This window comes from Streptomyces sp. 35G-GA-8 (assembly GCF_023534745.1).
GTDB lineage: Bacteria > Actinomycetota > Actinomycetes > Streptomycetales > Streptomycetaceae > Streptomyces.
The window spans coordinates 75,449-188,648 of record NZ_JAMHJQ010000006.1 but is presented as its reverse complement, the minus strand read 5'-3'; the positions used below and the strand labels follow the sequence as shown (position 1 = coordinate 188,648).

General features: G+C 71.2%; 101 protein-coding genes and 1 riboswitch (1 of these 102 only partly in view). Of the genes, 45 read left to right on the top strand and 56 right to left on the bottom strand.

Annotation, left to right across the window (positions count from 1 at the left end):
• On the top strand, nt 1-319 hold the 3' portion of the coding sequence (locus tag M1203_RS15120) for a DUF5709 domain-containing protein (RefSeq protein ID WP_249950514.1). It extends 140 nt beyond the left edge of the window; the window shows 319 of its 459 coding nt (coding positions 141-459); its start codon lies beyond the left edge, outside the window; the stop codon is at nt 317-319.
• Nucleotides 320-368: 49 nt separating this feature from the next.
• Here the strand turns inward: M1203_RS15120 and M1203_RS15115 are convergent, their stop codons facing one another.
• The 3 genes from M1203_RS15115 to M1203_RS15105 all read right to left on the bottom strand — a co-directional run bounded on the left by M1203_RS15115 (nt 369) and on the right by M1203_RS15105 (nt 2,549).
• Entirely contained in the window at nt 369-746 is a 378-nt protein-coding gene (locus M1203_RS15115) for a hypothetical protein (protein ID WP_249950198.1), read from the bottom strand.
• 111 nt (nt 747-857) lie between these two features.
• Nucleotides 858-1,913 carry an amino acid ABC transporter permease gene (locus M1203_RS15110; protein WP_249950197.1) on the bottom strand — a complete coding sequence of 352 codons (1,056 nt, stop codon included), beginning with the start codon at nt 1,911-1,913 and terminating at the stop codon, nt 858-860.
• A 465-nt stretch (nt 1,914-2,378) separates the two neighbouring features.
• Entirely contained in the window at nt 2,379-2,549 is a 171-nt protein-coding gene (locus M1203_RS15105; RefSeq protein ID WP_249950196.1) for a hypothetical protein, read from the bottom strand.
• Between M1203_RS15105 and M1203_RS15100 the strand changes: the two genes are divergently transcribed.
• From M1203_RS15100 to M1203_RS15045, 12 genes are all read left to right on the top strand, one after another.
• Nucleotides 2,548-3,681: an LLM class flavin-dependent oxidoreductase gene (locus M1203_RS15100; protein ID WP_249950195.1), complete on the top strand. Its 1,134-nt coding sequence runs from the start codon at nt 2,548-2,550 to the stop codon at nt 3,679-3,681. The genes M1203_RS15105 and M1203_RS15100 overlap by 2 nt on opposite strands.
• On the top strand, nt 3,681-4,226 hold the full coding sequence (locus M1203_RS15095) for a GNAT family N-acetyltransferase (RefSeq protein WP_249950194.1): 546 nt from the start codon (nt 3,681-3,683) through the stop codon (nt 4,224-4,226). Before M1203_RS15100 ends, M1203_RS15095 begins: the two co-directional genes overlap by 1 nt.
• A 10-nt stretch (nt 4,227-4,236) precedes the next feature.
• On the top strand, nt 4,237-5,196 hold the full coding sequence (locus tag M1203_RS15090) for an ABC transporter substrate-binding protein (RefSeq protein ID WP_249950513.1): 960 nt from the start codon (nt 4,237-4,239) through the stop codon (nt 5,194-5,196).
• A gap of 16 nt (nt 5,197-5,212) precedes the next feature.
• Nucleotides 5,213-6,211 carry an amino acid ABC transporter permease gene (locus M1203_RS15085; protein ID WP_249950193.1) on the top strand — a complete coding sequence of 333 codons (999 nt, stop codon included), beginning with the start codon at nt 5,213-5,215 and terminating at the stop codon, nt 6,209-6,211.
• Complete coding sequence (locus M1203_RS15080) at nt 6,208-7,023, top strand: amino acid ABC transporter ATP-binding protein (protein WP_374403004.1); 816 nt, start codon at nt 6,208-6,210, stop codon at nt 7,021-7,023. Before M1203_RS15085 ends, M1203_RS15080 begins: the two co-directional genes overlap by 4 nt.
• A gap of 96 nt (nt 7,024-7,119) precedes the next feature.
• The gene (locus M1203_RS15075; RefSeq protein WP_249950192.1) at nt 7,120-8,112 is read left to right on the top strand and encodes an ABC transporter substrate-binding protein; all 993 of its coding nucleotides are present in this window, start codon (nt 7,120-7,122) and stop codon (nt 8,110-8,112) included.
• Between the two features lie 88 nt (nt 8,113-8,200).
• Nucleotides 8,201-9,289: an LLM class flavin-dependent oxidoreductase gene (locus M1203_RS15070; protein WP_249950191.1), complete on the top strand. Its 1,089-nt coding sequence runs from the start codon at nt 8,201-8,203 to the stop codon at nt 9,287-9,289.
• A gap of 690 nt (nt 9,290-9,979) precedes the next feature.
• Entirely contained in the window at nt 9,980-11,821 is a 1,842-nt protein-coding gene (locus M1203_RS15065) for an APC family permease (RefSeq protein ID WP_249950511.1), read from the top strand.
• A 169-nt stretch (nt 11,822-11,990) separates the two neighbouring features.
• Nucleotides 11,991-12,173: a hypothetical protein gene (locus tag M1203_RS15060; RefSeq protein ID WP_249950535.1), complete on the top strand. Its 183-nt coding sequence runs from the start codon at nt 11,991-11,993 to the stop codon at nt 12,171-12,173.
• Complete coding sequence (locus M1203_RS15055; protein ID WP_249950190.1) at nt 12,170-12,907, top strand: hypothetical protein; 738 nt, start codon at nt 12,170-12,172, stop codon at nt 12,905-12,907. Before M1203_RS15060 ends, M1203_RS15055 begins: the two co-directional genes overlap by 4 nt.
• A 121-nt stretch (nt 12,908-13,028) precedes the next feature.
• The gene (locus M1203_RS15050; RefSeq protein ID WP_249950189.1) at nt 13,029-13,952 is read left to right on the top strand and encodes a hypothetical protein; all 924 of its coding nucleotides are present in this window, start codon (nt 13,029-13,031) and stop codon (nt 13,950-13,952) included.
• Nucleotides 13,949-15,142 (top strand): serine hydrolase, encoded by a 1,194-nt coding sequence (locus tag M1203_RS15045; RefSeq protein ID WP_249950188.1) that lies wholly within the window; start codon nt 13,949-13,951, stop codon nt 15,140-15,142. Before M1203_RS15050 ends, M1203_RS15045 begins: the two co-directional genes overlap by 4 nt.
• 24 nt (nt 15,143-15,166) lie before the next feature.
• Here M1203_RS15045 and M1203_RS15040 read toward each other — a convergent pair whose 3' ends face one another.
• Nucleotides 15,167-16,561, bottom strand: coding sequence for an LCP family protein (locus M1203_RS15040; RefSeq protein ID WP_249950187.1), 1,395 nt, complete (start codon nt 16,559-16,561; stop codon nt 15,167-15,169).
• A gap of 283 nt (nt 16,562-16,844) precedes the next feature.
• Here M1203_RS15040 and M1203_RS15035 point away from each other — a divergent pair, with 283 nt between their 5' ends.
• The 5 genes from M1203_RS15035 (at nt 16,845) to metE (ending at nt 23,408) form a co-directional block, all read left to right on the top strand.
• Complete coding sequence (locus M1203_RS15035) at nt 16,845-17,411, top strand: hypothetical protein (RefSeq protein WP_249950186.1); 567 nt, start codon at nt 16,845-16,847, stop codon at nt 17,409-17,411.
• A gap of 14 nt (nt 17,412-17,425) precedes the next feature.
• Nucleotides 17,426-17,911: a hypothetical protein gene (locus tag M1203_RS15030; RefSeq protein WP_249950185.1), complete on the top strand. Its 486-nt coding sequence runs from the start codon at nt 17,426-17,428 to the stop codon at nt 17,909-17,911.
• Nucleotides 17,912-18,070: 159 nt separating this feature from the next.
• Nucleotides 18,071-19,432 (top strand): bifunctional o-acetylhomoserine/o-acetylserine sulfhydrylase, encoded by a 1,362-nt coding sequence (locus M1203_RS15025; RefSeq protein ID WP_249950184.1) that lies wholly within the window; start codon nt 18,071-18,073, stop codon nt 19,430-19,432.
• Nucleotides 19,429-20,586: a homoserine O-acetyltransferase gene (locus M1203_RS15020; protein ID WP_249950510.1), complete on the top strand. Its 1,158-nt coding sequence runs from the start codon at nt 19,429-19,431 to the stop codon at nt 20,584-20,586. The genes M1203_RS15025 and M1203_RS15020 overlap by 4 nt, the downstream gene beginning before the upstream one ends.
• Nucleotides 20,587-20,664: 78 nt before the next feature.
• A riboswitch (cobalamin riboswitch) is annotated at nt 20,665-20,914 on the top strand.
• 160 nt (nt 20,915-21,074) lie between these two features.
• Nucleotides 21,075-23,408, top strand: a complete 2,334-nt coding sequence (gene metE / locus M1203_RS15015; protein ID WP_249950183.1) for a 5-methyltetrahydropteroyltriglutamate--homocysteine S-methyltransferase — start codon at nt 21,075-21,077, stop codon at nt 23,406-23,408.
• Nucleotides 23,409-23,436: 28 nt separating this feature from the next.
• On the opposite strand, the gene M1203_RS38735 is transcribed toward metE, so the two are convergent.
• Nucleotides 23,437-23,568 carry a hypothetical protein gene (locus M1203_RS38735; RefSeq protein ID WP_283958635.1) on the bottom strand — a complete coding sequence of 44 codons (132 nt, stop codon included), beginning with the start codon at nt 23,566-23,568 and terminating at the stop codon, nt 23,437-23,439.
• A gap of 371 nt (nt 23,569-23,939) precedes the next feature.
• Between M1203_RS38735 and M1203_RS15010 the strand changes: the two genes are divergently transcribed.
• Nucleotides 23,940-25,217, top strand: coding sequence for a YeeE/YedE family protein (locus tag M1203_RS15010; protein WP_249950182.1), 1,278 nt, complete (start codon nt 23,940-23,942; stop codon nt 25,215-25,217).
• An 82-nt stretch (nt 25,218-25,299) separates the two neighbouring features.
• Here the strand turns inward: M1203_RS15010 and M1203_RS15005 are convergent, their stop codons facing one another.
• Nucleotides 25,300-27,660: an alpha-L-fucosidase gene (locus M1203_RS15005; protein WP_249950181.1), complete on the bottom strand. Its 2,361-nt coding sequence runs from the start codon at nt 27,658-27,660 to the stop codon at nt 25,300-25,302.
• Nucleotides 27,661-27,848: 188 nt separating this feature from the next.
• Entirely contained in the window at nt 27,849-28,820 is a 972-nt protein-coding gene (locus M1203_RS15000; RefSeq protein WP_249950180.1) for a helix-turn-helix transcriptional regulator, read from the bottom strand.
• Nucleotides 28,821-28,880: 60 nt separating this feature from the next.
• Between M1203_RS15000 and M1203_RS14995 the strand changes: the two genes are divergently transcribed.
• On the top strand, nt 28,881-30,038 hold the full coding sequence (locus M1203_RS14995) for an MFS transporter (protein ID WP_249950179.1): 1,158 nt from the start codon (nt 28,881-28,883) through the stop codon (nt 30,036-30,038).
• Between the two features lie 54 nt (nt 30,039-30,092).
• Here the strand turns inward: M1203_RS14995 and M1203_RS14990 are convergent, their stop codons facing one another.
• The 10 genes from M1203_RS14990 to M1203_RS14945 form a co-directional block, all read right to left on the bottom strand.
• A complete protein-coding gene (locus M1203_RS14990) occupies nt 30,093-30,908 on the bottom strand; it encodes an endo alpha-1,4 polygalactosaminidase (RefSeq protein ID WP_249950178.1) in 816 nt (271 codons plus the stop codon).
• Entirely contained in the window at nt 30,905-31,573 is a 669-nt protein-coding gene (locus M1203_RS14985) for a spherulation-specific family 4 protein (protein WP_249950177.1), read from the bottom strand. The genes M1203_RS14990 and M1203_RS14985 overlap by 4 nt, the downstream gene beginning before the upstream one ends.
• Nucleotides 31,570-32,511 carry an NAD(P)-dependent oxidoreductase gene (locus tag M1203_RS14980; protein ID WP_249950176.1) on the bottom strand — a complete coding sequence of 314 codons (942 nt, stop codon included), beginning with the start codon at nt 32,509-32,511 and terminating at the stop codon, nt 31,570-31,572. Before M1203_RS14980 ends, M1203_RS14985 begins: the two co-directional genes overlap by 4 nt.
• Nucleotides 32,512-32,519: 8 nt before the next feature.
• Nucleotides 32,520-33,233: a sugar phosphate nucleotidyltransferase gene (locus M1203_RS14975; RefSeq protein WP_249950175.1), complete on the bottom strand. Its 714-nt coding sequence runs from the start codon at nt 33,231-33,233 to the stop codon at nt 32,520-32,522.
• A 33-nt stretch (nt 33,234-33,266) separates the two neighbouring features.
• Complete coding sequence (locus tag M1203_RS14970; protein WP_249950174.1) at nt 33,267-34,268, bottom strand: GDP-mannose 4,6-dehydratase; 1,002 nt, start codon at nt 34,266-34,268, stop codon at nt 33,267-33,269.
• A 185-nt stretch (nt 34,269-34,453) separates the two neighbouring features.
• A complete protein-coding gene (locus M1203_RS14965; protein ID WP_249950173.1) occupies nt 34,454-35,848 on the bottom strand; it encodes a hypothetical protein in 1,395 nt (464 codons plus the stop codon).
• Nucleotides 35,845-37,386 carry a GT4 family glycosyltransferase PelF gene (gene pelF, locus M1203_RS14960; RefSeq protein WP_249950172.1) on the bottom strand — a complete coding sequence of 514 codons (1,542 nt, stop codon included), beginning with the start codon at nt 37,384-37,386 and terminating at the stop codon, nt 35,845-35,847. Before pelF ends, M1203_RS14965 begins: the two co-directional genes overlap by 4 nt.
• Nucleotides 37,387-37,459: 73 nt before the next feature.
• Nucleotides 37,460-39,577: a hypothetical protein gene (locus M1203_RS14955; protein WP_249950171.1), complete on the bottom strand. Its 2,118-nt coding sequence runs from the start codon at nt 39,575-39,577 to the stop codon at nt 37,460-37,462.
• A 469-nt stretch (nt 39,578-40,046) separates the two neighbouring features.
• Complete coding sequence (locus tag M1203_RS14950) at nt 40,047-40,565, bottom strand: hypothetical protein (protein WP_249950170.1); 519 nt, start codon at nt 40,563-40,565, stop codon at nt 40,047-40,049.
• A gap of 401 nt (nt 40,566-40,966) precedes the next feature.
• Nucleotides 40,967-42,406, bottom strand: coding sequence for an NAD(P)/FAD-dependent oxidoreductase (locus M1203_RS14945; RefSeq protein ID WP_249950169.1), 1,440 nt, complete (start codon nt 42,404-42,406; stop codon nt 40,967-40,969).
• Between the two features lie 141 nt (nt 42,407-42,547).
• On the opposite strand from M1203_RS14945, the gene trxA reads away from it, so the two are divergent.
• On the top strand, nt 42,548-42,937 hold the full coding sequence (trxA, locus tag M1203_RS14940) for a thioredoxin (protein WP_249950168.1): 390 nt from the start codon (nt 42,548-42,550) through the stop codon (nt 42,935-42,937).
• A 61-nt stretch (nt 42,938-42,998) separates the two neighbouring features.
• On the opposite strand, the gene M1203_RS14935 is transcribed toward trxA, so the two are convergent.
• From M1203_RS14935 to M1203_RS14925, 3 genes are all read right to left on the bottom strand, one after another.
• Nucleotides 42,999-44,435, bottom strand: coding sequence for an aldehyde dehydrogenase family protein (locus M1203_RS14935; RefSeq protein WP_249950167.1), 1,437 nt, complete (start codon nt 44,433-44,435; stop codon nt 42,999-43,001).
• A 90-nt stretch (nt 44,436-44,525) separates the two neighbouring features.
• Nucleotides 44,526-45,716: a thiolase family protein gene (locus M1203_RS14930; protein ID WP_249950166.1), complete on the bottom strand. Its 1,191-nt coding sequence runs from the start codon at nt 45,714-45,716 to the stop codon at nt 44,526-44,528.
• 331 nt (nt 45,717-46,047) lie between these two features.
• Nucleotides 46,048-46,317: a hypothetical protein gene (locus tag M1203_RS14925; RefSeq protein WP_249950165.1), complete on the bottom strand. Its 270-nt coding sequence runs from the start codon at nt 46,315-46,317 to the stop codon at nt 46,048-46,050.
• A gap of 193 nt (nt 46,318-46,510) precedes the next feature.
• Here M1203_RS14925 and M1203_RS14920 point away from each other — a divergent pair, with 193 nt between their 5' ends.
• Both M1203_RS14920 and M1203_RS14915 read left to right on the top strand, forming a co-directional pair.
• Nucleotides 46,511-47,209 carry an alpha/beta fold hydrolase gene (locus M1203_RS14920; protein ID WP_249950164.1) on the top strand — a complete coding sequence of 233 codons (699 nt, stop codon included), beginning with the start codon at nt 46,511-46,513 and terminating at the stop codon, nt 47,207-47,209.
• A gap of 102 nt (nt 47,210-47,311) precedes the next feature.
• Complete coding sequence (locus M1203_RS14915; protein ID WP_249950163.1) at nt 47,312-47,794, top strand: type II toxin-antitoxin system PemK/MazF family toxin; 483 nt, start codon at nt 47,312-47,314, stop codon at nt 47,792-47,794.
• Here the strand turns inward: M1203_RS14915 and M1203_RS14910 are convergent.
• Nucleotides 47,769-48,725, bottom strand: a complete 957-nt coding sequence (locus M1203_RS14910; protein WP_249950162.1) for a TIGR02452 family protein — start codon at nt 48,723-48,725, stop codon at nt 47,769-47,771. The two genes, M1203_RS14915 and M1203_RS14910, sit on opposite strands and share 26 nt — an antisense overlap.
• Nucleotides 48,726-48,897: 172 nt before the next feature.
• Here M1203_RS14910 and egtA point away from each other — a divergent pair, with 172 nt between their 5' ends.
• From egtA to egtD, 4 genes are read left to right on the top strand one after another with little or no spacing between them, the layout of a single operon-like run.
• The gene (egtA, locus tag M1203_RS14905) at nt 48,898-50,172 is read left to right on the top strand and encodes an ergothioneine biosynthesis glutamate--cysteine ligase EgtA (RefSeq protein ID WP_249950161.1); all 1,275 of its coding nucleotides are present in this window, start codon (nt 48,898-48,900) and stop codon (nt 50,170-50,172) included.
• The gene (gene egtB, locus M1203_RS14900; protein ID WP_374402989.1) at nt 50,169-51,518 is read left to right on the top strand and encodes an ergothioneine biosynthesis protein EgtB; all 1,350 of its coding nucleotides are present in this window, start codon (nt 50,169-50,171) and stop codon (nt 51,516-51,518) included. The genes egtA and egtB overlap by 4 nt, the downstream gene beginning before the upstream one ends.
• Nucleotides 51,518-52,276 carry an ergothioneine biosynthesis protein EgtC gene (gene egtC / locus M1203_RS14895; RefSeq protein WP_249950160.1) on the top strand — a complete coding sequence of 253 codons (759 nt, stop codon included), beginning with the start codon at nt 51,518-51,520 and terminating at the stop codon, nt 52,274-52,276. The genes egtB and egtC overlap by 1 nt, the downstream gene beginning before the upstream one ends.
• Nucleotides 52,273-53,235 carry an L-histidine N(alpha)-methyltransferase gene (egtD, locus tag M1203_RS14890; RefSeq protein WP_249950159.1) on the top strand — a complete coding sequence of 321 codons (963 nt, stop codon included), beginning with the start codon at nt 52,273-52,275 and terminating at the stop codon, nt 53,233-53,235. Before egtC ends, egtD begins: the two co-directional genes overlap by 4 nt.
• On the opposite strand, the gene M1203_RS14885 is transcribed toward egtD, so the two are convergent.
• The 3 genes from M1203_RS14885 to M1203_RS14875 all read right to left on the bottom strand — a co-directional run bounded on the left by M1203_RS14885 (nt 53,130) and on the right by M1203_RS14875 (nt 56,431).
• Nucleotides 53,130-54,077 carry a 1-acyl-sn-glycerol-3-phosphate acyltransferase gene (locus M1203_RS14885; protein ID WP_249950158.1) on the bottom strand — a complete coding sequence of 316 codons (948 nt, stop codon included), beginning with the start codon at nt 54,075-54,077 and terminating at the stop codon, nt 53,130-53,132. The genes egtD and M1203_RS14885 overlap by 106 nt on opposite strands.
• Entirely contained in the window at nt 54,074-54,874 is an 801-nt protein-coding gene (locus tag M1203_RS14880; protein WP_249950157.1) for a GNAT family N-acetyltransferase, read from the bottom strand. The genes M1203_RS14885 and M1203_RS14880 overlap by 4 nt, the downstream gene beginning before the upstream one ends.
• A gap of 306 nt (nt 54,875-55,180) precedes the next feature.
• Nucleotides 55,181-56,431, bottom strand: coding sequence for an extracellular solute-binding protein (locus tag M1203_RS14875; RefSeq protein ID WP_249950156.1), 1,251 nt, complete (start codon nt 56,429-56,431; stop codon nt 55,181-55,183).
• 251 nt (nt 56,432-56,682) lie between these two features.
• On the opposite strand from M1203_RS14875, the gene M1203_RS14870 reads away from it, so the two are divergent.
• Nucleotides 56,683-56,898, top strand: coding sequence for a dodecin (locus M1203_RS14870; RefSeq protein ID WP_249950155.1), 216 nt, complete (start codon nt 56,683-56,685; stop codon nt 56,896-56,898).
• Between the two features lie 18 nt (nt 56,899-56,916).
• On the opposite strand, the gene M1203_RS14865 is transcribed toward M1203_RS14870, so the two are convergent.
• Complete coding sequence (locus M1203_RS14865; RefSeq protein WP_249950154.1) at nt 56,917-57,405, bottom strand: hypothetical protein; 489 nt, start codon at nt 57,403-57,405, stop codon at nt 56,917-56,919.
• Nucleotides 57,406-57,833: 428 nt separating this feature from the next.
• On the opposite strand from M1203_RS14865, the gene M1203_RS14860 reads away from it, so the two are divergent.
• The gene (locus M1203_RS14860) at nt 57,834-59,015 is read left to right on the top strand and encodes a Cmx/CmrA family chloramphenicol efflux MFS transporter (protein ID WP_249950153.1); all 1,182 of its coding nucleotides are present in this window, start codon (nt 57,834-57,836) and stop codon (nt 59,013-59,015) included.
• Nucleotides 59,016-59,022: 7 nt separating this feature from the next.
• Here M1203_RS14860 and M1203_RS14855 read toward each other — a convergent pair whose 3' ends face one another.
• From M1203_RS14855 to M1203_RS14845, 3 genes are read right to left on the bottom strand one after another with little or no spacing between them, the layout of a single operon-like run.
• Nucleotides 59,023-59,772, bottom strand: coding sequence for a succinate dehydrogenase/fumarate reductase iron-sulfur subunit (locus M1203_RS14855; RefSeq protein WP_129771376.1), 750 nt, complete (start codon nt 59,770-59,772; stop codon nt 59,023-59,025).
• Nucleotides 59,769-61,721: a fumarate reductase/succinate dehydrogenase flavoprotein subunit gene (locus M1203_RS14850; RefSeq protein ID WP_249950152.1), complete on the bottom strand. Its 1,953-nt coding sequence runs from the start codon at nt 61,719-61,721 to the stop codon at nt 59,769-59,771. Before M1203_RS14850 ends, M1203_RS14855 begins: the two co-directional genes overlap by 4 nt.
• Before the next feature lies 1 nt (nt 61,722).
• The gene (locus M1203_RS14845) at nt 61,723-62,433 is read right to left on the bottom strand and encodes a succinate dehydrogenase (protein ID WP_249950151.1); all 711 of its coding nucleotides are present in this window, start codon (nt 62,431-62,433) and stop codon (nt 61,723-61,725) included.
• A gap of 95 nt (nt 62,434-62,528) precedes the next feature.
• Between M1203_RS14845 and M1203_RS14840 the strand changes: the two genes are divergently transcribed.
• Nucleotides 62,529-63,473, top strand: a complete 945-nt coding sequence (locus M1203_RS14840; RefSeq protein WP_249950150.1) for a LysR family transcriptional regulator — start codon at nt 62,529-62,531, stop codon at nt 63,471-63,473.
• 49 nt (nt 63,474-63,522) lie between these two features.
• Here the strand turns inward: M1203_RS14840 and M1203_RS14835 are convergent, their stop codons facing one another.
• From M1203_RS14835 to M1203_RS14825, 3 genes are all read right to left on the bottom strand, one after another.
• Entirely contained in the window at nt 63,523-65,688 is a 2,166-nt protein-coding gene (locus M1203_RS14835) for an EAL domain-containing protein (RefSeq protein WP_249950508.1), read from the bottom strand.
• Nucleotides 65,689-65,690: 2 nt separating this feature from the next.
• Complete coding sequence (locus M1203_RS14830) at nt 65,691-66,503, bottom strand: SAM-dependent methyltransferase (protein ID WP_249950149.1); 813 nt, start codon at nt 66,501-66,503, stop codon at nt 65,691-65,693.
• A 209-nt stretch (nt 66,504-66,712) separates the two neighbouring features.
• The gene (locus M1203_RS14825) at nt 66,713-67,678 is read right to left on the bottom strand and encodes an SCO0930 family lipoprotein (protein ID WP_249950148.1); all 966 of its coding nucleotides are present in this window, start codon (nt 67,676-67,678) and stop codon (nt 66,713-66,715) included.
• 908 nt (nt 67,679-68,586) lie between these two features.
• On the opposite strand from M1203_RS14825, the gene M1203_RS14820 reads away from it, so the two are divergent.
• Together M1203_RS14820 and M1203_RS14815 are read left to right on the top strand one after the other, a co-directional pair.
• On the top strand, nt 68,587-69,351 hold the full coding sequence (locus M1203_RS14820; RefSeq protein WP_249950147.1) for a DUF4239 domain-containing protein: 765 nt from the start codon (nt 68,587-68,589) through the stop codon (nt 69,349-69,351).
• Between the two features lie 183 nt (nt 69,352-69,534).
• Nucleotides 69,535-70,074, top strand: a complete 540-nt coding sequence (locus M1203_RS14815; RefSeq protein WP_249950146.1) for a hypothetical protein — start codon at nt 69,535-69,537, stop codon at nt 70,072-70,074.
• A 160-nt stretch (nt 70,075-70,234) separates the two neighbouring features.
• On the opposite strand, the gene M1203_RS14810 is transcribed toward M1203_RS14815, so the two are convergent.
• Nucleotides 70,235-70,720, bottom strand: coding sequence for a hypothetical protein (locus M1203_RS14810; RefSeq protein WP_249950145.1), 486 nt, complete (start codon nt 70,718-70,720; stop codon nt 70,235-70,237).
• A 309-nt stretch (nt 70,721-71,029) separates the two neighbouring features.
• Here M1203_RS14810 and M1203_RS14805 point away from each other — a divergent pair, with 309 nt between their 5' ends.
• Nucleotides 71,030-71,701 carry a class F sortase gene (locus M1203_RS14805; RefSeq protein WP_249950144.1) on the top strand — a complete coding sequence of 224 codons (672 nt, stop codon included), beginning with the start codon at nt 71,030-71,032 and terminating at the stop codon, nt 71,699-71,701.
• 30 nt (nt 71,702-71,731) lie between these two features.
• On the opposite strand, the gene M1203_RS14800 is transcribed toward M1203_RS14805, so the two are convergent.
• A complete protein-coding gene (locus tag M1203_RS14800; protein WP_249950143.1) occupies nt 71,732-72,577 on the bottom strand; it encodes a polysaccharide deacetylase family protein in 846 nt (281 codons plus the stop codon).
• A gap of 233 nt (nt 72,578-72,810) precedes the next feature.
• Between M1203_RS14800 and M1203_RS14795 the strand changes: the two genes are divergently transcribed.
• Nucleotides 72,811-73,269: a universal stress protein gene (locus M1203_RS14795; protein ID WP_030349349.1), complete on the top strand. Its 459-nt coding sequence runs from the start codon at nt 72,811-72,813 to the stop codon at nt 73,267-73,269.
• 302 nt (nt 73,270-73,571) lie between these two features.
• On the opposite strand, the gene M1203_RS14790 is transcribed toward M1203_RS14795, so the two are convergent.
• On the bottom strand, nt 73,572-74,777 hold the full coding sequence (locus M1203_RS14790) for a CapA family protein (RefSeq protein ID WP_249950142.1): 1,206 nt from the start codon (nt 74,775-74,777) through the stop codon (nt 73,572-73,574).
• A 276-nt stretch (nt 74,778-75,053) separates the two neighbouring features.
• Here M1203_RS14790 and M1203_RS14785 point away from each other — a divergent pair, with 276 nt between their 5' ends.
• On the top strand, nt 75,054-75,635 hold the full coding sequence (locus M1203_RS14785) for a sigma-70 family RNA polymerase sigma factor (protein ID WP_374403154.1): 582 nt from the start codon (nt 75,054-75,056) through the stop codon (nt 75,633-75,635).
• Here M1203_RS14785 and M1203_RS14780 read toward each other — a convergent pair.
• Nucleotides 75,557-75,796 (bottom strand): zf-HC2 domain-containing protein, encoded by a 240-nt coding sequence (locus M1203_RS14780; RefSeq protein ID WP_249950140.1) that lies wholly within the window; start codon nt 75,794-75,796, stop codon nt 75,557-75,559. The two genes, M1203_RS14785 and M1203_RS14780, sit on opposite strands and share 79 nt — an antisense overlap.
• 113 nt (nt 75,797-75,909) lie before the next feature.
• Between M1203_RS14780 and M1203_RS14775 the strand changes: the two genes are divergently transcribed.
• On the top strand, nt 75,910-76,425 hold the full coding sequence (locus tag M1203_RS14775) for a hypothetical protein (RefSeq protein ID WP_249950139.1): 516 nt from the start codon (nt 75,910-75,912) through the stop codon (nt 76,423-76,425).
• A gap of 76 nt (nt 76,426-76,501) precedes the next feature.
• Here the strand turns inward: M1203_RS14775 and M1203_RS14770 are convergent, their stop codons facing one another.
• The 4 genes from M1203_RS14770 to M1203_RS14755 form a co-directional block, all read right to left on the bottom strand.
• The gene (locus tag M1203_RS14770) at nt 76,502-77,692 is read right to left on the bottom strand and encodes a sensor histidine kinase (protein WP_249950138.1); all 1,191 of its coding nucleotides are present in this window, start codon (nt 77,690-77,692) and stop codon (nt 76,502-76,504) included.
• Nucleotides 77,689-79,242 carry a cation acetate symporter gene (locus M1203_RS14765; RefSeq protein WP_249950137.1) on the bottom strand — a complete coding sequence of 518 codons (1,554 nt, stop codon included), beginning with the start codon at nt 79,240-79,242 and terminating at the stop codon, nt 77,689-77,691. Before M1203_RS14765 ends, M1203_RS14770 begins: the two co-directional genes overlap by 4 nt.
• Nucleotides 79,239-79,616 carry a hypothetical protein gene (locus M1203_RS14760; protein WP_249950136.1) on the bottom strand — a complete coding sequence of 126 codons (378 nt, stop codon included), beginning with the start codon at nt 79,614-79,616 and terminating at the stop codon, nt 79,239-79,241. Before M1203_RS14760 ends, M1203_RS14765 begins: the two co-directional genes overlap by 4 nt.
• A 130-nt stretch (nt 79,617-79,746) precedes the next feature.
• Entirely contained in the window at nt 79,747-80,496 is a 750-nt protein-coding gene (locus M1203_RS14755; protein ID WP_249950135.1) for a LytTR family DNA-binding domain-containing protein, read from the bottom strand.
• Nucleotides 80,497-80,578: 82 nt separating this feature from the next.
• On the opposite strand from M1203_RS14755, the gene M1203_RS14750 reads away from it, so the two are divergent.
• Nucleotides 80,579-81,244 (top strand): zf-HC2 domain-containing protein, encoded by a 666-nt coding sequence (locus tag M1203_RS14750; protein ID WP_249950134.1) that lies wholly within the window; start codon nt 80,579-80,581, stop codon nt 81,242-81,244.
• 13 nt (nt 81,245-81,257) lie between these two features.
• On the opposite strand, the gene M1203_RS14745 is transcribed toward M1203_RS14750, so the two are convergent.
• On the bottom strand, nt 81,258-82,133 hold the full coding sequence (locus tag M1203_RS14745; RefSeq protein WP_249950133.1) for an Fpg/Nei family DNA glycosylase: 876 nt from the start codon (nt 82,131-82,133) through the stop codon (nt 81,258-81,260).
• A 160-nt stretch (nt 82,134-82,293) separates the two neighbouring features.
• Here M1203_RS14745 and M1203_RS14740 point away from each other — a divergent pair, with 160 nt between their 5' ends.
• Nucleotides 82,294-83,013 (top strand): alpha/beta fold hydrolase, encoded by a 720-nt coding sequence (locus M1203_RS14740; protein ID WP_249950132.1) that lies wholly within the window; start codon nt 82,294-82,296, stop codon nt 83,011-83,013.
• Here the strand turns inward: M1203_RS14740 and M1203_RS14735 are convergent.
• From M1203_RS14735 to M1203_RS14670, 14 genes are all read right to left on the bottom strand, one after another.
• The gene (locus M1203_RS14735) at nt 83,001-83,852 is read right to left on the bottom strand and encodes an amidohydrolase (RefSeq protein WP_249950131.1); all 852 of its coding nucleotides are present in this window, start codon (nt 83,850-83,852) and stop codon (nt 83,001-83,003) included. The two genes, M1203_RS14740 and M1203_RS14735, sit on opposite strands and share 13 nt — an antisense overlap.
• The gene (locus tag M1203_RS14730) at nt 83,849-84,163 is read right to left on the bottom strand and encodes an L-rhamnose mutarotase (protein WP_249950130.1); all 315 of its coding nucleotides are present in this window, start codon (nt 84,161-84,163) and stop codon (nt 83,849-83,851) included. Before M1203_RS14730 ends, M1203_RS14735 begins: the two co-directional genes overlap by 4 nt.
• Nucleotides 84,160-85,146, bottom strand: a complete 987-nt coding sequence (locus M1203_RS14725) for an aldo/keto reductase (RefSeq protein WP_249950507.1) — start codon at nt 85,144-85,146, stop codon at nt 84,160-84,162. Before M1203_RS14725 ends, M1203_RS14730 begins: the two co-directional genes overlap by 4 nt.
• A 137-nt stretch (nt 85,147-85,283) precedes the next feature.
• A complete protein-coding gene (locus tag M1203_RS14720) occupies nt 85,284-86,759 on the bottom strand; it encodes a wax ester/triacylglycerol synthase family O-acyltransferase (RefSeq protein ID WP_249950129.1) in 1,476 nt (491 codons plus the stop codon).
• Between the two features lie 109 nt (nt 86,760-86,868).
• Nucleotides 86,869-88,941, bottom strand: coding sequence for a SpoIIE family protein phosphatase (locus M1203_RS14715; RefSeq protein ID WP_249950128.1), 2,073 nt, complete (start codon nt 88,939-88,941; stop codon nt 86,869-86,871).
• 63 nt (nt 88,942-89,004) lie between these two features.
• Nucleotides 89,005-90,168: a DUF6777 domain-containing protein gene (locus M1203_RS14710; RefSeq protein WP_249950127.1), complete on the bottom strand. Its 1,164-nt coding sequence runs from the start codon at nt 90,166-90,168 to the stop codon at nt 89,005-89,007.
• A gap of 430 nt (nt 90,169-90,598) precedes the next feature.
• On the bottom strand, nt 90,599-90,772 hold the full coding sequence (locus M1203_RS14705) for a hypothetical protein (protein ID WP_249950126.1): 174 nt from the start codon (nt 90,770-90,772) through the stop codon (nt 90,599-90,601).
• Between the two features lie 280 nt (nt 90,773-91,052).
• The gene (locus M1203_RS14700) at nt 91,053-92,561 is read right to left on the bottom strand and encodes an SDR family NAD(P)-dependent oxidoreductase (protein WP_374402975.1); all 1,509 of its coding nucleotides are present in this window, start codon (nt 92,559-92,561) and stop codon (nt 91,053-91,055) included.
• A gap of 142 nt (nt 92,562-92,703) precedes the next feature.
• Nucleotides 92,704-93,528 (bottom strand): GNAT family N-acetyltransferase, encoded by an 825-nt coding sequence (locus M1203_RS14695; RefSeq protein ID WP_249950125.1) that lies wholly within the window; start codon nt 93,526-93,528, stop codon nt 92,704-92,706.
• Nucleotides 93,525-94,457 (bottom strand): NADP-dependent oxidoreductase, encoded by a 933-nt coding sequence (locus tag M1203_RS14690; protein WP_249950124.1) that lies wholly within the window; start codon nt 94,455-94,457, stop codon nt 93,525-93,527. Before M1203_RS14690 ends, M1203_RS14695 begins: the two co-directional genes overlap by 4 nt.
• Before the next feature lie 245 nt (nt 94,458-94,702).
• Nucleotides 94,703-97,357: a PA14 domain-containing protein gene (locus M1203_RS14685; protein ID WP_283958631.1), complete on the bottom strand. Its 2,655-nt coding sequence runs from the start codon at nt 97,355-97,357 to the stop codon at nt 94,703-94,705.
• Nucleotides 97,358-97,504: 147 nt separating this feature from the next.
• Entirely contained in the window at nt 97,505-98,722 is a 1,218-nt protein-coding gene (gene glgC, locus M1203_RS14680) for a glucose-1-phosphate adenylyltransferase (RefSeq protein ID WP_249950122.1), read from the bottom strand.
• Between the two features lie 65 nt (nt 98,723-98,787).
• The gene (gene glgA / locus M1203_RS14675) at nt 98,788-99,960 is read right to left on the bottom strand and encodes a glycogen synthase (protein ID WP_249950121.1); all 1,173 of its coding nucleotides are present in this window, start codon (nt 99,958-99,960) and stop codon (nt 98,788-98,790) included.
• 43 nt (nt 99,961-100,003) lie between these two features.
• A complete protein-coding gene (locus M1203_RS14670) occupies nt 100,004-100,780 on the bottom strand; it encodes a (2Fe-2S)-binding protein (RefSeq protein ID WP_249950120.1) in 777 nt (258 codons plus the stop codon).
• A 117-nt stretch (nt 100,781-100,897) separates the two neighbouring features.
• On the opposite strand from M1203_RS14670, the gene M1203_RS14665 reads away from it, so the two are divergent.
• Nucleotides 100,898-101,866 (top strand): DMT family transporter, encoded by a 969-nt coding sequence (locus tag M1203_RS14665; RefSeq protein WP_249950119.1) that lies wholly within the window; start codon nt 100,898-100,900, stop codon nt 101,864-101,866.
• On the opposite strand, the gene M1203_RS14660 is transcribed toward M1203_RS14665, so the two are convergent.
• A complete protein-coding gene (locus tag M1203_RS14660) occupies nt 101,747-103,075 on the bottom strand; it encodes a peptidoglycan DD-metalloendopeptidase family protein (protein ID WP_249950118.1) in 1,329 nt (442 codons plus the stop codon). The genes M1203_RS14665 and M1203_RS14660 overlap by 120 nt on opposite strands.
• 240 nt (nt 103,076-103,315) lie before the next feature.
• Here M1203_RS14660 and M1203_RS14655 point away from each other — a divergent pair, with 240 nt between their 5' ends.
• Nucleotides 103,316-105,838, top strand: a complete 2,523-nt coding sequence (locus M1203_RS14655) for a glycoside hydrolase family 3 C-terminal domain-containing protein (RefSeq protein WP_249950117.1) — start codon at nt 103,316-103,318, stop codon at nt 105,836-105,838.
• A 16-nt stretch (nt 105,839-105,854) separates the two neighbouring features.
• Nucleotides 105,855-106,994, top strand: coding sequence for a LacI family DNA-binding transcriptional regulator (locus tag M1203_RS14650; protein WP_249950116.1), 1,140 nt, complete (start codon nt 105,855-105,857; stop codon nt 106,992-106,994).
• An 89-nt stretch (nt 106,995-107,083) separates the two neighbouring features.
• Here the strand turns inward: M1203_RS14650 and M1203_RS14645 are convergent, their stop codons facing one another.
• Nucleotides 107,084-108,451 (bottom strand): ROK family transcriptional regulator, encoded by a 1,368-nt coding sequence (locus tag M1203_RS14645; RefSeq protein ID WP_249950115.1) that lies wholly within the window; start codon nt 108,449-108,451, stop codon nt 107,084-107,086.
• 142 nt (nt 108,452-108,593) lie between these two features.
• Here M1203_RS14645 and M1203_RS14640 point away from each other — a divergent pair, with 142 nt between their 5' ends.
• From M1203_RS14640 to M1203_RS14625, 4 genes are read left to right on the top strand one after another with little or no spacing between them, the layout of a single operon-like run.
• The gene (locus M1203_RS14640; protein ID WP_249950114.1) at nt 108,594-109,904 is read left to right on the top strand and encodes a sugar ABC transporter substrate-binding protein; all 1,311 of its coding nucleotides are present in this window, start codon (nt 108,594-108,596) and stop codon (nt 109,902-109,904) included.
• A 10-nt stretch (nt 109,905-109,914) separates the two neighbouring features.
• Nucleotides 109,915-110,925, top strand: a complete 1,011-nt coding sequence (locus M1203_RS14635; RefSeq protein ID WP_249950113.1) for a carbohydrate ABC transporter permease — start codon at nt 109,915-109,917, stop codon at nt 110,923-110,925.
• Nucleotides 110,918-111,778, top strand: a complete 861-nt coding sequence (locus tag M1203_RS14630; protein ID WP_249950112.1) for a carbohydrate ABC transporter permease — start codon at nt 110,918-110,920, stop codon at nt 111,776-111,778. The genes M1203_RS14635 and M1203_RS14630 overlap by 8 nt, the downstream gene beginning before the upstream one ends.
• Before the next feature lie 20 nt (nt 111,779-111,798).
• Nucleotides 111,799-113,154 (top strand): GH1 family beta-glucosidase, encoded by a 1,356-nt coding sequence (locus M1203_RS14625; RefSeq protein WP_249950111.1) that lies wholly within the window; start codon nt 111,799-111,801, stop codon nt 113,152-113,154.
• Nucleotides 113,155-113,200: the final 46 nt, after the last annotated feature.

Sequence of the window (113,200 nt, the reverse complement as noted above, 5' to 3'; positions counted from 1 at the left end):
CGAGCATGTCGGTACGACGGCCACCGAGCAGCGGGTGGGGGAAACGCTCGACCAGCGGCTCGCGGAGGAGATCCCCGACGAGGGCGCCCTTGTCGGCGACGGCATCGGGGATCTGCCCTACGGCGAGGGCGAGCGGCTGGACGACGAGGTCGGCGACGGCCGCTCGGGCCGGCTGGTGGCTCCCGACGAGGGCGCTCACGAGGACGCGGAGAAGGACATGATCGCCCGCGATGTGGGCATCGACGGCGCCGCGGCCTCGGCGGAGGAGGCCGCGGTGCATCTCGTCTCCGAGCCGGACGAGTGGAGTGAGTGGGAGTGAGGACCTGAGCCCCGTCCCCGTCCCCGTCTCCGTCTCCGTCCGGGAGGGCCTAGCGACTCCCTCGGTTCTCCAGGCGGAGCTGGACCTCTTCCTCCTGGTCGCCGGAGGCCGTGCCGACCATGCGGACGGTGAACGCGGAGGCGAGGCTCTTCCGGAGACTGTCCACCGCCGTATAGCCGCCCTGGAGAGTGGCCACCACCGGCGCCCTCAGCCGCGCCGGACGGGGCTCCGCGCGTAGCTCGGACACATTGAACGTCGCGATCCATACGGTCGGGCGGCCCTCGACCACCTCCTGCGGGACATCCTCCGCCGCGCGGTCGCAGGCGAAGGCCGTGCGCAGCGCGCCGAACACCACGCGTGCGTCTTCCTTCTCATCACCGGTGAGAGCCACGACGACGTCCGCCGCGGGCTGGTCCGCACTGTTCACGTGGGTCCTTCCTCTCCGTCACCGCTTCGAATCGATCCGTCTCCAGACTCCCCCCGGTACCCGGAGTGTGCGAGCGGAGGCGAGTCAACAGGGCGCGCCCGCGAGCCGGCCTCAGAGCGGCTTCGCGTCCGCGGCGCTCGCGGTACGGAGCCGTCCGCCCAGGGCCGCCACGCGCCCGCGCAGGCGCTGGAGCGGCGTGGGCGGCAGCTCGCGGGCCGCGCCCCGGGCGTAGTGGCGCTCGACATAGAACTGGCCTACGGACAGCACGGTCGTGACGATGACGTACCAGATGGTCGCCACCATCAGCAGCGGAACGATCTGATACGTGCGGTTGTAGATCAGCTGCACCGAGAACAGCAGGTCCTGCACGGCGAGGACACTGACAATGCTCGTCCCCTTGAGCGTGCCGATGAGCATATTGCCGGCGGTGGGAACGATCGAGCGCATCGCCTGGGGCACGACGACACGGCGCAGCACCCTCCGGCGGCTCAGACCGAGCGCCGCGGCCGCCTCCGTCTGGCCGGCGTCGACGGACAGGATGCCGCCGCGCACCACCTCCGCGGCGTAGGCCGCCTCGTGCAGGGTGAGGCCGATCAGCGCCGTGAGACCGGCGCCGAAGAGGTTCACGGTCTGGAAGGTGAGGAACTCCGGGCCGAAGGGGATCCCGATCCCGAGGGTCGGATAGAGCGCGCCGATGTTGAACCAGAACAGCAGCTGCACCAGCAGCGGGGTCGAGCGGAAGATCCAGACGTATCCCCAACTGATCGTGCGCAGCACGGGGTTGACGGAGAGCCGCATGACGGCGAAGACCGTACCGATGAGAAAACCCAGCACCATCACGGCGGCGGTCAGCCAGAGGGTGAGCAGCAGGCCGTCCAGTACGGCGGGGGTGGTGAAGTACCGGCTGACCACACTCCACTGGAATCTCTCGTTGCGGACGACCGAATTGACGATCATCGCGAGGCCGAGCAGTGCCACCGCGGCCGACAGCCACCGGCCCGGGTGGCGTCGGGGGACGATACGGGAGATCTCGTCGGGTCCCGGCGGGGCGAGCCGGGAGGCCCCCGAAGTCCCCGGCCCAGCGGTGTCCGCGGGGTCGGCGGGTTGTGTCTTCCGGGAGGCCGCGGCGGTGGCGCGCGGACCGTCGAGCGAGGGCGATACGGACATGAGGGGGCTCCGGCGGGAGAGACGGTCGGCGGCGTGGACCGGGCGGCGGATGTCATCACGCGTACCGCGTCCCTCAACACGGCCGGTGCGGACCGGTGTTCTCACAGGAGCCGGTACCGCACACCTCTCGATCGTACGGGCCCACGCCGGACGACTGTCAAGGCCGCCGGGCCGCCGGCGCTGCCCACAGAGCGAGAGCCTGTTGACTTCACCGAACGTCCCGTGCTCAATTGGCCTTATGCAGAAGCAGCTGCCGTTGGTCATACGCGGCCACATAGACTTCGGTCGTGTGTGGTCCGCCTCTTGTTGCGCCTGACCCGGCAGCGGGCCGCCTGACCGGCCCCTCCCTCCCTCGGTGACCCCGTCCCTTCGGTGATCCCGTCGCGGGCCGACTTCCCTTGTCCCACCGGGCGTTCGCTGCCGCTTCCTCCGTGAAGCACCGCCTTCTCTCCCGTCATCACGCCTTCACACCGTCGCGCCCGGCCGCACCGTCGCGCCCGGCCGCACCGTCGCGCCCGGCTGCCCCGTACCGCCGGTGGTCCCCCGGGTCCGCCGTGTCCACGGGGCGCCCCGGGTCTCCCTCGGCATGCCTTCCCGCCGACGCACACCCATCTCCCCGCACGAAAGGTCCGTCATGCCTGTGGAATTCCTCGGCATAGCCGCCACCCACAACGGGTCGGAGACAAGTCCACGCTCCGGCGCGTCGTTTGACAAGGAGTTCACACTCAAGCTGGCCCGCGCCCACGAGGACCACGGCTGGGACCGGGTGCTGTTCGCGTACGGTTCCGGCTCGCCCGACCCGGCTCCGGCCGCCGCGTACATCGCCTCCCGGCTGGACAAGCTACGGATCCTGCTCGCGCACCGGCCGAATGTCTCGTATCCCACCTTCGCCGCCAAGACATTCGCCACGCTCGACCGGATCAGCGACGGCCGGCTGACGGTGCACTTCATCACCGGTGGCAGCGATCACGAGCAGCGGCGCGAGGGGGACACACTCACCAAGGACGAGCGCTACTCCCGCACCCGTGAGTACATCGAGATAGTCAAACGGATCTGGACCTCGCACGAACCCTTCGACCACGAGGGCGAGCACTACCGGTTCCATGACTTCGTCAGTGATGTGTTCCCCGTCCAGCGGCCTCGGCCCGATGTCTCGTTCGGCGGCTCCTCGGCCGCCGCGTACGCGGCCGGTGGCGCCGAGGCGGACATCTACGCGCTCTGGGGCGAACCACTGGCGAAGACCGCCGAGCAGATCGAGGCGGTGAAGGCCGCCGCACGTGCGGCGGGACGTACGACACCGCCCCGTATCCAGGTGGCCTTCCGGCCGATCATCGCGCCGACGGAGGAGCTCGCCTGGGAGAAGGCGCACCGTACGGTGGACGCGATCAAGGCCCGCAAGGAGAAGGGCGAGCCGGCCGTGGTGCGCCACCATCGGCGGGACGAGCCGGAGAACACCGGCTCGCAGCGGCTGATCTCGATCGCGCGGTCGGGTGAGCGTTACGACCGGGCCCTGTGGACCCCGACCGCCGCGGCCACCGGCGGCGCGGGCAACTCCAACGCCCTGGTCGGTACGCCGGAGACGGTCGCGCGGGCGCTGCTCGACTACTACGACCTCGGTGTCGACATCATCTCCGCACGCGGGTACGACCTGCTCGGCGACGCCATCGACTTCGGCAGGCATGTCATTCCGCTGGTGCGCGAAGAGGTCGCCAAGCGCGACGCCGAGCGGGCGGCCACCGGCCCGGAGACCCTGGTCGAGGCCGGCTGATGACGTCCGTCGCCGAACCCGGCGGTCTGACCTGGCTGTCGACCTCCGTCTCCGATCCACGGGTGCTGCCGATGCTGCGCGAGCTGGGGCACGAGTACTCCACGCGCTACGGCAAGGACGCGCACGGCGAGCTGGCCCGCTATCCCGCCGAGGAGTTCGATCCTCCGCACGGGGTCCTGCTGCTGTTGCTGGAGCACGGCGAACCGATCTCCGGCGGGGCGTTCCGCCGCTACGACCACACCACCGCCGAGCTCAAGCGGATCTGGACCCACTCCGCGCACCGGCGGCGCGGGCTGGCGAGGCGCGTCGTCGCGGAGCTGGAACATATCGCCGCCGCCCGGGGCTACCGCCGTGTCTTTCTCACCACCGGGCCGCGCCAGCCGGAGGCCAGGGAGCTGTATCTGACGACCGGTTACACACCGCTGTTCGACACCGGGGCGGATCCGGAGACCATCGGTCCGCTCCCCTTCGAGAAGCACCTCACCGACCGTCCCGCCGGCTCCCCGCATTCCCACGAACCGGATTCCCATGAAGGAGAGGTGTGACCCCGTGCGCATCCCGATCCCGGGCCGTAAGCGGCCCGTACGTCACCGCGTCGCCGCGACGCTGGTGGCCGCCCTGCTGCTGCCGGTACTCGCGGGCTGCGGAACGGACGCGGCCGCCGGGAAGGAGGCGGCCGGCGCCGCCTCACCGGCGCCGTCCGACGATGTCACCGCCGCGCTCAAGAAGAACGCGTCGCTGGCGGCCCTGCTCCCCGAAGACATCAGGAAGCGCGGGACCGTACGGATCGCCTCCTCCGTGGGAGCGCCGCCCAGCGCCTACTACCCCGACGCGTCGACCAGCCGTCCCGCCGGACTGGACATCGACATCGCCGACGCGGTCGGGAAGATCCTGGGGGTTCGGCTGCGCCGCGAGGAGGCGAGCTTCGAGGCGATCCTGCCCGCGCTCGGCAGTGGCAAGTACGACGTCGGCACCGGCAACTTCGGGGTCACCGACGTACGCCGCAAAACGATCGACTTCGTCACCTATATCAATGACGGTCAGGGCTTCGCCGTCCGCGCGGACGACAAGAGCCTCGACAAGGTGACCCGGCTCGACCAGCTGTGCGGCAAGACCGTCGGGGTGGGGGCGGGCACCACCTTCGAGGCCACGCTCAACTCCCAGAAGGGCGTCTGCGCCGCCGCGGGCAAGGAGCCGTACCAGGTCAGTGTGTACTCCGAGAACGGGGCGCTGCTCACCAGCCTCCAGCAGCGCCGGGTCGAGGTGGTCATGTCGACGATCAACGGTCTGCGTCACCAGGCGTCCCAGCCGGCGGCCGGGGTCAGGTTCCTCGGCGAGTTCCACCGGCTCGATGTCGGCTTCGCCTTCACGAAGGGCTCCCCGCTGCTCAAGGCGTTCCAGGGAGCCGTCAACCAGCTGATCGACGACGGCACCTACCGCCGGATCCTCGACAAGTGGGGAACGGGGGATTCCGCGATCGAGGAGTCCCGGATCAGTCCGCCCGAGAAGAAGTAGCCGGCAGGAGCCGCTGATGGACACCGCAACCGGCGCCGCGCACACCGCGCCACCGCCCGGCCACCTCGTACCACCGCGAAGACCGGTCCCGGACCGGGAGGATCCCGCCACGCTGAAGGTCGTGCCCGCGCGCCACTACTGGCGCTGGGTGGCGGGCGTCGTCGCGCTCGTGGTGGTCGCCCAGTTCAGCCACGGACTGGTCACCAACCCGGGCTGGGACTGGGACACCTTCTTCCGCTATCTGTCCGCCGACACCGTGCTCAAGGCCGTCTGGGTCACCCTCCAGCTCACCGTGTACGGCACGGCGCTCGGCTTCGCGCTCGGTGTCGTCCTCGCCTTCATGCGGCTGAGCAGAAGCGTCATCCTCCAGACGGTGGCATGGACGTATATCTGGGCCTTCCGTTCGATCCCGCTGATCGTGCAGCTGCTGTTCTGGTTCAACCTCGCCTATCTCTACAAGGAGTTGGGGATCGGGATCCCCTTCGGGCCCGTCCTGTGGAGCTTCGACACGATGAATCTGGTCAGCGCGCTGTCGGCCGCGGTGATCGGGCTCGCGCTGCACCAGGCCGCGTACGCCGCGGAGATCGTGCGCGGAGGGATCATCTCGGTCGACGCCGGGCAGCTGGAGGCGGCGGCAGCCCTGGGCATCCCCCGGTCGCGGCAGCTGCGCCGGATTCTGCTGCCCCAGGCGATGCGCGGCATCCTGCCCAACGCCGCCAACGAGGTCATCTCCCTCTTCAAGGGAACGTCGATCGTCTCGGTGATGGCGATCGGGGAGCTGTTCTACCAGGTGCAGGTGATCTATGGCCGCAATGGGCGGGTCGTGCCGCTGCTGATGGTCGCGACCGTCTGGTACATCCTGCTCACCACCCTGCTGACGATCGCCCAGTACTACGTGGAGCGGCACTTCGCGCGCGGCGCCGAGCGTACGCCCCCGCCCACACCGCTCCAGCGGGCCCGGACCTTCACCCGCAGGATGCGGACCGCCGCCGCCACGGGAGGTATGCGGAAATGAGCACTGACTCCGAATCCGTCACCGGCGAGGCCGCGGGCGGGTCCGCCGGCAGCGGTCTGATGGTCGATGTGCGCGGTGTCCACAAGAACTTCGGCGCGCTCGAAGTACTGCGCGGGGTCGACCTCCAGGTCCGCACCGGCGAGGTCACCGTCGTGCTCGGCCCCTCGGGCTCCGGGAAGTCGACGCTGCTGCGCAGCATCAACCATCTCGAAAAGCTCAACCGGGGATACGTCAGCATCGACGGCGAGTTGATCGGCTACCGCCGTGTGGGCTCCAAGCTGCACGAACTCAAGGAACGGGAGGTGCTGAAGCAGCGGCTGCACATCGGCTTCGTCTTCCAGAACTTCAATCTGTTCCCGCATCTCACGGTGGTCGAGAACATCGTCGAGGCCCCGATCTCGGCGCTGCGCCGGCCCCGCGGAACCGCTGTCGAGCAGGCCGAACGGCTGCTGGAGCGGGTGGGTCTGGCGGACAAGGCCAACGCCTATCCGCGTCAGCTCTCGGGCGGTCAGCAGCAGCGCGTGGCCATCGCCCGCGCCCTCGCGCTGGAGCCCAAGGTGCTGCTCTTCGACGAGCCGACCTCCGCGCTCGACCCCGAGCTGGTGGGTGAGGTCCTCGATGTCATCAAGGACCTGGCCCGTACCGGCACCACCATGATCGTCGTCACCCATGAGATCGGCTTCGCCCGCGAGGTCGCCGACACCGTCGTCTTCATGGACGACGGAGTGATCGTCGAGCAGGGCCCGCCGGCGGAGGTGCTCGACCGCCCGCTGCACGCGCGTACCAAGGCATTTCTGTCCAAGGTCCTCTGACCTTCGCCCCACCCCTCGTCGTTCCGTTCTTCCGTTCGTCCGATCTTCTGTCACTCGTCCTTCCGTGTGTTCCGCCACCCTGTCGAGGAGCCCTCCGTGCCGCCCCGTCGTCGTCACCTCCGTACAGCCTCCGCCCTGCTCGGCCTCGTCACCGTCCTCTCGGTCACCGCCTGCGGCAACTCCGCCGACGGCAGCACCGACACGGTGGGGGCTGGGGCCGGTGACAAGAAGGGGTTCCAGATCAATCTGAGCCCCGATCAGAAGCGGATCACCACTCCCGCGGTGGATTCCATCGCGGCGCTCGTCCCCGCGGAGATCCGTGAACGGGGCACCCTTGAGATCGTCAACGCGGCCGGTTCGGTGCCACCGCTCGGTTTCTACGCCACCGACGACAAGACCGTGATCGGGGTGGAGCCGGATCTCGCCTCGCTGGTCGCGGACGTCCTCGGCCTGAAGCCGCACTACAACACCGTCGACTGGGCGAATATCTTCGTCGGTCTCGACAGCGGCAAGTACGACCTCGGCCTCAGCAACATCACCGTCACCGAGGAGCGCAAGGAGAAGTACGACTTCGCGACCTACCGGCTGGACAACATCGCGTTCGAGGCCAAGAAGGGCACCGACTGGCGGGTGAAGGGCCCGGCGGACGTGGCGGGCCGGACGATCGGGGTCGGCTCGGGCACCAACCAGGAGAAGCTGCTGGTCGACTGGGGCAAGGCGAATGTGGCGAAGGGCCTGAAGCCCACCGAGGTCAAGATCTACCAGAACTCCAGCGACTACTATCTGGCGCTCGGCTCCGGCCGCCTCGACGCGTATCTCGGCCCCAACCCGGTCGCCGCGTACCACTCCGCCTCCACCGGCCAGACCGAGATCATCGGCACGTTCTCGGGGGCGGGGGACGCGGTCCAGGGCAAGATCGCGGCCACCACGAAGAAGGACAACGGTCTGATCGAGCCGTTCCGGCAGGCGATCGACACCCTCATCAAGAACGGTACGTACCAGCAGGTCCTGGAGCGGTGGGGACTGGCGAACGAGGCCGTGGCCTCCTCCGAGCTGAACCCCGAGGGGCTGCCGAAGACCGGTCAGTAGCCGGATCGGGCCCGCTCTCCCCACGCACACCGCATTCACACCGCCGGCCCTCGCTCGGACCGGACCTCGGACGCAGCGGAAGGCAGTCATGAGATTCTCCGTGCTCACCATCGTCGGACACGCACCACACCCCCTCACCGGGGAACTCCCGCCCGCGGCCGACCGGCTGAACGAAGTCGTCGAGCTGGGGGTGGAGGCCGAGCGGCTCGGCTTCGACGCCTATGCCGTCGGGGAGCGGCACTCGGGCCCGTTCCTCTCCTCCAGCCCCACGGTGATCCTGGGCGCGCTCGCGTCCCGTACCTCCCGTATCCGGCTGCTGACCGGGGTCACGGTCGTGGCCATCCTGGATCCGGTGCGGGTGGCCGAGGACTACGCGACGCTGGACCAGCTCTCCCGGGGCCGGATCGAGCTCGTCATCGGCAAGGGCGCGGAGGCCGGGCACTTCGACCTCTTCGGTCTTGACGAGGAACGGCAGTGGGAGTACCAGGCCGAGAAGTACGAGCTGCTGCGCAGGCTCTGGCGCGAGGAACAGCTCGACTGGGAGGGCCTGTTCCGGCCGCCGCTCAAGAACGTCACGACCGTGCCGCGCCCGTACGCAGGTCCGCCCCGGGTGTGGCACGGCTCGGCCACCAGCCTCAACTCCCCCGAGCTGGCCGCCAGACACGGCGACCCGCTCTTCACCGCCAACGCCATCCAGCCGCGTGCGGCGTACGCGCGGCTGATCGGCCACTACCGCGAGAAGTTCGAGGAGTACGGGCACGATCCGGCGCGGGCTCATGTGGCCGCGGGTTCGGGCGGTCTCTATATCGCGGACACCACGGAGCGGGCGGTCAGGGACTTCAAGGAGCAGTACGAGAAGCGCGTCCAGCAGACCTTCAAACCGCATCTGGTGGGCAAGGCCGGCTACAACACCCCCTTCACCACCATCGAGGAGGCGATCGAGAGCGGCCCGCAGCTCATCGGCAGTCCGCAGCGGATCATCGACAAGATACTCGGCTACCACGAGGTCTACGGGCACGATCTGCAGTCCATCACCGTCGATGGATTCGGACTGGGCCTGCCCGAGCAGCGTGAGCAACTCCAGCGGTTCGCCGAGGAGGTCGCGCCGGTGATCCGGCGTGCGGCGCCCTCGGCGCTGTGGGCCGCGCCGGAGCCGGGGACCGTGCCGGAGCCGTAGCCGGCCGGCCCGCGTCCTCGTACCGGTCCGGCCCCCTCGTACCGGTCCCGCGCCCGCTGACGGGAGACAGCCATGGTGCGGGACTGCCGGGGCCGGGGCATCCCCACCGGGCGGCTGGTGGGATGCCCCGGTCCGTCCGGCGGGCCCGGCGCACGCGTGGCCCGTCGCGAGCCGTACGTCCGAACGGGTTGTCGCCGCATCCGGCCGTGTGTCGTCCGGCGCGGGCGCGGCCGGTGACCCGGTCCGCCGAAGAGACTCGCGGATGTGACGGATACCCAGGGACCCCAGGGAGACGAGGGCCGAGGCGGTCGGGACCGGCCCCGGGACCAGCCGCAGGACCGGGACCAGCCCCAGGCCGACACCGCCCCGGCGCCGCTCTCCGTGCCGAAACTCGACGCCGAGCAGTCCTCGACGCTGCGGCTGATCGGGCAGGAGTGGGAGCGGGTGTCCGCCACCCCCGACGCATGGCGGCGCGCGCTGCCCGTGGACCCCGATACCGGCAGCTACCCGGAGCCGGCGCAGATCGTCCCGGCCCGCTTCGGCCGCTTCGTGGAGGTACCCGAGCTCAACGCGCCGCCGCCCAAGGCGGTGGACAGCGAGATGGGCGCACCCCTCGGCAGGTTCGGCGCCTTCGTCCGGCGCGTGCTGCTGGGGGCGCCGCTGAGGAGCACGGCCATCGCCAGCGAGCGGATGCGCAAACTGATCGCGCTGCCGGTGCTCTCCGCCGACGCGCTGTCGTCGGTGGCGTACGGTCCCGAGGCGCTGCTGGCGGTCCTGGTGCTCGCGGGTACCGCGGGGCTCGCGTATTCCGTGCCGGTGGCCGGCGCGATCGTCTTTCTGATGCTGGCCGTCGGGCTCTCGTACCGTCAGACGATCCGGGCGTATCCGCACGGCGGCGGCTCGTACATCGTCGCCACCGACAATCTGGGGCGGGTGCCGGGGCTGGTGGCGGCGGCCGGGCTGATGACGGACTACATCCTGACGGTCGCCGTCTCGGTCTCCTCGGGGATGGCCGCTGTCACCTCCGCGGTCCCCGGGCTTGCCGATGACGCCGTGCTGATCGGCGTGCTGGTCATCGCCGTACTGCTGGCGGGGAATCTACGGGGTGTCCGGCAGGCCGGAGCTCTGTTCGCCGCGCCCACCTACGCCTTCGTCATCGCCATCACCGCGCTGGTGGCGGTCGGTGTGTACGACGCGGCGGGCCGGGACTTCGAGCCCGTGCCGACCCCGCCGCTGCACGCGGTCGAGGGTGTCGGTCTGCTGCTGGTGATGCGCTCCTTCGCCTCGGGTTCGACGGCGATGACCGGTATCGAGGCGATCTCGAACGCCGTGCCCGCCTTCAAACCGGTCGCCTGGCGCAACGCGCGCACCACCCTGTCCTGGATGATCGGGCTGCTCATCGCGCTGTTCGCCGGCACGATGGCGATGGTCTATCTGGAGGGTGTGGTTCCGCAGTCGCGGGAGACGGTGCTGTCCCAACTGGCCCATCGCAGCTTCGGTTCGGGCCCCCTCTACCTCTTCACCCAGGCGGCGACCGCGCTGGTGCTGCTGCTCGCGGCGAACACGGCGTACAACGACTTCCCCCGGGTGCTGTACCTGCTGGCGCGCGACAACCACGCACCACGGATCTTTCTGCGTCTCGGCGACCGGCTGGCCTTCAGCAACGGGATCATTCTGCTCTCCGTGACGGCGGTGTGCGTCTATGTCGCGTTCGACGGGAAAACCGCCTCGCTGATCCCGCTGTACGCCGTCGGGGTGTTCCTCGCCTTCACCCTGTCGCAGAGCGGGATGGTGATGCACTGGTGGCGCAAGCGCGACCGGCACTGGCGCAAGAGTCTCTGTTTCAACGCCACCGGGGCGCTGCTCTCCGCGGTGGTCTTCATCACCGCCGGAATCACCAAGTTCACCGAAGGAGCATGGCTCGCGATTCTCACCGTCGCCCTGTTCCTCCTGGTGACGACGCGGATCCGACGCCACTACGAGAAGGTCGGGCAGGCGCTGCGGCTGCATCCGCAGACGATCGAGATCCCCAGCGGCACGATCACACCGCAGCCGTGCCCGGAACCCCCGGCCGGCCCCGGGGCCCCGTCGGCCGGAGCGGAGGACTCGGAGGCCGAGGACTCGCCCCAGGAGATCCGCCATCTCTCGGTCGTGCCGATCGACTCGCTCCAGCAGGCGAGCATGCGCGCGCTGGCGTACGCCGCCTCCCTCCAGCAGCCCGTACTGGCACTGCATGTCAGCCCGAGCGACGAGGACGCGGAGCGGTTCCGTGAGGCCTGGTCGCTGTGGGGGGACCATCTTCCGCTGCGGATCGTCCTCTCCCCCTATCGGGCTACGGTGGCGCCGCTCATCAGCTATCTCACATCCCTGCACCGTCAGCGCCCCGATCTGACCATCACGGTGATCCTGCCGGAGATCGTCGAACGGCACTGGTGGCACCGTCCGCTCCACAGCCCGCTGGCCGGACGGCTGCGGCGCGCGCTGCGGTCCCTCCCGAAGATCGTGGTGACCACCGTCCCCTTCCATGTGTAGACGCGGACATGACAGACGTGAACGTGACCAGGAGACAGGCCGCATGAGGACATGACGGGTGCCGGTATGACCATGTGTCATCCCAATTGGCCTGTTTGTCATATGTAACTTAGCGTGGGCGGTGCGTTGCCCATACAGGGCATTAGGCATCTACATGAGGAGCCCATCGATGCTTTCTCAGACCGTCCGGCCGAGAGAAATCACTCTGGACCACCACGCGTTGACCATGGCGATGGCAGAACCCGAGGCACCCTTCAGCGACGCTCCTGTCTACGCTCCGGAAGCGGCGGGCGCGCTGCTTCTGCTGCTTCTCCTTTCCCCGAAGGAGCCGAAGGAGCCGAAGGGCCTGTGAGCCAGGACCGGTCGCGGACCGCCTACCAGGAATCAGCGGCCGGCCTGGCACGACGTGCCCTCGGTGCCCTGCGGGGCGCCGAGGGCACGGCCGTGGTCGCCGCCCATGTCGAGAGCGCTCGGGACCCCGGAGCCGCGCTGGCCGCGATCCGTATCCTCGGCGCCGATACCTTCGCGCCCGTCGTACTGGCGGGCGCCCCGCTCCACCCGGAGGACGCGGCGGCCATCACCCTGGCGTTCTCGGCGCTGCCGCCCGCGCGTGAGGCGCCGCCCCCGCCGCCCGGCGGACCCGAGAGCCCGTGGCTGATGGCCTGGCGCGACTGGGGCACCGTCACGCTGCTCACCGTGCTCACAGGCAGTGACAACAGGCGGCTGACGGCGCCGCGGCCGGCGTGCCCGGCGGACGACGCACCGGCCGACGACGCGGCGGGGTGGGCCGCATGGGCCGTCAGGATGGGGCAGCTGTCCACGCTCGCGCTGCCGGGTCTTGACGGTCCGGTGCATGACGCCGCCCGCAGATCACCGCTGGCGCTGGCGCGCGGGGCGACCCGTGCCGTACTGCGCCGTGACTACCCCACCGCCGCGCGGATCGCGCGCTGGCTGGCCTGGCTGCGCTCGGACGGAGCGAGACTGCCGCTCGACGCGGCGCCGCTGGTGGAGCACGTCGGGCTCTTCGTCGGCGGGGACCGGCCGGCGCTGGACACGGCGATCTCCCGCCGCCTGATCGCCCTTTGACCGGGACCCCGACCCCCCGGGCCCTCGGCCCCGCGATCCGCTCCGCCCTTTCCCTCGCCTCCCGCCGATTCCTCGCACAAGCCACCCGGATCCCGCACTAGTACCCGATCGGACCGACCCGATGGCCATGCCCGTCACAGAAGCCGCCCACCGGATCGCCGCCCAGGCGCTGACCTGGCTCCATACCCACCGGGAGCACGGCGCCCTGCCGCCCGACACCACCGCCGAACTCGCCGAGCCCGACAGCGTGTACAAACCGCTGGGCGAGACCGCGCTCGCCGCCTCGCTCGTCCTGCGCGAGGGCGTGGCCGGCTCCGCCGAACTACGGCTCGCCCGCGAGCTGCTGGACTTCAGCTGGAAGCAACTCGGGGGCGGCGCCATGCTCCATGAACGGTTGCTGCGCTATCCGATGATGACCGACCCGCTGGAGACCTACGCCCACTTCACCCGCTGCGACTACCGCCATGAGGCACTGGACCGGCTGCTGGCGCACACCACCTCGCTGCGTTCGGCGCGGGCGTCGGAGGTGCTGCCCAACCGCCGTCTCGCCGTCGCCAACGCGGCGCGGATCGGCGGATTCGACCAGGGCGGCCTCGCCACCGACTGGGCCGCCCTGTCCCGCGCCACCTGGCTGGGCGCGTGCCCGGAGCCCTGGCTCATCGACTGGATGACCGCCTACTACATGACGCACACCGTCTTCCATCTCACCGACTGGGGGCGGCTGCCCTCGGGGCTGCCGGGGGATGTCGCCCAGTACCTCGGCCGCTGGCTGCCCGTCTGGATCGACATCTGGACCGAGATCGGGGAATGGGATCTGGTGGCCGAGCTGCTGATCGTCAGCAACTGTCTCCCCGAGCCCCGTCGCGATCCGGCGGAGTGGGAGCGGCTGGCCGAGATTCAGCACGAGGACGGGCTGATGCCCCGGGACGGCCGGCCGGTCGGCGACGATCCCGTGGAACGCTTCGCCGCCCACCACCACACCACCGTGGTCGCGGCGGTCGCCGGTACCCTCGCCGTCTCCCGTTCCCTCGGCACCCGCTCATGACGCTGGGCGCCGCCGGGGCCGAGGAAGCGACCGGGACGGCGGGGCCGGCGGCGGAAGGGACCGCGGGGACGGCGCGGACGGACGGCGCCGCGAGGTACGTGGCGGACGCCGACGACGGTCCGCGCCCGCCCGACTGGGCACGCCGTCCCGCCGACGCCATCAGGGCGGCGGCGCCGCGTGCCGGCGCGGTCGCGGTCGCGCTGCGTCACGGCGACCGGCGGGCCCTGGTGACCTACGGCAGCACCTCGCACCACGGCGGGATCCCGGTCACGGCCGACACCCGGTTCGAGATCGGTTCCCTCACGAAGTGCTTCACGGCGCTGCTGCTCGCCGAGCTGGTGGCCCGGGGCGAGCTGGCGTACGGCGATCCCCTGGCCCGCTTCCTGCCGCCGGACTCCCTCCCCCGGCCGCGCGGCGGCCCCATCACCCCGCTCCATCTGGCCACCCACACCTCGGGGCTGCCCCGGCTGCCTCCGGGGCTCCTCGGCAGCGCGGCGGCGGACTGGTTCTCCAATCCGTACGCCCATTTCTCCACGACCGATCTGCTGCGCGCCCTGGCGAGGACTCGTCCGCACGCCCGCCCCGGCGAGCGCGTGCGGTACTCCAACTTCGGTGTGGGGCTGCTCGGTCACCTCCTCACCCGCGCCGCGACGGGTGGCCCGCGGGGGTACGGGGATCTCCTCGCGGCCCGGGTGCTCCATCCGCTCGGGCTGATCCGTACCAGCTGCGGGCCCGACCTTCCGCAGGCCACCGGCTACTGGCACGGTCGCGCCCGGCCGCCGTGGCTGATCCCCGGGCTCGCGGGGGCCGGCGCGGTCCGGTCCAGCGCGCGCGATCTGCTGGGCCTTCTCGACGCCATCCTGGACAACGCGCCGGACACCCCGTCCGGTTGCCCGCCATCGGTGCCGGTGCCGGGCACCTTGCGTACGGCGCTGGTGGATGTGGTCCGCCCCCGGCTCGCCCTGCGCGACGGCGGCAAGCGGCTGGCGCTGATCTGGAACATCCGGGTCCGGCCGGACGGCGATGTCTACCACCATTCCGGCGGCACCCGTGGCTTCAGCGCCTTCGCCGGGTTCAGCCCGCGCCACCGCACCGCCCTGGTCGCGCTGACGAATACGAGCCCGGCCGCCGACCAGGCATTCGTCCAGAGCGCGTACGAGGCGCTGCTGTCACTGGCGCGGCCGGGCTGACGGTCCGTGCGACGGAGGCGCGGGTCACCCCGTGACATCGGGCAGATCGGGTCCGATGGTGAGGGTCACCGTGCCGGGCCCGGTCCCCTCGGAGGGGGCGGGGTCGAGGCCGGGGAGTCTCGTGGCCAGGGACCGGGCCTGGTCCGCCAGGCCCTCCGGGTAGGTGAGCGTGCTCCGCCCGGCCGCGGCGGGGGCGTTGCCGGTCGCGGTGATCCGGAAGCCGAGCGCGCGCAGCCGCTCGGCGGTCTCCCGGGCCTTGCCGGGGACGTCGGTGCCGTTGAGGACGGTGACCCGAACGGTGCCGGCCGCCGGGGGCAGTTGCTCCGCCGCCTTCACCAGGCGGGACCTGGTCATCTCCCGGTCGTTCAGGAGGGCGTTGAACAGCTGCTGGGCGGCGGGCGGGTGCCAGACGACATTGGCCGTGTCGCCGGGGACGTCCCTGGCCCGGGGATAGTTCGGGACGGTGAGGAACGTGATCCGTTCCTCGGGCATGCGTTTGATGCCGGAGGCGAGCTTGTAGAGGGGTTCGAGACCGGCCAGTTCGGGGTCGGTGGTCAGTGACTCGGTGGCCGCGTCGAGGAATCCGTAGAGCGCCCGCGGCTGGTACAGCTGGGCCCTGGCCTTGGCGGCGAGGGCGCGCATGAACTCCTGCTGGCGGCCGATCCGGCCGATGTCCGTGCCGTCGCCGAGGCTGTAGCGGGCGCGTACGTAACCGAGTGCCTGCTCGTTCTTCAGCGTCTGGCACCCCGCGCGGAGGTCGAGGTGGGCCTTCTTGTCGTGGATGGGCAGGGGAGGGCAGACCTCGACGCCGCCGAGGGCGTCCACCATGCCGGTGAACCCACGGAAGTCCACGATCATGAAGTGGTCGACACGGACACGGGTGTTCTGCTCGACGGTCTTGATCGCGCAGGCGGCGGCCTTGGCGGTGTCACCGGTGGAGCCGCCGATCGCGAACGCCTCATTGATCTTGAAATGGTGAGGGGTGGAGACAGCGCCGTTGCCCTGGCGGCACGAAGGGATCCGTACCCACGAGTCACGGGGGAACGACACCACGGTGGCCCATTCGCCGCTGCCGCCGATATGCAGCAGCATCAGGGTGTCCGACTGCATGGTGGTCAGGTTCTCGCCGAAGGCCCCGCCCAGCCCCGCACGGCTGTCGGAGCCGATGATCAGGACGTTCTCGCCCCCCTGGGTGGCCTGGGGGCGGTTGTCGCCGAGGGCGTCGTCCACGCCCGCGCCATGGATGTTCCCGCTCAGCGCGGAGTAGAACCAGCCACCGGCCGCGGCCGTGCCCAGCACCAGGGCGGCGGCGGCCAGGGCGAGCCAGCGACCGGCCCGGCGGTACTGGTCCCACCTGCCCGGCCGGCCGTGCGGTGAGGGGGCGGGACGGCCCCTCGGCCTCATGGTTGCTGCGTTCACGGCGTCAATCCCCTTTCGGACGAGGATGGGGAACGGCCCCCCGGCCCGGATCAGAGCGGTGCGCTGTCGGACTCCCCTGTGGTGAACAGCCGACCCGGCCCGCTGGGCACGGTCCGCCGGCGCATCTTCGTGTCGGAGGCCGCGCCGACGCGTGCGTCGCCCCGTACATTCGGACGGCTCTGTCCGGTGGCCCCGTCGCGGGGCGTGGCGTGTAGTGGGTGGTGCCGCCGTGATCGGTCGGGCGGCTCGCCGCCCGTGGAGCGGCCGGATCCGAGGAGCCTCGATGGGGACCATCACCAGCCGTGCCACCGCGATGGCCACGGCCCTGCTGTGCGCGGCGACGGCCGTGGGATGTTCGGGCGGCGACGGTGGTGCGCCGGCGAGGAAGTCGGGAGCACCCGAGCGTCTCGTGGCGGTCACCGCCACCGCCTCCGCGCGCCCGTCCCCTTCCCCCACAGCTGTCGCCACGGTGTCCGCGAGATCCACCTCCCTCGGCAAGATCCTGGTCGACGGCGAGGGGCGGACCCTCTATCTCTTCGAGGCGGACAAGGAGAACAAGTCCACCTGTACGGGTGACTGCGTGAAAATCTGGCCACCCCTGCTCACCACCGGGAAACCCGAGGCGGGCACCGGCGGGGTGAAGGCGGATCTACTCGCCACCACCACCCGCGACAAGGGCGCGAAGCAGGTCACGTACAACGGCCACCCCCTGTACCGGTTCACGGGTGACCACAAGCCCGGTGACACCAACGGCCAGGGAGATGTCTCGTTCCACGACACCTGGTACGTCCTCAAGAGGTCGGGCAACAAGAACACCGCTCCGCAGCAGAACACCGGCGGCGGTTACTAACCCCGGGAGAAGTGATGTCCTCAGCGCCCTCCGGCGTACGCTCGGGTTCCGGCCGGAAACTCCGTGTGCTGCGCGGAGCGGCCCGGCTGCTGGCCGCGGCGGGGCTCGCGTGGGACGCCTATCTCCACGCCCATCTGGCCGACCAGTACGACGTGGTCACCGCGACCATCAGCCAGGGCGACCTCTTCCGTATCGAGGCCGCCCTGGCGTCGCTCGCCGCGCTGCTCGTGCTGGTCTGGCAGCGGCTGCCCGGGGATCTCTTCGCGTGGAGCGTCGCGGCGGGCGGTCTGGCGCTGCTGCTGATCTACCGCTATGTCGATGTCGGCCAACTGGGCCCGATTCCGAACATGTACGAGCCCCTCTGGTTCGGCGACAAGAAGCTCGCCGTCGTCGCCGAGGCGATCGCCGTGGTCGCGACCGCCTTCCTGCTGATCACCCATCCCTTCGCGCAGCGCTACCGCGGCCGTCGCCGCGCGGGCAGGCGCGCCCGCCGGACCTGAGGGGACTCACGGCCTGGGGCCTGTCCTGACCGCTTTGTGTTTCCGCGTCATTGCGGGTTCATGGCCATGCGCGCGGCGCGCTTCCGGCCATGGCCCGGTGGCTCTACGGTCCGTAATCAAGCGATTCCGCTGTCCCGAGAAACCCGTGCGAGGCCTGATATGAGCCAGCCCGTCGACTCCATCACCGGGGGACACACTCCCGAGGACATCTCCCGGCAGGACGCCGGTCCCTCATGGTCCTTCGAGACCAAGCAGATCCACGCGGGCGCCGAGCCCGACCCGACGACCGGCGCCCGCGCGGTGCCGATCTACCAGACGACGTCGTTCGTCTTCAAGGACACCCAGCACGCGGCCGATCTGTTCTCCCTCGCCGAACCCGGCAATATCTACACCCGGATCCACAACCCCACGCAGGATGTGCTGGAGCAGCGGATCGCCGCTCTGGAGGGCGGGGTCGCGGCCGTCGCGCTCGCGTCGGGGCAGGCCGCCGAGACGCTGGCGATCCTGACGCTCGCCCGCGCCGGGGACCACATCGTCTCCAGCACCTCGCTGTACGGCGGGACGTACAACCTCTTCCGGCACACGCTCCCCCGCTTCGGCATCGAGGTGTCCTTCGTCGACGATCCGGACGACATCGACGCCTGGCGGGCCGCCGTACGCCCCAACACCAAGGCGCTGTTCGCGGAGACGCTGGGCAATCCGCGCGGCAATGTCCTCGACGTACGGGCGGTGGCGGACGCGGCGCACGACGCCGGGCTGCCGCTGATCGTCGACAACACCGTCCCGACGCCCTATCTGCTCCGCCCGATCGAGCACGGCGCGGACATCGTGGTGCACTCGGCGACGAAGTTCCTCGGCGGGCACGGCACCACCATCGGCGGGGTGGTGGTCGACGGGGGCACGTTCGACTTCGGCGCGCACACCGAGCGGTTCGCGGATTTCCATACCCCGGACGCCAGTTACCACGGGCTGCGCTACTGGCCGGATCTGGGTCCGGGCGCCTTCGCGGTGAAGCTCCGGGTGCAGTTGCTGCGCGACATCGGCCCCGCGCTCTCCCCGCACTCGGCGTTCCTGCTGCTCCAGGGCGTGGAGACGCTGAGTCTGCGCGTCGAGCGGCACACGTCCAACGCGCTGGCGCTCGCCGAGTGGCTGGAGCAGCGCGACGAGGTCTCCGCCGTCCACTACCCGGGGCTGGCGTCCAACCGCTGGTACGAGGCCGGGCGGCGCTACCTTCCGCACGGCGCCGGCGCGGTCCTCGCGTTCGAACTGCGTGACGGGGTCGAGGCGGGCAAGCGGTTCGTGGACGGGGTCGAACTCTTCAGCCATCTCGCCAATATCGGTGATGTGCGCAGCCTCATCATCCATCCGGCGTCGACCACCCACAGTCAGCTCGGCGAGGAGGAGCTGGCGGCGACGGGCACGGCTCCGGGGCTGGTGCGGCTCTCGGTGGGGCTGGAGAACGTGGCCGATCTCAAGGCCGATCTGGAGGCAGGGTTCCGCGCCGCGAAGGCATCGTCCTGAACACGTCCGCCGACCCGGCCACGCTCCCCCTCCCGCCGGTCACCGGTGGCTGGCAGGAGGGGGATCCGGCCGGCCGCCGCTCCTGGGTGACGCTCGACGGTCCGCTCCCGCTGGAGGCGGGCGGGACGCTGCCCGGAGTCCGGCTCGCGTACGAGACTTGGGGGCGGCTCGCTCCCGACGGCTCGAACGCGGTGCTGGTCCTGCACGCGCTGACGGGGGACAGCCATGTCGCGGGACCGGCGGGGCCGGGGCATCCCACAGGGGGGTGGTGGGATGCCCTGGTCGGTCCCGGCCGGGCGCTCGACACCACTCGCTGGTTCGTGGTCGCCCCGAATGTGCTCGGCGGCTGCCAGGGCAGTACCGGCCCCTCCTCGGTGCGGCCGGGCGGGGACCGCTGGGGGCCGGCGTTCCCGTATCTGACCCAGCGCGACCAGGTGGCCGCCGAGGCGGCCCTCGCCGACGCGCTGGGGATAGCGCGCTGGGCCGCGGTCATCGGCGGGTCCATGGGGGGTATGCGAGCCCTCGAATGGGCTGTCGGCCGGCCGGAGCGCACCGGCTCGCTGCTGGTCCTCGCGTGTCCGGCCGCCGCCTCCGCGGAGCAGATCGCCTGGGGCGCCGTCCAGATCGCGGCGATCCGTTCGGACCCCGGGTGGCAGGGGGGCCGCTACCACGACGCCCCGGCCGGCGGCGGTCCGCACCGGGGGCTGGGGATCGCCCGTCGCATCGCGCATGTCACCTACCGCAGCGAGCCGGAACTCGGCGCCCGGTTCGGCCGGGAGCCGCAGCGGGGCGGCCATCCCTGGCAGGGCGGCCGGTACCAGATCGAGTCGTATCTCGACCATCACGCCGCGAAGCTGGTGCGCCGGTTCGACGCGGGCAGTTATGTGACCCTCACCGAAGCGATGAACGGCCATGACGTGGGCCGGGGCCGCGGTGGCGCGGCGGCGGCCCTGCGCCGGGCCCGGATGCCGGCCCTGATCGCGGCGGTCGACTCCGACCGGCTCTATCCGCCGGCCCAGCAGGCGGAGCTGGCCGCCGCCCTGCCGGGGGCCGACCGGCTCAGAACCATCGAGTCGCCGTACGGGCACGACGGCTTCCTGATCGAGACCGCGCAGGTGGGCGCTCTGATCGAGGAGCTGCTGTCCGGGGCGTGACACCCGGCGGACGGGCGGGTGGAGGACCATGGGATGGCCGGAATATGAACCGTGCTGTCGTTGATCCGCTTCAGCGCCTAAGCTGCTCGTGCAGTTGGTTCGCCCTGCCGGCCAGGTAGGCGCGTCGTAAGAGGGAACCCGGTGGAAATCCGGGACTGCCCCGCAGCGGTGAGTGGGAACGACCGCCGTCATCAGCACTGGGTCCGAGCCGGACCCGGGAAGCGACGGCCAGTAGGAGTCCCTGTCGGTACGCGCGTTCGTCCGTGCGCGTACCGGGTACGGGACGCGCCCACGAGTCCGAAGACCTGCCACTGCCCGCGCGCCACCGGTGCGCGCGGAGATCTCGGTGACCTCGTGGGCGGGTCGGCGTGCATATCGGGCGGGCATCCGTGGCGGCACAGCGCCGCCGGCCGCCGGATCTGTTCAGCTCTTCGCGCCCGCGGTCCGTCGCCGGGATCTTGGGAGACATACTCGCGAAGGAGAGTCCCTTGACCACGAAGTCCGCAGCCGCGGCAGCCCGGGCCACCGTGTACGGCTATCCCCGTCAGGGCCCGAACCGGGAACTCAAGAAGGCCGTCGAGGGCTACTGGAAGGGCCGGGTCACCGCCGACGCCCTCCGGGACACCGCGGCCGAACTGCGCCGCGCCACCTGGCGGCGGCTCGCCGGCGCCGGTGTCCATGAGGTGCCGACCGGTGACTTCTCGTACTACGACCATGTCCTGGACACCAGTGTCATGGTCGGCGCGATCCCCGCCAGGCACCGCGCCGCCGTCGAAGCGGACGCCCTGGACGGGTACTTCGCGATGGCGCGCGGTACGCGGGAGGTGACCCCGCTGGAGATGACCAAGTGGTTCGACACCAACTACCACTATCTGGTGCCGGAGCTGGGGCCCGACACCGTCTTCACCGCCGATTCCGGCAAGCAGGTCGCCGAGTTCCGGGAAGCCCTCGCGCTCGGTCTGACGGCACGTCCGGTGCTGGTCGGTCCGGTCACCTATCTGCTGCTGGCGAAGCCGGCCCCCGGGGTCGCCGCCGGCTTCGAGCCGCTCACCCTGCTGGACCGGCTGCTGCCCGTGTACGCGGAGGTGCTCGCCGATCTGCGCGCGGCGGGCGCCGAGTGGGTCCAACTGGACGAGCCCGCCCTGGTGGCGGAGCGTTCCCTGGCCGAGCTGAACGCCGCCACCCGCGCCTACCGGGATCTGGGCTCCCTCACCGACCGGCCGAAGCTGCTGGTCGCCTCGTACTTCGACAAGCTCGGCGCGGCTCTGTCCGTACTGGCCAAGTCCCCCGTCGAGGGGCTCGGGCTGGACTTCACCGGGCCCGCGGCGGCGAATCTCGATGAGCTGGCTGCGGTCGGCGGACTGCCGGGCAAGCGTCTTCTCGCCGGTGTGGTCAACGGCCGTAATGTCTGGATCAACGACTTCGAGAAGTCCCTGTCGGTCCTCGGCACACTCCTCGGCCTCGCCGGACAGGTGGATGTGACGTCCTCCTGCTCCCTGTCGCACGTGCCGCTGGATGTCACGGCCGAGCGCGATATCGATCCGGGGATCGCCCGCTGGCTCGCCTTCGCCCGGCAGAAGACCGAGGAGATCGTCACGCTGGCCCGTGGCCTCGCGCGGGGCACCGGCGCCATCACGGCCGAACTGGCCGCCAACCGGGCCGACTTGGCGTCCAGGGCGGGATCGGCGCTCACCAACGACCCGGCCGTTCGCGCACGGGCTGCGGCCGTCACGGACGCGGACAGCCGCCGCCCCCAGCCGTACGAGAAGCGTGCGGAGGCCCAACGCGACCGTCTGGGGCTGCCCTTGCTGCCGACGACGACCATCGGCTCGTTCCCGCAGACCACGGAGTTGCGCACGGCCCGCGCCGATCTACGGGCCGGCCGTATCGACGCGGCGGGGTACGACAAGCGGATCGAGGCGGAGATCCGTGAGGTCATCTCGTTCCAGGAGGAGACCGGCATCGACGTGCTGGTGCACGGCGAGCCCGAACGCAACGACATGGTGCAGTACTTCGCCGAACAGCTCGCCGGCTACCTCGCCACGCGGCACGGCTGGGTCCAGTCGTACGGCACCCGCTATGTCCGGCCGCCGATCCTGGCCGGGGACATCTCCCGCCCCGCCCCGATGACGGTGCGCTGGACGTCGTACGCGCAGTCCCTCACCGGCCGGCCGGTCAAGGGCATGCTGACCGGCCCGGTCACCATGCTGGCGTGGTCGTTCGTACGGGACGACCAGCCGCTCGGTGACACGGCGCGGCAGGTCGCCCTCGCGCTGCGCGACGAGGTCGCTGATCTGGAGAGCGCGGGCGCTTCCGTGATCCAGGTGGACGAGCCCGCGCTGCGGGAGACGCTGCCGCTGCGGGCCCGTGATCACCAGGCGTATCTCGACTGGGCGACCGAGGCGTTCCGTATCACCACCGGCGGGGTCCGCGCGGACACCCAGATCCATACGCATATGTGCTACGCGGAGTTCGGTGACATCCTCCCGGCGATCGACGCGCTGGACGCCGATGTGATCAGCCTGGAGGCCGCGCGCTCCCATATGCGGGTCGCGGACGAACTGGCCGCGGCGGGCTATCCGCGCGAGGTCGGGCCGGGTGTGTACGACATCCACTCACCCCGCGTCCCCTCCGCCGGGGAGGTGGCGGACCTGCTGCGCAAGGGACTTGAGGCGGTGCCGGCCGAACGGCTCTGGGTCAACCCCGACTGCGGGCTGAAGACCCGTGGCTGGCCGGAGGTCCGTGCCGCGCTGGAGAACCTGGTCGCGGCGGCCCGGGAGGTCCGGGCCACACTCCCGGCCCCGGTCTCACCGACGCCGTGACATCGGGCCCGCGGCCCCGCCCTCCCGGTCAGGGAGCGGCGGGCGCCGCGGGCTCGCGGCGGTGGTGCTCCGGCCGCGCCGGGACCCCGGCCACCTCGGTCATGTGCACGGCGCGCTCCCCGCCGGGCATCCGCACGTACGGGACGCGGTGGCCACCCACGCCGGATGGTGGCACGGCCGCCGGCGAGCGCCGACCGTATGGCGAGACACCGGTCCACAAGGCGGAAACCGGCCGTTATGCTCATCCGCATGTCCGCACCCGCTCGCCTCCTCTGTCTCGCGCTCGTCGCGAACTCGGCGTGGTGTGTCGACGACGGCCTCTGTCGCCGCTCAACCTGTCGTCGCTGATTCGGTCGCCGCCGAACCCGTCATCGACGAAACGAACCCTTACCGACGCACACCGTTGTCCGCGGAACCCGTCTTCGCGGGATGCCGGACGTCCGCCGCTCCGGCCGTCGGCGGCCCGCTCCTGATGTGCCGGCCCCTCCCGTTACCCCGCCCCGTCCCGTACCCCGTTCCCGGAGACACACGATGACCGCACCGCCCGTGGAGGCGACGAAGCCCGCCGCCCTGCTCGCCCCCTCCCCCACCTCCGTACCCCGTCCCGAGGCTCCCCCCGCCCCGCCCGTGCGCCGGGTGCCGCTCGCCGTGTCCGCGCTGATCGCCGTGGCGCTGACCGGTTATGTGTGGTCCGCCCATGGGGCGCGGCCCGGTGTGCTGCTGCTGCTCGGCCTCGGTCTCGGCGTGGCGCTCTTCCACTCGCGCTTCGGCTTCACCTCCGCGTGGCGGCAGCTCGTCGCCGTCGGCAATGGCACCGGACTGCGCGCCCACACCCTGCTGCTCGGGACCACGGCGACCCTGTTCGCGCTGCTGATCGGCACCGGCACCGGTCTGTTCGGTTCGGTGCCCGCGCCGTCGGCCGGGCCCCTGGGCGTGGGGCTGCTGGCCGGTTCGTTCCTGTTCGCCGTGGGCATGCAGCTCGGCGGCGCCTGCGCCTCGGGGACCCTGTTCGCGGTCGGTTCCGGGCAGTCGTCGATCGTGCTCACCCTGGGTGGCTTCATCGCCGGCTCGACCCTTGCCGCCTGGCAGTTCGGCCTCTGGAAGGACCTGCCCGCGTTCGAGCCGGTCGTCCTGGCCGACCATATCGGCTGGTTCGGCTCCTGGGCCGTGACCATGCTGGCGCTCGCGCTCATCGTGCTTGTCTCGCGACGCGTCCAGGCCCGCCGCAACCCGCCGCCCATCGGCCCCGTACCGTCCGCGCGCGGCGCCGCCGCACGGGTGCTGCGCGGCTCCTGGCCGCTGGCCGCCGGCGCTCTGGCGCTGTCCGTGCTCGGCGCCGGTGTCCTGCTGGTCTCCGGTGGCGCCTGGGGCGTCACCAGCGCGTTCAGTCTCTGGGGCGCTGAGCTGGTACGCGCACTCGGCGGGCATCCGGAGACCTGGACGTTCTGGCAGCAGCCCAACAACGCGCGGATGCTGGCGGGCCCGGTGCTCGCCGACAAGAACAGCCTGACCGACATCGGCATCATGATCGGCGCGGCGGTGGCGGCGGCGCTCGGCGGCACCTGGACGCTCCATCGCGGCGTGCCGTGGCGGACCGCTGTCGCCGCGGTGCTGGGCGGTGTGCTGATGGGTATCGGCGCCCGGCTGGCCGGTGGCTGCAATATCGGCGCCTATCTGGCGGGCATCGCCTCGGGCAGTCTGCACGGCTGGATCTGGGGGGCCGTCGCGATCCTGGGCACCTGGGCGGGCCTGAGGCTGCGTCCGCTGTTCGCGCTGAGCAACCCCAGGCCGGGGGACGGTATCTGCTGACCACCGGCATGGCCCGAGGGGGGCCGGGGGCGGGTGACGACCCCCGTCCCCGGGACTCCCGCCCCCGGCCCCCCTCACCGTCTCAGGACCGCCAGTCGACCTTGAACACCCAGACGTGCTGCCCGGATCCGCGCGCCGCCGACGGTACGTCGACGACCAGCTTGCCGCCGGTCGTACGCCAGCTCAGCGGCCGGTCGTGGCCGAGCAGTGTCACCCGGTCCCCGGGCCTGACGGGCACCGGGGCCTCGACCGTCAGGGTGCTGCCCGGCCGGGTGAGCGAGTGGATGTAGAACGCCTTCTCCGGCCTGACCGTGAAGCGCAGGTCCTCGCCGAGCTGCGGCATCCTCGCCCAGTACGTACTGCCGTAGATCGCCTCGCCGTTGACCTTCAGCCACTCCCCGGTCTCCCGGAGCCTGCGCTCCATGATCTCGGGGATGGTGCCGTCCGCCCGGGGGCCGATGTCGAGCAGGAAGTTGCCGTTCTTGGAGACGATGTCGACGAGGGAGTGGATGACCTCCTCGGTCGTCATGTACTTGTCGTCGGGAGTGGCCTGGTTGTAGCCGTAGGAGCGCGGGTCGAGCCCCCGGCTGGCCTCCCATTTCGCGGTGACGACCGTGTCGTAGGTCGTGTACTCGGGCGTGGTGAAGTCGTGCGGGCCGATGCCCGAGCGGTTGTTGACGGTCACCTCGATGGGGCGCGCCCGGTTCTTCGCGTGGTTGAAGTACTCCGCCAGGACGCGATGGCTGTCGTTGTCCCCGCCGATGTCGCACCAGAGGATCTCGGGGTCGTACCCCTCGATCAGTTCCAGCATCTGCGGGGCCTGGAGGTCCTTGATGTAGTCCTGGCCCGCGAAGTGGCCGGTGTACGGGACGGGTTCCAGGGTGTACGGATTGCGCGGCGCGTGCCCCTGCCACGGGTGGTCGGGGTTGAACCACTCCGGCATCGAGAAGTACAGACCCCGGTGCAGCTCCGGGGTGTAGCGGCGGGAGGCGTCGAAGAGTTCCCTGATCAGATCGCGCTTCGGGCCCATCTTCACGGAGTTGCGGTCGGAGACCTTGGTGTCCCAGAGGGCGAATCCCTCGTGGTGCTTGGAGGTCAGGACGTGGTACTGGGCGCCGGCGTCCCGGAACAGCTCGACCCAGGAGCGTGGGTCGAAGCGCTCGGCGCGAAACCGCGGGATGAAGTCGTCGTAGGCGAACGACTCGCCGTAGGTCTGTCGGTGGTACGCGTACGTCGGGTTGTTCGGGTCCTGCATCTGGGACCAGTACCACTCGGCGTACTGCACGCCGACCGGCGCCCACGCGGGCACGGAGTAGACGCCCCAGTGGATGAAGATGCCGAACTTCGCGTCCTGGAACCAGTACGGCGCCTGATGGGTGTTCAGGGAGTCGTCGGTCGGAAGGAAGTCGGGCACTCCGAGGGTGAGGGAACGGCGCACCTCGGCGGCCTGCTGCCCCCGGCCCCGGGCGACGATCCGGCCGTCCACGCTGGTCCCCGGCGCGGTGCCGGGGCCGGGGCGGATGCCGATCCGTACGCGGGTCTCGTCGCCGGGGGCGAGCCGGGTGACACGGGCCGGCGCGACCGTACGGGCGCCCGGGACGTCCACGGAGAGGCTGAGCCCGTCGGCGGCGAGGATGCCCACCGTTCCCGCGTTGACGACCGTGGCCTCGACGCTCTGCGCGCCGTGGTCCAGCGAGGACGTCGTCGAGCGCGCGCCGCGTACCGCCAGCGCCCGCCCCTCGACGGCCGGTTGGAGGGAGAGCGCGAAGATGTGCAGCGAGGAGGAGTTCGCCTCGGCGGGGCGGGTGACCGGCAGGGTGAGGGCCACCGCCTCCCTGCCCGGGTCGATGGCGAGCGTGGGGGCGGCGATCACGACCTGGTGCGGGTCCTTGGCGCCGGTGGGGTCGTAGCGGTACGGGGCGACGAGGGCGCCCTTGCCCCCGTACCAGTCGGGGCCGCCGAGTGCGGCGGTCGAGGTGGTGCCGTCCGCGTAGTGGACGGTGGCCTCTCCCGAGGTCTCGCCATAGCTGCTCGCGGTCAGGAAGTGGCCGGACAGATAGTGGCCCGGTGGCAGTTCGAGGCGCTGCCCGAGAGCGACGATGTTGTTCTTCGCGCCCGCCGTGGCGGCCGGGAAAAGATAGACCAGTCCGTCGATCTCCACCTCCCCGGTGGGGAGTTCCTCGCCGGGGAAGGTGTAGCCGGAGCCGTCGAAGTTCCCACCGCGGGCGTCCGCGGTGTCGATGCCGTCGTTGTCGAACCAGCGCTCCAGGGGCACGGGGAGAGCGGCCGGGACCGTGCCCCAGTCACCGCCTGCCCCCTCCGTATCCGCCCCTGGCAGCGTGGTGCGCGGACTCGCGTCGGCCGTGGCCGGGTGAACCAGAGCGGCGCCGATTGCCGCCCCTGCCGTCATTCCGAGTACATGGCGTCTGGGAAGTTCCGTCATGAGATCCGATGATTGAAGCATGTCCTGAACCTGTCAATGCTCCTTTCAGGACCGGATCCTGTTGTCGCATCCATATCCATCGGATGAATCGGCGACCACGACGACCGTGCCGGGACGGCTCAGGGCCTCGGGGCGGCTCGCGACCGCTCGTCGGACGGCGCGGGAGACGGTGCCGGAGACGGCCTCCCTCACTCGTGCCTTTGGGCATCCATCAGGACCTGCCCGGCGTCCGTGCGGTAATAGAGCACGGACCGCCCGGTACGCCGGCGCCGCACCAGCCCCGCGTCGAGCAGCACCTTGAGATGACGGCCCACCGACCCCAGTCCCTGCCCGGTCAGCGCCACCAGCTGCGTGGTGCTCTTCGGCGCGTCCAGGAGGACGAGGACGCCCGCCCGTGCCGTACCGAGCAGCGCGCCCAGGGTCTCGGGCACCGGCGCCCGGTCCGGCTCGGCCAGCGCGCCCGAGCACGGGTACACCACGGCGTACCGGTGGGCCGTGTCCCAGGAGACCCAGCCACGGCCGGGGGTGACCGGGACGAACATCAACCGCGCCCCGGACAGCTCCAGTTGCGGATAGTCCTCCGCGTTGATCCGCAGCCGCCCCTCGCCCAGCCAGCGCATTCCCGGGCGCAGACCGTCCAGAGCGGCGGCCCAGCCACCCTGGCTCAACTGCCCTGTCCGCGCGACGACATCGGCCTCGATGATGCCCCGCCGCCGGGGCCAGTGGGGCAGGACCGTCTCCGTCCACACCCACCCCAGCAGATCGGCGGCGCGCGTCGGCAGATCGGACCGGCGCAGCCGGGCGGGGAGCGGTCCCGCCAGCGATTCGGCCAGATCGGCGCGGGCCGTCTCGGCGGGAGTCTCGCGGATCCGCGCCAGCTCGTCCGTGAACGCCTGCTCGCCGTCGCCCGTCGGCGTGGGGGTGAGGAAGGTCGCGTTCCAGCCGCGCCCAAGACCGGCCCGTACGAGCAGCGCGGTGACCGGGTCGTCCGCCAACCGCTCCCGGTAGGCGGGCAGATACGCGTCGAGCCAGGCGCGCTCGCCCGGATGCGCGGCGGCGCCCCGCTCCAGGGTCTTCAGGCTCGCGGTGGTCTCGGCGAGCGGCGACACGACAAAGCGGCTCTCCGCGAGCGTGTCCGCGCTGACCAGCCAGCACCCCAATGGTTTCGCCTCCCCGCGAAACAGTAACGCTCTCGCGGAGGGGCCGCTGAGACTCCGGCCATGCGCACCTATCACGATCTCTTCCGGACACCGGAGTTCACCCCGCTGTTTCTCACCTCCGCCGGGCAGACGGCGGCTCAGGCGGTGAGCGGGCCGGCCCTGGGCACACTGATCTACACCGGGACCGGCTCGCCCCTGCTCTCCGGCCTCGCCATGTCCGGCCCGGCCCTCGCCCAGGCGGTCGGCGCGACCACCCTGCTGTCGGCGGCCGACCGGCTGCCGCCGCGCGCGGCGCTGACGGGCACGGCGCTGCTCTTCGCCCTCGGCACCGCCCTCCAGGCCGTCCCGGGCCTGCCCGTGTGGGCCGCCTTCGCGGTCCTTCTGGGCCTCGGGACGATCGCCTCGCCGGTCGGCGGGGTGCGCTACGGGCTGCTGAACCACGTTCTCTCCAGGGAGGGTTATCTGCTGGGCCGCTCCCTGTTCAATATGTCCGCCGGTGTCGCACAGATCGGTGGATTCGCCGTCGGCGGTGTGCTGGTGGCCGCGCTGTCGCCGCGCGGCACCCTGCTCGTCGGCGCGGTGCTCTACCTCGTCTCGGCCGCCGTCGCCCGGTGCGGTCTGGCCCGGCGCCCGCCGCGCGTCGCCGGGCGGCCGTCGGTGCGCGAGACCTGGCGGACCAACGTGTGGCTGCTGTCCCCCGGGCCCCGCCGCCGCGTGTATCTCGCCCTCTGGGTGCCGAACGGACTGATCGTCGGCTGCGAATCCCTGTTCATCCCCTACGCGCCCCATCACGCGGGGCTCCTCTTCACCGTCGCGGCGCTCGGCATGCTGGCCGGGGACATCGCGATCGGCAGGTTCGTCCCCTCGCGGTGGCGCGGACGGCTCGCCACACCGCTGTGCCTGCTGCTCGCCGCCCCGTATCCGCTCTTCGCCCTGCGCCCGGCCCTGCCGCTCGCGGTGGCCGCCGTCGTCCTCGCCTCGATCGGCTACGCGTCGAATCTGCTGCTCCAGGAGCGGCTGATGGCCCTGACACCCGAGGAGTCGAGCGGCCACGCCCTCGGGCTGCACACCTCCGGGATGCTCACCATGCAGGGCGTGGGGGCGGCCCTCGCGGGAGCCGTCGCCCAGCACACCTCGCCCTCGACGGCGATGGCGCTGACGGCGACGGCCTCGCTCCTGGTCACCCTGGTGTGGGTGGGCCCCCGTCGGCGCGGCTGAGGTGCGCGGGGCCCGGCCGCCGGACCGTGGTCGTCCGGCGGACCGGACACCGGGTCAGCAGGGCTGGCGCCAGGTCCCCAGGTCCAGCCGCTTGCGTATCGAGGACAGCTCAAGGCTGCGCGACTCGGCACAGAATTTCTCGGTCGGCTCGCGGTACTCGGCGTGGAAAACGGCCTTGCCCGCCTGGATGAAGGGAGTCAGCAGCGCGCACTCCTCGTACTGTGCGCACTCCTCGTTGACCGCGAAGTCGAAGTCATCGACGAGTTGGGGGATCTGTTGCAGATCGTTCTTGAGGCCGACGGCGAGCCCCCGGGCATGGGCGATGTCCGCGAGCATCCGGTTGTAGGCGAGTTGGTCGCCCGGAGTCAGCGGGAAACCGGTGTCGTCGGCGTACGCCTCGACGAGGTCCGGCTCAACCGCGTCGAACCCCTTCTCCCGGCACATGTCCATCCGCTTTTCCATGATCGGGCGGAGAACATCCAGGCGTCGGATGTCCAGCCATCGTTCGCCCTCCCAGCCGTTGGTCTTGCCGCGCACCGACTTCGGGAAGGCGTCCTGGTCGGGACGGAAGTTCTCCCAGGCTCCGGCGTTGATGTAGCAGATCACCTTGCGGCCCTTGCTGTGGAGCGCCGCCACATCCCGCGCCGAGCTCTCGAAGCCGTCGATGTCGTAGACCGGGACATCGACGGAGACATCGAGCTTCCCGTCGAGCTGCCACTGCCAGGCGAGGCCCGGCCGGGGCTGCCACCGGCTCTTCTCCTCGCCGTCGCCTTCGCTGTCCCCCGGGCCGGAGCATCCGGCCAGCACCACGGCCAGCAGAGCGGTCAGGGACACCGCGCAAGCCCAGTTGATGGTCTTCCCGTGCTTCACAGATCGTGTTCCTCTCCGGTGAGCGCGGGGGTCAGCCCCGCCCATGGATTCGGCAGTTCACCCGTCACGGGACCGCAGACCGCGGCGTGCCGCTGCCGCGCGGTGCGGACCGCGAGGGGAACGAGTGCCGGAGGTACTCCGTACACCAGGTGGCAGAACCGCTCCGGCGGGTACCGCGCGGTCCATTCCGGCCGGCTGAAGGCCGTGGCATAGGTCGACCAGTGGCCTTCGAAGACGACGACCAGATCGGCGAGGCGCGCGTATCCCGGCGCGGGGTAGACGCCCGAATTCAGCACGACCGTACCGGCGCCGATCCGCCGGAGCTCTCCGACCAGACGCCGGCAGGCAGGAAGTCCGTCTTTCTCGGGGGCCACCTGGTCGAGAAAGCAGCCATCGGTCTCGTACCACTCCCGGTGGCGTGCGAAGTCGTTCGCGACCTCGCGCGCGGGGCGCTCTCCGTAAGCGGTGTCCACATAACCCAGCACACGTACACCGGCCGCGCGCAGCGCTCGGGAGACGGCGGTGAACGCCGGGTCCCGGGCGCTGCCAGGACCGTTCGCCGGGTTGAGGACGACCCCGTGGACGGAGTGGGACTCGGCGGCCGGCAGGGCCCAGGCCTCAGGGTCCTGGGACGGGTGTACATAGAGCGGGATGAGCAGTCTCACGGCAGGCGCATGCCTTCCCGGCCGGGGGCCGGCGCCTCGGACCGGGTTCCCCCGCCGGCCGCCGCCCACAGCGCTGTCAGCGAGTCGTCGAGCCGGTGCAGGGGCCGCCAGCCGAGGGCATCGGCGGCGGCCTTGATGTCGGAGCACTGCCATGACACCTCCTCCGAGCGCGTGGAACCGTGGCCGTCCTCCTCGACGCGCCCCCGGAACCCGGCGGTCCGTACCAGTGTGTGCACGAGATCACGGACCGGTACGGCTCGCCCGCCACCGATATTGAGGATGGCCGGCAGCGGTCCGGGGGCCGTGATGGCGAGCGCCACGGCCCGTGCCACATCGCGGACGTCCACGAAGTCACGGTAGGAGGACAGGTCGCCCAGCCGGATCACGGCGCCATGTTCGCCCATGGCGGCACGGAGCAGACCGAGGACCCGGCCCGGGAGCGAGGTGGATCCCTGCCCCGGACCGACCGGATTGCCGATGCGCAGCACCACCGCGTCCAGGCCGGAGCCGGCCACCGTGACGGTGCCCGCGAGTTTGGTGGCGCCGTAGACGGTCACCGGGCGGGTCGGCGCCGACTCCGTCACCTCGGTGCCGGGCGTGCCAGGACCGTACTCGGCGGCCGAGCCGAGGTGGATCAGACGGGCACCCGGGGCGGCCTTCCGCACGGCGGCGCACAGGGCGGCGGTGCCCCGGGTGTTGACCTCGGCGAGGGTCACGGCGTCACCCCCCACCGCTCCCGCGCAGTTGACCACGGCGTCCGGAGCCGCCGAGGCGAGGACCCGCGCGATACGGTCCACGGCGTCGGTGGCGAGATCGATGCCCAGGTCCGCGTCGGGCGAGCGTCCGGTGCGGAGCAGCCGGGCGCCCGGAAGGGCGCCCAACCGCTCCGCGACGTGCCCGCCCAGGTAACCGGTGGAGCCCAGGAGGATGATGCGCATGGTGTGGTTCAGGCTCCCTTGAGGAGATGGGATTTACGGCTGGTGAACTCGGCGTTGGCCCGGTCGTAGTCGTCCGGGCGACCGATGTCGAGCCAGTAGCCGTCGAACTCGTACACATGGGGCGGGTCCTGCGCCTTCAGCAGGTCGAGCACCACCTCGTCGAAGCCCAGGGGCAGGCCGGGGGTGTACGCGTCGAGGGTCGAGCGGGAGAGTCCGTAGACACCCATGGAGACCCGGTAGTCCAGGCTCGGTTTCTCGGTGAAGCCGACGACTCTGTCGGCGTCGGTGGTCAGGACACCGAAGTCGATGCGGACCTGACGGGCGTAGGTGGCGATGGTCAGGGGGGCGCCGACGGTCCGGTGGCGGGCCAGCACATCGCTGAAGTCGAGGTCGGTGAGGATGTCGCCGTTCATCACCAGTAACGACTCCGGGAGTCTGTCGCGCATGGTGAGCAGCGGGCCCATCGTCCCCAGGGGACTGTCCTCGATCGTGTAATCGATGGCCAGGCCCCACTGCGATCCGTCCCCGACATAGGCGCGGATGATCTGGCCGAGATGACCGATGGCGAGCGTGCAGCTGGTGAATCCGGAGGCCGCCAGCTGGCGCAGGACGATCTCCAGGATCGCGTGCTGGTCCCCGATGGGAACCAGGGGTTTCGGCAGTGCGGTGGTGTAGGGACGCAGCCGGACGCCTTTGCCTCCGGCCAGAATCACTGCGTGCATGGTTCTCCTCCTCTGGGCGACGTGCGAGCCGGGTCAGATGTTGTAGATGCCGGTCTTGTAGCGGGCCAGGTTGGCCGGGTCGGAGAAGAACTCCACAGTGCGCGCGAGGCCCTGTTCCAAGTCGTGGGCGGGCTCCCAGCCGGTCGCGGCGCGCAGCCGGGTGGCGTCCGCGACCAGCCGCATGACCTCGGAGTTGGCGGGTCTGACACGTTCCGCGTCCTCGCGGACGTCGATCGTGACGTCCATCAGTTTGCCGATCGTGGCGACCAGGTCGCCGACCGCGATCTCACTGCCCGTGCCGGCGTTGAAGGTCCGGCCCACGACCCGCGCGGCCTCCGCCGTGCCGACCGCGAGGAAGGCCTGAGCGGTGTCCTCGGCGTAGGTGAAGTCCCGGGTGGGGCGCAGATCGCCGAGGGTGATGGTGCCCGCTCCGGCCGCCACCTGGCCGATGACACTCGGGATGACCGCTCGCATGGACTGCCGAGGGCCGTAGGTGTTGAACGGCCGCAGTGTCACCACCGGTGTGCCGAAGCTCGCGTGGTAGCTGTCGGCGAGTCTGTCCCCGCCCGCCTTGGAGGCGGCGTACGGGGATTGTGTGTTGATGGGGTGGTCCTCGGTGATCGGTACGGTCAGTGCCGTGCCGTATGTCTCGCTGGTGGACGTGTGCACGAGCCGGGGTGTGCCCAGGGCCCGCACCGCTTCCAGCACGTTGAGCGTTCCGGAGACATTGGTGTCCACGTAGCTGTGCGGGGCCAGATAGGAGTACGGGATCGCGATGAGCGCGGCCAGGTGGTAGACGCAGTCCGCCCCCTCCACGAGTCCCCGGACCGATCCGGGGTCGCGCACATCGCCGAGCTGGATCTCGACCTGCTCCAGGACGTCGGCGGAGAGGGTTTCCAGCCAGCCGTACGAGGAGAAGGAGTTGTACTGCGCCATGGCCTTGACCCGGTATCCGGCCGCCACCAGGGCCTCGGTGAGGTGGGATCCGATGAATCCTTCGGCTCCGGTGACGGCTGCGAGTGGTGCGGAGTTCACTGGTGATCCCTTTCTGGGGGTCCTTCGACGCCCGGGGACGATCCGTCGCCGGGAGGGGTGCTTCGTGGCGGTGCGGTGGGTCGGTGTGGTGTGGCGGTGCGGTGTGGTGGTGCGGTGTGGTGGTGCGGTGTGGTGCGGTGGATCGGTGTGGCGGAGGCGTGCGCCCGGTCCTGGCCCCGACGTGCTCAGGCGTGGGCGGCGGGACGTCCGAGTGCCGACAGGGCGCAGACCGCCAGCACCACCGCGGCCGGGCCGCAGCTCAGCAGCAGTGCGTTGGGGGCCGCCGACGGCTGGAGGAGGGTGAGCGCACCGGCCCCGCAGGCGGCCGCGATACACACCGCGGCGGGTGGCCATGCCACGCCGAACGCCTGCAACAGCAGGGCGGTCCACAGTGTGGCGGCAAGCAGCAGTACGGGTCCCGGCTCGGCGCCGATGAGCAGGGTCACGGGCAGGATCGGCAGCAGATAGACGAGCAGACAGAGTGTGATGATGCCGGCGGAGCGCCGTCTGAAGGCGGGGAGTGTGGAGGTCGCCCGCAGGGCCGCCGCCGACATTCCCCGATAGCGGTACAGCAGCCATTCGGCCGGGCCCATGCTCAAGGAGAGCATCACGACGGCGTACGGGTGACGCTGTCCTTCCAGCATCACCAGCACGCCCGCCGCCAGGCCGAACAGTCCGTACGGCAGTGAACGCAGCAGGCCGGTCCGGCTGTCGCCGGCGGCGGGTTTCTCCGCGAGGGCGCCCCGCAGTGCCCACCCGGCCACCGCGGTCGCGCCCGCCAGCGAGAGCAGGGGCAGTCCGATCCGCAGTGGAGCGCCGGGCTCCCACCACGGCAGCACCGCCACGCCCGCCACCATCGGCAGCAGCGCGAGCAACAGCAGCAACTCATGCCCCAGTACCAGCAGGACACCCGCCGCCGCGAGATACAGCGACTGGCCGGCCACGAACAGCGCCGTCGAGCCCTGTCCGGCGAGCGCTCCCCCCGCCGCCACCGCGACCGCGGCACCCAGCGGTGCGCCCACCAGGAGCGTACGGCCCGCCTCCCGGCGCCCTATGGCCATCCGCAGATAGGCACGGTGGCTCAGAGCCTGGCCCCAGGCCCAGGAGATCAGACCCGCCACCACGAGGGCGTACGCACCGCCATGGGGGTCCCAGATCCGTCCGATGAGCACATAGGCGAGCCCGGGAAGGGCGAAGAGCACTCCTCGCAGCACACAGCGGAAATGGTCGGGCCGCCATGGATCCGCCGGCACCCCGGGTTCGGGGAAGGTACGGGGGATCCTCTCGTACAACACGGTGGCCAGGGTGAACAGGTCGGGTTGCCCGTACCGTTCCCGGATCGCCTCGGCGGTCAGCCCCTGCGATTCCAGGAGAGCGGCCACCTCGTAGGGATGCACGGCGGGGCCGATGGAGTCCGCCATTTCCGCGGCGAGTTGGTCGACCGCGGCTCCGGCACCCGGCATGCGGAGTGCGAGTGTCCGCTCGTCGCCGCCGCGCGGCACACCGCGACTCCCCTGGAGCCGCAGGGACAGTGTGTCCTGGCGTCCGGCGTCCGGCCCGAGCGCCATCGGCCCGCTCATCCGGCCACACTCATCAGGCCCACGGCGGATATGCCGCCCCTTCCCGAGGCGGGCGGCGCGCCGGTGCCGGCCAGAGCATCGGAGAGCAGGCCCCGGCCACCGGCCGACAGGTCGAGATAGATGGCGCGGAAGGTGTCCACGGTCTGGCGCAGCGTGAACTGTTCGATCACCCGCAGCCGCGCGGCCTCTCCCATGGATCTTCGCCGTCCGGCGTCGCCCAGCAGCTCCATGGCCGCGGTGGCCATCGCGGCGGGGTCGCGCGGCGGTACGACCAGACCGGTGTCACCGACCGCTTCCCGTACTCCGCCGACATCCGTGGAGACGGTCGCCCGTCCACAGGACATCGCTTCGATCAGGGTGAACGGAAAGCCCTCGCTGATGCTGGAGAGCATGACGACATTGCCCGCGGCGTACGCGTCCCTGATGTCGTCGACTCGGCCTTCGAACGTGACCGTGCCGGCTTGTCCGAGCTCGGCGGCCAGCGCCTCGCACCGGGCCCGGTACTCCTCGCCGCCGCGCGGGGTGCCGCCGAAGAGCCGGAGCCTCGCCTGTGGCACCCGGTTCCGTACCAGCGCGAACGCCCGGATCAGGGTTTCCAGGTCCTTGATCGGGTCCACCCGGCCGGCCCAGGTGAGGGTGGGAACGTCCGGTTCCGGACCGGCCGCCGGGAAGGCCGCCGGGTCGACCCCGTTGTACACCGTGCGGATCAGCGCCGGGTCGGCTCCGCCCCGCTCCTCCCACAGCCGGTTGTAGCGGTTGCCGGGGGTGATCAGGGCCGCGCAGCGGTAGGTCTCCTCCGCCAGCAGCCGGTAGAAGCCGAGTACCAGGGTTTTCACGGGCCAGCGGTAGGGGGCGGTGCGATAGCCGAGATAGCGCTCGCGCAGATAGACGCCGTGTTCGGTCAGCAGCAGCGGTACGCCGTGGCGCTCACGCGCGATCAGCCCCGGGAGCACCGCCACACCGCCGCTGACCGCGTGGGCGACTCCGTGTTCCGGGGGCGGCGCCGCCAGGGGGCGGAGCGCGTGTTCGAGCAGGGAGGTCGCGGTCACCGCGTCGTGCAGTGTGGGGCGGGCCTCGGAGATGGGCAGGTCCGGCCGGTTCCACACCGCGGTGAGAACGGCGAGTGCCCGGTCACCGCGGAGGAACGGGCTGAGCAGACCATCCGTGGCGGCCCGCTCCAGTCGATGGAGTGCCGGGCCGAACCCCTCCTCGGCACCGGAGTCGAGGAGTGCTGTCAGAAACCGCTCGTAGACCGTGGCGAGCCGGTCGCGGCTCCGGCCCCGGGGCTCCGACCCGGGTGGTGCCGGGCCCCACAGGGGGACGGGCACCACCTGGGACACATGGCCGGGAAGATCCCATACGACGGGCTCCCGGCCGGTTCCGGTCACGGCTATGACATCGAAGTCCATGTCCGGTATTCCATTGACGAGTTGGTCGCACCACACGCTCACGCCGCCATGGCTGTGAGGGTAGGTTCCCTCGGTGAGGAGGGTGACTCGCGCCGCGCCATCGCGGCCCGTGCCGCGGTGAAGGTGCATCAGGGGTGCTCCACGAAGCTGTGCGGGGAGGACGGGTTCCGGCTGCCGGAACCCTCGGCTCGTGTGCGGTGGTTCAGCGCTCCCGGCTGTACGGCACCTGTCGTAGCACTCCGGCGGGTACCCGGGCCCGCGGCGCGGTCTCGTTCGTGGCCGGCGCGTCGCCGGTACCGCCGTGGACAGTGCCGGAGACGGCGGACGGCGGCAGGGTGAGAACGAGCGGCAGTGGGGTCCCGGTCACCCAGGCGGACACCTTGCCGGCGTACGGCTGGCCGAAGGCGGCCGTGCCCCGCGTGGTGCCGGCCGGCATGGTGGCGGTCACCGCGACGGTGGCGGGCGCCCGCACCGTGACCGTGTCGCCGATCCGGTAGGCGGTGACGTCACCGGACTCCACGGCGGACTTCCAGACGGATCGTTTGCTCAGTTCGGCGCCGATGTCCTTCATCCGCAGGTTGACCACAGGCGTGTTGTCGGCGAAGAGCCGCGCGTGGCTGTCGAGGACGCCGTTCAGCACCGGATAGGCGATGCGGTCCTCCGCCAGATTCGACTGATGGATGAAGTGCGGCCTGGGGTCGTTCCCGAGGACATGCCCGAGGGCGATCCGGGTCTCCAGCGGCACGATGTAGTCCGTGTAGCCGGTCGTCGTGTCCAGCGGGGCGGGCAGGCAGGTGGTGGTGGCGGGGTTGTCCTCGCAGATACCGCTGCCGCCCTGCTGCCGGCTGGTGTAGATCCAGTTGTACTCGTCGACCTGCTCGGCCGCTCGTCCGGCGTTGTAGAAGATGTTCATCGGATAGCGGGGGACGGTGGTGGCCGATCCCAGCTGGCGCTGGCCCACCTCACGGGAGTTGTCCGAAGCGAGCCAGGTGACGCCGTTGTCGGCCAGTGCCGGCGCCAGGTTGGGATTGTCGGTGGGCTGTTGTGGCAGCAGACGCATACCGGAGTGCTCGCCCGTGACCAGTTCGGTGTTGTCCAGGGGAAGCCCGGACACCTGGCCCCAGACGCGGTTCGTGGCGATCTCGTCGGATATCTCGTTACGGGAGACCCACTTGGTGGTGCCGTCGGGGAGGGTGGCGCACCGCCAGGGCACCACGCTGACATCCTGCTCGCAGCCCAGGAAGGCGTGTGTGTAGGTGTGGTTGATCCAGCGGAATCTGTTGCGGTCCACGATCAGCTTGTCGGCCAGGAGGTCGACACCGTTGTTGTCCTGGCGATGGTCGACACTGCCCGCCGCGTTGTAGGCGAAGTCCATGGTGAAGTTACGGTCGCTCTGCCAGGTGGCGGCGTATCCGGCGTCCTCCGCGGTCATCCGGATCGGGTTCGGCACCCCCTCGCCCGGCTCGCAGTCCACATCACCCGGTGTGCAGTTCAGCGTCGAGTCCCAGCGGTCGTCGGCGGCGAGAACGTCGTCGACGTGGACGGCGAAGTAGTTGCGCGAGGCCCCGAGATGGACACCGCCGGTCATCCACTCGACGATTCCGCGTGCCAGCAGCCGGAACTGCTGTTGGTAGCGGTTGTATACGAAGGTGACGACCAGTTCCCGTCGTCCGTCGTGCCGGTACTCGCCGACGAGTGAGCCCCTGGTGGCTCTGCCGGGTATCTGCGCGTCGACGTAGGAGGTGAAGTCCGCTCCGGCGGCCGGCTGCGACAGATAGGCGTAACTCTCCCCCACGGACGGGGAGTTGTCCTCGAACGGTACGGCGCCGTCCAGATATCCGAAGGGCCCGGCCCGGCCGACGGTGGTGACCTGCGCCTCGACGCCGTCCAGGGAACCGGCATAGCCGCTGCCGACGGCGTACTGAAGTCCGACCTCGGGCCGCGCGTAGGTGTAGGCGTCGACCTGGGGGATGCCGTACGTCCTCTCATAGGTGGCCAGAGCGGCCATCTCCGGGGAACCTGTGGAGAACGGATTGTCGTTGGGCAGCACCACTGCCTGGTACTTGGCCCGGGGCCGGCCCTCCACCGTGTCCGCCAGGAAGGCCGCGTCGATCACGGGACGTCCCGGCTGCTGGAGGTCGACCTCGGTATAGGGCGTCCCGGCCGTGTCCAGTTCGGCGGCGATGGCGTCGACCGCGGGCCCGCCGTCCGTCACCACGAGGACACGGAGATCGACACGGGGCGCGGCGTCATCGGCCTGTGCGGGGCCACCGGGCAGTGCGAGTACGGCGATCAGCGCACATGCCGTGGGTAACGCCATGCGTAAGAGCTTCTTCTGCATTGTGGAGCAGCCCCTCCCCTGGGCAGGGGTGTGTCCGTCACACGATGGAGCGGACACACCCCAGGCGCGACCCCGTGCCCCCCTCAGGTACTCGGTCGCCGCGCATCCGTCTCGTCACATAGTGCGGGCCATGTGTCGGTTTCGTGTTCCTGTTGCGGAACTTGACGGAAAAATGCGGGTGTTCGGTCAGTCTGGTCCTTGGACGGGATGGCCTCGGCGGGCCGTTCCCGTTCGGGGTCCGCGCACCGCGTACCCCGACCGGACCTCAGATCCTGGGCGGGAGGGGAAGCACACTCCGGGCACACGGAGTTCGAGCGGACGCGTCCGCCGGGAGTTCGCTCCCCTCAGGCATCCCGGGCCACGTTGGCCGAATGCCGCCATGACGGCCGTCCGGCGGCGTGCACGGCCGGCCGCCACCGACTCCCCAGGGGCGCCGCGCGGAAACCGGTCAGGCGCAGAGCACCCGGGTCTCCGGCGTGTACACGGGACCGCTGTTCACGTTCGTCTGGTCACTGAACTCGGCGTAGTAGTAGGAGTAGAAACCTATGTTGCCGTTGCAGCCGGAGTCGGCGGCGATCTGCAGCGTCAGCGTGACGGTGCGGGTCTGACCGGGCGGGATGGTGGCGCCGTAGTTGGAGCCGAGATCGGTCGGACCGGTGCCGGAACACGGGACGCTGCCCGTCGCGGTGGCCAGGCTGCAACCGCTGAAGCTGTACTTGAGGTCGGGGCGCTGGGTGGTCAGCCAGGTGGGGGTGATCGTCTGGTAGACGAACAGCACGTCGTAGGTGTGGTTGTTGGTCAGCGTCATCGACAGGTTGACCGTTCCACCCGGCCGGGTGGTGGCGCTGTCGACGCTGAACGTCAGGTCGGCGGAGGCCGCGTTCGCCGCGGGAGCCAGCCCGAACAGGGCGAGGAACAGGGCGAGGACGGTGGCCAGTCCGAGGCGTCTCTTCGGTGTGATTCGCATGCCCCGGACGCTAGAAGGTCCACGAGTCCTCCGTCTGCACTTCCCGCGCACGGACAACCGCGGGCGTCCGAAACCGGCTCTCCCCTGTTCGGGGTGTGAGCGGGGGGTCACAGAGCGAGACCGGACGCGTTCACGCACGGCAGGGCGGGTGTACGAGCCCCGGGGAAGTGGGAGCGGCCGGCCGGAGCGCCGCGCGAGGCGACCGGACCCCATTGGCGGAAACCAAGGGGGTCCTGGTGCGCGTGAAGCGTTCTTCGCCGGGTGCCGGCGTGCGTGGCGGATGCGCCTGACGGGTCCCGGACCCGCGCGTTCCGGCCGTCCGGGGAGGAACAGGCCGAGGGGTGCGTGCGGAAACCGTCAGCTCTCCCGCCACCGCACCACCCCGGCCAACAGATATGCGGTCAGGGACGGTTGTTGTCCCGGAATGTCTCCAGCAGGCGCAGCCACACCTCGCTGATCGTCGGGTAGGCCGGAACCGCGTGCCACAGGCGGTCGATCGGGACCTCGCCGACGACCGCGATCGTGGCGGAGTGGAGCATCTCGCCGACGGCAGGACCGGTGAAGGTCACGCCCCGCAGGATCTCACGGTCCAGGTCGACGATCATGCGGGCCCGGCCGCGGTAGCCGTCGGCGTAGAGGGCCGCGCCCGAGACCCCGGCCAGGTCGTAGTCGACCGCGCGGACGCGATGGCCCGCCGCTTCGGCCTCGGCGAGGGTGAGGCCCACGGAGGCTACTTCCGGCTCGGTGAAGACGACCTGTGTGACGGCGAGATGGTCGGCGGTGGCGGCGTGACTGCCCCAGGGGCCGGCGTCCAGGGTCGGTACGCCCTGGGCCCTCGCCACGATGGCGGCTCCCGCGATACGCGCCTGGTACTTGCCCTGATGGGTGAGGAGGGCGCGGCGGTTGACGTCCCCGACCCCGTAGAGCCAGTCGCTGCCCTCGACCCGGCAACTGTCGTCGACGGTCAGCCAGGAGCCCGGTTCCAGGCCGACCGACGCGAGACCGAGGTCGTCCGTGCGCGGGGCGCGCCCGGTGGCGAAAAGGACCTCGTCGCACTCGATACGCTCGCCGCCGGCCAGCGTCACGGTCACGGGTCCCGTGCCCCCGTCGCGCTCGACCGCGCCGACCGAGGCGCCCGTTCGGACCGTGGCGCCCGCCTCCGTCAGCGAGTCGGCGACCAGCTCACCGGCGAAGGACTCCATCTTGGGCAGCAGGCGGTCACCGCGGACCAGCAGCGTGACATCGGAGCCGAGCGCCCGCCACGCGGTGGCCATCTCCACGCCCACCACTCCCCCGCCGACGACCACGAGCCGCCCCGGGACGCGCGCGGAACTGGTCGCCTCGCGGCTGGTCCAGGGCTTGGTGGCGGCGAGTCCCGGGAGATCGGGCAGTACGGCCCGGCTGCCCGTGCACACGGCGACGGCGTGGCGGGCGATCAGGACCTGGGTGTCGCCCTCGGGTCCGGTGACGGCGACCCTCTTCCTGCCGTCCAGCCGGCCGTGTCCTCGGTAGAGATCGGCGCCGATCCCGTCGAGCCACGCGACCTGGCCGTCGTCCTTCCAGTGCGCGGTGAACTCGTCGCGGTGGGCGAGTACGGCCTCGGCGTCCAGCGGCCCCCGCACGGCCTGGCTCACGCCCGGGACCCGGCGGGCGTCGGCGCGGGTGATCGCCGGGCGGAGCAGGGCCTTGCTCGGCATACAGGCCCAGTACGAGCACTCGCCGCCGACGAGTTCGCTCTCGACGACCGCCGTGCTCAGCCCGGCCGCCCTGGCCCGGTCGGCGACGTTCTCACCGACCGGTCCCGCGCCCAGCACCACAACGTCGTACTCCAAGGTTTCCATGGCTTGCGTCATAGGGGTCAGTCTGCTGCGCGGCAGGTCGCATGGCCACACGATCTTCGGGCAGCAGCCAGGAATACGGCGATGACCCACACCGTTGTCGCAGGCGCCGTAACCCGGAGAGTCAGGAAGAGGTATCAGGCAATGGCCACTGTGGAACTCACCAAGGAGAACTTCGACCGGACGGTGTCGGAGAACGACTTCATCCTGATCGACTTCTGGGCTTCCTGGTGCGGTCCCTGCCGCCAGTTCGCCCCGGTCTACGAGAAGGCCTCGGAGCGCCACGAAGACCTCGTCTTCGCCAAGGTCGACACGGAGGCCCAGCAGGAGCTGGCCGCCGCGTTCGAGATCCGCTCGATCCCGACGCTGATGATCGTCCGGGACAATGTCGCGGTGTTCGCCCAGCCCGGCGCGCTGCCCGAGGCGGCCCTGGAGGATGTGATCGGACAGGCACGCGCGCTGGACATGGATGAGGTGCGCAAGTCGGTGGCCGAGGCCGAGGCGAAGGCCAAGAACGGCGACGCGGCGCGGTGACCGGGGGCGCCCGGTGACCAACGGCGGACGGGCGACCGGCGGACGGCGGACGGCGACGGATCTAGAACGGATGCCCCGCCGGTTCGCGCCGTACGGTCGTCCAGCGCAGCTCGGTGAAGGCGTCCAGACTGGCCTCGCCGCCGAACCGCGCGCCCGTGCCCGACGCGGCGGTGCCCCCGAAGGGTGCGACCGCCTCGTCATTGACCGTCTGGTCGTTGATGTGCGCGATACCGGTGGGGATACGGTCCGCCAGCTCCAGGCCGAGGGCCGTGTCGCGGGTGACGATGCCCAGGGAGAGTCCGTACGGGCCGGCCGCCGCCAGCGCGACCGCCTCGTCGAGGGTCGCGAACGACCGGACGGGCGCCACCGGCCCGAAGACCTCCTCCGTGTAGGCGGGCGCCTGGTCGTCGGCCTCCGCGAGCACGGTCGGGCGGTAGAAGAGGCCCTGGTGGGTGCCGCCGGCGGCGACCCTGGCACCGGCCGCCGCGCTCGCCTCCACCAGCGTGTCGATCTTGGCCAGTTGGCCCGCGTCGATGACCGGACCGAGGTGGACCGGCTCGCGGTACGGGTCGCCGACGGTCAGTGACTGGGCCTTGGCGGCGAGCCGTTCGACGTACTCCTCGTACAACGAGGCGTGGACGAGATGCCGCCCGGTGGTCATACAGAGCTGGCCCTGGTGGAAGAACGATCCCCATACGGCCTGTGCCACCGCCGCCTCGACATCCGCGTCGGCCAGCACGACGAGCGCGGAGTTGCCGCCCAGTTCCAGATGGGCGCGCTTGAGATGACGGCCCGCGGCCTCCCCGACCGCGCGCCCGGCCGCCGTGGAGCCGGTGAAGGAGATCACCCGTACCCGCTCGTCGGTGACCAGCGCCCGTCCGGTCTGCGCGCCTGCGGGCAGGATGTGCAGAAGACCCTCCGGCAGACCCGCCTCGGCGAAGAGCGCGGCGAGCGCGAGACCACCGCAGACGGCGGTACGCGGATCGGGCTTGAGCAGCACCGCGTTGCCCAGCGCCAAGGCCGGTGCGACGGACCGTATGGAGAGGATCAACGGGGCGTTGAACGGCGCGATGACCCCCACCACCCCCGCGGGGACCCGCCGGGTGTAGGAGAGCCGGGGCTCCTCGCTGGGCAGCAGCTGTCCGGTGGGCCGGGAGGCGAGCGCCGCCGCCTCGTAACACTCCTGGGCGGCGACACGCAGTTCGAAGTCCGCCTTGCCCGGGACGGAGCCCGACTCGCGTACCAGCCACTCGCGCAGTTCGGCGGCGTGCTCGGCGAACAGGTCACCGGCACGGCGCAGTACACCGGCCCGGACGTGATACGGCGTGTCCGACCATGCCTCCCGCGCGTCCCGCGCCGCTTCCGAGGCGGTCGCGACATCCTCCGGCGAGGCGAGTGCGACCGTCGCCAGCGCCTCGCCGGTCGCGGGCTCGACCACGGCCGACTCACCGCCCGAGAGTCCCACGGGCTGCCACGTCTTGGGGTCGAGCAAGGACATGAAGGCTCTCCACTCGGTCGGTCAGTCGGTCGGTCCGCTTCCGGGCAAGTCCCCCGGTACGCACACGGCTACGCACACACCGCGCCCGCGTCAGCGCTCCAGAACGAGCGCGAGCCCCTGCCCCACACCGATACAGAGCGCCGCGAGGCCCGTGCCAGAACCCGCCGCGGCGAGCTGGTGGGCGACGGATCCGGCCAGCCGGGCGCCGGAGGCACCGAGCGGATGGCCGATGGCGATCGCCCCGCCGCGCGGGTTGACCACAGCCGGATCGAGTCCGGGCCATTCGGCGAGGCAGCCCAACGACTGGGCGGCGAAGGCCTCGTTGAGCTCGAACGTGGTCAGCTCGCCGAACGTACGGCCCGCCTTGGCCAGCGCCCGCTGGACCGCCTCGACCGGGCCGAGGCCGAAGAGCTGCGGCTCGACGCCGGTGACCGCCGAGGCCCGGATACGGGCGAGCGGTTCGCGGCCCGTCTCCCGCAGCCCGGTCTCGTCGACGAGGAGCAGCGCGGCGGCGCCGTCGTTGAGGGGCGAGGCGTTCCCGGCCGTCACGGTCCCGGTCCCGTCCGTACGGAAGGACGGCTTCAGCTTGGCCAGCGCCTCCAGGGAGGTGCTGTCCCGGATGCATTCGTCACGGGCCAGGTCCACCCCGTCGTACGGGACGACCTCGCCGTCGTACAGACCCGCGGCCCAGGCGTCGGCGGCCTTGCGGTGGCTGGCGAGGGCGAACGCGTCCTGCTGCTCCCGGGTGATCGTGTGCTTGTCCGCGATCAGTTCGGCGCCCTCGCCCAGCGGAACCGTCCACTCCGCGGGCATCGCGGGGTTGGTCATGCGCCAGCCCAGGGTGGTCGAGTGCAGCTGCTGATGGCCGGCGGGGAAGGCCCGCTCCGGCTTCTGGAGGACCCAGGGCGCGCGGGACATCGACTCGACCCCGCCCGCCACGGCGACGGACGCGTCACCGAGGGCGACCGCGCGGGCGGCCTGGATGACCGCTTCGAGACCGGAGCCGCAGAGCCGGTTGACGGTCACCCCCGGGACGGACACCGGCAGGCCGGCGAGCAGCACGGCCATGCGCGCCACATCGCGGTTGTCCTCGCCCGCGCCGTTGGCGTCCCCGAACACGACGTCGTCGATCCTGCCGGGGTCGAGCGCCGGCGAGCGGTCCACCAGGGCTTTCAGCACATGGGCGGCGAGATCGTCGGGACGTACGGAGGAGAGGGCACCCCCGAACCTGCCGATCGGGGTACGGACGGCGTCGACGACGTAGACGTCGCGGATGGTCATCGGATCTCCGGCTTCTCTCCCAGGGCCTGACAGGGGTGACGGCGCGCGGGCGATGGTTCGCGCTGCCGCCCCTCGCCCTTCAGGGTGTTCGCCTGGTGAACGATGGTTCACCAGGGTCTGGCCAGAGTCTCTGCCGACAGACGACCACTGTCAACGGTCCGCACTGCTCCTGGAGCACCCCCCTGGCCGAATCCACGGGCCCGCCGGAGCGCGGTCTCGCCGTGCTGCGCGTCCTGTCCGCGTCCGCCCGGACTGATGGCGCTGCCCGGCGCCTGTCTGCGAGCCGGCGGTATTCCGGCGGGCCGGTCGCGGGAGCGGGCCGTGGGGGGCCTCAGGCGGCCGGAGCGTCGACGACGCGGACCGACAGGCCGTAGTCCACTTCGTAGCCGTCGATCAGCAGCGCCTCGACCGTGCGGGTCTCGGGGTCGATATCGGCCTCCATGCCGTTGCCCGCGTAACGCGGATAGCCGGAGGCCCCCGTCTCACCCGTCGCCTCGACGAGCGCCGAGCGCAGGGCGTTCGCCGCGGTGGGCGGCCCTTCGTCGCCTTCCGTGAACTCGGCGACCAGCAGGATCTCGAAGCGCGGCGGAACGGTGTTCATACCCCGACGCTAGCCACCCCGGCACGGCGGCGCATGTCGCCGCCGCCCGGCCGACGGGCCGCTCGGTTGACTGGGCCATGGCAGCCGGTATCTTTCCAGACCGGTCCGCGGAGGTCCGGCGGACGGCCGGACCAGCGCGCCCACGCCCGAGAGCGAAACAGCACGACCCGACAGATCCCGGAAGGCATGCACTGTGCGACTCCACACCCACACCTGGGGCGAGGGCGACCGCGTCGCGCTCCTGATCCACGGCATCATGGCCGACCACCGCACCTGGCGCCGCGTCGGCCCCGCCCTCGCGGCTCGTGGTCTGCGTGTGATCGCCGTCGATCTGCGCGGCCATGGCGCCACCGGCCGCGGTGACTACAGCATGGAGCTGTTCGCCGACGACCTCGTGGAGACGCTGCCGACCGGAGCCGAGGTGGCGATCGGCCACTCCCTCGGCGGGCTCGCGCTCTCGCTCGCCGTGGAACGGCTGGCGCCGGGGCGCGCCGTCTACTCCGACCCGGCCTGGTGTCTGCCGCGCCTTGAGGAGGAGTTGGCCGGGCCACGGGCACTGGCCCGCGCCAAGACACTGTCACGGGAGGAGATCACGGCGCTGAACCCCCGGTGGGAGACCGAGGACATAGACCTGGAGCTGGCGACCCTCGCGGTCTGGGACGAGAACACCGCGTTCGGTCTCGCCCCGGCGTTCGGCGCCGATCTGCTGCCGACCGCGCCCCTCGTCCCCTCGCTCGTCCAGCTCGCCGGTCCGAGCGTCATGATCTCCCCCGCGAACGCGGCGGAGTTGGAGCGGCGCGGCTTCCAGGTCCGTACGGTGGCGGGCGCCGGGCACACCATCCACCGCGACGACTTCGACGGGTTCATGGCCTCCCTGGACGGCTGGATCTGACCCCGACCCGCCCGTCCGGGCGAAGGTCCGGGCGGGTTTCTCCCCGGCCCGGGGAGGGACCCGCCCCGCGGCGTGCGCGGCGGACGTTCTAACGTCATCCGGATGACGTCCTTCTCCGACGCCGGCAGCGGCGACCGCACCCGTGACAGCAGCGACTTCGACTCCCCGGGCCGTGGTGGCCCGGCCGCCACGACCGAGGCCGAGCCCCGGGACGTGGGGCGGGTCCGTACCTCGTACGCGCCGGAGCACGACGGTGATCCCGACCCCGGCGAGATTGTCTGGACCTGGGTGCCCTTCGAGGAGAACGACGGGCGCGGCAAGGACCGTCCGGTGCTGGTGGTCGCCCGTGAGGCGGCCGGCACGCTGCTCGCCGTACAGCTCTCCAGCAAGCGTCACAACCGGGACCGCGAGTGGGTGCCGATCGGGGTCGGGCCGTGGGACCGCGCGGGCCGTGAGTCCTGGGTGAATGTGGACCGCGTGCTGCGCGTCCACGAGAAGGGCATGCGGCGCGAGGCCTGCGCGCTGGACCGCGGGCGCTTCAATCTGGTCGTCAACCGGCTCAGGGAGCTGTACGGCTGGCGCTGAGGGGCACCGCCGCCGCGCTTCCGTCGGTGGCCGCGCGGTCCGCGAACACCCGCCGGAACGCCCCCACCGTGGTCCCGTCCGGCGTCCGGTCGAGCACTGCGAAGACGGTCTCGTCGAAGTGGTCCGTGAACCGGCCGCCCCCGGTCAGCAGCGCCCGGAACACCCGCGCGACCTGCTCGGGGTCGTTGCGGAAGACCCCGCAGCCCCAGGCGCCCAGCACCAGCCGCCGGTAGCCGCGCTCCGCCGCCGTCTCCAGCACCCGTTCGGCGCGGCCGGCGAGCGCGGCCGGAACGCGGTGGGCCTCGGCGGGGGTGTCCCGGGCGATCACGCCCGTGTTCGGTGCGGGCGAGGTGAGAAACCCGACCCGGTACGGCGTGCCGAGCAGCCGGCCCCGGTCGTCGCGGAAGACCGGCACACCGGGTGAGTGGATCACCCGGTCGGTGTAGAAGGGGCTCCGCTCCGCTCGGTGGTGGGCGTAGAACTCGGGCACGCGCAGCAGCGTCGTATACAGCGCGGAGGCCCGGCAAAGGGCCTCTTCCTGGGCCTGCGCGCCGTTGAGATACCCACCGCCCGGATTGCGCGCGGAGGAGAAGTTGAGGACGGCGACCGGTCCGGAACCCGCCCCCGTCAGCCGCCGTGCCGCCTCCAGGCTGCTCTCGCCGGTGACCTCGACGACCGGCACGCGGGCCGCCGGGCCGGTGGCCCCGCCCCCATCCGGAGCAGTGCCCCTCGCCCGGTCCCGCGCGGGCGCCGTCGCCCTGTCCATGGCCGGCGCGAACGCGACCGGCTCGGGCCCGTACATCCGGGTCCCGGCGACCGCCTCGTCCACGGCCGCACGAATCCGCACGTCACGGCCGTCTTCCGTACGGTAGCCGCCCGTTCGGACGATCTCTTCTGTTTCTTTCGCGATCCCCCGCAGCCGTGCGCTCATGCGGAAATCCTGCGTGGACGACCCCGTTCGGGGCAATCGGATTTCTGACGAAACGATGACCTCGGGGGCACTCTTGTGCGAAGCGGCGAGAGTGGCTTTAGGTTGGACGAAGCGCTTCGCCCCCGACCTGGGAGCGGAGTCCGGTCACGGTCTTCGACAGGAGGATCCGGCCATGTCATCCGACGGTTTCACCGATGAGGGAACACCACTCGGCGAGGACGACGCCGAGGATCTGCTACGCGGTATCTGTTTCAAGACGGGCCCGCCCCGCACCGTGGGTGTGGAACTGGAATGGCTCGTGCACGACCTGCGCTCCCCGGAAAGAGCGGTCCCGGCCCACCGCCTCAGAGAGGCGTACGAAGGGCTTCGGACCCTGCGTCTCGCATCGGCACTCACCTTCGAACCCGGCGGCCAGCTGGAGCTCAGCTCCCCGCCCGCCGCGTCACTGATGGAGTGCATCACCACCACCGCCGCGGATCTGGACACCGTACGCCCGGCGCTGCGTACGGCGGGACTCGCGCTCGCGGGTCTCGGACAGGACCCCTGGCACTCCCCGCATCGCCTGCTGCGTGAGCCGCGCTACGACGCGATGGAGACCTACCTCGACCGGATCGGTCCGGCCGGACGCGCCATGATGCGGAAGACGGCCTCCATCCAGGTGTGTCTGGACGCGGGCCACGAGGAGCCGGGGCCGCTCGGTTACGGCCGGCGCTGGCAACTCGCCCATCTGCTGGGCGCGGTGCTGGTCGCCGCCTTCGCCAACTCCCCCATGAGCGAACGCAGACCGACCGGCTGGCGCTCCACCCGGCAGGCGATGTGGGCACAGCTGGACCCGGCCCGTACGGCCGCGCCCTCGGCGCGGTACGAGCCGCGTACCGCCTGGGCCGCGCATGCCCTGGACGCACCGGTGATGTGCATCCGCGCGGAGAAGGGGCCCTGGCCGGTGCCCGACGGGCTGACGTTCCGCGAGTGGATGCGGTCAGGAGTGCCGCGTCCGCCGGTGCGCGCGGATCTCGACTACCACCTCACGACGCTCTTTCCGCCCGTCCGGCCGCGTGGTCATCTGGAGTTGCGGATGATCGACGCCCAGCCGGGTGAGGACGGCTGGATGGTGCCGCTCGCCGTCACCACCGCGCTCTTCGACGATCCCGAGGCGTCGGAGACCGTCTACCGCACCGTCAAACCGCTGGCGGAGACCGCGGGTTCGCTGCCCGCGCCCCGCAATCTCCTCTGGGCCAACGCGGCGCGGCACGCGCTGAGCGACCCGGAGCTGCACGCCGCGGCGATCGTCTGTTTCGCCGTCGCCCAGGAAGCACTCCCGCGCATCGGTGCCACGCGGGCCGTACAGGACGCGGTCGCGGCCTTCAACGACCGCTATGTCGTGCCCGGCCGATGTCCCGCCGATGATCTGCGCGCCTCTGTGAACGGGAAGGACCCCAGGACATGACCGACTCCGCGAAGACCATGGACGGCGCGGACAGCGCGGAAGCCGTCGAGATACCTGCGGAGCGGCTTCGGCGGCGTGCCGTCGAGGCCCTGACGGCCGCCCGGGACCGTACCGCTCTGCTGACCTCCTGCGTCGACGACCACGAGCTGACCGCGCAGCACTCACCGCTGATGTCCCCGCTGGTCTGGGATCTGGCGCATATCGGCAACCAGGAGGAGCAGTGGCTGGTGCGGACGGTGGCGGGACGCGACGCCATCCGTCCGGAGATCGACTCCGTCTACGACGCCTTCGAGCATCCCCGGTCGGCCCGCCCGACGCTGCCGCTGCTGCCGCCCGCCGAGGCACGCGCCTACGCCTCCGACGTACGCGGCAGGGTGCTCGACATCATCGAGCACACCCCGCTGCACGGCGGTCCGCTGCTGGACGCCGGGTTCGCCTTCGGGATGATCGCCCAGCACGAGCAGCAGCACGACGAGACGATGCTCATCACCCACCAGCTGCGCAAGGGCCCCGCCGCGCTGACCGCGCCCCCGCCGCCCGCCGGGGACACCACCGGTCTCCCCGCCGAAGTGCTCGTACCCGCCGGGCCCTTCACGATGGGCACCTCCACCGAGCCCTGGGCGCTGGACAACGAGCGCCCGGCCCATCAGCGGCTCGTCCCGGCGTTCTTCATCGACACGGTGCCGGTGACCAACGGTGCCTATCAGCACTTCATCGAGGAGGGCGGCTATACGGACGAACGCTGGTGGGCACCGGCCGGCTGGGAGCAGATCCGTACGCACGGCATCGGCGCTCCGCAGTTCTGGCGGCGCGAGGGCGGGCAGTGGCTGCGCCGCGCGTTCGGTGTGGTGGAGCCGGTGCCCGCGGACGAGCCGGTGCTCCATGTCAGCTGGTACGAGGCCGACGCGTACGCCCGCTGGGCGGGGCGGCGGCTGCCGAGCGAGGAGGAGTGGGAGAAGGCCGCCCGCCACGACCCCGTCTCCGGCCGGTCGCTGCGATATCCGTGGGGTGACGACGAGGCCACCCCGGAGCGGGCCAATCTCGGCCAGCGCCATCTGCGGCCGGCCCCGGCGGGCAGCTATCCGCGGGGCGCCTCCCCGCTCGGCGTACGGCAGTTGATCGGGGACGTCTGGGAGTGGACGTCGAGTGATTTCCTGCCCTATCCGGGGTTCGCCGCGTTCCCGTACCGCGAGTACTCGGAGGTGTTCTTCGGCAGCGCCCACAAAGTGCTGCGGGGTGGCTCGTTCGCGGCGGACGCGGTGGCCTGCCGGGGCACGTTCCGCAACTGGGATCTGCCGGTGCGCCGCCAGATCTTCGCCGGCTTCCGCACCGCGAGGGATGTCTGATGTGCCGCCATCTCGCCCGGCTGGGACCGCCGGTGGCGCTCGGTGAGGTGCTGGTCGCACCGCCGCACGCGCTGTTCCGGCAGTCCTGGGCGCCGCGCCGGCAGCGCAACGGCACGGTCAACGCCGATGGCTTCGGGGTGGGGTGGTACGCGGACGGCGATCCGCTGCCCGCGCGCTACCGGCGCGCGCGGCCCATCTGGGGCGACCTCGGATTCACCGATCTGGCGCGGGTGATCCGTACCGGCGCCCTGCTCGCCGCGGTGCGTGACGCGACCGAGCCGGGCGCCGACGGGGAGGCCGCCGCCGCGCCGTTCGCCGACGGGCCATGGCTGTTCAGCCACAACGGCTCGGTCGGCGGCTGGCCCGGCAGTCTCGCGGCGCTGGCCGCTTCCCTGCCCGCCGAGGAACTGCTCACCCTGGCGGCCCGCAATGATTCCGCGCTGGTGTGGGCGCTGCTGCTGCACCGGCTGCGGGCCGGTGACGAACTCGGCCAGGCGCTCGGCGACACCGTCCTCGATGTCGCCGCCGCCGCGCCCGCCTCCCGGCTCAATCTGCTGCTCACCGACGGCGAGCGGATCGCCGCGACCGCGTGGGGGGACACCCTCTGGTATCTCACCGACCCCGGGGGCCATCGGACCGTGGTGGCCTCCGAGCCGTACGACGACGACGCGCGCTGGCGCGAGGTCCCCGACCGCACCCTGCTCGTGGCGACCCGCGACGACGTGCAGTTGTCCCCTCTCAAGGAGCCACCCGAGTGAGCCCGTTCCTGCTGACCCGCACCCTGCCCGAGGACGCCACGGAGGCCGCTCTGCGCGCCGATGTGCTCCAGGGACTGACCCGTACGCCCAAGGTGCTGCCTCCCAAATGGTTCTACGACTCCCGGGGCAGCGAACTGTTCGAGGAGATCACCAGGCTGCCCGAGTACTACCCGACCCGCGCCGAGCGGGAGATCCTGCTCGCCCGGGCGCCGGAGATCGCGGCGGCGACGGGGGCGCGGACCCTCGTCGAGCTGGGCTCCGGATCGTCCGAGAAGACCCGTCATCTGCTGGACGCGCTCACCGGTCTGCACAGCTATGTGCCGGTGGATGTCAGCGAGAGCGCGCTGACCGGGGCCGCCGAGTCCCTGCTCGCCGAGCACCCGGGACTCCAGGTGCACGCGCTCATCGCCGACTTCACCGAGGGGCTGGCGCTGCCCGACACCCCGGGCCCCCGGCTGGTCGCGTTCCTCGGCGGCACGATCGGCAATCTGCTGCCGGCGGAGCGCGCGTCGTTCCTGGCGTCGGTCCGGGCACTGCTCGCGCCCGGCGACGCCCTGCTGCTCGGTACGGACCTGGTCAAGGACGAGTCCGTACTGGTCAGGGCGTACGACGACGCGGCCGGGGTGACGGCCGCCTTCAACAAGAACGTCCTCACCGTCATCAACCGGGAGCTGGGCGCCGACTTCGATCCGCGTGACTTCGACCATGTGGCGCTCTGGGACGCCCAGGACGAGTGGATCGAGATGCGGCTGCGAGCGCGCCGGGACCTCACGGCGAAGGTCCCGGAGCTGGATCTGGTGGTGCACTTCGCGGCCGGCGAGGAGGTGCGTACGGAGGTGTCGGCGAAGTTCCGTCAGGACCGGGTCCGCACCGAACTTGCCGGGGCGGGAATGGAGTTGACGCACTGGTGGACGGATGAGGAGGGCCGGTTCGCGCTGTCGCTCGCGACCGCTGTGTGAGGGACACCGTCCGCGACCGCGGTCCGGGCGACGCCGTCGTCCGTGACCGTGCGGGCGATGCCCGACCGGGCGTCCCTGGCCAGTTCGCGGCGGTCGGTGTGGCGCCCGGCGGGGATCAGTGGGAGGACCGTGATCTCCGCCGTGAGCCCGCCGGCCGTCACGACCCGCCACAGCGAGGCGGTGATGGTGTCGTCCCCGACGAACGCCGGGGCGCCGGACGGCTCCCCGTCGGGTGCGCGGTAGGTGATACGTACCGGGCGGACGGCGGCGTTCGCGTCCAGCGCCGCCTGGAAGACGGCGGTGGTGAACCGGCCGTGCTCGCGCCCGCACCAGGTGCAGGCCTCGGGGAAGACGATCACCCGCGAGCCGGCGGTGAGCGCGGTGGACAGGGTCCGTACGGTCGTGGGCAGCGCCCGCAGCCGCTCCCGCTCCACGAACAGGGTCCCGCCCAGCGCGGCCAGCGCGCCCAGCAGCGGCCAGCTCCGTATCTCGCTCTTGGCCAGCATCCGCCCCGGGAAGACCGCCGCGAGCAGCGGTATGTCCAGCCAGGAGACATGGTTGGCGACGACCAGCACCCCTGGGCCGCGCCCCGGCGGGGGCTCCCCCACCACGCGGACGCGCAGGCCGAAGAGCCGGAGGGCCATGCGCGCCCAGCGCCGGGTGAGCCGGTCCCGTGCCGCCCCTCCCAGGAGAGTGAGGAAGGGGGCCACCAGCGCACCGGCCAGGACGAGACCGACCCCCGCGAGCAGCCGCAGGGACCCGATCAGCACTCCGACCGAGGGTCCCTGGTGGGTGGAGCAGTCACGCGGGGTGCAGGGCGCGGTCGGCAGCCAGGCGCTCATGCGCTGGGGGCCAGCGAGAGGAAGTGCCGCAGATAGCGCGGGTTGGTGCGGCGCATCGACAGCAGCACATACAGGTCGGCGACGCCGAACTCCGGGTCGTGCGCGGGCGCGCCGCACACCCAGGCCCCGAGCCGCAGATAGCCGCGGAGCAGCGGCGGCAGCTCGGAGGGCTTGGCAGCGGCGGCGGACGCGTCGGGGGTCCAGAGGCGGTGCGGGGTGACCCAGTACTCCTCCGGCGCGAGATGCTTCTCCTTCACGGTGCTCCAGGTCGAGGCGGCGAGCGCGCCACCGTCGGCGAGCGGGACCGAGCAGCAGCCGGCCAGCCAGTTGTAGCCGGTGTCGGTCATATAGCGGGCGAGCCCGGCCCAGATCAGGGCGATGACGCCGCCGGTGCGGTGCAGGGGGTGGACGCACGAGCGGCCGACCTCGACCAGATCGTGGCGGATCGGGGCGAGCCGGGAGAGGTCGAACTCACTGTCGGAGTAGATCCGTCCGGCGGCCCTGGCGCGCTCGGGCGGCAGCAGCCGGTACGTACCGACGACCTCGCCGGTGCTCTCCTCGCGTACCAGCAGGTGGTCGCAGTACGCGTCGAATTCGTCGACGTCCAGTCCCGGTTCCGGGCCGTCGAGCCGGGCGCCCATCTCACCGGCGAAGACCAGGTGGCGTAGCCGTTGCGCGGCCCGGACGTCCTCCTGGTCACGGGCGAGGGACACGATGTAGCGCGGCTCCGCGGGGCCGGTGGCCGTCCCGGGGGCGGGTGCGGCGGCGACGAGGGGAGCGGGTGCGATGGCGGACATGTGGACTCCTGTGCCGGTAGGGAAGGCAGGCCACCGGGATCCGCCGCTCGCGCGGCGGGCCCGGCACCTAGTTTCTTCCGTGGCCGACTGGATTTGACATGACCACACGGAGGAGAACGGATGTGAGACGGCTGAATGGCCGGGAGCGCGCGGGGCCGGGGTCCGCGCCCCGGGCGCCCCCCTGCGAATGCGGCCCGCCCCGTGAGAGACCCCCGACGCACCGTAGGAGCCTCCGGACGAATCGACGGGAATCTGGGCCGAACCGCGTGAAACCCGGGCGTAACCGTGGGAAACCCGGAACGGCCCTCAGCCGGAGAGCAGCTCCGCACTGATCATCTCCGAGGCCGCCTTCGCCGACTCCTCCGGGTCCCCACCCTCGAGGACGGCCGTCATATACGGCTTGATCGGGTTGTCGGCCTCGACGTTCGCCCACTGCGGGGAGTTCGGGGTGGCCCGCCCCCGCGCGGCGCCCTCGGCCATCGCCGCCGCGCTCGCGTCGCCGCGGATGACCCCGGCGAGGGTCGTCTTGTTCGGTACGTAGCTCATCGTCCGGGCGAGATCCGTCTGCCAGACCTCGCCCGCCAGCGCCTTGACCACCTCGACGGCGGCGGAGTGATGGCTGGAGTTCTTCGGCACGATCAGATCGGAGCCACCGGTGAAAACGGCCCCCGGCTCATCGGCGGTCTTGCCCGGAATGGGGAAGAAGCCGAGCTTGCCCTTCAGTTCGGGGTTCTTCTCCTCGATGATCCGTGCCGAGCTGGGGGTGGAGATGATCTGCGCGACATCGCCCTTGGCGAAGATCTCGGCCTGCGGAGGCTTGGCCTCGTCGGAGTTCTTCGGTCCGTTGCCCAGCGACTGGAGGTCCTTGTAGAAGTCCATGCCCCGCAGCGCGGCGGGCGTGTGGATCGCCCCCTGCCACTCGGCGCCGGACTCGACGGCCAGCTCGCCGCCCTCGTCCCAGATGAACCCGGCCAGGGTGTACCAGTCCTGTCCGGCGAGATAGATGCCCTGGTTCCCGCCGCGGTTCAGCTCGGCGGTGTCGTCCAGCCACTGTTCTCTGGTCTTGGGCGGTTCCTCGATCCCGGCGAGCGCGAACAGATCCTTGTTGTAGATCACGACGCGGTTGGCCGCGTACCAGGGGATGCCGAACTGCGCGCCGTTGATGCTGCCCGGCTGGGCGAGACCGGGCAGCCAGTCCTCGCTGCCCAGATCCCGTACCGACTCCAGGGTGAGATCGCGCAGATTGCCGCTCTCCGCGTACTGGGCGACCTGGGTGTTGCCGACCTCGATCACATCGGGCGCGTCCTCGCCGTCCAGCGCGGTCATCACCTTCTCGCCGATACCGGTCCACTCCTGGATCTTGATGTCGAGCCGGACGGACGGATGCCCCTTCTCGTAGTCGCTCACGAAGCGCTTGAGGAAGTCGTCCGAGACGCTGTCCTTCATCAGCCAGACGGTGACCGTCACGGAGTCGCCCCCACCGGGCAGTACTCCGCAGCCGCAGAGGGCGACGGAGGCCACAAGAGCCACGGAACAGGCGAGAGGGCGGTTCTTCACGTAGGTCAACCTTCTGGCGTGAGGGCACGGTGCAGGAAGAGGGCCCGACGTGGGGGGAGCGAACGGGTTCGCACGGGTGTGTGGGATTTTGGTATGGACCAAACGGCCGGTCAAGTCCCGGAAGCGAACAGAAAGCAGACGGAAGGGGGGCGGAGGGCCATCCGGCGCCGGAAGTCTCGCGGGCGGACGCGTGGTGGGGCACGGTGGTGTGACACCGCGACACCCGTGACGCGTCAGAGGAGAGCGCCCCCATGTCCCATCACACCTACCGGGTCACCGAGATCGTCGGCACCTCGCACGAGGGCATCGACGACGCCATCCGCAATGGCATCGCCCGTGCGTCCCAGACGCTGCGGGGTCTGGACTGGTTCGAGATGACGGAGGTACGGGGCCATATCGTCGACGGCGACATCGAGCACTACCAGGTCGGACTGAAGGTCGGCTTCCGCCTCGACGACGCCGGCTGAGCGGCGGCCGGGCCGCCGTCAGGTGCGGCCCTCGCGCTCCTGCGCGTCCTTCAGCGCCTGTGAGGTACTCGCCCAGCGGGCCCGTACGACCCTGAAGCCCGCCCGTTCGGCCGCGTCGCAGACCAGTTCGTCGTCGTCCACCAGCATCCGCACCTCCCGGCGTCCGGCCAGCCTGCGCAGGATCTCCAGTTTGGTCGTACGCGCGGGCCGCCGGTCGTCGTTCCGGCGCATCCAGATCCGCCCCTCGGGCAGTCCGTGCTCGCGCAGCCACGCCACCGTGTCCGCGCGACAGCGCTCGGGACGGCCGGTGAGATACATGACCTCGCACTCCTCGGTGGCCTCCGCCACCATGCGTACGCCGTCGGCCAGTGGTGTGTCCTGGCCTGCCGCGCCGAAGAATCCGCTCCAGTCACGGGGCCTGCGCTCCAGGAAATGCTGACGGTGTCCGGTCTCCGCCAGCGTGCCGTCCAGGTCGAATATGGCCAGCGGCCTGCTGTTCGCTGTCATCCCGCTCCCCGTCGTCCGTGTCACGTCCGCCAGCTTAAGTCGTGTCCGGGACCACAACGCGTTCGACATCGCGCGCCCCGCCCCGCTAGCCTGCCGCCATGTCCAGTCCCGAGGCGTCAAGACTCTAGCCACCGGTCGTCCGGTGGCCTGCTCGCGTTGTCGTGCCGACAAGCTCGGCGGCCCAAGGGGCCGTTGACGCTCTCGGCCGCTGCCCGCCGCCATCGGATCGCCGTAGGCCCTGTCCGGCGGACAGGCCCTAGTACGGACTGTGTTCGGCCTCGACCGGGCGTCACTTCCCTGACGCCGGAGGCCCTTCGCGCGGTGGTCGCCGTGTCCCGCGATCCACCGCCGCCCTGTCGGCGTCCTCGCCGACCGCCTTGTCGATCCATTCGGTCACACGATCCACCGTGTGGTTGTGGAGTTCTGTCATGCCATTCGCTCTTTACCTCCTCGGACTGGCGGTCTTCGCCATGGGGACGTCCGAGTTCATGCTGTCCGGCCTCGGGCCCGACATCGCACACGATCTGGGGGTGTCCATCCCGGCGGCGGGGTCGCTCACCTCCGCGTTCGCCGTGGGGATGGTCATCGGCGCGCCGCTGATGGCGATGCTCAGTCTGCGCTGGTCACGACGGCACGCGCTGCTGGTCTTCCTGCTCACGTTCCTGGCCGTCCATGTCGTCGGCGCGATCACCACCAGTTACGGGGTCCTGCTGGTCACCCGGGTCATCGGGGCCCTGGCCAACGCCGGGTTCCTCGCGGTGGCGCTGGTGACCGCCACCGGCATGGTCGAGCCGAACGCCAAGGGCCGTGCCACCTCGGCGCTGCTCGGTGGTGTCACCATCGCCTGCGTCGCGGGCGTTCCGGGCGGCGCGCTGCTCGGTCAACTGTGGGGCTGGCGCGCGGCGTTCTGGGCGGTGGCGATCGTGTCCGTGCCCGCCGTCGTCGCGATCCTGCGTGCGGTGCCGAGCGGCGGCGGCGCCGCTCGGACGAGCGTACGCCGGGAACTGCGCGCCCTGCGCGAGCCCCGGTTGCTGGTGACCCTCCTGCTGGGCGCACTGGTGAACGGCGCGACCTTCTGTACGTTCACCTATCTCGCACCGCTCCTCACCGAGGTGGCCGGACTCGAATCCGCTTGGGTGCCCGCCCTGTTGGCGCTCTTCGGGCTGGGTTCGTTCGCCGGGGTCACCATCAGCGGCCGGCTCGCCGACGTACGGCCCGTCCCGCTGCTGGTGGCCGGCGGTGTGGCGCTGCTCGTCGGCTGGGCCGTCTTCGCGCTGACGGCCGGCAACCCGGTGGCCGCGGGCGCGTTCGTGTTCGTGCAGGGGACGCTTTCGTTCGCCGTCGGCTCCACGCTGATCTCACGGGTGCTGTACGCGGCGACCGCGGCGCCGACCCTGGCCGGCGGGCTCGCGACGGCCGCGTTCAACGTGGGCGGCGCGATCGGGCCATGGGCCGGGGGCGTCGCGATCGGCGCCGGACTCGGCTTCCGCGCGCCGCTGTGGGTCAGCGCGCTGCTGGTGGCCCTCGCCCTCGCCACCGCCGGCGTCGCCCACGGAGTGCGGCGCCGGACGGCGAACGAGCGCGAGGAGGTACCCACGCCGACCTCCTGACGCGGCGTCAGGAGCGTGAGACCTTACGGGTCGCCCGCAGCCACTCCTTGTTCATCGCCGCGATGGACGGCAGCGGGATGCCCTTCGGGCAGGCGGTGGCACACTCACCCGCGAGGGTGCAGCCGCCGAAGCCCTCCTCGTCCATGGTCGCGACCATGTCGAGGACCCGGGTCTCACGCTCCGGCGCGCCCTGCGGCAGCACATTGAGATGATTGATCTTGGCCGAGGTGAAGAGCATCGCCGAGCCGTTGGGGCAGGCCGCCACACAGGCGCCGCAGCCGATGCACTCCGCGTGCTCGAAGGCGAAGTCGGCGTCGGGCTTGGGGACCGGTGTGGCGTGTGCCTCGGGCGCCGCGCCGGTGGGTGCGGTGATGTAGCCGCCGGCCCCGATGATCCGGTCGAAGGCGGAGCGGTCCACCACCAGGTCCTTGACCACCGGGAAGGCCCCGGCCCGCCAGGGCTCGACATCGATGGTGTCGCCGTCGTCGAAGTGCCGCATATGGAGCTGGCAGGTGGTGGTGCGCTCGGGGCCGTGGGCGTCGCCGTTGATGACCACCCCGCACGCGCCGCAGATGCCCTCGCGGCAGTCGTGGTCGAAGGCGACCGGCTCGTCGCCCTTGAGGATCAGCTCCTCGTTGAGGGTGTCCAGCATCTCCAGGAACGACATGTCCTCGGAGATACCGTCGATGCCATAGGTGACCATGGCGCCGGGGGCGTCGGCGTCCGGCTGTCGCCAGACGCGCAGGGTGAGCCTCATGCGTAGCTCCGCTGGGTGGGGTGGACGTACTCGAAGACGAGGTCTTCCTTGTGCAGGACGGGCGCGGTGCCGGTGAACTCCCAGGCCGCGGCGTACGAGAACTCCTCGTCGCGGCGGGCCGCCTCACCGCCCTCGGTCTGTGACTCCTCGCGGAAGTGGCCGCCGCAGGACTCGGCGCGGTGCAGGGCGTCGAGGCACATCAGCTCGGCCAGTTCCAGATAGTCGACGATGCGATTGGCCTTCTCCAGCGACTGGTTGAGCTGCTCGCCGGTGCCCGGCACCTTGATCCGGCGCCAGAACTCCTCGCGGATCTGGGGGATCCGGTCGAGGACCTTGCGCAGGCCCTCTTCGGTGCGGGCCATACCGCAGTGTTCCCACAGGAGTTCGCCGATCTCCTTGTGGAACGAGTCGGGCGTACGGTCGCCGTCGACGGCGAGCAGCAGCCGCAGCCGGTCCTCGGTGTCGGCGAGCGCCTCGGCCACCTCGGGGTGCGAGTCGTCGAGCTCGTCCTGGTGCGGGTTGCGGGCGAGATAGTCGTTGATGGTGGACGGGAGGACGAAGTAGCCGTCGGCCAGGCCCTGCATGAGCGCGGACGCGCCGAGCCGGTTGGCTCCGTGGTCGGAGAAGTTGGCCTCGCCGATCGCGAAGAGCCCCGGCACGGTGGTCTGGAGGTCGTAGTCGACCCAGAGCCCGCCCATCGTGTAGTGGATCGCCGGGTAGATCCGCATGGGCACCTCGTACGGGTTCTCGGCGGTGATCCGCTCGTACATCTCGAAGAGGTTGCCGTACTTCTCCTCGACCGCCTTGCGGCCGAGCCGGGCGATGGCGTCGGCGAAGTCGAGATAGACGCCCTGTCCGCCGGGGCCGACGCCGCGCCCTTGGTCGCAGACGTTCTTCGCGGCCCGTGAGGCGATGTCGCGCGGGACGAGATTGCCGAAGGACGGGTAGATGCGCTCCAGGTAGTAGTCGCGTTCGTCCTCGGGGATCTCGGCCGGGGGCCGCTGGTCGCCACGCGCCTTCGGCACCCAGATGCGGCCGTCGTTGCGCAGCGACTCACTCATCAGCGTCAGCTTGGACTGGTGGTCGCCCGAGCGCGGAATGCAGGTGGGGTGGATCTGGGTGAAGCACGGGTTGGCGAAGTAGGCGCCGCGCCGGTGCGCCCGCCAGACGGCGGTGGCGTTGCTGTTCTTGGCGTTGGTGGAGAGATAGAAGACATTGCCGTAGCCACCGGAGGCGAGGACGACGGCGTCCGCGAAGTAGGAGGAGATCGCCCCGGTGATCAGATCGCGGGCGACAATGCCCCTGGCCCGTCCGTCGATCACGAGCAGATCGAGCATCTCGGTGCGCGGGTGCATCTCGACGGCGCCCGCCGCGATCTGCCGGGACAGCGCCTGGTAGGCGCCGAGCAGCAGTTGCTGGCCCGTCTGGCCGCGGGCGTAGAACGTACGGGAGACCTGGACGCCGCCGAAGGAGCGGGTGTCGAGGAGCCCGCCGTACTCCCGGGCGAAGGGCACGCCCTGGGCGACACACTGGTCGATGATCTCGACGGAGACCTCGGCGAGCCGGTGGACATTGGACTCGCGCGCCCGGAAGTCGCCGCCCTTGACGGTGTCGTAGAAGAGCCGCTGGATGGAGTCGCCGTCGTTGCGGTAGTTCTTGGCGGCGTTGATGCCGCCCTGTGCGGCGATGGAGTGGGCGCGGCGGGGTGAGTCCTGGTAGCAGAACTGGACGACGTGGTAGCCCTGTTCGGCGAGGGTGGCGCCGGCGGCGCCGCCCGCGAGGCCCGTGCCGACGACGATCACGGTGTGCTTGCGCCGGTTGGCGGGGTTGACGAGCTTCGCCTCGAAGCGGCGCCGGTTCCAGCGCTCGGCGACGGGTCCGTCCGGCGCCTTGGTGTCGGCGATCGGCTCACCGACGGTGTATTCGGCGTAGTTGGTGGGTTCGTTCATGTCAGCTCACCACTCCGGTCATGACGGCGACGGGTACGGCGACGAATCCCGCGGTCAGCGCCAGCGCCAGCAGATCGGCCGTGCCCTTGAGGACACGCTCGCGGGTGGCGCTGCCCGCGCCGAGGGTCTGCGCGGCGCTCCAGAAGCCGTGCCGGACATGGAGTCCGAGGGCGAGCACCGCGACGATGTAGATGACGTTCCCGTACCAGGTGGAGAAGGTGTCCACGACGTTCTGATAGGGGTGGCCGGCCTGGAAGCCCCCGGGGTGCACCGTGCCGGTGGTCAGATCGAGGATGTGCCAGACGATGAACAGGGCGAGGATGATCCCGCCCCAGCGCATGGTGCGGGTGGCGTAGCCGGCGCGGGCCCGCTTGTGCACGTACTTGCTCGGGCGGGCGGCGAGGTCGCGGCGGCTGAGCTGGTAGGCGCAGACCGCGTGCAGGACGACGGCCACGACGAGGACGACGCGGAGGATCCAGAGCGCCCACTCGTAGTGCAGAATCGGTTCGCCTATGGTCCGCAGCCAGTGCGCGTAGCCATTGAACTCCGGCGGTCCGAAGAAGATCTTGAGATTGCCGAGCATGTGCGCGACCAGATAGCCGAGCATGATCAGGCCGCTCACGGCCATGATCGTCTTTTTGCCGATCGTCGATCCCCAGAGGGTGCGGGTCATGGACGGCCGTTGGTCCGTCCCCCGCGTTGCCAGCGCCATGGACAGCACGCTAGGCCCCGGGGTGCCAAGAGGTCCAAGACATGGTCCGGCTGATCTCCATAGCCTCCGCCTATCGCGGGACTACCCTGGCCCTTATGCAGTTCCAGCAGCTCCTCTACTTCGTGGCCGTCGCCGAGACCCGGCACTTCACCCGCGCCGCGGAACGCGTCCATGTCTCACAGCCGTCCCTCTCCCAGCAGATCAGGGCGCTGGAGAAGGAGCTGGGGGCCGAGCTGTTCAGCCGCGCCCGCGGCAATGTCGCCCTCACCGACGCGGGCGAGGCGCTGCTGCCGCTCGCCCGGCGCATCCTCGCCGACACCGAGACCGCGCGGGTGGAGGTACAGGAGCTGGTCCAGCTGCGGCGCGGCCGGGTCAGGCTGGGGGCACCGCCGAGCCTGTGCACCGGGCTGCTCCCCGATGTCCTGCGGGCCTTCCACGATCTGCACCCGGGGATCGAGCTGCTGATCGAGGAGAGCGGCTCGCACGATCTCGTACGGGAGCTGGCGCGCGGCGCGCTGGATCTCGCCCTGGTGGTGATGCCCCTGCCGGCCGCGTCGCCCGCGCTGACCACGGTCGAGCTGCTGCACGAGGATCTGGTCGTGGTGTCGTCGGCCGCCGCCCCGGCCCCGCGGCGGCCGGTCAGGATCGCCGACCTGGAGGGCGAACCGCTGGTGATGTTCCGGCACGGCTACGACCTGCGCGAACTGACCGTGGCCGCCTGCCGGGCCGAGGGGTTCGAGCCGTCGTTCACCGTGGAGGGCGGTGAGATGGACGCCGTCCTCGGTTTCGTACGGGCCGGTCTGGGCGTGGCCGTCGTACCGAGCATGGTGGCGGCGCGGACCCGCGATCTGCGGGTCACCGCCCTGGCCAGGCCGGGGCTGCGCCGTACGATCGCCCTCGCCCACCGCAGCGATGTCGCCCCGCCGCGCGCCGCCAGGGAACTGCGGAGAGTGCTGCTCTCCAGCGTGGCCGCGGCCCCGAACAGAACCAGGACCGCGGGCGGGACGGCCGGCCGGAGCGCGCCGGACAGACTCCTTTAGACGGCGTGCGCTTCCGGTCGGCGTGCGCTTCGGATGGACGGCGTGCGCTTCAGACGGCGTCCGCGAGCGCGAGCGTGTGCAGTTGCTCGGGCGGCCCCGGTCTGGCGTAGTACCAGCCCTGGGCGGTGTCGCAGCCGAGCCGGCGCAGATGCTCCGCCTGCGCCCCGGTCTCCACGCCCTCCACCGTCACGGCCAGCTCCAGGCTGTGCGCGAGCGCGACGATCCCCTCGACGATCTTCAGATCGACCGGGTCCGCCGGATGCTGCTGCATGCCCTGGGTGAAGGAACGGTCCAGTTTGAGGACGCTCACCGGCAGTCTGCGCAGATTGGCCAGGTTCGAGTAGCCGGTGCCGAAGTCGTCGAGCGCGATGTCCACGCCCATCTCGGCGAGCTGGCGCAGCGGCTTGAGCAGATCCTCGTCCGCGCCGATCAGCGCGGACTCGGTGACCTCCAGGCACAGTGCGCCCGGCGGGAGACCGATCCGCTCGAGCACCTCCACCGTGTCGGCGACGAGCCCGGGGTGGTGCAGCTGGGTCGGCGAGAGATTCACATTGATCCGCAGCGGTCCGCCGAGCGCGCCCTCGGGCAGCTGGCGCTGCCAGAACATGGCCTGCCGTACGGACTGTTCCAGCACCCAGCGGCCGAGCGGGACGATCAGCCCGGTGTGCTCGGCGAGCGGGATGAACCGGTCGGGTCCCAGCACGCCGTGCTGCGGATGGGACCAGCGCACCAGCGCCTCCGCGCCGTGCACCGTGCCGTCGTCCAGATGCACCAGCGGCTGGTACTCGATGAAGAACTCACCGCGCTCCAGGGCCGCGGGCAGCGCCGTCGTCAGCCCGTGCCGGGTGATGGCGCGGGCGTCGGCCTCCGGGTCGGCCACCTCGTAACGGTTGCCGCCCGCGGCCTTGGCCCGGTACATGGTGATGTCCGCGCTGCGCAGCACCTCCGCGGGGCTCCGCCCGGCCGAGGGCCCCTCGACGATGCCGATACTGCCCCGGACCGTGAACTCCCGTCCGTCGAGCCGGATCGGAGTGGCCAGTACATGGAGGATCCGGGAGGCGAGATCGGCCACGCCCTGCTGGGTGTCGGGCCCGGTGGTCAGCGCCACGAACTCGTCGCCGCCCAGCCTGGCCACCATCTCGCCCGGCGCGGTGACACAGCTCTGGAGCCGGTCCGCGACCTCGACCAGCAGCCGGTCGCCCGACGAGTGGCCCAGGCTGTCATTGATCGCCTTGAAGCCGTCGAGATCGAGATAGCAGAGGCCGAAGCGCGCGCCGCCGCCCGCCGAGAGCGTCTTCTCCAGACGCTCGAAGAACAGCGTCCGGTTGGGCAGTCCGGTCAGCGCGTCGTGCGTGGCCTCGTACCGCAGTCGCAGATTGAGCAGCCGGCGCTCGGTGGTGTCCTCCATCAGCGCCAGCTGGTACTGCGGAGCCCCCTCGGCGTCCCGGAGCAGCGAGAGGGTCAGATTGGTCCAGAGCACCGTGCCGTCATTGCGGTAGAAGGGCTTCTCGACCCGGAAGTGCTCGCGCTCGCCGCGCACCAACTCGTCGTAGAGGCGCCAGACATGGGGCGCGTCCTCGGGGTGGACCCACTCGCTCACATTGCGGCTGCGTACATGGTGTTCGAGTCCGCCGAACATCTGGGTCAGGGTGTCATTGACCTCCAGCACATTGCCTTCGAGATCGGCGATGCCGATGCCGATGGCCGCGCCCTCGAACACCGCGTGGAAGCGTGCCTGCGTGGCGTGCAGCGCGTCCTGGGCGTCATTGCGTGCGGCGAGCGCCGAGCGCGCGATGGCCTCCTGCTCGCTCAGGGTGCGCTCGCGCAGCGCCTGGGCGAAGCCGGCGGCGAGGGAGTGCTGGAGACGGGCGCAGCGGGCGCGGTTGTCCTCGGCGGTCAGCTCCTCCGTACCGCAGTACAGCACCAGATAGGAGTCGATGACGCCGAGCGTACGGCCGAGGGCCTCGGGGTCGGTGCAGTGCGCCGCCACCAGGGCGGCGCCGACGCTCGTGGCGGGCGCGGTGTCGAAGGGGTGCGCGTGCAGCGCCTCCTGCAACTCCCGGGCCAGCGGCAGCAGATGGGTCTCGAATTCGGGGCGCGTCAGAGACGTGGCCGTCGCCGGGAAGACCGCACGGCTCCAGATCGTCGCGAAGCGCCTGAGTCTGTCTTCCAAGCCGTCCGGTTCGCTCTCGGCGGCTGTCGACTGCGGAGGCATCGTCACGCTTTGCGTCCCACTCCGCCGAACCCGGAGAAGGCGTACGGGTCCTCCTGGTCGGCGGGGCTGTCGGGCCGCCAGTGCGGCATCGACACCAGACCGGGCTCGACCATCTCGAAGCCGTCGAAGAACCGGGCCGTCTGCTCGCGTGTCCGCATGACCAGGGGGTTACGGATGTCCTTGTAGACGGCGACCGCGGCGCCCGTCTGCTCCTGCGGGAGCGGCACACCGTCGTAGGAGGCGTGGGTGAGGACGAGCAGACTGCCGGGCGCGAGCGCGTCGCGCAGTTCGGCCACCGCGCCGTACGGGTCGTCCGTGTCCTCCAGGAAATGCAGGACGAAGACGAGCAGCAGCGCCACGGGCCGCTCCAGATCCAACAGCCCTCGCGCCTCGGGGCTCTTGAGGATCTGGCCGGGCTCGCGGAGATCGGCGCTCACGATGGCAGCGTTGTCGTTGCCGTCGAGAACGGCCTGGCTGTGGGCTACGGCAACCGGATCATGATCGACATAGAGCACCCGGGCGTCGGGGTCGCCGGCCTGGGCGACCTCATGGACATTTCCGTAGGTCGGAATACCGGATCCGATGTCGAGGAACTGCGTGATGCCCTCGCCCAACGCGAATTTCACCGCGCGACGCATGAACGCGCGGTTCGTCTTCATGATCGTCGGAAGCCCCGGCATGAACCCCATTGCCTTGCGCGCCGCTTCCCTGTCCACCTCGAAATTGTGCGAACCGCCCAGATAGTAGTCGTAAATGCGGGAAACGCTCGGCATCGATATGTCGATGCCCTGCGGTGCCCAGGCGGGACGCTCCATCGATGTCTCCAACAAGTCGCCACGGGATGCGGCCAAGGTACACGGCCGGTTGTTCGAGCCGAGGCTACTGATCGCCCGCCAAGAGAGCGAGCCCAAACGGAAATTAGCGATCCGTTCTTGGTCACACGCCGCTGGCACGTGCGACCGGTCCGCCGCCGCACCGAACGGTGCGGCGGCGGACCGATGGGCCTCTGACGTCGGAGTGGGGACTACTTGGGCGCTCCCACCAGCTTGGAATCCGGGGAAACCGCGAACCAGGTGCCACCAACGCCCTGACCATTGGTATCTCCCGGCTTTGTGTCGCCCGCGAAGGTGTAGATCGGCCAGCAGTCGATGCTCTGCTGCTTGATTCCGTCGGGCCGGTCGAAGGTCACGAAGCCCTTCTTGATGATCCCTTCGGTGTCATTCTTCTCGACGGGAGCGACCACCGGCCACTTCTCCAGACAGGCCCCGACGCAGGCCGACTTCATCGGCCAGGCGGAGTCCTTCGTGAACCGATAGACCGTCATTCCCTTCGAATCCACCACAATGTCACCGAGTTTGGGGTCCTTGCGTACCGAAAGCCCGGGAAGATCGGCGGGGGTCGCGTCGGAGCCGGCACCGGCCACCGCGGCCTTCTTGCCGTCGGGCGCCGAGGCGAACCACGTACCGCCCACCCCCTGGCCGTTGGCGTCGCCGGGACTGGTGTCCTTGGCGTACCGGTACATCGGCCAGCCGGCGACGGTGAGCTGCTTGGTGCCGTCGGCGCGGGTGATCTCGCCGAGCAGCGCGGGGTCGGTGCCCGCCGCGGCCTTGGCGTCACCCGCGGCCACCACCGGCCAGGCCTTCACGCAGTCGCCCTCGCAGTTCGACTTGGGCGGGCTCGCCGTGTCTTTGTCGAAGCGGTAGAGCGTGAACCCCTCGCCGTCGGTGAGCACCTTGCCGAGCTTCTTGCTGTCCCACACGGCGAGTTGACCGGCCGGCCTGGCCGCCGCGGCGCCCGCCGCGCCCGTATCCGATCCATAGCCGCTGTCCGAGCCGTATCCGCTGTCGGAGCCGTATCCGGCGTCGGCCGGTTTGGCGGCGCCGACTGACTGGCCGTTGGTGTTGGTCCCTTGGTCCTGACCGCACGCCGTCGTCAGGGCCAGTACGGCCACCGCGGTCACCGCGAGCGAGGCGTTCCGCCAGGTGTTCATGTCAACTCCCGTTATCTGTAGGCCAGTTGAGGCGCCTGGTTGCGCTGCTCATGGCCCTAAGTACGCACCGGGGGCGGCCTCGCGTTCAACGCGGAGAAAAAAACTTCCGCAGCGCAAGCCATCGGCGCCACATCCCCCTATTCGGGGGAATTCGAGCAACTTCCCGCGTGCCGGGGCCTGATGGGGAACAAACTCTCGGCCGTGTATGGATCACTCGTCGGACGGCTGCTCGCGGCCGCCGCTCTCATATCCCTGTCGGCACTCCCGCTGCCCGCGCTGGCCGGCGGCTGTGCCCACGCGTCCCTCGGATCGGGTGGTCCCGGCGGCCCGGGAGGAGTCGTCGCCGTCGCGGGCAGCGGCCACTGCCGGCCGACTCCCACACCGACCCCTCCCCCGCCGCCCGAGCCACCGCCGAAGCCATCGAAACCACCCAAACCATCGAAACCACCCAAGCCGACCAAGCCACCCAAACCATCGAAGCCGCCGAAACCCCCGAAACCGCCGCGGCCACCCAAGCCCAGCCCTCCGCCGCCGCCGACACCTCCTGCACCGCCGCCCCCTTCGCCCCGGCCGTCGCCGCCCGCGCCGCCACCGGCTCCCAGCGTCGCACCGGCACCACCCCCGCCGGTCGCCCGGACGCCCCTCAGGCGGCCCCGGCCCACACCGCCGCCCGCGCCGCCGCCCGCACCCGCGCCCAAGCCACCGGCCCCGAGTCCCACGCGGCCTTCGCCCACCCCGTCAGCGGCTCCCACGCCGTCCTCGGTGGCGCTGCCCGTCTATCGGAAGGCGACCCGTGATCGACCGAGGAGCGGCCCTTCTCCCGTAGTGCTGATGCTCCTGATCACGGCCCCGGCCGTGCTCGCCGTAGCCGTCCTGCGTCCCCGCTCCCGCTGACACACGGAGATCTCATGTCGGAATGGCTCGTTCTGAGCATCGCGATGGCCGCCGCCTGCGCGGTCGTCCTGACCATCGTCGTCATCAACAACCGTCGCGTCCGCGAGGACGACGACACCTCGAAGACCCCCGACGTCATGGATTACATGACCATGATGATCGGCGTGATCTACGCGATCGTGCTGGGTCTCGCGATCGCCGGTGTCTGGGAGGGCCGCAGCGCGGCGCAGGAGACCGTGCGCCAGGAGGCCCAGGCGCTGCACGAGATCCAGCAGCGGGTCCAGGTCTACCCCGCGGAGGTGCGCGACCGGATCCGCGCCGACGTCGACGCCTATGTCACCTATGTCGTCCGCACCGAGTGGCCGCACATGTCCGAGCACGAGGCGCTCAGCGCGAAGGGCACCCAGCTCTTCGACCGGATCCGCACGGATGTCAGCCAGTACCCGCCCAGAACCGATCTGGAGGGACAGGCCTACCAGCCGCTGGTCGACCAGGTGGCCGCCGCCGACGACGCCCGGGGCGCGCGAGGACAGAGCGCGGGCGCCACCATGCCGGGGGTCGTCTGGTTCGGTCTCATCATCGGCGCCGTGGTCACGGTGGGGCTGATCTTCGTCCTGCAGATCCGCCGTACCTTCCGGGAACTGCTGCTGGCCGGGCTGTTCAGCGTGCTGATCGCGTTCCTGCTCTTCCTCATCTGGGACTTCGACGCTCCCTACGGCCGCGGGATCAGCGCGACCGCGGCGCCCTTCCTCGATCTGTTCCCGCGGATCGGGTCCTGAGCGAGGACCGGATTCCGAGTGGGGTACGGATGTCCGCCGCCCGGGGGACACCCGTGCCCCATTCGCCCGTCAGCGATCGCGGCTGTGATAACGCGCTCCTAGCGTTTCCGGCATCGAGGTGCATTCCCTGCCTTATGTGGAAACGGTTCCGCAGCTGCTCCTCGGGGACCCGGAGGATTCATCATGCGCGCGATACGTGCCGCGTCCGCCGCTCTGATGGCAGTGTCCGCACTCGTACTGACCGCCCCCACCTCGACGGCCGCCGTCAGCGGCGGAGACGCGCCGTTCCGGTACACCGTCACGCCCTCCACGGTCGCGGCGGGGGGCAGGGTGACCCTCTCCGTCACCAACTGCGGTACGACCGCCACCGCCTCCTCCGGGGTCTTCGACACCGTCAATATCCCCTCCGGCAAGTCGGCCACCGCCACGGTCGACTGGGACGCCAAGGCCGGCGCCACATATCAGGTGACCTTCACCTGTAACGGCCAGTCGGGGACGACCAGTCTCCGGATCGCGGGTGCCACGCGGAACCCGACACCGGCCGCGACCGTCACCCGTACGACGGACGCCACGGTCGTACCCTCGGGCGTGCGAGGAGGTCTCGGCGGCAGCATGGGCGAGATCAACACCACGGAAATCGTCGCCGGTGCGGCGCTGGTGGTCGCTGCGGCCACCGGCACGATCTATGTCGTACGCCGGCGCACGGCAAGCCGTCAGCACTGATCACCGGCGGCCGGTCACCGGCCGCCCGTACACCGGACGCCCCGGGCGTCCTCCTCATAGGAAAAGGCCCCCGCCCCGAGTCCTCGGTCAGGACTCGGGGCGACGGGCGTTCGGGGCCTCGCGGACCCCCGGTGGAGGCTGCCGGGAGAAGGGCACCCGGTCAGATCCCCACCCCGGCCGGCCGGCGGCGGCGTGCGAGGAAGAGCGAACCGCCGACGGCCGCCGTGGCGACGAGCCCGCCGCCGACCGCCATCTCGGTGGAACTGGGACCGATGGAGCCGCCGAGCCCGCCCAGCGCGCCCCGCCCTTCCAGCACCCGGAACTGGTGGGTGGCGACCCGGTCGTTGTCCGAGCATCTGACGGCCAGGTTGTAGTTGCCCGGTGTCGCGTCGTCGAGGATCCGGGCCCTGGCCGTGGAGTGCCCCGACGCGTTCACGGACAGATCGACCCGCCGGAAGGCGTTCGAGGTGACGGTGCCTCCGTGGCCGCAGCCCCGGGCGCTGATCTCGATCGTGCTGCCCTGGTGGACCTCGAACGGATTGATGGTGACATTGGTCGGACCGTTGGTCGCGACGGCCAGCGGCGCGGAGAGCACCACGGCCGCGCAGGCGGTGGCGGTCACCGCCAGAGCGCGTGAAGCACGCATGGTTGAACCTCCAGCGGAAGGCGCCCCAAAGCGGTGCTCCGGGAAATTCGACGAGTACGCCCTCCATGACGAACCCTCACCGGGCTTTCCGGGCAGCGCATTTCGGCGCTGGTCCACCCCGGTGAGCCGACACGCCGCCAGAAGGGAATCCGTCTGATGGATCCGCAGGTCACAGACCGTCAGAGATTTTATGTGCCGGTTACTCGGATGGGTCAGCCCCACCGGCCCCACCACCCGTTCGCCTTTCAGTGATCGCCGCCAGGAGGCGACGCACTTACCGTGCGTGCAGGCGTCCACGAAGGGAGAACTATGGGGCTGAATCACAGCGCCCGCGAGTCGAGGAAGCGCTCGCCCTGGGGCGTTCTGGCTCTCGTCATGCTCACCGGCATCGCGATGATGCGCAACGGGGTGGACGTACCGCTGGGACCACCGCAGCCCGCGGCGGCCGCCGCGCTCGACAGCGTGCCCGATCCGGCGGCGGCCGCCGCCACCGCCCCCGACTCCGCGCCGATCGTCAGGCCGCTGCCGTACGCGCCGATGTCGCGGGTACGGATCCCGATGCTCAAGGTCGACGCGCCGGTCGTGGATGTGGGGCTGGACCCGGACGGCTGGATCGCCGCCCCGCCGCCGCGGGACCCGAATCTGGCGGGCTGGTACCAGAACGGCATCGCGCCCGGCCAGCGGGGCACCGCGGTGGTCGTCGGCCATGTCGACAACAGGTCCGGGCCCGCCGTCTTCTTCGGTCTCGGCTCGCTGGAGAAGGGCGCGCATATCGAGGTGGAGCGTTTCGACGGCAAGACGGGGGTGTTCGAGATCTACGGGGTGGAGGTCTATTCGAAGAGCGAGTTCCCGGCGGCCCGGGTTTACGGCGACTCCGGCCATCCCGAGCTACGGGTGATCACCTGCGGCGGCGGCTACTCGAAGAGGAACGGGTACGACGGCAATGTCGTCGTCTTCGCCCGGCTGGTCAGGACCTACTGACCAGCCGGGGGGGGCGGCCGGGGGCCGGTCTCATCGGTGGGGCACGGCGATGCGGTATCCGTCGTCCAGCAACCGGGGCAGATAGCGGCGCAGCGCCGCCACACTCTGCGAGCGGTCGCCGCCCGCGTCGTGGTTGAGGACGACGACCCCCGGCCCGGCACCGTCCAGCACTCTGCGGACGATGGTGTCGGTGCCGGGCGTCTCCCAGTCGAGTGTGTCGACGGTCCAGGCGAGCGGCTCCATGCCCATCTCGGACCCGATCTCGAAGGCGTACCGGTTCCAGGCGCCGTAGGGCGCGCGGTACCAGAGGGGCGGGGTGCCGAGGATGTCCTCGACCACGTCGCTCGTACGCCCCATCTCCGCGCGGATCTGAGACGGTCTGAGCGCGGTCATCAGAGGATGCGACCAGGTGTGGTTGCAGATGATGTGGCCGTCGTCGTCGGCCTCCCGCAGCAGATCACGGTTGGCGTCGGCCATCTCGCCGCAGACGAAGAACATCGCGCGTACGTCGTATTGGCGCAGTGTGCGCAGGATGCCGGGGGTGTAGTCGGGGTGGGGCCCGTCGTCAAAGGTGAGGACCATCGTGCGGCCCAGTTCGGGCATCTCCAGGATCGGTACCTTGCGGACCGGCAGCGTCGGCCTGCGGTAGCCGGACTGTGCGCCCTCCGTCATCGGCTGGAGCCGGTACGTGGAGGGTTTGGCAGGGGCGCCCGCCCCGCTGACCGGCTGTCCTCCCCCGGACGGGAGCGGCGGGACGGGGCTGCCGGGTGTCTGGGCCTGCCCCGCGGTGAGCAGCCGGGTGGTGAGCGCGGCGCCGAGGCAGGCGGCGATCCGCAGGACCGCACGGCGCCCCGGAATCATCTGATCCTTTTTCATGACCAATGGCTCGCACGGCGGATGCTCCGTGCCGCTCACCAACACCGGTTATCCGGGGGAAAGTACCCGATGGGGTGAGCCATGAAGAGAACGCGGCGCCGGTACTCCGGGGCGGGAAGCAGTCTCTCACGAATGGCCGGAGGCACCGGAGCCGCGGGGTGCCGGACCGTGTGCTCAGCGCGCCGGGGAGACCGCCGCCGGTCCGTTCGCCGGGAGCGGATACCCTGCGTGCCGTGACTCAGCAGCCCACTCAATTCGAACGTGGTACCGACGGCCCGAAGGTGATCGTCGTCGGCGTGGACGGTTCGCAGTCCTCGTTCCGCGCCGCCGCGTACGCCGGCGGACTCGCCCGGCGGCAGAACGCCCTGCTCGCCATCGTCTACGTGCAGCCCGTCATGCCGGCCGGCGCCGCCCTCGGCGCCCCGGTCGCGGAGACGACCGGGGAGATCGCCGAGGGTCTGGTGGAGGAGATCCGGGTGGCCATAGAGCGGGTCAGGGACGTCTGGGACGTCCGCTGGGAGTTCCACACCTTCCACGGGGATCCGTACAGCGGGCTGGTCACCGCGGCCGACGAGCTGAAGGCGGACGCCGTGGTGGTGGGGGCCTCGGAGTCGGCGGGGCACCGGATCATCGGTTCGGTGGCGGTACGGCTGGTCAAGGCGGGCCGCTGGCCGGTGACGGTCGTCCCGTAGGGCGTGTCTTCAAAGTCCCGCCTGCCCGGCGACGCCCGGCACTCACGCTCGCCGCGTTGTCGGGTCACCCCCAGTACGTCCAGTACTGGGGAGACCCTCCGCCTTGCGATCGCACGCACCGCGGTGACATCAGCCGCTCCGCGGCGGGCGCCGGGCCCGCCCTGCGGGCGGACGGCGCTACTTTGAAGACACGACCTAGCCCGAGGTGGGAGATCAGGCCGGGTACGGCGCCCCCGCCGCCTCCGCCCGTACCCCGGCCCGCGTCCGCGCGGCGCGCTCCCGGCGCCCTCGCCGCGTCCCGCTCAGCGGCCCGCGGTGAGGCCGTCCGCCGCCGCGCCGCGGCTCAGGACCGCCTCGCTGATGTCCGACTGGATCTCGCGGTAGTCGTCCCGCTCGGCATCGCGCCGTACGGCCTCCGGCAGATTCACCACGCGTCCGGTGTCGAGGTCCCACATCTGCGGGATGAACTCGGCCTTCTTCACCGGCCAGCGCTCCCCCGGCGCGGCGGGCGGCGCGAAGGTGAACCGGCCGATCGAGCCATGGTTGCCGCGCCCGTCCAGCTCACCGTCGTCGTTGGTCATCGTCCCGGCGATCTGGTCGCCCATCCCATAGATGATCCAGGTGCCGTTGACCTTCTCGTACGGCTGCGGGACATGGGCGTGGGTGCCGAGGATCAGATCGATGTCGGGACGGCCGTTCGTGCGCGACGCGGTGAGCTTCTTGCCCAGGCTCAGCTGCTCCTCGTCGGGTTCCGTCTGCCATTCGGTGCCCCAGTGCAGGCTGATCACGACGACATCGGCGCCCGCCTTGCGCGCGGCGCGGGCATCCGCGACGATCTTCCGCTCGTCGATGAGCCGGACGGCCCAGGGCTGTCCTTCGGGAAGGTCGTAGTCGTTGGTGCCGAAGGTGTAGGCCAGTTGGGCCACCTTGGCGCCGCCCGCCGTCAGCAGGGCGGGACGCGCGGCCTCGGCCGCCGAGCGTGCCGTACCGGTGTGCCGGACGCCCGCCTTGTCGAACGCGTCGAGGGTACGGCGTACCCCGTCGGCTCCGTCGTCCAGGCTGTGGTTCGAGGCGGTGGAGCACGAGTCGTAGCCGGTGGTCCGCAGACCGGCGGGGATCTCGGGCGGCGACACGAAGGCCGGATAGCCGCTGTACGAGCCGTCCTTCTCGCCGAACACGGTCTCCATGTGGCAGATCGCCACATCGGCGCCGGAGACCACCGGTTTCACACTGTCGAGCATCGGCCCGAAGTCATAGCCCTCGCCGTCCGCGTCGGCGTTCGCCCGGTCGATGACGGAGTCGTGCGGCAGCACGTCACCCGAGGCGACGAGCGTGAATCCACGCCCCGGCGCCGCGGCGCCGCCGGCGGCGGAGGGAGCCGCGGAGCCCGCCCGCGGCGGGCCGTGCGGGACCTGGTCGGCGGGCCGTTCGGGAGCGGCGCAGGCCGCCGCCGTTCCGATGAGCAGCGCCGCTGCGGCCACCGCTCCCTGTCGCATGCGCTTCGTCATCGGGATGGCTCCAATTCCGGGGGATACCGTCCCAACGAATCCATATATTCATATAATTGGATGTCAAGTGACCAAGCCGACAGTGCTCATGAAAGGGCCCAAACGCCACCGTCCGACCGTTCACCGCACCACTCGCCGCAGTGAGCGACCGCTCGTCGCAGACCTCGGTGCGCTGTCTGTCCCTCGGCGCCGGCATGCGTTCGGATACGCCAGGCGGCAACGGAGCCGTGTACGACGGCGACCCCGGCGGGAAGGGCGTTCACGATGACCAGGGCCATGGCCGAGGAGAGGACCGACGAGCGGGCACTGACGGAGCTTCAGCGCGACCACGGACCGGCCCTGCTGAACTTTCTGCTCGGCCTGACCTACGGCGACCGGCAGCGCGCCGAGGATCTGCTCCAGGAGACACTGGTCCGCGCCTGGCAGCATCCCGAGGCGTTCGAGGGACCCTTCGACTCCATGCGGCCCTGGCTGTTCACCGTGGGCCGGCGGCTGGCGATCGACGCCCGCCGATCCCGGCTGGCGCGGCCCACGGAGGTCAGCGACGGGATTCTCGCCGCCACGCCCGACCCCGAGGACCGCACCGAATCCACCGTCGCGGTGCTCGATGTGCGCAAGGCGGTGCGGACGCTGAGCCGTGAGCACCGCGAGGTGCTGACCCAGATCTACTTCCGGGGCCTGAGCGTGAACGAGGCGGCGCGCGTGCTCGGGATTCCGCCGGGCACGGTCAAGTCCCGCTCGTACTACGCGCTGCGCGCGCTGGCCCGCTCGATGCCCGGCTACAGCGCGTCCGGCCACCGCAGGTCGCCCTCGTCCAGGAGCGCCAGCAACGACGGCGCGTCGGCCACCTCCAGATAGGCCGCACCGCACGGGCCGCACTCCACCAGATGGTCCGCGACGCGCCGGTCCTCCCCGGGCGCGAGCGCTTCGAGCACATAGGCACCCAGGAGCGACCGCACATGCGGGCCGGAATCGTCCGCTCCATCGCCGGACGCCTCACCGTCGGCCACACCCGTCACAATCCTCTCCTGTCCGCCGACCGATCCTGCCTTTCTGGCCACGCGGGGCGGCCACCGCCGGTTCAATGCTCCGTGAAGCAGGCTTCGGGGGAAGAAAGGAAGGCGGAAAAGCGATGCGTCCGGAATGTACCGAAGGGGCGGGTGGTGGTGGCCTCCTGGTGCCCATGGCTTGGATGTACGCGGAGTACATCGCCGACGAGCTGTTGCGCACCGGTGATCTGATGCCGCCGACAACGCTCGAATACCGGGCGGGGCGGGACGCGCTGGCCCTGACGATCTTCCTCTCCGACAGTTCGGTGGGCGGACCGCGCGTGGTGGCCAGGATGGAGGAGTGGCGCTCGCTCACGGCGTACGGGACCTGCTGGCGGGAATGGGTCTGCGCGCGGCTCGACCGGCTGGAGGCGGCGGCGTTCGAGTCCGGCCCGGAGACCCGGGATCCTGATCTGGAGCTGGCGGGCGCGGCGTGGCGGTGGCTGGAGGAGACGGAGCTGCTGGCGCCGGATCTCGATGCCGTGAGCCCGGCGTACGGCGATCCGTTCCCGGCCGACGAGGCGGAGGGGCCACAGGTCTGGACCCCGGCCTGGCAGCTCGGGCTGCCGCTGGGGCATCTGGCGATCCATCTGTTCTGACCGGCTGTGCCGACCGGCCGCTGCGACCGGGTGTTCTGATGTGCTGTGCCGACCGGCGGCGCACGCGGGCGGGCGCTCAGGTGCCGTGCACACCCGCGCGGTACTTGGGGATCCGTACCGTGATCTTCGTACCCGCACCCACGCCCGTCTCGATGACCAGGCCGTACTCGTCCCCGTAGACCTGGCGCAGCCGTTCGTCCACATTGAGCAGTCCGATCCCGGTGGACGCGCCGCCCTCGCCGCGCAGGATCCGGCGCAGCCGGTCCGGCTCCATACCCACCCCGTCGTCCTCGATCACCACCTCCGCCTCGGCGCCCGCGTCGAGCGCGCTGATGGTGATCCGGCTCGTGGTGGCCGCCCCTTCGAGGCCGTGCTTGACGGCGTTCTCGACCAGCGGCTGAAGGCAGAGGAACGGCATCGCCACCGGCAGGACCTCGGGAGCGACCTGGAGCGTGACGGAGAGCCGCTCGCCGAACCTGGCCCGTACGAGCGCCAGATACTGGTCGATGGAGTGCAGTTCATCGGCGAGGGTGGTGAAGTCGCCATGGCTGCGGAACGAGTAGCGGGTGAAGTCGGCGAATTCCAGCAGCAGTTCCCTGGCACGCCCCGGGTCCGTACGGACGAACGAGGCGATGGCGGCGAGGGAGTTGAAGATGAAGTGCGGGGAGATCTGGGCCCGCAGCGCCCTGATCTCGGCCTCGATCAGCCGGGTGCGGGAGCGGTCGAGCTCGGCCAGTTCCAGCTGTACGGAGACCCAGCGGGCCACCTCGCCCGCCGCCCTGGCGAGCACCGCCGACTCGCGCGGGGCGTAGGCGACCAGGGTGCCGAGGACCCGGTGGTCGACGGTCAGCGGCACGGCCACGCCCCAGCGCAGCGGGCAGTCGAGATCGCCGCAGCCGCTCGCGAAGGCGGTGCCGCGTCCGCTCGCGAGCACCCCCTCGACCTGGGCCATCACCTGTTTGCCATGGTGTTCGCCCGACCCGTCCCAGACGAGGACCCGCTCGCGGTCGGTGAGGCAGAGCGCGTCGGTGCCGAGCAGGGAGCGCAGTCGGCGGGCCGCTTTGCGGGCGCTCTCCTCGGTGAGACCTGCCCGTAGCGGGGGCGCGGCGAGCGAGGCGGTGTGCAGGGTCTCGAAGGTGGCGCGCTCCACGGGCGTGCCGACATCGCTGGTCCGCTCGGGGCGCGCGGTGCGCCGGCCGAGCACGAAGCCGCCCGCGAGGAGCAGCGGACCGAGCACGATCAGGACGGCGAGTGCGGCTCCGCTCATCCGGCGCCTCCGGATGTGGCGCTGTCGCCGGCTCCGCCACCCGTCGTTCTGGCGCTTCCGCTCGCCCCGGCGTCGCGGCTGCCGGGCATCAGAGTCTCCGGCAGATGGAAGCGTGTCATCACCGCGTTGGTGCCCGGTGGTATCCGGCCGCGCGTGGCCAGGGACACCAGGATCATCGCGAGGAAGCCGACGGGCACCGACCAGACGGCGGGCCAGGCGAGCAGCGCGTGCGGCCAGCCCGACCGTACGGTCCCGCTCACCGTGATCACCGTGGCGGCGAACGCCAGACCGCCGCCGAGGAGGAGCCCCGCGATCGCACCGGGCGGGGTGAGCCGCCGCCACCAGATGCCGAGGACCAGCAGCGGACAGAACGACGAGGCGGAGACCGCGAAGGCCATCCCCACCGAGTCGGCCACCGGCATCCCGCTGACCAGCAGTGACCCGCCGAGCGGCACGGCCATGGCGAGCGGGGTGGCCAGCCGGAAGTGGCGTACGCCGCGGGAGGGAAGGACATCCTGGGTGAGGACCCCCGCGACGGCCATGGTCAGCCCGGACGCGGTGGAGAGGAACGCGGCGAAGGCGCCGCCCGCGACCAGCGCGCCGAGCAGATCCCCGCCGAGCCCGCCGATCGCCCGCTCCGGCAGCAGCAGCACGGCGGCGTCGGCGTCCGTACCGTACGGGAGTTCCGGGACATAGAGCCTGCCCAGCGCGCCGTAGACGGGCGGCAGCAGATAGAACGCGCCGACCAGCGCCAGGACGATCACGGTGGTCCGGCGGGCGGCCCGGCCATTGGGGCTGGTGTAGAAGCGGACGACGACATGGGGCAGCCCCATCGTGCCGAGGAAGGTCGCCACGATCAGACCGTAGGTCGCGTACAGCGGATGGTCCGCGCGGCCGACGACGGCCTCCGTCAGATCGAGATCCGCGCCCGGCCGGCCGTCGCCCTGCCAGGCCAGCAGCAGGAAGAGCGCGGGCACGAGCAGCGCGGTGAGCTTGAGCCAGTACTGGAACGCCTGGACGAAGGTGATGCTGCGCATCCCGCCCGCCGCGACCGCGACCACCACGACCACCGCGACCAGCACCCCGCCGAACCAGTCGGGTGCGCCGGTGAGGATCTTCAACGTCAGCCCCGCGCCCTGGAGTTGGGGTACGAGATAGAGCCAGCCCGCACCGACCACGAACACACTGACCAGTCGGCGCACGGCGCGCGATTCGAGCCGGCCCTCGGCGAAGTCCGGGAGGGTGTACGCGCCGGAGCGGCGCAGCGGGGCGGCGACGAAGAGCAGCAGGACGAGATAGCCGGCGGTATAGCCGACCGGGTACCAGAGCATGTCGGGGCCGTGCAGCAGCACCAGTCCCGCGACGCCGAGGAAGGAGGCGGCGGAGAGGTATTCGCCGCTGATCGCCGCGGCGTTGAGCGCGGGCCGTACCGTGCGGGAGGCGACATAGAAGTCGGAGGTGGTACGGGATATCCGCAGCCCGAAGCCGCCGACGAGGACGGTCGCGAGCACGACGACGGTGACGGCGGTCACCGTATAACTCTGGCTCACGGAACGGGCCGGCCCTTCACGAGCCGGGCGAAGTCGCGCTCGTTGCGCTCCGCGCGCCGTACGTACCACCAGGCGAGCAGGGTGAGCAGCGGATACGCGGCGAAGCCGAGCACCACCCAGACCGCCGTCGCGTCGCGCAGGGTGGCGAAGGCGAGCGGCAGGGTGCCCGCGACCAGCGCGAGGAGCGCGAACGCGGTGAGCCCGGCGCGTAGTTGACCGCGCATCAGGGAGCGGACATAGGCGTCGCCGAGCGCGGTCTGCTCCTCGATCTCGGCCTGGGCGCGGTAGCGCGGCAGGGGACGTACGCGACGGGGCTCTCCGGTGACCACCTCGCGCCGGGGCGCCGGCTGCCGCGACCCGGGCTCCCCCGTCATGTCCGTCCCCCTTGCTCTCCGGTCTCTCCGGCTCTCCGCCCTCCGGCCCGGCCCGGCCCGTATCCGGGGCCCGGCGGAGTGCTCGGGCCCAGAGTGTACGCAGGCCGGTGTTCCCGGGGGAAGTCCCTGGTCAGCGCCCGCCCTGCCGCATCAGCAGATCCCGCAGCGCGCGGGCGTGACGCCGGCTGACCGCCAGCTCGGCATCACCGACACGGACACTCATCGCGCCCGCGTCGAGCCGTAGCTCATCGATCCGGGCCAGGGCGACGAGATGGCGGCGGTGGATCCGTACGAAACCCCGGGCCCGCCAGCGTTCCTCCAGCGTGGTCAGGGGGATACGGACCAGATGGCTGCCGGTGTCGGTGTGCAGCCGTGCGTAGTCACCCTGGGCCTCGGCGTAGGCGATGTCGTCGACGGCGACGAAGCGTGTCACTCCCCCGAGTTCGACGGCTATCTGATCGGCGGCGGGGGCGGAGACCGGCGCCCGCTCCCCCACCAGTTCGGCGACCCGGCGTACCGCCTCGGCCAGCCGCTCCCTGCGGACCGGCTTGAGGACATAGTCGACGGCCTTCAGATCGAAGGCCTGGACGGCGAAGTCCTCATGGGCGGTGACGAAGACGATCAGCGGTGGCTCGGCGAAGCCTGCCAGCAGCCGGGCGACATCGAGGCCGGTCAGCCCGGCCATATGGATGTCGAGGAAAACCACGTCGATGGCGGCGGGGTCGTCGGGACCGGTGTCGAGCGCCGCGCCGATGCGCCGCAGCGCCTCCGTCGCGCTGGTGGCGCCCTCCGCGCCCCGGATCCGCGGGTCGGCCCTCAGCAGGTACAGCAGCTCCTCAAGGGCCGGTTCTTCGTCGTCCACAGCCAGTACACGCAGCATGACGCCGGAGTGTAGGCGGTGGCCCGCCCATAAGGACTCCCCCGGCTTGAGTCATTCCGTGTTCCGTTGCGTAACAGACAGCATGCGGACCTTGGACCTCCATCGTGATGCCGGCGCCTACGCACTGGGCGTGCTCGATGCCCCGGACGCCTTCCGGTTCGAGGACCATCTGATGGACTGTCCGCGCTGTTCTGATCTGCTGGCCGAATTCGGCGGGGTGAGGGAGCAGCTGGACGCCTACGCGCGGCGCACCCCCGCCGAGATGGCGCCGTTCACGGCCGCGAGTCCGCAGCTGCTGGCCGGGCTGCTCGGCCGTACCGCCGCGGTGCGGCGCCGGGGCCGCGGCCGGCGGCTCGCGCTGGTGGCCGCGGCGGCGGTGCTCGCGGTGGGCGGTCCGCTCGGCGTCCTCACCGTGGTTCCCCGGGCGGATCCGGGCGCACCGGTGACCGCCCGGTGGACCGCGTCGGACCGGTCGACGGGTACGGCGGCGGTGGTGACGGCGGCGGAGAAGGCGTGGGGGGCCGATATCGGCCTGGAACTGGTCCGGTCCGGTGACTTCGGCTCCTGCGCCCTGATCGCGGTGGGCCGGGACGGCTCGGAGCAGACCGTCACGTCCTGGGCGGCGCGCGCGGGCGGGGCCGTGCCGCTGGTCACCCGGGGCGGTGCGGCGCTGCGGCCCGACGAGATCGACCACTTCGAGGTCCGGGCCTCGGACGGCCGCCGGGTGATGACGATCGGCGGGCGATGACGGCCGGCCGGTCTCACTTGAGGAGCCGGGACAGTCTGCGGTCGGCGAGCGGCTTGCCGCCCGTCTGGCAGGTCGGGCAGTACTGGAGCGAGGAGTCGCTGAAGGAGACCTGGCGGATGGTGTCGCCGCAGACGGGACAGGATTCACCGGTACGGCCGTGCACGCGCAAACCGCTCTTCTTCTCCGCCTTGAGCCGTCCCGCCGCCACTCCGCGCGAGCGGTCGACGGCCTCGCGCAGTGTGCCGCGCAGCGCCTCGTAGAGGGTGCTGATCTCGTCCTCGGAGAGGTTCTTCACCGGCTTGAACGGCGACATCCTCGCCGCGTGCAGAATCTCGTCGCTGTAGGCGTTGCCGATGCCCGCGATCAGACGCTGGTCGCGCAGCGCGCCCTTGATCTGCCGGTTCTCACCGGCGAGCAGCCGGGCGAACGCCGCGCGGTCGAAGGAGTCGTCGAGGGGATCGGGCCCGAGCCGCGCGATCCCGGGGACGTCCGCGGGATCACGTACGAGATGCACGGCGAGGCGTTTGGTGGTGCCCGCCTCGGTCAGATCGAACCCGTCGCCCTCAGCGAGGACGACGCGCAGCGCGAGCGGCCCCTTGCCCGGCCGAGGGGGCGTCTGCGGGAACGAGTCCTTCCAGCGCAGCCAGCCCGCGCGGGCGAGGTGGAGGGCGAGATGCAGTTCGCCGTCCCCGGCATCACGCGCGACGATGTCCAGATACTTGCCGTGGCGGGCGATGGCGGTGACCGTGGCGCCCTCCAGTGCGGAGAGAGGCGGATCGTATGTTTTGAGCACATTGATGGTCAGGGGCAGCACACGGACGATCTCCTTGCCCACCAGCTGGCCGTCGAGGAACTCTCGCAGCGCTTCGACTTCGGGTACTTCCGGCATGGATCCAGGGTGCCGCAGGGGCCGTGCGAACGCCCGGCGGGCCGGCCGGACAATCCACGAGCCCCGCGGCGACGAATCCGTTCGCCGGATCGTTCATGGAAGAGCCCCGCCAAAGGTGCCCAGGACAGCCACCGGGCTCCCGCCGTCGGAAGGAAGACCCATGTCCGTACGCGATCGCCGAGGCGCGGTCCAGCCCGCGCTCGTTCTCGACAGAACCGCCGCGCGGCCCCGCGCCGTCGTCCTGCTGCTGCACGGCGGGCGCGAGTCGGGCGTGCGGCCGCCGGCCCGGCTGAGTCTGCCGGGCGCCCGGATGTGGCCGTTCACCCGTGCGGTGCTACGGGCCACCGACGGATACGACGTGGTGGTGGGCCGGGTGCGCTATCGCTGCCGGGGCTGGAACGGCAGCCGGGCCGACGCGGCGCGCGACACCCGTCGGGCGCTCGACGAGCTGGAGCCCCTGGTCGGTCCCGTTCCCGTCGTTCTCGTGGGGCACTCGATGGGAGGCCGGGCGGCCCTGGCCGCCGCCGGGCACGACCTGGTCAGCGGGGTGGTGGGGCTCGCGCCCTGGTGCCCGCCCGGTGAGCCCGTGGAGCACCTGGCGGGCTGCCGGACCGTGCTGCTGCACGGCGACCGTGACCGGGTCACGGATCCGCGCGGCAGCTTCGAGCTGGCCGCCCGCGCCCGTGCGGCGGGCGCCGAGGCCTGTGCCGTACTGCTGCCCGGCGGTGATCACGCGATGCTGCGCCACCCGCGCACCTGGCACACGCTGGCCACCCACTCGGTCACCGCCCTGCTGGGCATGGAGCCCTTCCCCGGCCCGGTGCGCCATGCCTTCCCGGAGCCGGCCGAGGACGGCACGGATCCGGTTCAGAGGGCGTAGACGCGCCGCGCGGTCTCCCGGAAGACCGCGTCGCGCTCGTCCTCACTCAGTCCGTCGGTCACGGTGCGGGCCGCGTCGAGTACCTCTCCGTAGGTGGCGGCCAGCCGGCACACCGGCCAGTCGGAGCCGAACATCAGCCGTTCGGGCCCGAAGGCGTCGAGGACGGTATCGGCGTACGGCCGCAACCCCTCGGCCGTCCAGGAGTCCCAGGCGGCCTCGGTGACCATCCCGGAGAGCTTGCAGACGGTGTTCGGCAGCGCCGCCAGCTCTCCGACCAGGCCCGCCCACGGTTCTGTCGTGCCCCCGGCGATGGGCGGCTTGCCGAGATGGTCGAGGACGAAGGTGAGTCCGGGCAGCAGCTCGGCGGCCCGCACGGCGGCGGGCAGCTGATGCTCCAGGATCACCAGGTCGTACACGAGCCCGGCGGCGGCGACGGCGGCCAGCCCGCGGCGTACGTCCGGGCGCAGCAGCCACTCCGGGTCCGGCTCGCCCTGCACCTGATGGCGTATCCCGACCAGCCGGTCGCCGCCGGGCAGCTCGCGCAGCGCGGCAAGGGTGTCCGCGACCCCGGGCGCGGTGAGATCGGTCCAGCCGACGACACCCGCGACGAGGTCGCTGCCGTCGGCGGCGGCAAGGAACTCCGGGGTCTCCTCGGGGACCCCGATGGTCTGCACCAGGACGGTGGCGGACACCTGCGCGGTCCGGGTCTCGGCGGCCAGCTCCGCGAGGGTGAAGTTCCGGCGGAGGGGAGCCATCGCGGGTCCGGTGATCCAGTCCTGGTCGCGCACGGACAGATCCCAGATGTGGTGGTGGGCGTCGATCATGCCCGGCGGTGTCATGTCAGCTCCCAGACGACGGGCAGTCCGGCATCGGCACCGGCCGCGGAGTAGTCGTGCGCGACATCGAGCAGCTCGGCCATCCGGGCCTGCCAGGCGACATTGACCGGAAGCCCGTCCAGCTCGGCGAGCAGACGGGGGTAGTCCTCGCACTCCAGCAGATGGAAGAGATCGGTACCGCTGCGCCAGATCGTCCAGGAGGTGGCGCCCGCGGCCCGGATCGCGGCGGTGAGTTCGGCGGGCACCTCGCGGTGTGCCGCCTCGTACTCCCCGATCCGGTCGGCACGCACCCTGGTGTGCAGGGCGACCCTCATGACAGCACTCCGTCCTCGCTCAGCAGTCCTTCCGCGCGCAGTTCGGCCCACAGCTCGTCGGGGACCGCGCGCTCGGCCAGTTCGGCCGCGTCGTGTACCTCCGCCGCGGAACGGGCACCGACCAGCACACTGGCGACGGCGGGATGGCGCAGGGGGTAGCGCAGGGCCGCGGCGCGCAGCGGCACTCCGTACCGCCGGGTGACGGCATCCATCCGCAGGGCCCGGTCGAGCAGTTCGGGCGGGGCGGCGGTGTAGTCGTATGTCGCGCCGGGGCGCGGGTCGGCGAGCAGGCCGGAGTTGAAGACCCCGCCGACGACCACGCTCCTGCCCCGCGCGACGGCCTCGGGCAGCAGTTCGGTGAGCGCCGACTGGTCGAGCAGGGTGAAGCGGCCGGCGCACAGGACGACATCGGCGTCGGTGTCGCGGAGGAACCGGGTGAGCATCGCCGTCTGGTTCATCCCGGCGCCGATCGCCCCGACGACGCCTTCGGCGCGCAGCCGCTCCAGCGCCGGATACGCCCGCTGGAAGGCTTCCTCCGCGTGGTCGTCGGGGTCGTGCAGATAGACGATGTCGATACGGTCGGTCCCCAGCCGCCGGAGACTGTCCTCGATGGAGCGGCGTACCCCGTCCCCGCTGAAGTCCCAGACACGGCGGTGCGTGGCGGGTACGGCGAAGCCATGGGCGAGATCGTCGCCGACGGGTCCGCCGCCGGGGACGGGGGCGAGCAGCCGGCCCACCTTGGTGGAGAGGGTGTACGCGGCGCGCGGCCGGTCGCGCAGCGCCTCGCCGAGCCGCCGTTCGGAGAGCCCGAGGCCGTAGTGCGGCGCGGTGTCGAAGTAGCGGATGCCCGCGTCCCAGGCCGCGTCGACCGCCGCGGCGGCCTGCTCGGGTCCGACGGGGGTGTAGAGATTGCCGATCCCGGCCGCCCCGAAGGAGAGTCCGGTCACCCCGACCGTTCCCTGTCCGAGCGTGGTGTGCCGCATACCGCTGCCGCCTCCCGATGTCGCCGCCGCGGACCACCCCCGGCCGAGGGTGGTCACCATGCCGATCACGATGAATATTCATCGGATGACTGGACGCGTCAACACCCATGAGGCAGCTATCTGTGCGGAGTTCGCACTCAGCTGTCCGATCTCTCGGTTGTCCGGGGGCTCTTCATGGCCAAGGATCCTCCGGCGGGGGCGGCCCGGTCGGGGTCGCCGGAGCGGATCCGGCCGCCCGGCCCGGTGACCCGGAGCAGTTCCCGCAGTTCGTCGGTCATTCCGCGCGCCAGCCGGTCGAGGTCCGGCACGGCCTTGCCGTCGGCGACCAGCCCCACATGTACCCGCCCGCCGTAGCCGGCCAGCGCCACCGCGAGGGACTGTCCGCGGGCGAGCGGCGCCATCGGATACACCTCGCGCAGCGGGCAGCCGCCGAGCGAGAGCGTCGAGCGCGGCAGCGGGACGCTCGTCACCAGGATGTCGAAGAGCATCCTGGCCGCGCTGCCGGCGAGCGGCGCCCCCAGCCGGTGGGCGAGCGGCGGCAGTTGGTCCGCGAGGACGGCCACCGCGCCGGCTCCGCGCGAGGGCCCGTCGGACTTGTTGCGGTCCATGCCCCGGCGTACGGCGGCGAGCCTGGCCCGGGGGTCGGCCTCGGCGACCGGCAGACCGAGAAGATAGGCGGAGAGCCTGTTGCCGGAGCCGGGCGGACTGCCCGGTCCCCGGCGGGAGACCGGCACAAGAGCGCGCGGCGGGGTGACGGGCAGCGGCTCGCCCCGTTCGAGCATCCAGCGGCGCAGCGCGCCGGCCACGGTCGCGAGGAGGACATCGTTGGCCGTGCCGCCCGCGGCCCTGCGGATCCGCTGGACGTCCTCCAGATCGAGCAGCGCGGTGGCCAGCCGGCGTGTCCCGCTGGATCCGGCGCTGAGCGCGGGCATACCGCGCGGGTCGAGCCGGCTCGCCCGTACGACCGAGGCGCCGATACCGACCGCCCGGCCCAGCTCCTCGATCCGGCCCCTGGCCAGCCCCGCCACCTGCCAGGGGCCGGGCAGCCAGGACCGGGGCGGCACCGGGCGCGCCCGGCGGTCACCGGCCGCCCGCGCGTCGGCGATCTGGTCGAAGATTCCGGCGCCGATGGCGACGGCACGGATGCCGTCGGCCAGCGCGTGGTGCAGCTTCACCAGGACGGCGAAGGGCCGGCCGCCGCTCACCGCTTCCCCGGTCCCGACCCGGCCGCCGTCCTGCGCCGTCAGGACATACATCTCCCAGGGCGGGATGCCGCGTTCGAGCGGACGTTCCATCAGCTCGCCGGCCAGCCTTGTCGCCTCCGTCGCGAACTCCCCTTCGGGCAGCGGCACCCGGCGCACATGGCGACGTACGTCGAACTCCTTGTGCACCGCCCAGGCCGCTCCGCCGACCGGCAGCCAGACGTCCCGTACCCGCATCCTGAGCCGGGGGATGGCGGCGGCGCGCGCGGCGAGCAGTTCCAGCACGCCCGCTCCGCCGGCCGTGCCGGGTGCCGCGGTGAAGACCGCGAGCGCGCCGAGATGCATGGGATGGTCCGCGGATTCGAGATGCCAGAAGGCCAGATCGAGAGGTGCCAGCAGCTCGGTGGTCAAGGGAACCCCAGGTCCTAGAGGCGTGGTACGGCGACGAGCAAAGCCAATCGCCCTTATTCGGTTACGGTCAAGTACGATCAAGTCACCTACAGTTAACGACGAAAAACGTTCAACGTGACGGTCGGCTCGGCACGATGAACTCGCACCACACACACTTGCCGCAGCCGCGTGACTCCACGCCCCACTCGTCCGCCAGCGCTTCCACGAGCTGGAGTCCGCGCCCCGAGACCCCTGAATACCCGGCGTCCCGGCGGTGCGGCAGAGCGCTCGAACCGTCCTCGACCTCGACCCGCATCCGTCGCTCCACCCCGGACAGCACCCGTACGGTCACGACGGCCCCGCCGCCGGTGTGCATCAGCGCGTTGGTGATCAGCTCGTCGGCGGCCAGTTCGATCTCGTCGGAACGTCCCCTGGCCCCCCAGGCGGCCACCGCCGCGCGGATCATGTGCCGGGCGGTGCTCAGCCCCTCCGGGTCGCCCTGCGCGACCCGCTGCTGGAGCCGGCCGCCGGAGCGCGGGGCGCGCGCGCCGCCGCGGCGCAGCAGCAGCACGGCGACATCGTCCTCGCCGCCCCGCGCGTCGACCACCTCGCAGAGCCGGTCGGCCAGCAGCTGGAGATCGCGCGGACCGTCCCGTACCAGCGCGGCCAGCAGTTGCAGCCCATCGTCCAGATCGGCGCCCGGCTGCTCCACCAGTCCGTCGGTGTAGAGCAACAGTGTCTGGCCGGGGTCCAGTTCGATCGTCTCCACCGGGTAGTCGAGCCGTCCGAAGGCCGCGGAGAGCCCGAGCGGCATCCCGCCGGGCACCGGCAGTCTGCGGCAGCTGCCGTCGGTGTCCCTGATCAGCGGATCGACATGGCCGGCCCGGACCAGCTGGACCACTCCGGTGGTGAGGTCGGCCTCCGCGTAGGTGCAGGTCGCGAAGCGGTCCGTGTCCAGTTCGTGGAGGAAGACCGAGGCCCGCGCCATCACGGTGGCCGGTGCGTGCCCCTCGGCCGCGTACGCGCGCAGCACGATGCGCAGCTGTCCCATCACGGCCGCCGCGTGGGTGTCATGGCCCTGTACGTCGCCGATGACCGCCCCGACCCGGCCGCCGGGCAGCGGGATCACGTCGTACCAGTCGCCGCCGATGTCCCGGCCGAGCCGGGCCGAGCGGTAGCGGACCGCGATCTCGGCACCCGGCACGGCGGGGATCCGGCGGGGCAGCATCGCCTGCTGGAGCCCCTCGGCCAGATCGTGTTCCTGCTCGAAGAGGACGGCGCGCTGGAGGCTCTGGGCGATACTGCTGCCGAGCGCGACCAGCAGATTGCGGTCCTCGGCGGTGAAGCCGCTCTTCTCCCGGTAGAGCAGCCCGAGGGCGCCGATGGGCCGCGCCTGGGCGATCAGCGGCAGATAGGCGGCGGCGTTGATGCCCAGCCCGCTAATGTCCGGCCAGAGCACGGGGTAGCGCTCGGCGAACTCCTCGGCGGACTCGATGAAGCACGGGACGAGCGTCCGTACCACCTCGCTCATCGGGTACTGCTCGTCGGTGCGCGTGACCCGCGTCCCCGGTACGTAGGAGCCCTCGGGGCCCTCGGCGACCAGATGGATGCGCCCCGCCTCCATCAGCCCCATGACCAGACTGCTGGCGCCGAGGTGTGCCAGGCCGTGGGAGTCCTTCAGTACGTCGATGACGTCCTGGACGGTCCTGGCATGGGCGAGAGCGGCGGCCGTGCCCTCGACGACACTCGTCCGCACCCGGCGCACCGCGCTCAGTTCGAGTCGCGCGGCCGAGTCCGCGAGTTCCTGGGAGGCGTCGCGGACGATGCCGATGACGCGGGAGGGCCGGCCCGCCGGGTCACGGCGGATGGCGCCCTGGGTGTGCGCCCAGCGCAGGTTTCCGTCCCGCCGCCGGATACGGAGGTACGCGCCGCAGGTGACGTTGCCGTCCCGCACCGCCCGGTCCACCACCGCCTTCAGCCGGCTGCCCTCACTCGGTGACACTCGCGTCTCCAGGCTGCTCAGCCGGCCGTCGTACTCGTCGGGGCGCAGATCCAGGACCGCGAGCGCCGGGCCGTCGAGATGCAGGAGCCCGCTGTCGAGGTGCCAGTCGAAGGTGCCCATCCGGTTGAGGGACAGACTGACGCGTGGAGGGGCGGGCCAGTCGTCGGGGAGCGCCAGGGGACCCGCTTCCCGTTCAACCATGGAGAAACTCTGTCATCATTTGTCGGTTTCTTCGAGCGGTCCTGTCAGCCTCGGACCATCCCGTCAGCCGGCGACCGCGTCGGGGCCGACCAGCTCGCCGCCGGAGCCCGGACCGTCCGGCAACGGGCCGGACAACCCGTCGCCGGGGAACACCGAGGGGTCGTCCGGGCCCGTCAGGATGTCCTCGTCGGACAGCGGGAGGTCCCCGTCGGGTCCGCCGCCCGCCCCGGGCTCCACCGGCCCGTCGGGCGGGACCACCCCGTCGTCCTCCATGAGCGGCGCGTCCCGCGGCTGGTCGGGCACACCCCGCCCCTGGTCCGGGGCGGACCTGCCCTGCTGGGAGTCCCCGGACCCCGCCCCCATACCCGCGGGCACCTCGGGCAGACCGGCCCCCGGCATCTTCACCGCGTCCGGGTCCGTGATGTCGGCCTCCGGCCCGTAGCGCGGCGGCACCTGGGGCGGCTTGTCCCGCCGGCCCCCGGTGCCGATCTGCCGTTCGATCCAGCTGTTGGCGGCGAGATCGACGATGATCAGGCTGGTGACGGCCTCGGGGGTGCGGGTGATGACGACGACCCGGTCGGGCAGATAGCCCTTCCACTTCTCGCCCCGGTAGCGCACGGAACCCTTGGCCGCGATCGGCGGGCCCAGCGGGCTGCCGTCGGCGCAGCGCACCCTCGGCACGCCCCTGTTGTCCACCATGACGGCGGTGCCCCCTTGCAGTACGGACTGGAAGGCGGCGGCGGACCCGTCGCGGTAGCCATGGCTCGTCACCCGGATGTCGGGCCGCAGCACCACGGGGGTCAGCCCGCGCAGGAAGTCCGGGACGGACGCCTGGGTGACACCCGCTCCCTCCGCGAAGGCGCGGGCCTTCGCCCGGTCCTGGGTGAGGAGACGGGACTGCCGCTCCACCTCACAGCTGGCGACGGCCGTGCCGCCGTAGAGTCCCGGCGTGGAGCCGGGCAGGGCGCGCGGTGCCCGTACGGTGCCGCTCGCGCCGCCCCGGGAGTCCGACGAAGAGGTCCGGACCGCCGGACCGGTCATGGAATCAGGGCTCACGGTGGACCGGGTGAACGGATCGGGTCCCCGCTCGTCGGCCGGCTGGAGGAGCAGTTCCTCCGCGCTCGCCATGTCCTCGCCACCCTCGTCCCCGCCACAGCCGGCCGTGATCAGAATTCCCACGGACAGCATGGCGAGCGTGACATACCGACGACGGTGGGGTGAGCGCACCAGAATCTCCCGACTCTTCCTCCATGGATGTCCCCCTATGTCTGCCGGAACTCTCTCCACCCCGCAAGCGGGAGAGGGGGCGGCAGGCCCGGAGCTCGCACGCGCTCAGGCGGCGGTACGCACTCGTCGGAGGCATCCGAACATGGTGGAGTCCGGGGGGTGATCCGGGACATCCGTGCTGGTCAGCCGGATCGCGCTGCCCGGTATGCCGGCGATGGTCGGCACGGCACGGCGATCACCGAAACAGCCGCGGGACACGGCCGCGACCGGTCCGCCCGCACTACGCCGCCGGTGGCCGGGGCGTGGGAGCCGGGGGCGTGGCGTCGTGCTCCTCCAGGTCGCGCTCCTGCGGGGGTGTCATGCGTACGTCCCGTACCCCGACCGGTGCGGGATACGGGACGTACGGCGATGCGTCGGTCGATCCGGTGCGTCAGTCGATCCCGGGCAGGATGTGCGGCTCCGCGAGGTCGTCCTCGTAGCCGGCGAGTCTGATCGGAGCCGACCTGGCCCATACTTCGAGATTTCCGAGCTTCTTGTCGGGCCGGCGGCGTCGTTCCACGTACTCCGCCGGACGCTGCTCGTGCTTCGTGAGGTCTGGTGTCACCGCGCACTCCTCTGTGTCGCGCAACTCTGGGACAGGACACGTTTCCGTCGCGGTGGCGCCGTTGTCGGACGGGACCGCGGCCCTGGTAGTGGGCCTGTCCCAGCACAGCCGTGGGGATGGTGTATCCCCTGCTTGGCCGTCCGTTCGCACCAGCGTAACCATATGAGCGCCAACCCGCTCGATAGGGCTCGCATTCGAGTGAAATTCCGGCCACTCGGCCCATGACCTCCGGGCCGGGGGCCACCTGACGGGTGATGAGCCCGTCGGCCGTCCGTCGCGGCTACCAGTTGGCGGGTGCGTAGTCCTTGAGGAAGCAGCCGTACAGATCCTCGCCACTCTCGCCCCGCACGATCGGGTCGTACACCCGGGCCGCGCCGTCGATCAGGTCCAGCGGGGCGTGGAAGCCCTCGTCGGCCAGGCGCATCTTGTCCGGATGCGGGCGCTCGTCGGTGATCCATCCCGTGTCGACGGCGGTCATCAGGATGCCGTCACTCTCGAACATCTCCTGGGCGCTGGTACGGGTCAGCATGTTCAGGGCCGCCTTGGCCATGTTGGTGTGCGGGTGACCGGCGCCCTTGTAACCACGGCTGAAGACTCCCTCCATCGCGGAGACGTTCACCACGTAGGCACGGGCCGCCTCGGCCGCGGCCATCGCCGGACGCAGCCTGCTGATCAGGATGAAGGGCGCGGTGGAATTGCACAACTGGACTTCGAGCAGCTCGACCGCGTCGACCTCGGAGACCGTCTGCACCCAGCTGTTGGTGTCGTGCAAGTCGGGCACCAGGCCCCCGGCATCGATCGCCGTGCCCGCCTCGATCCTGGCGAGCGTGGCGGAGCCGCCGACCAGCGCGAGCCCGGTGACATCGGAGGCGCTCAGCGCCTCGGCGCCGGCGGCGGGCAGTACGGCCTGGGCACCGCTGCCGAAGGCCCCGATGACCTGGGAGGCGGGGAGTTCACCCGCGGGCAGCGGCGCGGACTCGGCGGCCAGCAGCTCGCTGTACGCCTGCGGGGAGCGGCGTACCGTCTGTGCGGCGTTGTTGATCAGAATGTCCAGCGGGCCCTCGGCGGCGACGGAGTCGGCGAGGGCGACGACCTGCGCGGGGTCCCGCAGATCAATGCCGACGATCTTGAGGCGGTGGATCCACTCGTCGCTGTCCGGCATCGCCTTGAAGCGGCGGATGGCGTCGCCCGGGAAGCGGGTGGTGATGGTGGTGTGGGCGCCGTCGCGCAGCAGCCGCAGCGCGATGTACATGCCGATCTTCGCCCGGCCGCCGGTGAGCAGGGCACGCCGCCCGGTGAGATCCGTACGAGCGTCACGACGGGCGCGGTTCTCGGCGGCGCACCGCCGGCAGAGCTGGTGGTAGAAGGCGTCGACCTCGGTGTAGCGGGTCTTGCAGATATAGCAGGAGCGGGGGCGCTGGAGTATGCCCGCGATCTCGCCGATGGCCGAGGAGGAGGGCAGCAGGCCCTGGGTCTCGTCGTCGATGCGCTCGGCGGAGCCGGTGGCGGTGGCTTCGGTGACGGCCTTGTCGTTGGCGGTCTTGGCGGCCCTGCGCTCCTGGCGGCGGCGCTGCTTGACGGTCCGGTAGATCCCGGCGGTGGCCCGCCGGACCGTGATCGCGTCGGGGTGGTCGACGTCCAGCTTGTCGAGCTCGTCGAGCACCGCCAGACAGACGGCCATGCGCTCGGGGTCGATGCCGGGACCGTACTCCTGGCCCTCGGCGTACACCGGGCTCTCGGCGTACGGCCCGCTGTCGCCGTACGCCGGGCTGTCCTCTGTCACCGTCATCGCTGTTGCCGTTCCTCGATCGCTCGTACACCGGGGTCACTCGTACGCCGGAGTCCCAGATGGGGCTTTTCTTGGGCTTTGCGGCCATTCCCGCAGGTCAGGAGCATACCGATGTGCCGGGGGCCAACAAAATCCCACTATCTTAGCCGGTCCCGGCCGCCGTCCCGACGCTCCGGGACTCACCGGCCGGGACCCGGACCCCGAGGAATCTCGTCGTCCGGCGCAGCCGGAAGCCGAGCGACTCGTACAGCCGGATGGCGTTCGTATTGGACGCCGCCGCGTGCAGGAACGGCCGCTCACCACGGGCGCTGATGGAGTGGGCGACCGCGAGGACGAGTCGGGCCGCCAGGCCCTGGCCACGGAACGCGGGGTCCGTGCAGACGGCGCTGATCTCGACCCAGCCCGGCGGGTGCAGCCGCTCTCCCGCCATCGCCACCAGCGCCCCTTCGCGGCGGATGCCGAGATAGGTGCCCATCTCGATGGTGCGCGCCAGGAACGGCCCCGGTTGCGTGCGCTCCACCAGGTCGAGGATCTCCGGTACGTCGGCGGCGGAGAGGGGGACGGCCTCCTCGTCCGGAACGCTTCTGACGTCGGTGCCGACGAGCTGCACTCCGTCGGCGCTGAAGGTGACCTCCCAGTCGTCGGGCGGCGGAACCCGGTAGCCCGCGAGCGCCAGGGCTCCGCCGGGGCCCGCGAGCGCGGCGGCGTCGGCCCAGTCCGCGGCGTCGGGGGCGTCGGGCAGCGCCAGCCACGGCGAGACGTCGGGCGGATAGCGCAGCAGCCGGCCGCGCCGCTCGGCGAAGTGCGCGTGCGGTCCGGTGAGCGAGGCCAGCGTGGGATGGTCCAGCGGGTGGCCCGGCACCTCCGGGGGCGGCTCCGCCGTAGGGGCCGGGGACGGCTCCTGCGCACGGGACGAGGGCGTGCGCGGCGCGGGCGTGCGCGACAGGGAACCGGGCGTGCCGCTCATGCGCCGACCTCGATCACGATCTTCCCCTGGACATGCCCGGCCTCGACCGCGCGCAGCGCCTCGTCCGCGCGCTCCAGCGGAAAGGTCCTGGTCACGAACGGCCGCAGGGCGCCGCTGACCACGAGCTTCGCGACCTCGTCGAGGACCGCGGCGGTCCGCTGCCGGACGACCACCGCGCCGCCCAGCTGGGGAACCGTCGCCTTGTCCGCCACGCTGAACAGCTTCGTACGGTCCACGAGCAGTTCGGCCGCGTCCCGCAGGACATCGCCGCCGACGAGGTCGAGGACGGCGTCGACACCGTCGGGCGCCACGGCCCGTACCCGCGCGGCGAGGTCGGGTCCCGGCGGGACATGGACCGCGCCCAGGGACTCGACGAACTCCTTCTTGCCCGCGCTCGCGGTGCCGATGACCCGCACGCCGGAGGCGCGCGCGAGCTGTACGGCGGCCACGCCCACTCCCCCGCCGGCGCCGGTGATCAGCAGGGTGGCGCCGGCCGGCAGATCGGCCTGGCGCACGGCGTCGTACGCGGTCGCCGCCGCGACCGGCAGCACGGCCGCGTCCGTGAACGACAGCGCGTCCGGCTTGTGCGCGGTGATCCCGACCGGCAGCAGGGTGAGCTCCGCGTATCCGCCGGTGAGGGTGGAGCCGAAGACCGCGTCGCCGACGGCGAAGCCCTCGACGTCCGGGCCGATCTCCTCGACCACACCGGCGACCTCGCTGCCCAGCGTCTCGGGCAGCGAGGCGGGCGCGGAGCCGGGCCGGCGGTAACCGCCGCGCAGCTTCCAGTCGACGGGGTTCACACCCGCGGCGCGTACGGCCACCAGCAACTGGCCGGGGCCGGGGCTCGGCGTCGGCCGGTCGACGAAGGTCTCCACCTCCGGACCGCCGTGCCGGGTGAAGACATACGCCTTGGACGTGGCCTTGGGCATCGAGGCTCCTCGCTCTGACCGGTGGCTTGCGTCGCCGCTCCGCCCATGTCGGATTCGGCGACAGCAGATTCAAGGTGGATCACCGGTCAGCCTATTCCCGAGGTCACACAGTGTTCATGCGGCCTCGTTCACGCGGCTTCGTGCTCACGTGGCCGCGCCGCCGGCGCGCGTGAGCCCGCGCGTGCGCGAGCCCCGGCCCGCCCCGGATGCGGGCGGGCCGGGGCCGAAGAAACGCCCCAGGCGCGTCAGGACGTGGCGCACTCCATCGACGCCGGGTCGGAGGCATCACGGATCAGCGCGTCGTGCGCCGCCTTGAGCCGCTCGACATCGGGCTTCATCACCTTGCGGTCGTAGGTGAGCAGTCCGTTCAGCTCGCCCTCCACATCGGTGATCTGGGTGTAGACCGCCCCATTGCTCCCCTGGCAGGCGAGCTTGCGGACGTTGCCGAGCTGGGCCAGATACGCGTCGGTGTACGCGGCCTGGTCGACGCCTACATAGGTGTGCTGCACCGGCCAGGCGTGGCCGGGCACCGCGAGCCCGAGTCCGCCGTACTCCCCGCTGACCAGCGCCCGTTTCCCGTCGGGCGCGGGCAGTTGCGGGGTCGGATAGCCATGGGCGTCGGCGATGTCGCCGTTGCCGCCGTCGACCGCGCCGCAGCAGTTGACCCCGCTCATGTTGTTGACCAGCCGGGACGGGTCCCACGCCTTGGCCTGGTCGGCGATCCGCGCCTGGTCGTACTGGCCCCAGCCCTCGTTGAAGGTGACCCACATGACCACCGAGGGGCTGCTGCTGTGCTGGTCGATCATCCTCTTCATCTCGTGCTCGTACTGGGCACGGGACGCGGCGTCCGGAGTGATGGTGTTCATCGCCGGCATGTCCTGCCAGACCAGCAGCCCGAGCCGGTCCGCCCAGTAGAACCACCGGTCCGGCTCGACCTTGATGTGCTTGCGCACGGAGTTGTAGCCGAGCTTCTTATGCATCTTGAGGTCGTAGGCGAGCGCCTCGTCGGTCGGCGCGGTGTGCAGCCCGTCGGGCCAGAAGCCCTGGTCGAGTGTGGCCATGAGGAAGGTCGGCGTGCCGTTGAGCACCGTACGCGGCACACCGTCGACCTTCTCGACCGTGAGGGAGCGCATCCCGAAGTAGCTGCCGACCCTGTCCTTGCCCGCCGTCACCTCCAGCCGGTAGAGATGGGGATCGTCCGGCGACCACAGGCGCGGGTCGCGTACCGGCACGTTCAGGGTGCTTCCGGTGCGGCCGGTGACCGTGCCGATCTTGCGCTTGCCGTCGTACGCGGTGGCCGTGACCGGCACACCGTCGCGAATCCCGCGTACCTCGACGGCGAGCTTCTCGCCCGCCACATCGGGGGTGAGCCCGAGCGAGCCGACATGGTCGGCGGCGACCGGTTCCATCCAGACGGTCCCCCAGATTCCGGAGGAGGGGGTGTACCAGATGCCGCTCGGGTCCAGGCGCTGCTTGCCGACGGGCGGGTTCTCGCCGTCCGCGGCGTCGGTCGGGTCGTAGACGCCGACGATCAGCTCCTGGGTACGGCCGGGCTTCAGCGCGTCGGTCACATCGGCGGTGAACCGGTCGTAGCCGCCCTTGTGCTCGGTCACCTTCGTGCCGTTGACATACACCTCGGTCTGCCAGTCGACGGCGTCGAAGTTGAGGTTCAGTCGCTTGTCCTGGCCTATCCGCCAGTTCGGCGGCACGGTGAACGTACGGCGGTACCACATCCGGTCCTCGTGCCGTTCGATCCCGGAGAGCTGCGACTCCACGGGGTACGGGACGAGGATCCGCTCGCGCAGTGTGGTGCCGACCGGCGGGCGCTCGCCCTTCTCGGCGGCGGCGAACTGCCACTGTCCGTTGAGGTTCTGCCAGGAGTCACGGGTCAACTGCGGCCGGGGGTACTCGGGCAGCGCGTTCCCCGGGCCCACCTCCTTGGCCCAGGGGGTGGAGAGCTGGTACTCCGAGGTGTTGGGCCCGCTGCTCCAGAAGGCCGCGACCCGCTTGCCCTGCTGGGCGGCGAGGCCGCCCTCGCCGTCGTAGCGCAGATCGGCGGAGCCGCCCTTGCCGACGACCGGTTCCTTCAGGGTGACCAGCAGCCGTCTGGCGTCCTTGGGATCGCTCTTCACACTTCCCAGCGGCCAGGCCGCGCCGCCGATGATCGCGCTGAGATGGGAGACGAGTCCGGCGGGCGGGGCGGCGAGCTTCTGGACGAAGTCGAGCCGCAGGGTGCGGCCGTCCGGCAGTACGGTGGCGGCGGTGGCGCCGTCGTACGCGAAACCGTCGGGCAGCCGGAACGCGGACTGGGGCACCGGTCGCTTGCCACCGCCGGGCTCGGTCCACCTCAGGTGGAGGTTGGAGCCGCCGTAGTGCTCGAAGTACTCCACCTTGATGTCGTAGGCGCGGTCCGCGGTGAGTTCGACGGGCGGGGAGGTCTGTTCCTTGTCCCAGTCGTCGACCCAGTGGTCGATGGTGAGCCGGCCGTCGATCCAGAGCCGGAATCCGTTGTCGCCGATCATCGAGAAGGTGTGCGGGCCGGTGGTGGCCGGCACGATCTTCCCGGTCCAGCGCACGGTGACATCGTCGGCCTGCCCGGTGGCGGCCGTCAGCCGCGGTTCCAGATTGGCGAAGTCGATGGTCGGGTCGAACGCGGTGGCCTTGAGTTCATGGAAGTCGAAGGCTCCGGGGGCGGACTGGGTGTAGTACTCGCCCTTGAGCCCGTGGGCCTCGGCCGTGTCGTCGGCGGCCGACGCCGCCGGGACCGCGGCGAGTCCCCCGAAGCCCAGCACCGCGGCGAGCAAGAGGGCCAGTTTTCTTCGGATGCGCACATGTCCTCCACTGAGATAGCGGCTCGTCGTGGGGTTCTGTACAACGTTGGAAGGAACGGCAGTTGGCATGACAGCATGCCGTTCCGCCCGCTGTCCAGGGTCAGGACAGAGCACGGCCGGTTCCGTACGCATCGATCGGTGAACAGGACACCTGGCGAGCCCCCTGGCCGCGCGACGACGGGGTCGGACAGGCCCTGAGGGAGGTCGGGCGAGGGGTCAGGCGACCACTTGGCCCTTGCCCAGTGCGATGATCCCGTTCCCGGAGACCGTGTACAGCTCCCGGTCGCGGCCAGGGTTGACGCCGATGGTCGCGCCCGGTGGTACGTCCACGTTCTTGTCGAGGATCGAGCCGCGCACCACCGCCCCGCGTCCCACCCGTACGTTGTCGTGCAGCACGGAGCCCTGCACCACCGCGCCCTCCGCCACCACCACGCCCGGGGAGAGCACGGAGCGGGTGACCTGGCCCCGGATGACACAGCCGGGGCCGACGATCGACTCGCTCGCGATACCGCCCGACACGAAGCGCGCGGGCGGGAGTTGGCCGGAGTGGGTGTAGATGGGCCAGCGGCGGTTGTCGAGATCGAAGGCGGGGTGGTGCGAGATCAGATCCATATGGGCGTCGTAGTACGAGTCGAGCGTGCCCACGTCCCGCCAGTAGCCGTGCTCGCGCGGTGACTCGCCCGGCACATGGTTGTCCTGGAAGTCATAGACCTGGGCCATGCCGCGCTCGGTGAGCATCGGGAGGATCGAACCACCCATGTCGTGCACGGAGTTCTCGTCCTCGGAGTCCCGGTGCAGGGCGTCGACCAGCACCTTCGTCGTGAAGAGATAGTTGCCCATCGAGGCGAACACCCGATCGGGGTCGCCCGGCAGGCCCGGCGGGTCGGCCGGCTTCTCCAGGAAGCCCCGTACCTGCGTGCCGTCCGTGGCGGGCGTGATGACACCGAAGGACGCGGCCTCGGCGCGCGGCACCCTGATTCCGGCGACGGTGACGCCCGCGCCGTTGTCGATGTGCTGCGCGAGCATCTGGCGCGGGTCCATCCGGTACACATGGTCGGCGCCGAACACCGCTATGTAGTCGGGCTGTTCGTCGTGGACGAGATTGAGGGACTGGAGGATCGCGTCCGCGCTGCCCAGATACCAGCGCGGTCCGAGCCGCTGCTGGGCGGGGACCGGGGTCACATAGTTGCCGAGCAGGCTGGACATGCGCCAGGTGGTGCTGACATGGCGGTCCAGGGAGTGCGACTTGTACTGCGTGAGCACGCAGATGCGCAGGATGTCGGCGTTCACGAGGTTCGAGAGGACGAAGTCGACGAGGCGGTACGTACCGCCGAACGTCACCGCCGGTTTGGCCCGGTCCGCGGTGAGCGGCAGCAGACGCTTGCCCTCCCCGCCGGCCAGTACGATCCCGAGCACCGAAGGTCCACCGCGCATGGCCGCTCCCTTTGTTCGGACCTGTTCCGTACCTGCGCCGTACGTGTGCCGTACCTGTGCCGTACCTATCCGGACGTGAGAAGCTCCTCGTACACCGCGTACGTGCGGCGGGCCACCTGGTCCCAGCCGAACTCCCGCACCGCGCGCCGCCGGCCCGCCGCCCCCATCCGGGCCGCCGACTCCGGATCGTCGAGCACGCGGTTGAGCGCTTCGGTGAGAGCGGACTCGAAGGCTTCCGGGTGGCGTTCGTCGTACGGCACGAGCAGGCCCGTACCCCCGTCGTCCACGACCTCGGGGATGCCGCCCACCGCCGAGGCGACCACGGCCGTGCCACACGCCATCGCCTCCAGATTGACGATGCCGAGCGGCTCGTACACCGAGGGGCAGGCGAACACCGCCGCGTGGGTGAGGAGTTGGATCACCTCGGGACGCGGCAGCATCTCCGGGATCCAGAACACCCCGTCGCGGGTCCGCCCCAGCTCCTCGACCAGCTCATGGAACTCGGCGCCGATCTCGGGGGTGTCCGGGGCGCCCGCGCACAGCACCAGCTGGGCGCCGGGGTCGAGGGCGCGGGCGGCGCGCAGCAGATGCGGGACGCCCTTCTGGCGGGTGATACGGCCGACGAAGAGCACGAAGGGGCGGTCGGGGTCGATACCGATCCGGTCCAGTACGGCGGTCCCCGGGTCGGGACGGTAGAGCCGGGTGTCGATTCCGTTGTGGATGACCCGCACCCTGTCCGGGTCGAGCGAGGGATAGCAGGCGAGTATGTCCTCACGCATGCCCCGGGAGACGGCGATGACGGCGTCCGCGCCCTCGACGGCCGTGCGCTCGGCCCAGCTGGAGAGGGCGTAACCACCGCCCAACTGCTCGGCCTTCCACGGGCGCAGCGGCTCCAGGGAGTGTGCTGTCATCACATGCGGAATGCCGTACAGCAGCTTGGCGACATGGCCGGCGAGATTGGCGTACCAGGTGTGGGAGTGGACCAACTCGCGGCCCTCCAGGGCGGCGGCCATCGCCAGATCCACCGAGAAGGTGCGCAGGGCGTCATTCGCTCCGTCGAGTCCGGCGGCCGCCCGGTGGCGTACCACCCCGGCCGCGGGCGCCGCGTCGGCGCCGCCCCAGCAGTGCACTTCCAGTTCGGTCAGGGAGCGCAACTCCCCTGCCAGGAACTCCACATGGACGCCGGCACCGCCGTAGACGTCCGGCGGATACTCGCGGGTGAGCAGCCCGAGTCTCACGCCATCCCCCCGTTCTCGCCCGGCGATCGCAGCCCTGTCATGGTCACCCGGAAACCGTTCGCGCGGAAGACCGCCGGGGCGGCCGGTCGAAGACGCAGTCCCCGCACAGTCCGCCCGACGGGCACCGGTAGTAGAGACAGCAGCTGCGCCGGCGGAACGATCCGGCCACGCCGCCGCCCGTGCCGCGCAGGTCCGGGTGGGCGAAGAGGTCGGCCGCCAGTTCCCCGGCCCGTTCCGCCACCTCCGGCCGCCCGTTTCCCTCTCCCCACACGGTCAGTTCCCGCACGGCTCCGGCCAGCGCGGAACCCGCGTTTCCCCACAGCAGCCGGGGCGAGATCCGGCCATCGCGCCGCAGGGCCTCGCCGAGCGGGACGAGATGGCCGTACTGCACCGTCCGGCGCACCGATTCGGCGGTGCCGGGCAGCGCGCGGGGGCCGGTCAGCACGAGATCGTCCGGGGAGGTCGTCCCCGGATCCCAGTGGAGCCGGTCCGGGTCCAGATCGGGGACCACATCGGCGAGTACGGCGCTGCCGAGCGCGATCGACCAGAGCCGGGCCGCGAGGCCGAGTTGTGCCACGGAGGCGCCGATCCTGCGCTCGGGTGCGCGCAGCCGGGCCGCGACCCTGTCGACGCGGGCCGTCAACGGGGCGAGGTCGCCCGCGTACACCCGGGCCAGCGGGACATGCCGGGCGGCGGGTGTTCCCGCGCGCAGGGCGAAGAACCCGCCCACGTCGGCGACCCGCGCCAGGACGGGCCCCAGGTCGACCGGCCCGCTCCGGTCCGTACCGTCCACCCGGTCCGTTCCGTCCCCTCGGTCCATCCCGTCCACCCCATCCATAGGACTACATCCGGCCTCACTGTGTACTACGACGGCAGTACGCCGAAATGACCTCTCCAGGACGACGCCGAAATCACGCCGGCAAGAGATCGTGACTCCATGAGTGCACTCGCGCTGTCCGTGCTGCTGTCCCTGGTGTCGGCGGTCGCCTATGCCGCCGGGGCGATCCTCCAGGAACGCGTCGCGGCGGACACCGCCGACCGGCCGTACGCACCCCTGCACCACGGGGTCTGGTGGGCCGCCGTGGCCCTGAACGGCCTGGGCGCGGTGCTGCATGTCGTCGCGCTGGCGTACGGGCCGCTCAGCCTCGTCCAGCCGCTCGGTGCGCTCACCATCGTCTTCGCGCTGCCCATGGCGGCGCTCTTCGTCGGCCGCAGGGCCGGGCACACCGCCTGGCGGGGCGCGATCATGGCGTCCGTGGGGCTGGCCGGACTGCTGGCGCTGACCGACGGCGCCGATTCCCGGTCGCCGGACGGCGACGAGCGGCTGATGCTGGCCGCGGGCACGGTCGGCGTCGTGGGGCTGCTCTTCCTGGTCGCGAGGGTGGTGGGACGCCCGGTCGTGCGGAGCATGCTGCTGGCGGGCGCGGCCGGTGTCGCGTTCGGGATCGCCTCGGTCTTCACCAAGACCGTCGCCGTGGACTGGACGTCCGAGACGCCCACCGTGCGGGCGCCGAGCCTGGTGGTGATCGCGGTACTCGCGGTCTGCGGGCTGCTGCTGTCGCAGGCGTCCTACCGGGGCGCCGGGCTGGCCGCGCCGCTGGCCACGGTGACCGTCGTCAATCCGGTGGTCGCCGCGGCCGTGGGACTCACCCTGTTCGACGAGCGGTTCAGCTACGACGTGCTCGGTACGGTCCTGGCGCTGGGCTCGGGTGTGGTCGCGGCGGGCGGGCTGATCCTGCTCACCACCGAGCGTCTCGCCTCGTCGCCGTCCCCGTCCCCGTCCCCGTCAGATCCTGACGCCGCGCGCCCGCAGGTAGGCGAGGGGGTCGATGTCGGATCCGTACCCCGGCCCCGTACGCATCTCGAAGTGGAGATGCGGTCCGGTGCTGTTGCCGGTGGATCCTGACCGCGCGATCCGCTGGCCGCTGCCGACCTGCTGGCCCTCGCGCACATTGAGCGCGGAGAGGTGCGCGTACTGGCTGTACTTGCCGTCCGCGTGCCGGATGACGACCTGGTAGCCGTACGACCCCTCCCAGCCGGCCGAGACCACGTGTCCGGCGGCGACGGCCTTCACCGACGTGCCGGTGGGGACCGGGAAGTCCACCCCCGTGTGATAGCCGCTGGCCCAGGAGCCGGACTGGCGGTACTGCGTGCCGGTGGAGGCGGAGACCGGGGCGTTGGCCCCGCCCGTCCTGGGCTTCTCGGCGCGGACGGGCTCCTTGGCCTCCTCGCGCTTCTCGGTCTCCTTCGGCTTCTCCGCCTGCTTGGGCTTCTCGGCTTCCTCGGGCTTCTCGGCTTCCTTCGGCTTCTCCGCCTGCTTCGACGCGGCGGGCTTGGGCTGGACGACGGGCTTCGCCGTCTGCTTCGGCTTCTCGGCCGGGGCGGGCTTCGCCTCCGGCTGAGCGGAGGCGCTGCCCTTCGACGGCGCCAGAACGTGCAGGACGAGCTTCTGGCCGGGGAAGATCAGATCCGGGTCGCTGCCGATGAGCCGGCGGTTCTCCTCGTACAGCCGCTGCCAGCCGCCCTTGACCGACTCGTCGACGGCGATCTCGGAGAGCGAGTCGCCACGGGCGACGGTGTAGCCCTCGCGCTGCGTCGGCACGGAGGTGGGCGACGCCTTCTCGCGTGCGACCGACGCGCTCTTCGCCTGGACCGGGCCGCTGGTCTTCCGGGTCGCCGTACGGGGCGCGTTCGCCGCGTCGCGGGCCTCGTCCGGTGTGATGTCCGGCGCGTCGCCGCCCCGGGTCAGTCCCGCGCGGACCGAGCAGGCGGGCCAGGCCCCGGGGCCCTGCCCCTTGAGCACCTTCTCCGCGACGGCGATCTGCTGGTCCTTGGTCGCGAGATCGGCGCGCGGGGCGTAGCTCCCGCCGCCGTACGCCTCCCAGGTGGACTGGGTGAACTGGAGCCCGCCGAAGTGGCCGTTGGCGGTATTGATCTGCCAGTTGCCCGTCGACTCGCAGGCCGCTACCTTCTCCCAGACATCGACCGAGGCGGCGTGTGCCGTACCCGCGGCGATGAACGGGAGCGCCATCCCCGCGCCACCGGCCGTGAGAGTCAGGGACGCGCGGTTGATACGGCTCGGCTGGTATCGGCGGTGCCGACCGGTTGCGACCATGGCTGGGCTCCCCCACTGGCTGTAGGACATGTCACAAGCGGCCAACTTAGAGGCTTGGCACAGATCATGACAAGACCTCAGCTACTCCCCGGCGAACGCCGCGTACTCAGCGTGCCACCCCGGACCCGTTCGCGTCTCAAGGAACCGCGTATTGGCCGCCGTTGACATGGCGACGGGGGTCCGGGGAATCTGTGCGAGGGGAGCTGGAGAGCGCTCTCCCATCGCACGAAGGGGGCAGGCATGGACGGGACGGGCATGACCGACGAGGAGATCGGCCATCTGCTGGAGAAGCTGGATCTCGGACAGAAGGTGCGTCTGCTGACGGGCGCGAGCAACTGGCGTACGCACGCAGAACCGGCCATCGGGCTGCGGGCGATCACCTTCTCCGACGGGCCGACGGGGGTACGGGGCGAAGCCTGGGACGAGCGGGACACCTCGCTCGTCCTGCCCTCCCCCACCGCGCTCGCCGCCGCCTGGGACGAGGAACTGGTCGCCGAACTGGGCGGACTGCTCGCCGCGGAGGCCCGGCGCAAGGGCGTCGACGTCCTGCTCGCGCCCACCCTCAATCTGCACCGGTCACCGCTGGGCGGACGGCACTTCGAGTGCTTCTCCGAGGACCCGCTGCTGACGGGGCGCACCGGCGCCGCGCTGATCGGCGGCGTCCAGTCCGGTGGAGTCGCGGCCACCGCCAAGCACTTCGTCGCCAACGACGCGGAGACCGACCGGCTCACCGTGGATGTGCGGGTGGACGAACAGACGCTGCGCGAGGTCTATCTCGCCCCCTTCGAGACCGCCGTGGACGCCGGCGTCTGGGCGGTGATGTCCGCGTACAACCGGGTCAACGGGGTCACGATGGCCGCGGCGCCGCAGCTGGCCCGGCCGCTCAAGAGCGAGTGGGGGTTCGACGGCCCTGTCGTCTCCGACTGGGGCGCCGTACGCACCCTGCTCGACACGGCCCGCGCCGCGCAGGATCTGGCGATGCCGGGGCCCGGCGGTCCATGGGCCGACGGGCTGCGCGCCGCCGTGGAGCGGGGGCTCGTCCCGATGGAACGGATCGACGACAAGGTACGGCGACTGCTGCGGCTGGCCGACCGGGTGGGCGCTCTGGGGGATCCGCCCCGGGTGCGGCGGCCGACGGCCCGGCTCGCCATCGCGCCCGAGACCCCTCCCCGCGCGCTGCTGCGCCGGGCGGTCGCGGCCGGCGCCGTGCTGCTGCGCAACGACGGGGAGTTGCTGCCGCTCGACCCGGCCCGGCTGCGCTCCGTCGCGGTCATCGGGGCGCATGCCGCGGCGGTACGGATCCAGGGCGGCGGCAGCGCGGAGGTGTTCCCCGCCTCGCGGGTCTCCCCACTGGACGGCATCCGAGCGGCGCTGGCCGGGGCCGCCGAGGTGACGTACCGCGCGGGCCTGCCCCCGAGCGCGCTGCCCCGGCCGCTGGATCCTGCCGGGACCGACGGGCCGTTCACCCGCGATCCGGTCAGTGGTGAACCGGGCGTGCTGGTAAGGCTGTTGGACGAGGACGGCGCCGAACTGCACGCGGAGCACCGGCTGTCCGGCCGGATCGTGGAACCGGCCAGGGTGCCGGGCGCGCGGACCGTGGAGATCCGGGCCCTGATCCGGCCCCGCCGGGAAGGCGAGTGGACGCTCGCGGTCGGTGGCTGGGGGCCGCTCTCCCTCTCCGTCGCGGGCCGTACCCTGCTGTCCGGCACCTTCCCGCTGGACTCCGACGATCCGACCCGGGTCCATGTCGCCCCGCCGTACCGGAGCGTACGTACCGCGCTGGCCGCCGGCCAGGAGGTGGAGGTGGTCGCCAGGCGCGGCCTCGCCGCCGGTACCGGAATCGCGACGATCCTGGCCGCCGCCCCGCCCCCGGGCGACGCCGCGACGGCGCTCGCCTCGGCCGTCGCGGCGGCCCGGGACGCGGACGCCGCGGTGGTCGTCGTGGGCACCACCGAGGAGAGCGAGTCGGAGGGCCGCGACCGTGACACGCTCGCACTGCCCGGCGGCCAGGACGCGTTGGTACGGGCCGTCGTCCGCGCCAATCCCCGTACGGTCGTGATCCTCAACGCGGGCGGTCCCGTCGTCCTCCCCTGGCGCGCCGAGGTGCCCGCGCTGCTGCTCGCCTGGTTCCCGGGGCAGGAGGCCGGGGACGGGCTGGCCGACGTCCTGTTCGGCCGCGCCGAGCCCGGCGGCCGGCTGCCCACCACCTGGGCGGCGGCCGAGGAGGACGTGCCCGTCCTGCGCACCCGCCCGGAGCGGGGCCAACTCCACTACTCCGAGGGCCCGTACATCGGCTATCGGGCCTGGCTGCGCTCGGGTGTGCCGCCCGCCCACTGGTTCGGCCACGGTCTGGGCTACACCAGTTGGTCGTACGGGGCGATGGAGGCGCCGTCCGGGGTGATCGCGGGCGAGCCCTTCGAGGTACGGATACGGCTGCGCAACACCGGCCGCAGACCGGGCCGCGAGGTGGTCCAGCTCTATCTGGCCGGGCCCTCGCCCGCGCGCGAGCCGGCGGCGCGGCGGCTCGTCGGATACACGGCGGTCGTCGCGGACCCGGGCGAGGAAGTCGTCGCGGTGGTACGGGTGGACGGCCGGGCGACCGAGCGCTGGTCGGCGGAGCGTCATCGCCGGGAGACCGTCCCGGGCGAACTGCTGCTGTGGGGCGGCCGGTCGGCCGGAGACCTGCCGCTCAGCGCGGTGATCACGGCGTCGGCGCCACCGGGACGGTCACCGGGGGCGGCAGCGGAGAGCGCTCTCCGCTGATGCTATAAATGGGGGCATGACGGAAGACCCGAGACCGGCCGGTTCACCCACGCTGGAGGATGTGGCGCGAGCGGCCGGAGTCTCCCGCGCCACGGTCTCACGGGTCGTCAACGGGGTCCGCAATGTCGACCCGGTGATACAGGAGTCCGTACGCCAGGCGGTGGCCGCGACCGGCTACACCCCCAACCGCGCGGCCCGCTCCCTGGTCACCCGTCGTACGGACGCGATCGCCCTGGTGGTCTCGGGCGCGGGGGACGACCCGGCTCCGGAGGACGAGGCCGCCGCCCCCCACCCCGCGGGACCGAAGGACGGCGACGGCGTCGCGCGCCATACCGACGAGCCCGACGGCGGGGCGGGATCCTCCTTCACCGCCGAGGTGTTCGCCGACCCGTTCTTCGGCCGGGTGGTGACGGGGGTCGTCAACTACCTTCGGCCGCGCGGGATGTATCCGGTCCTGATGTTCGCCGAGACCTCGCGCGCCCGCGACGAGGTCGTCTCGTATCTCCGTCAGGGCAGCGCCGACGGCGCCCTGGTCGTGTCGACCCATGCCGATGATCCGCTGCCCGCCCTGATCACGGACGCCGGGCTGCCCGCCGTGCTGTACGCGCGCCCTTCCCGGCCCACCCGGATCAGCTATGTCGATCTCGCCCACCAGGACGGCGCGCGGCTGGCCGCGGAACATCTGCTGGCGCGCGGCTGCCGCCGGATCGCCACCATCACCGGCCCGTTGGACGTGCCCGCGGGACAGGACCGGCTGGCGGGTTTCCGCGACACGATGGCGCGCGCCGGGCAGCCGTATCTCCCCCTCGCCGAGGGCCGGTTCACCCAGGAGAGCGGTGAGGCGGCGATGGCCCGGCTGCTGGCCGAACACCCGGATCTGGACGGGGTGTTCGCGGCGAACGACCTGATGGCGGTGGGTGCCTGCCATGTACTGCGGGAGCACGGCAGACGGGTGCCCGAGGATGTGGCGGTGATCGGGTTCGACGACAGCAGCGCCGCCGCCGCGTGCCGGCCGCCGCTGACCACCGTCAGACAGCCGGTGGAGGAGATGGCGGCGGAGATGGCCCGGCTGCTGCTCGACCGGCTCGCCGGATCGGACCGCGCGGTGACGTCGGTGATCTTCGAGCCGTCGCTGGTGGTACGCGGATCGGCCTGAGGCTCCGCGTACGTACCCCGTCCGCACCGCGGATCCGGTTCTGTCCGGGCCGGTTCTCTCCGGGCCGGTTCAGTCCGGGGCCGCGCCGGTCATGAGGGCTCCCCCGAAGCGGAAGCGGCGGACGCGCGCCGCCAGCGCTGCGGCGCCGCCGCCCCGCCGGGCTCCGCCGGACCCGACTGACCGGGAACGCTCGGGCGGCTCCCGCCCCGCGCGAGGAAGGCGGCGAGCGGCAGCGTGGCCGCGCCGACCGTGACCGCGTCAGGCCCCAGTTCGCCCAGCTCGATCGTGGTACGCGCCGCCGCGTGGCCGAGTGCGTACTGCTCCGCGTGGCGCCGGATCGCGGGCAGCAGACGCGGGCCGATGAGCAGCCCCGCCCAGCCGCCGAGCAGGATGCGCTCGGGCAGGAACAGGTTGATCAGATCGCCGATGGCCGCGCCCAGGCATTCCGCGGTGTCGTCCAGGAGCGAGACGGCCAGCGGGTCGGGCGGGGGCCCGCCGGGTCCGGGGAAGGCCGCGACCAGCAGGGCGGCGAGCGCGGTCTCGTCGTCCGCGTCCTCGGGGAGCGAACCGCCCGCCTCGTACCAGCGTTCGCGCAGCGCCTCCGCTCCGGCGTACGCCTCCAGACAGCCGATGGAGCCGCAGCGGCAGCGACGGCCGCGCATCCGCACGGTGGTGTGGCCCCATTCGAGGGCGCTGCTCCGGCCGCTCTCCTCGATCAGGGCGCCGCCATGGATGACGCTCGCGCCGATACCGGAGCCGATGAGGGCGATGGCGGCGGTGCCCGCGCCCCGGCCGCCGCCGAACCACATCTCGGCCTGGCCGAGGGTCTTGGCGCCGTTGTCGATGAACAGCGGTACTTCGGCGGGGACTTCGAGGACGGCCCGGAGCAGCTTCTCGAAGGGCACCGCGTGCCAGCCGATGGTGGGACCGTGGACCGTGGCTCCGGCCGGGCCGCCGCGCTCGATGATGCCGGGGACCCCGATGCCGATGCCGAGAAGCCGCTCCGGGTCGGCGCCGGCGTCGCGCAGGACATCGGAGACGCCGATCCTGACGTGGTTCACGATGCGTTCGACGTCGTAGCCGTGCCGGGCGGGGCCTTGCGGCCGGGCGGGGCCCAGCAGCCGGTCGGTGCGGGCCAGTTCGGTGAGGGACAGATCGAACAGCTCGACCCGGACGCGGGTCTCACCGATGTCGATGCCGATGAGCAGACCTCCGCCGGGGGCGACCCGCAGCAGGGTACGGGGACGACCGCCGTCCGAGTCGACCACGCCGGCTTCTTCCAGAAGGCCCTCGGCGGCCAGTTCCGCAACGACGTTGCTGATGGATCCTGAACTCAGTCCGGTGGCGGGACCGAGCTCCTGGCGGCTCAGCGGGCCGTCGAAATACAACCGTCGCACAACCCGGGCACGGTTCCCCCTGCGCAGGTCACGCACCGTCCGTCTGTTGCGTTCTGCCATGTTGCTCCTTCCCTCGACGCAACATACCCCGGTCACAGACCTTGACGCGACCTTCGCTCACCTCTTAAATCACGTCATAAATTAAGTCATGGAGGCCGTTCGACTCTCGAACGCAGCCATCCCCGGAAAGGGGCCACCTCTCATGCGCAAAGCCAGAGCCGCCGCAGCCATCGCACTCGCCAGTGCCCTCACCGCCGTCGCCGGATGCGGCGGGGGATCCTCGTCCGGCGGTGGCAGCAACGAGTCGCCGAAGACGCTCACCTACTGGGCGTCCAACCAGGGACCCAGCATCGAGGCGGACAAGAAGATACTCACCCCCGAACTGAAGAAGTTCGAGGAGGAGACCGGGATCAAGGTCAAGCTGGAGGTGGTCCCCTGGTCCGACCTGCTCAACCGGATCCTCGCCGCCACCACCTCGGGACAGGGCCCCGATGTGCTGAACATCGGCAACACCTGGTCGGCCTCGCTCCAGGCCACCGGCGCGCTGCTGCCATGGGACCAGAAGAACTTCGACGAGATCGGCGGCCGTGACCGGTTCGTCGACTCGGCGGTCGCCTCGACGGGCGCGGAGGGTCAGGACCCCGCCGCCGTGCCGCTGTACTCGCTCGCGTACGCGCTCTACTACAACAAGAAGATGTTCGCCGACGCCGGGATCTCGCAGCCGCCCGCCACCTGGGACCAGTTGATCGCCGACGGCAAGAAGATCTCCAAGGACGGCAAGTGGGCGCTCGGCGCCGAGGGCTCCAATCTCTCGAACAACATCCACCAGGTCTTCGCCCTCGGCAAGCAGCACGGAGCCGACTTCTTCGACACGTCCGGCAAGCCGACCTTCACCTCGGACGGCGCCGTCGCCGCCGTGAAGCAGTACGTCGACTTCATGGCCAAGGACAAGATCATCGCTCCGGGCAACGCGGAGTACGCCCAGAACCAGTCCCTCCAGGACTTCGCCAAGGGCAGGACGGCCATGGTCCTGTGGCAGGCCGCGGCCACGACCTTCGCCGCCCAGGGAATGAAGCCCGAGGACTGGGGCGTCGCTCCCGTACCCGTCGCGTCCGGCACCCCGGGCACCGGCCAGAACCTCAACTCCATGGTCGCCGGCATCAACATCGCGGTGTTCAAGAACACCAAGAACATCGACGGCGCCAAGAAGTTCGTGAAGTTCATGACGAGCGACGCCGAACAGAAGCTGCTCAACAAGACCTTCGGCGCGGTCCCGCCCGTCAAGGCCGCGCAGGATGACCCGGCGTTCTCCGCCCCGGACGTGAAGGTCCTGCGCGACACGCTGGCCACCAGCGCCGCGCCGCTCCCCCAGGTCGCGAACGAGTCCCAGTTCGAGACGACCGTCGGCACGGCCGTCAAGGGTCTGTTCGCCGACGCCGCGGCGGGCAAGCCGGTGACCACCGAATCCGTCAAGGCGGCCCTGACCAAGGCCCAGCAGCAGATGGCGCAGTGAGGCTCTCCCCATGACCGCCACCCTGACACCCAGCAGTGGGCGCGAGGCGGGCGATACGGAGAAGACGGACGGCGGGGGTGCGCGCGGACGACGTCTGCCGCGCATCCCCGACCGGATCCGTCAGGGCGGACTGCCCTATCTCCTGCTGTTGCCCGCCGTCGTGCTCGAACTGCTCATCCACCTCATCCCGATGGTGATCGGCATCTGGGTGAGCTTCCGGCAGCTCACCCAGTTCTTCATCCGGAACTGGGGCAATTCGCCCTTCGCCGGTCTCGACAACTACAAGATCGCCATCGACTTCGACGCCCCGATCGGTCAGGCGCTGCTCCACTCGTTCCTGGTGACCTGCGCCTTCACCGTGCTCTCGGTCGGGCTGTCCTGGCTGTTCGGTGTGACGGCGGCGATCATGCTCCAGGAGAACTTCCGCGGCCGGAGTGTGCTGCGGACGATCTTCCTCGTCCCGTACGCCCTGCCGGTGTACGCGGCGGTGATCACCTGGGCGTTCATGTTCCAGCACGACAACGGCCTCATCAATCACCTCCTGTACGACCAGCTCGGCCTCACCGACAAGCCGTCGTTCTGGCTGATCGGCAACAACAGCTTCGTCGCGCTGGTCGTCGTCTCGCTCTGGAAGTCCTGGCCCTTCGCGTTCCTGATGCTGATGGCGGCTCTCCAGAACATCCCGCGCGATCTCTACGAGGCCGCCTCCATCGACGGAGCGGGCATCTGGCAGCAGATCCGCAAGATCACCCTGCCGTCGCTGCGCCCGGTCAACCAGGTGCTGGTGCTGGTGCTGTTCCTGTGGACGTTCAACGACTTCAACACGCCGTATGTGCTGTTCGGCAAGTCGGCGCCGGAAGCGGCGGATCTGATCTCGATCCATATCTACCAGTCGTCGTTCGTCACCTGGAACTTCGGTTCCGGATCCGCGATGTCCGTCCTGCTGCTGCTCTTCCTGCTGCTGGTCACGGCGGTCTATCTGGTCCTCACCTCACGGGGAAGGAAGGGCTCGGATGTCTAGGCCCAGGTCTCCCATGGCACCGCCGCGGTCGTTCCTCTGGACGCGCCGCGTCATCCTGACGGCGCTCGCGGCCTTCGCGCTGCTGCCCGTCTATGTGATGGTCAGCAGCTCGCTCAAGCCGCTCCAGGACGTCTCGGGGAAGTTCGAGTGGTTCCCGACGAACTTCACGATCCGCCCGTACTTCGACATCTGGAAGACCGTCCCGCTCGCCAAGTACTTCGTGAACTCGCTGATCGTGGCGGGTTCGGCGACCGTACTGTCGGTGGTGATCGCGGTGTTCGCCGCGTACGCGGTGAGCCGCTACCGCTTCCGCGGCAAGCGCGTCTTCACGGTCACGGTGCTCTCCACCCAGATGTTCCCCGGCATCCTCTTCCTGCTTCCGCTGTTCCTGATCTTCGTGAACATCGGGAACAGCACGGGCGTCGAGCTGTACGGCTCGCGCGGCGGTCTGATCCTCACCTATCTGACGTTCTCGCTGCCGTTCTCCATCTGGATGCTGATCGGATACTTCGACTCCATCCCGAGGGAGCTCGACGAGGCCGCGATGGTGGACGGCTGCGGACCCATCCGCGCCCTGTTCCGGGTGGTCGTGCCCGCCGCGGTCCCCGGCATCGTCGCCGTCGCCGTCTACGCGTTCATGACGGCGTGGGGCGAGGTCCTGTTCGCCTCCGTCATGACCAACGACACCACCAGGACCCTCGCCGTCGGCCTCCAGGGCTACGCCACCCAGAACGACGTCTACTGGAACCAGATCATGGCCGCCTCGCTGGTCGTCAGCGTGCCGGTGGTCGTCGGGTTCCTTCTCCTCCAGCGCTACCTCGTCGCCGGCCTGACCGCGGGCGCCGTGAAGTGAATCCTCCAGAAAGGCAGTCCGTGAACGACCTCAACGCCCTTCCCCACGATTTCACCTGGGGCGTCGCCACCGCCGCGTACCAGATCGAGGGAGCCGTGGCCGAGGACGGCCGTGCCCCCTCGATCTGGGACACGTTCTCGCACACCCCCGGCACGATCGACAACAACGACAACGGCGATGTGGCCTGCGACCACTACCACCGGGTGCCCGAGGACATCGGGCTGATGAAGCGGCTCGGCGTGGACGCGTACCGCTTCTCGCTCGCCTGGCCACGGATCGTCCCCGGCGGCGACGGACCGGTGAACAAGGCCGGTCTGGACTTCTACGACCGGCTGGTGGACGGCCTGCTGGAGGCCGGCGTCACGCCGTTCGCCACGCTCTACCACTGGGATCTGCCGCAGGCGCTCCAGGACCGGGGCGGCTGGCCGGTACGGGACACCGCCGAGCACTTCGCGCGGTACGCGTCCGTCGTCGCCGAGCGCCTGGGCGACCGGGTCAAGGACTGGGCGACCCTCAACGAACCGCTGTGTTCCTCATGGATCGGCCATCTCGAAGGCACGATGGCGCCGGGGATCACCGATCTCACGGCGGCCGTACGCACCTCGTTCCATCTCCATCTCGGACACGGTCTGGCCGTCTCGGCGCTGCGCGCGGCCTCCTCGGACGCCCGGATCGGCATCGTCAACAACCTCAGCCCGATCGAGCCGGCCAGCGACAGCGAGGCCGACCGCGCGGCGGCGGTACGGGCCGACGGCCACACCAACCGCTGGTGGCTCGACCCGATCCACGGCCGCGGCTATCCGCAGGACATGCTCGATCTGTACGGCGTCGAACTGCCCGAGCGCCCCGGCGATCTGGAGACCATCGCGGCACCGCTGGACTGGCTGGGGCTGAACTACTACTTCCGTCAGATCGTGCGGGACGACCCGACCGGGGCCGCCCCGTTCGCCCGGCAGATCGACGTACCGGACGCGCGCCACACCCATATGGGCTGGGAGGTGCACGCCGACGGTCTTGAGCAGCTGCTGCTGCGGCTCACCGAGGAGTACGGCGCGCGGCGCGTCTATGTCACCGAGAACGGCGCGGCCTTCCCCGACACCGTCGCGGCGGACGGCACGGTCGACGACCCCGAGCGCGCCAGGTATCTGGACGAGCATCTGGCGGCCTGTGCGCGGGCGGTGGCGAAGGGTGCCCCGCTCGCCGGGTACTTCGCCTGGTCGCTGATGGACAACTTCGAGTGGGCGTACGGCTACGACAAGCGCTTCGGTCTGGTCCATGTGGACTACGAGACGCAGCGGCGCACCATCAAGGGCAGCGGCCATCACTACGCGGACATCATCCGCGCGGCGAACGCCCGGAGCCGTAAGGCGGCCTGACACGGGTGCTCCCACGGCAACGGCCGGCGCCACCACCCCGTCGGTG

What these genes read in the sequence shown, in the direction of transcription:
- M1203_RS15110 (WP_249950197.1), bottom strand. Translation starts at nt 1,913, where the DNA reads ATGTCCGTATCGCCCTCGCTCGACGGTCCGCGCGCCACCGCCGCGGCC.
- M1203_RS15100 (WP_249950195.1), top strand. Translation starts at nt 2,548, where the DNA reads ATGCCTGTGGAATTCCTCGGCATAGCCGCCACCCACAACGGGTCGGAG.
- M1203_RS15105 (WP_249950196.1), bottom strand. Translation starts at nt 2,549, where the DNA reads ATGACGGACCTTTCGTGCGGGGAGATGGGTGTGCGTCGGCGGGAAGGC.
- M1203_RS15095 (WP_249950194.1), top strand. Translation starts at nt 3,681, where the DNA reads ATGACGTCCGTCGCCGAACCCGGCGGTCTGACCTGGCTGTCGACCTCC.
- M1203_RS15085 (WP_249950193.1), top strand. Translation starts at nt 5,213, where the DNA reads ATGGACACCGCAACCGGCGCCGCGCACACCGCGCCACCGCCCGGCCAC.
- M1203_RS15080 (WP_374403004.1), top strand. Translation starts at nt 6,208, where the DNA reads ATGAGCACTGACTCCGAATCCGTCACCGGCGAGGCCGCGGGCGGGTCC.
- M1203_RS15070 (WP_249950191.1), top strand. Translation starts at nt 8,201, where the DNA reads ATGAGATTCTCCGTGCTCACCATCGTCGGACACGCACCACACCCCCTC.
- M1203_RS15065 (WP_249950511.1), top strand. Translation starts at nt 9,980, where the DNA reads ATGCGCAAACTGATCGCGCTGCCGGTGCTCTCCGCCGACGCGCTGTCG.
- M1203_RS15060 (WP_249950535.1), top strand. Translation starts at nt 11,991, where the DNA reads ATGCTTTCTCAGACCGTCCGGCCGAGAGAAATCACTCTGGACCACCAC.
- M1203_RS15050 (WP_249950189.1), top strand. Translation starts at nt 13,029, where the DNA reads ATGGCCATGCCCGTCACAGAAGCCGCCCACCGGATCGCCGCCCAGGCG.
- M1203_RS15045 (WP_249950188.1), top strand. Translation starts at nt 13,949, where the DNA reads ATGACGCTGGGCGCCGCCGGGGCCGAGGAAGCGACCGGGACGGCGGGG.
- M1203_RS15035 (WP_249950186.1), top strand. Translation starts at nt 16,845, where the DNA reads ATGGGGACCATCACCAGCCGTGCCACCGCGATGGCCACGGCCCTGCTG.
- M1203_RS15030 (WP_249950185.1), top strand. Translation starts at nt 17,426, where the DNA reads ATGTCCTCAGCGCCCTCCGGCGTACGCTCGGGTTCCGGCCGGAAACTC.
- M1203_RS15025 (WP_249950184.1), top strand. Translation starts at nt 18,071, where the DNA reads ATGAGCCAGCCCGTCGACTCCATCACCGGGGGACACACTCCCGAGGAC.
- M1203_RS15010 (WP_249950182.1), top strand. Translation starts at nt 23,940, where the DNA reads ATGACCGCACCGCCCGTGGAGGCGACGAAGCCCGCCGCCCTGCTCGCC.
- M1203_RS15005 (WP_249950181.1), bottom strand. Translation starts at nt 27,660, where the DNA reads ATGACGGAACTTCCCAGACGCCATGTACTCGGAATGACGGCAGGGGCG.
- M1203_RS14995 (WP_249950179.1), top strand. Translation starts at nt 28,881, where the DNA reads ATGCGCACCTATCACGATCTCTTCCGGACACCGGAGTTCACCCCGCTG.
- M1203_RS14980 (WP_249950176.1), bottom strand. Translation starts at nt 32,511, where the DNA reads ATGCGCATCATCCTCCTGGGCTCCACCGGTTACCTGGGCGGGCACGTC.
- M1203_RS14975 (WP_249950175.1), bottom strand. Translation starts at nt 33,233, where the DNA reads ATGCACGCAGTGATTCTGGCCGGAGGCAAAGGCGTCCGGCTGCGTCCC.
- M1203_RS14965 (WP_249950173.1), bottom strand. Translation starts at nt 35,848, where the DNA reads ATGAGCGGGCCGATGGCGCTCGGGCCGGACGCCGGACGCCAGGACACA.
- pelF (WP_249950172.1), bottom strand. Translation starts at nt 37,386, where the DNA reads ATGCACCTTCACCGCGGCACGGGCCGCGATGGCGCGGCGCGAGTCACC.
- M1203_RS14955 (WP_249950171.1), bottom strand. Translation starts at nt 39,577, where the DNA reads ATGGCGTTACCCACGGCATGTGCGCTGATCGCCGTACTCGCACTGCCC.
- M1203_RS14950 (WP_249950170.1), bottom strand. Translation starts at nt 40,565, where the DNA reads ATGCGAATCACACCGAAGAGACGCCTCGGACTGGCCACCGTCCTCGCC.
- M1203_RS14945 (WP_249950169.1), bottom strand. Translation starts at nt 42,406, where the DNA reads ATGGAAACCTTGGAGTACGACGTTGTGGTGCTGGGCGCGGGACCGGTC.
- trxA (WP_249950168.1), top strand. Translation starts at nt 42,548, where the DNA reads ATGGCCACTGTGGAACTCACCAAGGAGAACTTCGACCGGACGGTGTCG.
- M1203_RS14935 (WP_249950167.1), bottom strand. Translation starts at nt 44,435, where the DNA reads ATGTCCTTGCTCGACCCCAAGACGTGGCAGCCCGTGGGACTCTCGGGC.
- M1203_RS14930 (WP_249950166.1), bottom strand. Translation starts at nt 45,716, where the DNA reads ATGACCATCCGCGACGTCTACGTCGTCGACGCCGTCCGTACCCCGATC.
- M1203_RS14925 (WP_249950165.1), bottom strand. Translation starts at nt 46,317, where the DNA reads ATGAACACCGTTCCGCCGCGCTTCGAGATCCTGCTGGTCGCCGAGTTC.
- M1203_RS14915 (WP_249950163.1), top strand. Translation starts at nt 47,312, where the DNA reads ATGACGTCCTTCTCCGACGCCGGCAGCGGCGACCGCACCCGTGACAGC.
- M1203_RS14910 (WP_249950162.1), bottom strand. Translation starts at nt 48,725, where the DNA reads ATGAGCGCACGGCTGCGGGGGATCGCGAAAGAAACAGAAGAGATCGTC.
- egtA (WP_249950161.1), top strand. Translation starts at nt 48,898, where the DNA reads ATGTCATCCGACGGTTTCACCGATGAGGGAACACCACTCGGCGAGGAC.
- egtB (WP_374402989.1), top strand. Translation starts at nt 50,169, where the DNA reads ATGACCGACTCCGCGAAGACCATGGACGGCGCGGACAGCGCGGAAGCC.
- egtC (WP_249950160.1), top strand. Translation starts at nt 51,518, where the DNA reads ATGTGCCGCCATCTCGCCCGGCTGGGACCGCCGGTGGCGCTCGGTGAG.
- M1203_RS14885 (WP_249950158.1), bottom strand. Translation starts at nt 54,077, where the DNA reads ATGAGCGCCTGGCTGCCGACCGCGCCCTGCACCCCGCGTGACTGCTCC.
- M1203_RS14880 (WP_249950157.1), bottom strand. Translation starts at nt 54,874, where the DNA reads ATGTCCGCCATCGCACCCGCTCCCCTCGTCGCCGCCGCACCCGCCCCC.
- M1203_RS14870 (WP_249950155.1), top strand. Translation starts at nt 56,683, where the DNA reads ATGTCCCATCACACCTACCGGGTCACCGAGATCGTCGGCACCTCGCAC.
- M1203_RS14865 (WP_249950154.1), bottom strand. Translation starts at nt 57,405, where the DNA reads ATGACAGCGAACAGCAGGCCGCTGGCCATATTCGACCTGGACGGCACG.
- M1203_RS14860 (WP_249950153.1), top strand. Translation starts at nt 57,834, where the DNA reads ATGCCATTCGCTCTTTACCTCCTCGGACTGGCGGTCTTCGCCATGGGG.
- M1203_RS14855 (WP_129771376.1), bottom strand. Translation starts at nt 59,772, where the DNA reads ATGAGGCTCACCCTGCGCGTCTGGCGACAGCCGGACGCCGACGCCCCC.
- M1203_RS14850 (WP_249950152.1), bottom strand. Translation starts at nt 61,721, where the DNA reads ATGAACGAACCCACCAACTACGCCGAATACACCGTCGGTGAGCCGATC.
- M1203_RS14845 (WP_249950151.1), bottom strand. Translation starts at nt 62,433, where the DNA reads ATGGCGCTGGCAACGCGGGGGACGGACCAACGGCCGTCCATGACCCGC.
- M1203_RS14840 (WP_249950150.1), top strand. Translation starts at nt 62,529, where the DNA reads ATGCAGTTCCAGCAGCTCCTCTACTTCGTGGCCGTCGCCGAGACCCGG.
- M1203_RS14835 (WP_249950508.1), bottom strand. Translation starts at nt 65,688, where the DNA reads ATGCCTCCGCAGTCGACAGCCGCCGAGAGCGAACCGGACGGCTTGGAA.
- M1203_RS14830 (WP_249950149.1), bottom strand. Translation starts at nt 66,503, where the DNA reads ATGGAGCGTCCCGCCTGGGCACCGCAGGGCATCGACATATCGATGCCG.
- M1203_RS14825 (WP_249950148.1), bottom strand. Translation starts at nt 67,678, where the DNA reads ATGAACACCTGGCGGAACGCCTCGCTCGCGGTGACCGCGGTGGCCGTA.
- M1203_RS14820 (WP_249950147.1), top strand. Translation starts at nt 68,587, where the DNA reads ATGTCGGAATGGCTCGTTCTGAGCATCGCGATGGCCGCCGCCTGCGCG.
- M1203_RS14815 (WP_249950146.1), top strand. Translation starts at nt 69,535, where the DNA reads ATGCGCGCGATACGTGCCGCGTCCGCCGCTCTGATGGCAGTGTCCGCA.
- M1203_RS14810 (WP_249950145.1), bottom strand. Translation starts at nt 70,720, where the DNA reads ATGCGTGCTTCACGCGCTCTGGCGGTGACCGCCACCGCCTGCGCGGCC.
- M1203_RS14805 (WP_249950144.1), top strand. Translation starts at nt 71,030, where the DNA reads ATGGGGCTGAATCACAGCGCCCGCGAGTCGAGGAAGCGCTCGCCCTGG.
- M1203_RS14800 (WP_249950143.1), bottom strand. Translation starts at nt 72,577, where the DNA reads ATGAAAAAGGATCAGATGATTCCGGGGCGCCGTGCGGTCCTGCGGATC.
- M1203_RS14790 (WP_249950142.1), bottom strand. Translation starts at nt 74,777, where the DNA reads ATGACGAAGCGCATGCGACAGGGAGCGGTGGCCGCAGCGGCGCTGCTC.
- M1203_RS14785 (WP_374403154.1), top strand. Translation starts at nt 75,054, where the DNA reads ATGGCCGAGGAGAGGACCGACGAGCGGGCACTGACGGAGCTTCAGCGC.
- M1203_RS14775 (WP_249950139.1), top strand. Translation starts at nt 75,910, where the DNA reads ATGCGTCCGGAATGTACCGAAGGGGCGGGTGGTGGTGGCCTCCTGGTG.
- M1203_RS14770 (WP_249950138.1), bottom strand. Translation starts at nt 77,692, where the DNA reads ATGAGCGGAGCCGCACTCGCCGTCCTGATCGTGCTCGGTCCGCTGCTC.
- M1203_RS14760 (WP_249950136.1), bottom strand. Translation starts at nt 79,616, where the DNA reads ATGACGGGGGAGCCCGGGTCGCGGCAGCCGGCGCCCCGGCGCGAGGTG.
- M1203_RS14755 (WP_249950135.1), bottom strand. Translation starts at nt 80,496, where the DNA reads ATGCTGCGTGTACTGGCTGTGGACGACGAAGAACCGGCCCTTGAGGAG.
- M1203_RS14750 (WP_249950134.1), top strand. Translation starts at nt 80,579, where the DNA reads ATGCGGACCTTGGACCTCCATCGTGATGCCGGCGCCTACGCACTGGGC.
- M1203_RS14745 (WP_249950133.1), bottom strand. Translation starts at nt 82,133, where the DNA reads ATGCCGGAAGTACCCGAAGTCGAAGCGCTGCGAGAGTTCCTCGACGGC.
- M1203_RS14740 (WP_249950132.1), top strand. Translation starts at nt 82,294, where the DNA reads ATGTCCGTACGCGATCGCCGAGGCGCGGTCCAGCCCGCGCTCGTTCTC.
- M1203_RS14735 (WP_249950131.1), bottom strand. Translation starts at nt 83,852, where the DNA reads ATGACACCGCCGGGCATGATCGACGCCCACCACCACATCTGGGATCTG.
- M1203_RS14730 (WP_249950130.1), bottom strand. Translation starts at nt 84,163, where the DNA reads ATGAGGGTCGCCCTGCACACCAGGGTGCGTGCCGACCGGATCGGGGAG.
- M1203_RS14725 (WP_249950507.1), bottom strand. Translation starts at nt 85,146, where the DNA reads ATGCGGCACACCACGCTCGGACAGGGAACGGTCGGGGTGACCGGACTC.
- M1203_RS14715 (WP_249950128.1), bottom strand. Translation starts at nt 88,941, where the DNA reads ATGGTTGAACGGGAAGCGGGTCCCCTGGCGCTCCCCGACGACTGGCCC.
- M1203_RS14700 (WP_374402975.1), bottom strand. Translation starts at nt 92,561, where the DNA reads ATGACGGTGACAGAGGACAGCCCGGCGTACGGCGACAGCGGGCCGTAC.
- M1203_RS14695 (WP_249950125.1), bottom strand. Translation starts at nt 93,528, where the DNA reads ATGAGCGGCACGCCCGGTTCCCTGTCGCGCACGCCCGCGCCGCGCACG.
- M1203_RS14690 (WP_249950124.1), bottom strand. Translation starts at nt 94,457, where the DNA reads ATGCCCAAGGCCACGTCCAAGGCGTATGTCTTCACCCGGCACGGCGGT.
- M1203_RS14685 (WP_283958631.1), bottom strand. Translation starts at nt 97,357, where the DNA reads ATGCCAACTGCCGTTCCTTCCAACGTTGTACAGAACCCCACGACGAGC.
- glgC (WP_249950122.1), bottom strand. Translation starts at nt 98,722, where the DNA reads ATGCGCGGTGGACCTTCGGTGCTCGGGATCGTACTGGCCGGCGGGGAG.
- M1203_RS14670 (WP_249950120.1), bottom strand. Translation starts at nt 100,780, where the DNA reads ATGGACCGAGGGGACGGAACGGACCGGGTGGACGGTACGGACCGGAGC.
- M1203_RS14665 (WP_249950119.1), top strand. Translation starts at nt 100,898, where the DNA reads ATGAGTGCACTCGCGCTGTCCGTGCTGCTGTCCCTGGTGTCGGCGGTC.
- M1203_RS14660 (WP_249950118.1), bottom strand. Translation starts at nt 103,075, where the DNA reads ATGGTCGCAACCGGTCGGCACCGCCGATACCAGCCGAGCCGTATCAAC.
- M1203_RS14655 (WP_249950117.1), top strand. Translation starts at nt 103,316, where the DNA reads ATGGACGGGACGGGCATGACCGACGAGGAGATCGGCCATCTGCTGGAG.
- M1203_RS14650 (WP_249950116.1), top strand. Translation starts at nt 105,855, where the DNA reads ATGACGGAAGACCCGAGACCGGCCGGTTCACCCACGCTGGAGGATGTG.
- M1203_RS14645 (WP_249950115.1), bottom strand. Translation starts at nt 108,451, where the DNA reads ATGGCAGAACGCAACAGACGGACGGTGCGTGACCTGCGCAGGGGGAAC.
- M1203_RS14640 (WP_249950114.1), top strand. Translation starts at nt 108,594, where the DNA reads ATGCGCAAAGCCAGAGCCGCCGCAGCCATCGCACTCGCCAGTGCCCTC.
- M1203_RS14635 (WP_249950113.1), top strand. Translation starts at nt 109,915, where the DNA reads ATGACCGCCACCCTGACACCCAGCAGTGGGCGCGAGGCGGGCGATACG.
- M1203_RS14630 (WP_249950112.1), top strand. Translation starts at nt 110,918, where the DNA reads ATGTCTAGGCCCAGGTCTCCCATGGCACCGCCGCGGTCGTTCCTCTGG.